We start from the raw sequence: 113,940 nt of genomic DNA, 5'->3' as shown, positions 1-113,940 counted from the left end.
GTCCTGCGCGCCGGTTACACGGTGGTCAACGTCAATCCTCTGTATACGCCGCGCGAACTCGAGCATCAACTCAACGATTCGGGCAGCGAAGCCATCATCGTGCTGGAAAACTTTGCCCATACCTTGGAGCAAGTGCTGGGCAAGACGGCTGTCAAGCACATCGTCGTCGCCAGCATGGGCGAGATGCTGGGCGGTTTGAAAGGCATGATCGTCAATTTTGTCGTGCGCAACGTCAAGAAGATGGTGCCCGCGTATTCCTTGCCGAACGCCATGCGTTTCAAGCAGGCGCTGGCGCTGGGCAGCCGCATGAAACTCACACCTGTCGAGCTGAGCATCAATGACGCCGCCTTCCTGCAATACACGGGCGGCACGACGGGCGTGTCGAAAGGCGCGACCTTGAGCCACCGCAATGTGATCGCCAATGTGCTGCAAAGCGAAGCGTGGTCGGGCGCGGCGCTCGACCAGAACAGCAAGGAACAGATGATCGTCGTCTGCGCCTTGCCGCTGTACCATATCTTTGCCCTGACGGCGTGCGCCATGTGGGGCACGCGCGTGGGCGCCCTGAATATCCTGATCCCGAATCCGCGCGATATCCCAGGCCTGATCAAGGAGCTGGGCAAGTACAAATTCAATCTGTTGCCAGCGGTCAATACCCTGTATAACGCGCTGGTGAATCACCCCGACTTTGCCAAGCTCGATTTCTCGGGCCTGAAGATCGCCAATGGCGGCGGCATGGCGGTGCAGCAAGCCGTCAACGACAAGTGGCTGCAAGTGACGGGCGTGTCCATCATCGAAGGCTATGGCCTGTCGGAAACGTCACCGGTCGCCACTTGCAACCGCGCCGACAGTACGGCGTTTTCCGGCACCATCGGCTTGCCCGTGCCCTCGACCGATATCGCCATCCTCGACGATGACGGCAAGGAAGTGCCGCTGGGCCAGACGGGCGAAATCGCCATCCGCGGTCCGCAAGTGATGAGCGGCTACTGGAACCGTCCCGATGAAACGGCCAAGGTCATGACGCCCGATGGATACTTCAAATCCGGCGACGTGGGCATCATGGACGAGCGTGGCTACGTGAAGATTGTCGACCGCAAGAAAGACATGATTCTCGTCTCTGGCTTCAATGTGTATCCGAACGAAGTGGAAGCCGTCATCGCGGCCCATCCGGGCGTGCTCGAGTGCGCCTGCGTGGGTGTGCCGGACGAACACTCGGGCGAAGCCGTGAAAGTGTTTGTCGTGCGCAAGGATCCGAACCTGACCCAGGCAGTGCTGGCCGCGTACTGCAAGGAACAATTTACAGGCTACAAGCGGCCGAAATACATCGAGTTCCGCGATGAACTGCCGAAGACCAACGTCGGCAAGATTTTGCGTCGCGCCCTGCGTGACGAAACGAAGACAGCAGCATAAACAGTGTGGGATGCGCCAGGAGGCGCATCCCTTTTACAGATAAAGATGAGGCGAGATGGACAAGATTTGGTTGAAGTCGTACCCGGACAGCGTTCCCGCAGAGATTGATTGCACGCAATACCGTTCCGTCACGCATTTGCTGGAAGAGTCGTTCCAGAAATATGCGGACCGCAACGCGTTCGTGTGCATGGATAAATTCCTCACCTACCGCGAGCTGGACCAGTTGTCGCAGCAGATGGGCGCCTGGCTGCAAAGCAAGGGCCTGAAGACGGGCGCGCGCGTGGCGATCATGCTGCCAAACGTGTTGCAGTACCCGGTGGCCATGGCGGCGATTTTGCGCGCTGGCTACACGGTGGTCAACGTCAATCCGCTGTACACGCCCCGAGAATTGCAGCACCAGCTGACCGATTCGGGCAGCGAAGCGATCATCGTGCTGGAAAACTTCGCCACCACGGTCGAGCAGGTATTGCCGCATACCCAGGTCAAGCATGTGATCGTCGCCACCATGGGGGATTTGCTTGGTGGACTGAAGGGTACCATCGTCAACTTCGTCGTGCGCAAGATCAAGAAAATGGTGCCCGCGTTTTCCTTGCCGGGCGCCATCAGTTTCAACAAGATGCTGGCTGAAGGCGCACGCCTGAGCCTGACGCCGGTGCAGCAGGGCCATGACGACATCGTCTTCCTGCAATACACGGGCGGCACGACGGGCGTGTCGAAGGGCGCGATGTTGTTGCACCGTAACGTGATCGCCAACGTGCTGCAAAACGAGGCGTGGATGTCGCCCGTGATGACGCCTGAAATGCGCGCCACCTCGATGGGATTCATGTGCGCCCTGCCCCTGTATCACATCTATTCGCTGACCGTCAGCGCGTTGATGGGCATGCGCCTGGGCGGTATGAGCGTGCTGATTCCCAACCCGCGCGACATTCCCGGTTTCGTCAAGGAATTGTCCAAGCACAAGATCGTCGTCTTCCCGGCCGTCAATACCTTGTACAACGCGCTGCTGAACAATGCCGACTTTGCCAAGCTCGATTTCTCCAGCTACAAAGTGTGCAATGGCGGCGGCATGGCCTTGCAGCGCAACGTGGCCGAACGCTGGCTGAAACTGACGGGCTGCCCGCTGATCGAAGGCTATGGCATGTCGGAAACGTCGCCCGTGGTAACGGGTAACCGCGTCGACATCACGGAATTCACGGGCACCATCGGCTTGCCTTTCCCTTCGACGGAAGTGGCGATTCTCAACGACGATGGCGTGGAAGTGGCGCTGGGCGAGCCGGGCGAGATCGCCGTGCGCGGCCCGCAAGTGATGGCCGGCTACTGGCAGCGTCCGGACGAGACGGCCAAGTCGATGACGGCTGACGGATACTTCAAGACAGGCGACGTGGGTGTCATGGATGAGCGCGGCTACGTAAAAATTGTGGATCGCAAGAAAGACATGATCATCGTCTCCGGCTTCAATGTGTATCCGAACGAAGTGGAAGACGTGGTCGCTTCCTGCCCGGGCGTACTGGAATGTGCCTGCATCGGCGTGCCGGACGCCAACGCGGGCGAAGCCGTGAAAGTGTTTGTCGTGCGCAAGGATCCGAACCTGACGGTGGAACAGATCCGCGAGCATTGCAAGCATGAATTGACGGCTTACAAGAAACCGAAATACATCGAGTTCCGCGATGAATTGCCGAAAACTAACGTTGGCAAGATATTGCGCCGTCAATTGCGCGACGAAAAGAAGGTTGCCTAATTCGCCGCCAGGGCCGTGTCCGCCGCCAGGTTTTGGCCTGAGAGGGCGGGCAAGCCGAAGCAGGGACGCAGCCAGTTCACCTTGCTGATCAGCAGCGACGTCCCCAGCCAGCAGGTCGCCACCGTACCGGCCAGTATCAGCAGTGGTTCCGCCACTGGCCCAAGCTTCAGGGGCACGAGCCAATAAGCCAGCAGCACGATCGCGCTCTGGTGCAATATGTACCAGGGAAAGACGGCCTGGCGCGCCCATGGCAGCCAGGCAAACGGTTTATTGAGCAAGGTGTGCGACCAGCCCAGGATGGCGCAGATGGCCAGCCACATGTACAGGTTGCGCATGGGCCAGGAGCCGGCCGATGCCCAGGTCAGCAGGTTCTCCGAATACACCAGGTCAAAGCCCAGATACACGGCAAACGCGCAGGGCGCCAGCAGCAGCGTATGCCAGCGCAAGCGCGCCAGCTCTTGCCACACTCCTTTGTCATTGCCCAGCCACCAGCCATACAGATACATGGTGAAATAGACGGCGTGCGCGTACCAGTCCTTCACCAGCGCGTGGTTTTCCGGATAGCGCAGTTTCAGGAAGGCCGTTGCCGCCAGCGCTGGCAGGGCTGGCAGGATCAACAGGCGCCAGCCGCGCAACCCCGTAAACAGCGGCCTTGCCTTGGCCAGCAGGGGCTGCAGCGCCACCAGCACGATGGTGTACAACAACAAATACACGAGATACCACAGATGATTCCAGGTAAAACTGGTCTTCCAGCCCGTAAATGCGCCGGCCGGCCAGGCATGGCCGCCAAAGTAATCCAGCAGAAATTGTCCATAGCCAGGCTCGACCAGGCCGTTCGTGACGCCTTCGCAATACGGCTGCACGGGTATCACCACGAGCACGCCAAACAGCAGGGGCAGCAACAGGCGCTTGACCCTGCGCCACAGGAAGGCCTGCCTGGACGTTTGCGTCATCATGGCGCAGGACACGCCGGAAATGAGGAACACGATTTCCATGCGCCAACGGTTGATAAAGACCATGGGATAGTTCAACGTTTCCGTCAGGTAGCTGCTCTTCATGTGGAAGGCGGCGCCGTCCAGGTACAGCATGGCCGTGTGGTAGACGATCAGCAGGCTGAAGACAAGAAAGCGCAAGGCATCGATATCGTAACGGCGAGAATTGGTGGTCATGGTCGCGGGATCCATTGGTCAGGGAAGGCCCCAGCATAGGCAGGCCGCGCGGGGCGAACCAGCGAAAAGTGACCAATTGCGGGCTGTTTGTGACGAGCGGTGATGCTGGGACGGCTTTGGGACCTTACAATCATGCAACTCATCCACCGTCCGACACCATGCGCCTGTCTTCCACCGATTTGTTGCAACGATATCAACGCTGGCGCCAGATCGCCGAACCAGCTTTCTGGATCGTCCTGTATCTGCTGCAAACGTCGCTCAACTGCTGGATCAGCTGGGCCGACCGTCAACGCGCGGGGCTCGCTACGCCTTTCTGGGAAGTGGCCGTGTGGGAGTGGAGCAGCAATTTGGTGTTGCTGGCGCTGGTACCGCTGGTGATCCTGGCCAACCAGTTGCGGCCGCTGCACCTGGTGTTCCAGCGCCAGAACCTGCGCTGGCACCTGGTCGCCTCGCTGGTCTACAGCCTCGTGCATGTGCTGGCCATGGTGGCCTTGCGCAAACTGGCTTACTGGAGCGCCGGCAGCGATTACGATTTCGGTAACTGGTGGCGTGAATTGCCATACGAATATGTCAAGGATGTGCGTACTTACTTCTCCATCTTATTGTTCACGGGCTTTTACCAGCTGTTGCTGATGCGCTGGCAAGGCGAGGCGACCCTGCTGGGCGAACCCGATGAAGGCCCGGCCGTGGAGCCGGTACAACAGCCGGAACGTTTCCTGGTACGCAAGCTGGGCAAGGATTTTCTGTTGCCCGCCGTTGACATCGAATGGATACAGGCCTGGGGCAATTATGTGAATTTGCACGTGCGCGGCCACGATTACCCGCTGCGCTCGACCATGGCCGCCATTGAGCGCCGCCTGGACGGCAAGCGCTTTGTGCGCGTGCACCGCAGCTATATCGTCAACCTTGCATTTGTACAGAGCATCGTGCCGCTGGAATCGGGCGATGCGCGCGCCGTGCTGTCCACGGGCGGTGAAGTGCCCGTCAGCCGCCGCTACCGCGATGCCTTGAAAAGCATGGGCTAGATGCGTTGCACGCCAGCCTTGCCATCGCGCACGACAAAGCTGGCCAGTGTCGCGATGCTCGATGCGCCGTCGCGCACGTTGTCCAGGCCCTGGAACAGGGTCGTGGTTTTCTCCGGCGTGATCTCCATCAGCATATAGCCGCGCTTGTCGCTGCGTCCGTAACGGATGTGCGGGTTCATCGCCACGTACTGCTCCGTGCGCGCCTGCGGGCGGGAACTCGACGTGATGGAGGTGCCGCAAAACTCCGTGGCCAGCACGGGATTATCCTTGCTGGTGGGGCGCATGGCATTGCGGCTCAGTTCGGTGGCATAGAAAGTATGCACGTCGCCTGACAGTACCAGCGGGTTGCTGGCCTTGCTGCTGCGCAAGGCGTCGAGCAGGTGCTGGCGCGCCATCGGGTAGCCATCCCAGCCATCGGTCCAGATGCGCTCGTCGCCGGGCCGCAAAATCGGCACCTGGCTCGATTGTGCCATCAGGGTTTGCTGGGCGAGGATATTCCAGCGGGCGGGGGAATCATCGAGGCCGGCTTGCAGCCAGCGCTGCTGTTCCTCGCCCAGCATCGTGCGCTGCGGTTTCAGCAAGTCGGGACAGTGGCGCGTGGTGACGGAATTCGAACCGCCGCGGCCCGGTTTGGCGCATGCGTGGTGGGCGCGGTATTGCCGGTCGTCCAGCATGTGGAAGCGCGCCAGCCGGCCCCAGTCATAGCGCTGGTAGATGCGCATGTCGACAAAGCCCCGCCGTCCCAGCGGCAGCAGCCGCAGCGGCATGTGTTCATAAAACGCCTGGTAGGCAGCCGCGCGGCGCTGCAAGAAGGTGGGCGTGAGCAATTCGTCGCGGTCATTGCCGTAATCGTTGGCCACTTCATGGTCATCCCAGGTGACGATCCACGGCGCGGCCAGGTGCGCGCCCTGCAAGTCGCGGTCGCTCTTGTATTGCGCGTAGCGGGCGCGATAGTCGTCCAGGCTGAAACTTTCATGCGTGCGCACGGCCCGGCTCGGATGCTGCAACTGGTACGGCCCCCATTCGTAGATATAGTCGCCGAGGAAGGCCACCAGGTCGGGCGCGGCCGCGGCGATGTGCCGGTGCGCCGCATACGCGCCGAATTCCCAGTGCTGGCATGAGGCGACGGCCAGTTTCAGCGAGGCAGGCATGGCGCCGGGCTCGGGCGCCGTGCGCGTGCGGCCCACGGGACTGACGGCGTCGCCCAGCATGAAACGGTACCAGTACCAGCGACCAGGCGCGAGACCGCCCGCGTCGACATGCACGCTGTGCGCGAGGGCGGGCGTGGCCGTGGCCTGGCCCTTGGCGGCGATGCGGCGAAACGCCTCGTCTTCGGCCACTTCCCAGCGCACGTTCAGGGCGATGGCGGGCGTGGCGGCTGCGTGCAGCGGGTCGTAGCAGATGCGCGTCCACAGCACCACCGCATCAGGTAACGGTGAGCCGGAAGCGACACCGAGCGCAAACGGATAGCCCGTGCCGTTCAAGCGCGTGGCGGCGCTGGCGCTGGAACCGGACAGCACGCTGCCGGCGGCGGCCAGCGCCGTGATGCGTGCAGCGCTCTGCAGGAAGATGCGGCGCTGGTTATCCATGGTGTGGAATTATTGCGACAATCAAGACGACAGCAAGGTCTCGATCGGCGGCACCTTGCGCGGCTTGCGGTCGGAGTCCGTCGCCACGTAGATCAGGGTTGCTTCCGTGACTTTCACGATGCACGCTTGCAGGCGGTTGCGCTCGGCATATACCTCGACATTGACGGTGATCGAGGTATTGCCAACCTTGACGATTTCGGCGTAGAAGGAGAGTAGATCGCCGACGAAGACGGGGTTTTTGAAGACGAAGGAATTGACGGCGATGGTGGCGACGCGGCCGTTGGCGCGCCGCGTGGCCGGCAGGGAACCGGCGATATCGACCTGCGCCATGATCCAGCCGCCGAAGACGTCGCCGTACACATTGGCGTCGGACGGCGCGGGCATCATGCGCAATTCCGGCATTTTTCCGGCGGGCAGGCCGGAGGCGAGGCAGTTGTCGGGGCGGTCGGGGGAGGTGCTCATCTTTTATTCTCATGAAAGGCTACAATTGCCCCGATTGAACCATAAAAAGCCGACATTCGCCATGCGCCGTTCCCAGACTCCCCCTCCGCCCCGCTCGCCAGCCTCTGCCAGCCACAGCGATTTCGCCACCATCAAGACCTTGTTGCCGTATCTCTGGGTCTACAAATGGAGAGTATTGCTGGCGCTGCTATGCCTGGTGGGCGCCAAGCTGGCCAACGTGGGCGTGCCCTTGATCCTGAAAAAACTCGTCGACGCCATGACGATCACGGCGGCGCATCCGCAAGCGCTGCTGGTGCTGCCCGTCGGCTTGCTGGTGGCCTACGGCTTGCTGCGGCTGTCGACCACCTTGTTTACGGAACTGCGCGAATTCCTGTTCGCCCGGGTCACGCAGCGGGCCGTGCGCACCATCGCCCTGCAAGTGTTCCGCCACCTGCATGCGCTGTCCCTGCGTTTTCATTTGAACCGCCAGACGGGCGGCATGACGCGCGACATCGAACGGGGCACGCGCAGCGTCGGCTCGCTCATTTCCTATACCCTGTTCAACATCTTGCCGACCCTGGTGGAAATCACCCTCGTGCTCGGTTACCTGGTCTTGCATTACGACATCTGGTTCACCGTGATCACGGCCGTGGCGCTGGTGTCCTACATCGCGTTTACCGTGCTGGTGACGAACTGGCGCACGCATTTCCGCCGCACCATGAACGACCTCGACTCGAAAGCCAATACCAAGGCCATCGATTCGCTGATCAACTATGAAACCGTGAAATATTTCGGCAACGAGGATTACGAAGCGAAGCGCTACGATGAAGGCTTGCAGCGCTATGAATCGGCGGCCGTGAAATCGCAGACTTCCCTCTCCCTGCTCAATACGGGCCAGTCCCTGATCATCGCCACGGCCGTCACCCTGATCCTGTGGCGCGCCACGGTGGGCGTGATCGCCGGCACGATGACCCTGGGCGACCTGGTGCTGGTGAATGCCTTCATGATCCAGCTGTATATTCCCCTCAATTTCCTGGGCGTCATTTACCGCGAAATCAAGCAAAGCCTGGCCGACATGGAGCGCCTGTTTTCCTTGCTGAACGAAAACCGTGAAATCGCCGATACGCCGGACGCCAAGCCGCTCGTCACGCGGGGCGCAGCCGTGCGTTTTGACCACGTGAATTTCAGCTATGAAGCCAAGCGGCAAATCCTGTTCGACGTGGATTTCCAGATTCCTGCCGGCACGACGACGGCCGTGGTGGGCCACAGCGGCTCGGGCAAGTCGACCTTGTCGCGCTTGCTGTTCCGCTTCTATGAAGTCGATGGCGGCGGCATCACCATCGATGGCCAGGACTTGCGCGGCATCACGCAGGACTCCCTGCGCGCGGCCATCGGCATCGTGCCGCAGGACACGGTGCTGTTCAACGACACCATCGAATACAACATCGCCTATGGCAAGCCGGGCGCCAGCAAGGACGCCATCGTGGCGGCCGCCAAAGCGGCATCGATCCATGATTTTATTGAAAGCTTGCCAGATGGCTACAACTCCATGGTGGGCGAGCGGGGTTTGAAACTGTCGGGTGGCGAAAAGCAGCGCGTGGCCATCGCCCGCACCCTGCTGAAAGACCCGGCGATATTGATCTTCGACGAAGCCACGTCTGCGCTCGATTCAAAGGCCGAGCAGGCGATTCAGTCGCAGCTGAAAGAGATCGCCAAAAATCGCACCACCCTGGTGATTGCGCACCGTTTGTCGACGGTGGCCGACGCCCAGCAAATCCTGGTGTTCGACCATGGCCGCATCGTCGAGCGGGGCACGCATCCACAATTGCTGGCCGCGAATGGCCTGTACGCGCAGATGTGGCAACGCCAGCAGGCGAATATGGATGATGAGGCGCAAGAGGACGAGTTGGCGGGTCTGGCGCCGGCAAAATAAATCGGGAATGTGAAATCAGTAGGAAAAATGCTACAGCCGCGCTGATTCCGGCGCGCGTATAGCGCCTATTTGCGGGCAATCGCAGAAAATGGCTGGTCGGGTGCTGAAAATGAAATAAAATTAATTCCATTGGTGGCGTCTGCACCACAGTTGTTTCGTTCGGAGTCCATCCGGTTTGTCCGCCCAGGAGAATTTATGAAATTGACCAAAATCATCGCCACGCTGCTCAGCGTCGGTGTCATCAGCAGCATGTCGCCAGTCCAGGCTCAGGAATTGACCGGCACCTTGGCCAAGATCAAGAAAGCCGGTTCCGTCACCCTCGGCGTGCGCGACGGCTCCGTGCCCTTCTCCTATCTCGATGACAAGCAGCAATATCAGGGTTATTCGATCGACCTGTGCATGAAAGTCGTCACGGCCCTGCAAAAGCATCTGGGCCTGAGCGAACTGAAAGTGGTGATGAGCCCCGTCACCTCGGCCAACCGCATTCCGCTGATGGCCAACGGCACCATCGACCTCGAATGCGGCTCGACGACGAACAACCTGGAGCGCCAGCAGCAGGTGGCGTTCGCCCCCACCATGTTCGTCATCGGCAACCGCGTGCTGTCGAAAAAATCCTCGAACATCAAGACACTGGAAGACTTGCGCGGCAAGACCCTGGTCGCTACGGCCGGCACCTCGACCATCAAGCAGATGACGATCCTGAACAAGGAAAAAAACCTGGGCATGAATATCGCCGTCGGCAAGGACCATCCTGAATCGTTCCTGATGCTGGAAACGGGCCGCGCGGTGGCTGAAGCCAACGACGACATTTTGCTGGCCTCGCAAGTGGCCAACTCGAAAAACCCGAACGACTACGAAATCACCAAGGAAGCGCTGTCGGTCGAGCCGTACGGCATCATGCTGCGCAAGGGCGATCCCGCCTTCAAGAAAGTGGTCGACGATGCGCTGATCCGCCTGTACAAGAGCGACGACATCAACCGCATTTACGCGAAATGGTTTACCTCGCCGATCCCGCCGAAAAACATCAACCTGAAATTCCCCATGCCGCCGCAATTGAAGGCCGTGTTTACCAACCCGACCGACTCCGGTGACCCGGCGGCCTATGCGGCCGTACCGGAAGCGCAGAAGACGTCGGACAAACGGAAAAAGTAAAGATTGCGTAACAAATCGGGGGGCGCAAGCCTCCCGTTTTATTTGCGGGGCGGGCGGCCGGCTGGCCGCTGTCCTCGGGCTGCATGCGAAGGATGATCATGAATTACAACTGGAATTGGCGCATTTTCTGGGAGATTTCTCCCGATGGCGTGGGCACGTATATGGACACCCTGTGGTCCGGCCTGATCTGGACCCTGGCCACGGCCGGTACGGCCTGGATCATGGCGCTGATATTGGGCCTGGTGATCGGCACCATCCGCACCCTGCCGAACAAATGGCTGGTGGGCGTGGCCAATGCCTACGTCGAACTGTTCCGCAACGTGCCGCTGCTGGTGCAGATGTTCCTCTGGTATTTCGTCATGCCGGAACTGCTGCCGCCTGACCTGGGCGCCTGGGTCAAGTCGCTGCCCAATGCGCCGTTCGTCACGGCCGTGCTGTGCCTGGGATTCTTTACTTCCTCGCGCGTGGCGGTGCAGGTCACGACGGGCATCGAGGCGCTGCCGCGCGGGCAGAAACTGGCCGGCACGGCGCTGGGCCTGACCCTGCCGCAAACCTACCGCTTCATTTTGCTGCCGATGGCCGCGCGCGTCATCATGCCGCCGCTGACCAGCGAATTTTTGAACATCATCAAGAACAGTTCCGTGGCGCTGACCATCGGCCTGATCGAACTGACGGCCAGCGCGCGCGCCATCCAGGAATTCTCGTTCCAGGTATTTGAAGCGTTTTCGGCCGCCACCATCATCTACGTCGTCGTCAATCTGCTGGTGGTGGTGCTGATGCACCTGATCGAGAAAAAGGTCGCCATTCCGGGCTTCATCGTCGCCGGCGCCAAGACGGGAGGACATTGATATGTTCGGTAATTTCGACTTCGATGTCATCTCCCGCTCGTGGGTCTACCTGTTCCAGACCGGGATGGTGTTTACCCTCAAACTGACGGCGCTGTCCATGGTGGGCGGCATCGTGCTGGGCACCCTGCTGGCGCTGATGCGCTTGTCCGGCAACCGCCTCATCTCGGGCGTGGCATCGAGCTACGTCAACCTGATACGCTCGATTCCGCTGGTGCTGGTGATCTTCTGGTTCTACTTCCTGGTGCCATACATCGCCGCCTGGATCATCGGCGCGGAAGAACCCGTGAAAGTGGGCGCGTTCTCCTCCGCGCTGATCACCTTCATCATGTTCGAGGCGGCATACTATTGCGAGATCATGCGCAGCGGCATACAGTCGATCCCGCGTGGCCAGGTCTGGGCCGGCCAGGCGCTGGGCATGAACTACTCGCAGACCATGGCCTTCATCGTGCTGCCGCAAGCGTTCCGCAACATGATCCCCGTGCTGCTGACGCAAACCATCGTGCTGTTCCAGGACGTGTCGCTCGTGTACGTGCTGTCGATCCCCGATTTCGTCGGTGCCGCCTCGAAGATCGCCCAGCGCGACGGCCGCCTGGTGGAGATGTACGTGTTTGTCGCCGTCGTGTATTTCGTGCTGTGCTATGCCTTGTCGTTCCTGGTAAAACGCCTGCAGAAACGCGTCGCCATCATTCGCTAACCGTAAAAGAAAGAACAAGATGATTGAACTCAATAACGTCAGCAAATGGTATGGCCAGTTCCAGGTACTGACCGACTGCACCACCAATGTCGCCAAGGGCGACGTGATGGTCATTTGCGGCCCGTCCGGCTCCGGCAAGTCGACCCTGATCAAGACCGTCAACGGCCTCGAGCCGATCCAGCAGGGGCAGATCTTCGTCGACGGCATCAGCGTCAACGATCCGAAAACGAATTTGTCGAAACTGCGCGCGCGCATCGGCATGGTGTTCCAGAATTTCGAGCTGTTTCCGCACCTGTCGATCCGCGAAAACCTCACCATCGGCCAGATCAAGGTGCTGGGCCGCAGCGCCGACGAAGCCAATGCCAAGGGTTTGAAATACCTGGACCGCGTGGGCCTGCTGTCGCAGCAGGACAAATTCCCCGGCCAGCTGTCGGGCGGCCAGCAGCAGCGCGTGGCGATCGCCCGCGCGCTGTCGATGGATCCGATCGCCATGCTGTTCGACGAGCCGACATCGGCGCTCGATCCGGAAATGATCAATGAAGTGCTCGACGTGATGGTGGGCCTGGCGCAGGAAGGCATGACGATGATGGTCGTCACGCACGAAATGGGCTTTGCCAAGCGGGTGGCCAACCGCATCGTCTTCATGGACCAGGGCAAGATCATCGAAGATTGCAGCAAGGACGACTTCTTCAACACCACGCGCTCGGACCGCGCGCGCGATTTCCTTGCCAAGATCATCCATTGATCTTTCTTCGCTTTGAAGCTGGGGGCGAATGCCGGTCATGAAACAAATTGCCGATGCCATGCTGGCGCTGGGCATGACAAGATCGCCGTTGACATCGCTCTGATTTTCTTCGTTCTCATGCCACAAGCGGCCGGTTGATACCGGCCGTTTTGCCGTCCGTCAGGCGGCCGGGCTTGGCTTGCCGCAAACGATCGTCATTCAATCCGCCGTACGCTGATTCTTTTCCAGCCAAATCCTTCCAAATTATACTAATAAAGGTATAATTTATGAAGATCATTGCAAAGCCGCACAAGCCGCTGGTGTGGGTTGCTTCCACCAAGAAAGAATTGATGGCCCTGCCTGTGGGCATCCGCTCGTTTTTTGGCCATGCGCTGGATCTGGCGCAGCGCGGCGACCGGCACGACAGCGCCAAGGTGTTGCATGGTTTTGGTTGTGCGGGCGTGCTGGAAATTGTCGACGATGATGCGGGTGGCACATATCGCGCCGTCTACACGGTGAAGTTCGAGGAGGCGGTCTTCGTGCTGCACTGCTTCCAAAAGAAGAGCAAGAGCGGTATCGCGACGCCGAAGCAGGAAATGGATCTGGTGCGCGCCCGCCTGCACAGTGCACAACAATGGATAGAGGAGTTACGTCATGAAAAAACGTACCATCGATGAGACCGAGTTTGAGCTGTCCAGCGGCAACGTCTTTGCCGACCTGGGACTGCCCGGCGCCGACAAGCTGCAAATCAAGTCCGGCCTGGTGGGCGAGATCCGCAATGCCATGCACAAGCTGGAATTGACGCAGGAAGAAGCGGCACGGCGCATGGGCATCGCCCAGCCCAAGGTGTCGGGCATGCTGCGCGGCGATTTTTCCGGCCTGTCCGAACGCAAGCTGATGGATTGCCTGAACCGCCTAGGTTACGACATCGAGATCAGCGTCAAGCCGGCAGCCAACGCCATCGGCCACCTGAAACTGGCTGTCGCCTGAGCATTCCTCACCGGTTTTCTCCGCCTGTGCCGCGGCCCCGCGGCTGGTAAAATGGCGCTATTCGTAATGACCGCCTGAGAGCAGCCGCCATGTCCACACTCGATCACACCCCAGTCGCCGTTCCATCTTCCATCACCATCACCCGTCCGGATGACTGGCATCTGCACCTGCGCGACGGCGCCGTCATGGCCAGCGTGCTGCCGCACAGCGCGCGCCAGTTCGGCCGCGCCATCGTCATGCCGAACCTGAAACCGCCCGTCACCACCACGGCCGATGCCAGCGCCTACCGCGAGCGCATCCTGGCCGCCGTGCCGCAAGGCGTGAACTTCGATCCGCTGATGGTGCTGTACCTGACGAACAACACCTCGCCCGACGAAATTCGCCGCGCGCAGGACAGCGGCATCGTGCAAGCTGTGAAACTGTATCCGGCTGGCGCCACGACGAATTCCGATCTGGGCGTGACGGATCTGAAGAATTGCTACAAGGTGCTCGAAGTGATGCAGGAAGTGGGCATGCCCTTCCTCGTGCACGGCGAAGTGACGGACCCGGAAATCGACATTTTTGACCGCGAAGCCGTCTTCATCGAGCGCGTGATGCGTCCGCTGCGCAGCGCCTTCCCGGCCCTGTCCGTCGTGTTCGAACACATCACCACCAAGGATGCGGCGCAGTACGTGGCCGAAGCGGAAGGCCCGATCGCCGCCACCATCACGGCGCATCATCTGCTGTACAACCGCAACGAGATTTTCAAGGGCGGTATCCGCCCCCATTACTACTGCCTGCCTATCCTGAAGCGCGAAGAGCACCGCCTGGCCCTGATGACGGCCGCCGCCAGCGGCGACGAGCGCTTCTTCCTCGGCACGGATTCGGCGCCGCATGCGCAGGGCGCCAAGGAAATGGCCTGCGGCTGCGCCGGTTGCTACACGGCCCTGCACGCGATGGAAATGTATGCGGAAGCGTTCGAACGGGCCGGCGCGCTCGATAAACTGGAAGCGTTTGCCAGCTTCCACGGCCCGGCCTTCTACGGCGTGCCGCGCAACACGGACACTATCACCCTGAAGCGCGAAAGCTGGACCTTGCCAGCCTCGCTGCCGCTGGGCGACAGCCATGTCATTCCGCTCAACGCGGGCGAGCAGATCAACTGGAAAATGGTCTAAGCGTTCATGCTGCCATCGATAGACTGGACCCGCCCCTGGTTTGCCACGGTGCTGCCGGCGCGACGGCAACTGGATCTGCAGCGCGACACGGTGATTGCCGCGCTGAACGCACGGGCGCGGGCGCTGGACTTGCGCAATCCCACTGGCTTGCCGCTGGCTTTCGTGCCGCAAGCGGACCTGCCCGAAGGCGTGGCTTACGAAGAGTTCATCGGCGCGACGGGCGGCGTGCCCACGCGCGACAATCTGCACGATTTTTTCAACGCGCTCGTGTGGCTCACCTTCCCCCGCATCAAGCGGCAATTGAACGCGCTGCAGGCGGCGCAGATCGCCCTGTCGGGCGTCGGAAAATCGCGTGGTCCCGCGCGCGATGGCGCGACGATCTTTGACGAGAACTCCGCCTTGCTGGTGCTGCGCGACAGCGACGCGGGGCGCGCGCTGGACGCGGCCTTGCGCGGGCACGACTGGCGCAGCGCCTTCATCGCGCAGCGCGACAAATTTGGCGCGGGCGGCGACGCCGATATCTGGTTGTTCGGCCACGCGCTGATGGAAAAACTGGTAGCGCCGCGCAAGGCCATCACGGCGCATACGCGCGTGATCTTTGCCGGCGACGCCTACTTTGCGCTCGACGATGCGGCACGCCGCGCCTGGCTCGACGAGCGGGTGGCGCAAGACCTGGCTCAGCAAGGCCTCACCACGGCGGACTTCACGCCACTGCCCGTGCTCGGTTTGCCCGGCTGGTGCGAAGGCCAGGACGACGATTTTTACAATGACGCGGCGGTGTTCCGCCCGAAGCGCAAGGTGGCTGGCGCAGAAAGAGATCAATAGCATGGAAAATACCGTCCGCTGGGGCATCCTCGGCACCGGCAAGATCGCCCGCGCGATGGCCAATGGCTTGCGTGACGCGCCCGGTGCGCAACTGGTGGCGGTCGCCTCGCGCAGCGAGGCTGGCGCACAGGCTTTCGGCGCCGAATTCGGCATCGGGCGTTGCCACGGTTCCTACGAGGCGCTGGCCATGGACCCTGACGTGGACGTGATCTACATCGCCACGCCGCACACCCTGCATGCTGAAAATGCCTTGCTGTGCCTGGCCGCCGGCAAGCACGTCGTGTGCGAAAAGCCGTTCACCATGAATGCGCGCGAAGCGCAGGCCGTGGTTGATCTGGCGCGCGACAAAAAACTGTTTTTGATGGAAGCCATGTGGAGCCGCTTCCTGCCCGCCGTGCAGGAAGCGCAGCGCATCATCGCCAGCGGCGAGATCGGCGTACTGCGGCAGGTGCAGGCCGATATCGGCTTCGTCGCCAATTTCCCGCCCGAACACCGCATGTTCAACCCGGAACTGGGCGGCGGTGCGTTGCTCGACGTGGGCATCTATCCGCTGTCGATGGCGGCCTTCTTCCTCGGGCCTGTATCGCAGGTGCAGGCGCTGGCCGAGATGGGCGCCACGGGTGTCGATGAGCAGGTCGTGTTCTCGCTGCTGCACGCGGGCGGCGGCACCTCGTCGTGCGCCTGCAGCCTGCGCGCGCAGACCCCCACGGAAATGACCATTTCCGGCAGCCTGGGACGCATCCGCCTGCCCAGCCGCTTTTACAAGCCCGATCAGCTGATCGTCGAAACGATGGATGGCGCACGCCGCGTCGTTGCCGCGCCGCACCTGGGCAATGGCTATGCGCATGAGGCCATCGAAGCGATGCGCTGCATCCGCGCCGGCCTGCTGGAAAGCCCCCTCATGCCGTACGCCGACAGCGTGGCGCTGATGCGCAACCTTGACACCATGCGCGGCCAGATTGGCCTCGTCTACCAAGCCGACCAGGCGTAAACAGGAACCCCATGACATTGCACTCATCCCGACCCAGCCTGAAAACTGTTCTCATCGCCAGCGGCGTCGTCCTGACCCTGGCGATGGGCGTGCGCCACGGCCTGGGCTTCTGGATGCAGCCGATCTCGCAAGCGAATGGCTGGACGCGCGAAACGTATTCGCTGGCGCTGGCCATGCAAAACCTGATGTGGGGCGTCTTCGGCCCGTTCGCCGGCATGGCGGCCGACCGTTTCGGCACCATGCGCGTCGTCATCGTCGGCGCCATCAGCTACATGGCGGGCCTCGTGTGGATGGCGCTCGTCACGCAGCCGACCCTGTTCATCGTCGGTTCCGGCGTCTTTATCGGCCTGGCGCTGGCCTGCACGGCGTTTGGCGCCATCAGCGGCATCATCGGCCGCAGCGCGCCGCCCGAGCAGCGCTCGTGGGCCTTCGGTATTTCGTCAGCGGCCGGCTCGTTCGGCCAGTTCCTGATGATGCCCGTCGAGCAGCAGCTGATTTCCGCCGTGGGCTGGCAAAACGCCTTTTATGTGCTGGCCGCGCTGGTGCTGCTGGCCATGATCCCGATGGCCTTTTATTTGCGCGAGCCGCCCGTCTCGCACACCAGCGGCCCGCAGCAAAGCGTGGGCGCCGCCTTCAGCGAAGCCATCGCCAGCCGTTCGTTCTGGCTGCTGCTGGCCGGGTATTTTGTCTGCGGTTTCCAGCTCGTCTTCATCGGCGTGCACTTGCCGGCCTACCTGAAGGACCAGGGTCTGATGAATCCGAACATCGCCGTCACGGCGCTGGCGCTGATCGGCCTGTTCAACATCGTCGGCTCCTACTACGCGGGCAAACTCGGCGGCAAGATCGCCAAGCGCTACCTGCTGTCGGCCATCTACGTGACGCGCGCCGTGGTCATCACCGTGTTCCTGCTGGCGCCATTGTCGGCGTGGTCCGTGTACCTGTTCGCCGCCGGCATGGGCGTGCTGTGGCTGTCGACCGTGCCGCTGACGAACGGCATCATCGCCGGCATCTTCGGCGTGAAGCATTTGTCGATGCTGGCCGGGATGGTGTTCTTCTCGCACCAGGTGGGCAGTTTCCTCGGGGCGTGGCTGGGCGGCTATCTGTACGAGCACCAGGGCAGTTACCACATCGTGTGGATGATCACCATCGGTCTGGGCTTGCTGGCCGCGCTGATCAACCTGCCCATCGACGAGCGCGCCGTCAAGCGCGTGGCGGTGGCCGCGTAATGGCCAGTTGGCGCAAATGGCTGTGGCGCCTGGCTGGCGCCGCGCTGCTGGCCATTGTCTTCCTGGCCTATCTGCGGCCCGACTTCATGCTCGACCTGGCGAACCGCTTCTGGATGTGCATGTAGGCTGCGCGGGCGCAATGCGGTTTGCGAAAAGTCGGATTACGCTATGAGTCGGATTACGCTACGCTAATCCGACCTACCCGACCTGCCGCAGTATTTTCGCGTAGGTCGGATTAGGCCGAAGGCCGTAATCCGACAACACCCGAAAATAAACAATACCAACGGCGCTTAGGCCAAAGGCCGTAATCCGACAACACCCACGAAACCATGCGATACCGACGCGCATCCCAGCCAGGCGGCAGCTTTTTTTTCACGGTGGTGACGGCCCACCGCCGGCCTGTTTTTGCCACTGCCACGGCCGTGGATTTGCTGCGCGACGCTTTCCGCGCCGTGCGCCATAAACGGCCATTCGCTATCGATGCCATCGTCATCCTTCCTGATCACCTGCATTGCATCTGGACCTTGCCGGATAGTGATGCCGATTTCATGACGCGCTGGCGCTTGATCAAGACGTGGTTCAGCAAGCGCTGCGATCTTGAAAATGTCTGGCAGCAGCGGTATTGGAAGCACGTCTTGCGTGACGAAAGCGACTTCGCAAACCACGTCGATTACATCCACTACAACCCCGTCAAGCATGGTCTTGTGAGTAAAGTCATCGATTGGCCGTATTCCAGTTTTCACCGGTATGCAAGGCAGGGATGGTGTGCTGCGGATTGGGGCGGGGATGGTGTGGATGTGGCGGGTGTCGGGCGGGAGTAGGCGGGGTCAACAATGTTGTCGGATTACGCTACGCTAATCCGACCTACTGTTTGCGTCGTGAGTAGGTCGGATTAGCGCAAAGCGCGTAATCCGACATGCAATGTAAGAGCTACACCTTCAAAAATTCCTCTTTCCCACCGAGCCAGCGCGCCAGGTGCGCTTCCACGGTGGCCGCTGCGGCCGTCGTGGTGGCGTGCAGCAGATCGTGCGCCACGTCGCGGGCCTGGTCTACCAGCCATTGATCCGTTTCCAGATCGGCGAAGCGCAGCATGGCCTGGCCGGACTGGCGCGCGCCGAGGAATTCTCCGGGGCCGCGGATTTCCAGGTCGCGGCGCGCGATTTCAAAACCGTCCGTCGTCTCGCGCATGGTCATCAAACGCTGGCGCGCCACGCCGCCCAGGGGACCCTGGTACAGCAGCAGGCAGACGCTGGCCGCCGTGCCGCGGCCCACGCGGCCACGCAGCTGGTGCAGCTGCGACAAGCCGAAACGCTCGGCGTGCTCGATCACCATCAGCGAGGCGTTCGGCACGTCGACGCCCACCTCGATGACGGTGGTGGCCACCAGCACGTGGATATGGCCGGCGATGAACGCATCCATCACTTCCTGCTTTTCCGCCGGTTTCAAGCGGCCGTGCACGAGGCCGACCTGCAGCGCAGGCAGGGCTTCGGCCAGCATCATGTAGGTGTCGGTGGCCGTCTGCAGCTGCAGCGCTTCCGACTCCTCGATCAGCGGGCAGACCCAGTACACCTGCCGGCCTTCCAGTGCGGCCGCATACACGCGGGCGATGACTTCGTCGCGCCGGTTCTGGTCGATGGCGCGCGTGACGATGGGGCTGCGTCCGGGCGGCAGCTCGTCGATCACCGACACTTCCAGGTCGGCGTAATACGTCATGGCCAGGGTGCGCGGGATCGGCGTGGCCGACATCATCAGCTGGTGCGGCACGGCCGCGCTGTCGCCCTTGTTGCGCAGGGTCAGGCGCTGGCCCACGCCGAAGCGGTGCTGCTCGTCGACGATGACCAGGCCCAGTTTGGCAAACAGCACGTTATCCTGGATCAGCGCATGCGTGCCGATCACCAGTTGCGCTTCGCCCGATTCGATCAGGGCCAGCGCCGCCGTCTTTTCCTTTTTCTTCAGGCTGCCCGTCAGCCAGGCCACCTTCACGCCCAGCGGCTCCATCCAGGCGGCGATCTTGCGGAAGTGCTGTTCCGCCAGGATCTCCGTGGGCGCCATCAGCGCGGCCTGGTAGCCGCTGTCGATCGCCTGCGTGGCGGACAGGGCGGCGACGACCGTCTTGCCGCTGCCGACGTCGCCCTGCAGCAGACGCTGCATCGGATACGGCTGGTGCAGGTCGGCGCGGATTTCTTCGAGCACGCGCGCCTGTGCGCCCGTCAGCTTGAAGGGCAGGGCGGCGCCGAAGGCATTCGACAGGGTGCCGACGATGGGCAAGGAGGCCGCGCCTTTCGAGCGGCGCGCGCGCTGGGCGCGTTTCAGCGACAGCTGCTGCGCCAGCAGCTCATCGAACTTCATGCGCACCCAGGCCGGGTGCGAGCGGTCCATCAGCGCGCTTTCATCGATGTCCTGCGGCGGATAGTGCAGCAGGTGCACGGCGGCGCGGAACGGCGACAGCTGCATCTGACGCAGCAGCTCGTCCGGCAAGGTGTCTTGCCAGTCGATGCGGCGCATGGCGTCGGCGATCTCGCGCCGCAGCACGTGCTGCGACAGGCCTTCGCCGGACGGGTACACGGGCGTCAGGGCCGTCGGCAGCGGCGCGCCTTCGTTGACCACCTTATACGTCGGGTGCACCATCTCGGCGCCAAAAAAACCGTGTTTGAGTTCGGCGCGCGCACGCACGCGCGTACCTTCGGCCAGCTGCTTGACCTGACTGCCATAAAAATTCATGAAGCGCAGCAGCAAATTGCCCGTTTCGTCGGCGATCGTCACCAGCAATTGCTTGCGCGGCTTGAAATTGACTTCGCACTTGGTGACGATGCCCTCGACTTGCCACGACTCGCCACCGCGCAGGCAGGCGTCGCGTATGGTGTAGACCTTGGTCTCGTCCTCGTAGCGCATCGGCAGGTGCAGCACCAGGTCCATATCCGTGCGCAAGCCCAGTTTGGCCAGCCGGCTTTCCGTGCTGACCACTTTTTTGACGGCTTTCGGCTTGGCGGCCGGCTTGGCTGCGGGAGGAAGATCGGGCTTGGGTTCGGACATATCGGAGATTTTTGTGCCGCTAGCGTAAAATAGAGGGTTGTCCGGCACACCCTGTGCGTACCGCGGTTGTAAATTGTTGCGGCGGATTATTGTAATGCCTGTATAGGCGCACAGTATAGTGCCAGATGTTCCATTGCGCACTCCTAATCATTTTTGACGTACTTTTGAAGCAAAACGCATGTATTCGCTTTCCGATTTCGATTTTAATTTGCCGCAAGAAAACATTGCGCAAACTCCGTTGGCCGAGCGCAGCGCCTCGCGCCTGTTGCATCTGGACGGCGACGCCCTGGTCGACCGCAGCTTTGCCGACATCGTCGGGCTGTTGCAGGCGGGCGACCTGCTGGTGATGAACGATACCCGCGTGCTGAAAGCACGCTTCTTTGGCGTCAAGGAAAGCGGTGGCAAGATCGAGGCGCTCGTCGAGCGCGTACTTGATGAGCGCACCGTGCTGGCCCAGGTGCGCGCGTCGAAGTCGCCGCCGCCCGGCTGCCGCATCCGCCTGGCCGATGCCTTCGATGTGACGGTCGGCCAGCGCGCCGGCGAATTCTTCACTTTGCACTTCGAGGCCGACGTGTTCGAGCTGATCGAGGCGCATGGCCGTTTGCCGCTGCCGCCGTACATCGAGCACGATGCGGACGAATTCGACGAGACGCGCTATCAGACGGTCTTCAACAAGGTGCCCGGCGCCGTCGCCGCGCCGACGGCCGGTCTGCATTTCGACCAGGCCCTGCTCGATCAATTGAAGGCCAAGGGCGTCAACTTTGCCTATGTGACCCTGCATGTGGGCGCCGGCACCTTCCAGCCCGTGCGCACGGAAGTGCTGGCCGAGCACAAGATGCATACCGAGTGGTACACCATGCCGCAGGAAACCGTCGACGCCGTGCGCGCCGCCCAACTTGCCGGGCGCGACGTGGTGGCCGTCGGCACGACCAGCCTGCGCGCGCTGGAATCGGCCTCGCAAAGCGGCCAGTTGGTGGCGGGCAGCGCCGACACGGCCCTGTTCATCACGCCCGGCTATGCGTTTAAAACGGTCACGCGTTTGATCACCAACTTCCATTTGCCGAAGTCGACCCTGCTGATGCTGGTGTCGGCCTTTGCCGGCTATGAGCCGATCCGCAGCGCCTACGCGCATGCGATCGCGCAGAATTACCGTTTCTTCAGCTATGGCGACGCGATGCTTCTCACCACGCAATCGCGCGCTCCGTTGAACCTTGATACTCCCGTGAAAGACTGACATGCTGGAATTTAAACTACTCAAGACCGACACGAGCGGCCTGACCAAGGCACGCCGCGGCACCTTGAAACTCAACCATGGTGTCGTGCAGACGCCGATCTTCATGCCAGTGGGCACTTACGGCTCCGTGAAAGCCATGTCGCCGCTGGAACTGAACGAGATCGACGCGCAGATCATTTTGGGCAACACGTTTCACCTGTGGTTGCGTCCAGGCAACACCGTCATGGAAAAATTCGGCGGCTTGCATGGCTTCATGGGCTGGAACAAGCCGATTTTGACGGATTCGGGCGGTTTCCAGGTGTTTTCGCTGGGCGCCATGCGCAAGATCACGGAAGAGGGTGTGCATTTCAATTCGCCCATCAACGGCGATAAATTGTTCCTCTCGCCGGAAGTGTCGATGCAGGTGCAGCGCGTCTTGAATTCCGACATCGTCATGCAGTTCGACGAATGCACGCCATACGAAATCCAGGGCCGCCCGGCTACCATCGAGGAAGCGGCCAAGTCCATGCGCATGTCCTTGCGCTGGGCGCAGCGCTCGAAGGACGAGTTCCACCGCGGTGAAAACCCGAATGCGCTGTTCGGCATCGTGCAGGGCGGCATGTTCGAAATGCTGCGCGACGAGTCCCTGGCCAAGCTCGAAGAGATCGATTTTCCCGGCATCGCCATCGGCGGCCTGTCCGTCGGCGAACCGAAGGAAGACATGATGCGCATGCTGGCCCACGTGGGCCCGCGCCTGCCGGCCAACAAGCCGCATTACCTGATGGGCGTGGGCACGCCGGAAGACCTGGTGGCGGGCGTCTCGAACGGTATCGACATGTTCGACTGCGTCATGCCGACGCGTAACGCCCGCAATGGCTGGCTGTTTACCCGTTTTGGCGACATCAAGATCAAGAACGCCAAGTACAAGGAAGACCAGGCGCCGCTCGACGAGACCTGCAGCTGCTACGCCTGCCGCAATTTTTCGCGCGCCTACCTGCACCATCTGCACCGCTCCAAGGAAATCCTCGGCGCGCGCCTCAATACCATCCACAACCTGCATTACTACCTGGACTTGATGCGCCAGATGCGCGAGGCACTGGACGAAGACCGTTTCCACGCGTTTACGCTGCAATTCCACGCGGAACGCGCACGCGGAACTTAAGAAATCCTTAGCTTGCACCCTGGCGGCAGCATGGCCGGAAGTTTTGTGTATTGGTGCTTGGACTGGGGCGATAAAGCATTGCATAATGCTTTTTTAGCCCCATTTAAAGTTGCCATGGCTGCAATTCGGGTTATGACGTATAGCCAATGCTAGAATACAGCGCTATTTTTTCAAACTGATTAGAACTGGAGTCACCGTGTTTTTCATTTCCAACGCTTATGCGCAAGCCCCAACCGAAGCCCTGGGCCTCGGCGGCAACCTGACCAGCTTCCTGCCGCTGGTATTGATGTTCGTGGTCATGTATTTCCTGATGATCCGCCCACAGCAAAAACGCGCCAAAGAACAACGGGCGATGATGGACGCGCTGGCCAAGGGTGACGAAGTCGTCACCGCCGGCGGCATGCTGGGCCGTGTTGTCAAGGTAGTGGACGCTTACGTCACCATCGAAGTGGCGGCCGGCACCGAAATCACGGTGCAAAAGAGCTCCATTACCACCTTGCTGCCTAAAGGCACCCTGAAGGCACTGTAATTCCTCGCTGTCATTGCCTCGGCAATGATAGACCCGGGGCGGCTATCCGCCGCCCCTCGGGACGCCTCCGACGCTCAACACTGAACGCTGAATCACTATGAATCGCTATCCTGCCTGGAAATACATCATCATCGTCGTCGCCTTATTGCTGGGCGCACTTTATACGGCGCCCAATTATTTCGGTGAATCACCGGCGCTGCAAGTAACCAGCGGCAAGTCGACCGTCAAAGTGACGGGCGATCTGATGACGCAAGTCGAGCAAATATTGACGAAAGAAAACGTCAAGTCGGAAGGTGTCACCATGGATGGCGCCGGCAACCTCGCCTCCGTGCGCGTGCGTTTCGCCGATCCCGATACCCAGTTCAAGGCGAAACTGGTGCTGGAAAAGGACCTCAATCCCGATTCCACCGATCCCGCGTACATCGTGACGGTCAACCTGCAAGCCAATACCCCGATGTGGATGCAAAAGCTGCATGCCTTGCCCATGTTCCTGGGCCTGGACTTGCGCGGTGGCGTGCACTTCCTGATGCAGGTCGATGCGAAAGCCGTACTGAACAAGAAAGTCCAAGGCGTCCAGTCCGCTTCGCGTAGCGTGTTGCGCGACAAGAATATCCGCCACGCCGGCATCGAGCGCGTGGGTGACAGCGTGCAGATCAACTTCCGTGACGCGGAAACGCGCCTGAAGGCAAAGAATGTCTTGTCCGACCAGATGACGGAACTGGCGTTCGCCGATGCGGGCGAAGGCAGCGACCTGAAACTGAACATCACGCTGAAACCGGCCGCCCTGAAGGCGACCATCGACGAAGGCGTGAAACAGAATATCTCCACCCTGTCCAAGCGCGTCAACGAGCTGGGCGTGGCCGAGCCGCTGATCCAGCAGCAAGGTCCTGACCGCATCGTGGTGCAATTGCCTGGCGTGCAGGACGTGGCCCGCGCGAAAGCCATCATCGGCCGCACGGCGACCCTGGAAGTGCGCCTGGTCGATGAAAGCATCGTGCCTGGCACCGAACTGTCGAGCGCCATTCCATTCAACTCGGAACTGTTCACCGTCGGCAAGGGTGTCCCTGTCGTGCTGGCGAAAGACGTGATCCTGACGGGCGACTATATCTCCAGCGCCACGGCCAGCTTCGACCAGAACCAGCAAGCGGCCGTATCGATCGACCTGAACGGCGACGGCGGCCGCAAGATGCGCGAAGCGACGCGCGAAAGAGTCGGCAAGCGCATGGCCATCGTGCTGTTTGAAAAGGGCAAGCCGGAAGTGCTGTCGGTTGCCACCATCCAGCAGGAACTCGGTTCGCGCTTCCAGATCACCGGCATGGGCGGCGCGGAAAACGCGAATGAACTGGCGCTGCTGCTGCGCTCGGGCGCCCTGTCCGCACCGATGACCGTCATCGAAGAACGCACGATCGGACCGCAACTGGGCGCGGAAAACATCGCCAAGGGCTTCCACTCGACCCTGTACGGTTTCATCGCCATCGCCATCTTCATGATCGCCTATTACATGCTGTTCGGCGCCTTCAGCGTGCTGGCCCTGGCGGCCAACCTGCTGTTGCTGATCGCCTTGCTGTCGATGATCCAGGTGACGTTGACCTTGCCCGGTATCGCCGCTATCGCGCTGGCGCTGGGCATGGCGATTGACGCCAACGTGCTGATCAATGAACGTATCCGCGAAGAGCTGCGCGCCGGCAATACGCCGCAAGCGGCGATCGCCGCTGGCTTCGACCGCGCCTGGGCCACGATTCTCGACTCGAACGTGACCACCCTGATCGTCGGCCTGGCATTGCTGGCCTTCGGCAGCGGTCCTGTGCGCGGCTTCGCTGTCGTGCATTGCCTGGGTATTCTGACCTCGATGTTCTCCTCCGTGTTCGTCTCGCGCGGCGTGGTCAACCTCTGGTATGGCCGCAAGAAAAAGCTGACGACCTTGTCGATCGGCACGGTGTGGGTGCCGGGCGCGAGCAAATAAGCGACGGCCCGACTTACCGAATAGCGTCAACAGCGATAGCGTCCGGAGGCACAGCCGCCGGACGTACAGAATAGAACTCAGAGGATTTCATGGAATTTTTCCGGATCAAAAAAGATATTCCCTTCATGCGCCATGCGTTGATTTTCAACGTCATCTCGGCCGTGACCTTCCTTGCCGCCGTCTTCTTCCTGTTCCACAAGGGCTTGCACCTGTCCGTGGAATTCAAGGGCGGTACCCTGATGGAGGTGAAGTACCCGAAAGCGGCCAACCTCGAAGGCATACGCGGCACCCTGATCAAGATGGGCTACGAAGAGCCGGGCGTGACCAGCTTCGATACGGCGCGCGACGTGATGATCCGCCTGCCGGTGGAAAATGGCGTCAGCGCCGCGAACACCTCGCAGCGCGTGTTTGACGCGCTGTGCAAGGCCGAGCAGGGCACGACCAAGGGCATCGATACCGTCACCGACAAGGGCGAGCATGTGCTCAAGAACGCCTGCATGGATGCCGCCGGCAATGAAGCGGTGGTACTGCAGAAGGTCGAATTCGTCGGTCCGCAAGTGGGCGAGGAACTGAAGCAGAATGGCTTGAACGCGCTGGTGATGGTGATTCTGGGCGTGATGGCTTATCTGGCCGTGCGCTTCGAATGGAAATACGCTGTCTCGGCGATTATCGCCAACTTGCATGACGTGGTCATCATCCTGGGCTTCTTCGCTTTCTTCCAGTGGGAATTCTCGCTGACGGTACTGGCGGCGATCCTGGCGGTGCTCGGCTATTCCGTCAACGAATCGGTGGTGATCTTTGACCGTATCCGCGAAAACTTCCGCAAGCAGCGCAAGGCAACCGTGCATGAAGTGATCGACAGTGCGATCACCAGCACCATTTCGCGTACCATCATCACCCACGGCTCGACCCAGATGATGGTGCTGTCGATGCTGGTCTTCGGCGGGCAGACCCTGCACCACTTCGCACTGGCGCTGACCATCGGTATCTGCTTCGGTATTTACTCGTCCGTGTTCGTCGCGGCCTCGATCGCCATGTGGCTGGGCGTCAAGCGCGAAGACTTGATCAAGCCGGTCAAGGAAAAAGACGAAACCGACGGCGCCGTGGTGTAAGCGCAGGGTTTTTTGCAGCTTGAATGAAGAACGATCACCGTTTGCGGTGGTCGTTTTTTTTTGTGGTGGATGACGATGAAGCGTTTTTTATGCGTAGGTATGATGGCGGGCGTGACGGCATTGGCCGGCGCCGCCGATTTCAGCCGCACTGGCAACGATAGCATCACCATGCGCGGCCCGGTCGCCGAGGGGGACGTGGACAAGCTGCGGCGGCTGGCCACGCCGGACACCAGGCTGTTGCGCGTCAATAGCGATGCTGGCGACGCGCAGGCGGCGATGCAGCTGGGACGCATGGTGCGCCAGCTGCGGCTCGATATCGCCGTCGACACCGTGTGCGCAGGCAGCTGCGCCCTGTACGTTTTTCCCGCTGCTCGCGGCAAGAGCATTCCGATGGACGCCGTGCTGGCGCTGCAGGAATCGGCCTTTTTGCGCGCGCAGGCGGACCGGGTGCAGCTGCGGCGCACCTTGGTCGAAGCGGGCGTGGCGACCGAGGACCTGGACAGTGAAACGCAAGCGCTGGCGGCTCAATTGGCAGAGACGGCGGCGCTGGAAGCGGCGTTTGCCGCGCAGCTGGGCATTGCGCCCGCCTTTTACCGCGACTTCCGGCAAGTGGCGGCGCAGGCTGAGAGCGTGCGCCAGCGCTTTCCCGACCAGGAGGCGGCCGTCTACTGGTGGCCGGCCGCCGCCCGCCTGCAGCACTGCTACGGCATTGCCGGCGTGGACGAGGGCACGCGCGCGGCGCGCCTGGCGCCAGACGGCTATCTGTATGTGCCTGCCTTGTCGGCCCTCGTCATGGGCGACCAGGCCTTGCAGGGCTGTCCATGAGCCGCAGCGGCCGTTTGTTCCTGCTGATGGACGCCATGCGCGCCAGGCGCGTGCCCGTCACGGCGGCCCAGCTGGCGCAGCAGCTGGGCGTTTCCGAGCGCACGATTTACCGCGATATCCAGACCCTGGCCGAACTGGGCGCGCCCCTGCAGGGCGAAGCGGGCATCGGCTATGTGCTGCGCCGTGGCGCCTTCCTGCCGCCGCTGATGTTCGGTCCCGATGAACTGGAAGCGCTGGTGCTGGGCGCGCGCTGGGTGCGCCGGCAGGGCGATGCGGGCCTGGCGCAGGCGGCCAGCAATGCCCTGGCCAAGATCGCGGCCGCCTCGCCGCGCGACCTGCGCGACAGCATGGCCGAGACCAGCTTGTGGGTGCCGCTGGGGCGCCCCGCCGATGGCACGCAGGCGGCCGACCGTTACGTGCAGCCCGTGCGCGAAGCGATCCGCTACGAACAGAAAATCACGCTCGCCTATCAGGATGAGCAGGGCAGCGCCACCTCGCGCACGGTGTGGCCGTTCGCGCTGGCCTTTTTCGAAGGCAAGCGCCTGCTGGCCGCCTGGTGCGAGCTGCGCGGCGATTACCGGCATTTCCGCATCGACCGCATCGCCAGCGTGCGGCAGCACGAGGAACGCTATCCCACGCGGCGCCACGTGCTGCTCGATGCCTGGCGCAAGGCGCACGAGATTGATCCGGAATCCTGATTTCGCTCCTGACAAAAACTGTCAGTGACGGCGACTACGATGGTGGCTTCCTCACTCACCGGAGCCATCTACCATGCGCCTGTACCACCACCCCATGTCCTCGAATGCCCGCCGTGCCCTGATGACGGCGATCCACCTCGGCCTGCCTCTGGAACTGGCCGTAGTCGACTTGATGAATGCGGACGACCGCCGCCGCCTGGGCGAACTGAACCCGAACGGCAAGGTGCCCGTGCTGGCCGATGGTGATTTCCTGCTGTGGGAATCGTGCGCCATCATGCAATACCTGGCCGAGCAGGTGCCGGGTCAGACGCTTTATCCGCAGGCGCCGCAAGCCCGCGCCGACGTCAACCGCTGGCTGTTCTGGGCCGCGCAGCACTTCGCGCCGGCCATCAGCGTGCTGGCCTGGGAACGCGCCTGGAAGGGCATGACGGGTAATGGTCCGGCGGATCCGCTGGAAGAGGCGCGCGGCGAGCGCGACCTGCATGAGTGTGCCGTGGTGCTGGACGCGCATCTGGCGGGGCGCCGCTGGATCCACGGAGACGATGTGACCCTGGCCGATTTCGCCGTGGCCGCGCCGCTGATGTACAGCGAGGCCGTGCGGCTGCCGCTGGCGCAGTACCAGCATATCCAGGCGTGGTTTGCCCGTGTGCGGCAGCTGCGCGCCTGGCAGGAAACGGATGTGGAGCTGTTGCCGGGATAATCTGCGCGCTAAGTGTGCCAGCGCACGGAGCCGGCGCGGCGCAACGCATAAGATAGGGCTGTCTCTTTCAGGACATCCCTAGCTTTGGACTTTACCCGCTTTCGAGCGGGTTTTTTTTTTGAATAGCGGCTTGATAAATTGATAATCGCTGCGCAGATGGGATGCACCCCACTTCCAGCAGGTACGCCATGTTCATGCCACGCCATCCGAAACCCCTGTTGAGTACCAGGGCGGTCGCCACGCAAGTCGTCCAGCAAAAGCAGGGAACGCAGGCCATGGACAAGCATGTGCTGATCGTCGATACGCTCAAGCCGGCGGCGCTGCCGCCAGCGAGCAAGAAGCCTGCTGCCTAGTGCACCAGCACCTTCAGCAGCGACTGCACTTCATCGTCCGATTCTTCCATGATGCTCGACAAGGTCGCATCGTCGCCGATCACGCAATCGATGCTGCCGGCGGCGCGGGCGGCCCGCACGGCGATGGCGGCCGGGCTTTCGTTGAGGGGCGACGAGACGGGCGCCAGGTCATTCGCCAGCAGCAGGGTGTCGCCCAGCGATTCGGGCGGAATGGCGCGCAAGCCTTCCCACAGCGCACCGATGGCGCCCATCACCGCTTCCGGCACCTTCAGTTTGGCCAGTACGCCGTGGCCGATGGCCTGTTCGCCATGTTCGACCCAGTCTTCCGGTTCGCCGTCGAGGATGCCGGGAAATTCGGCCGCGCGCGACAGCAGATAAAAACCGCCCACTTCATGCATGATCCCGGCAAACAGGGCCGTATCGGGGTCCACCTTGGTGACGCGGCGGGCCAGTACCTGCGACAGGGCCGCCACGTGGGCCGTATGCTCCCACAGCTGGTTGGCCTTCGCTTGCAGCACGGGATCTGTGATGGTGCTGCCCAGCTGGCGCACGATCAGCGATGCCACCACCGATTGCAGGGTACGCACGCCGAGCCGCTGCACGGCGTTGCGCACGCTGGTGATTTCATTGCCGGAACGGTTGAACGCCACGGAATTGGCGATGGCCACTGTGCGCGCGGCCAGCAGCGGGTCGGCCTGCACCAGCTTGGCGGCGGCCTCGATATGGCAGTCGGGATCGGCCAGCGCCTCTTGCAGCTTGAGCGAAGCGTCCACATTGGCAGGAAAGGTCAGCTCGCCACGAGCGGCTTGTGCGGCGATGCTTTTAAAGGCGTCGAGTCTGTTCATTGAAAAAATTATACTCGCAATATTTCCGTACGGAACTTTTTAACCATGATCTTTTCGCAAACAGCTTAGCAAAAGGCAAGCAAAGCCCCGTAAACGGAAAAAGGCATGCCCCGGTATCGGCGGCATGCCTCTTTTGATAACGCGAGCGTTATCAGTCTGCTTCGCTAAATATCGCGTCGCAGCCTTCAACGAGCTCATCGCTGTCTTCCAGTTCATCCGTCAAGCCCAGGTCGAACAATTCCTCGACGGCGTTCATGAAGCTGTTGTGCTTGGTGGCGCCGATCAGGCGGTAGATTTCGCCGTCTTCGTTGCGCACGCCGATGATCAGTTTTTCCTGGCGCACCAGTTCCGGCGTGCTGGCGTTGAGCAGCAGGTTGCCGATGATCTGTTTATCGAAATGAGCAGGCTTTTTGCCTTCGAGCAGTGAGGTTTTCAACTTGGTTTCCTTTGTCTTGTTTGAATGTCTGTGCTTGGTGAATGGTCAGCCGTTGGCGATAGCCTGTTTCAAGCCCGCCAGGGTGCTTTCCAGACGTATGAAATCGTCTTCGGTATAGCCGTCGAACAGGCGCTGGCCCTGTTTTGTCAGCTTGGGGAACACGTCATGGAACACCTGTTCTCCCTCGCAGCTCAGGCGCACGTAATAGGAACGCTTGTCGCGTGGACAACGTTCGCGTATCACCAGCCCCTTTTGTTCCAGCCGGTCCACCACGCCCGTCAAGGTACCCTTGGTGATCAGGGTTTTCTGGCCCAGTTCCTTGTAGGACATGCCGGAGGTGTTGCCGAGCGTGGCGATGATGTCGAATTGCGCATGCGTCAAGCCGTACTGGCGCACGAAGTCGCCAGAAAACCGCTCGAAGCCTTGCATGCATTCGGCCAGCAGCCGGATACTTTTTAAATATCGTTCACCCATGGGGGTGATTATATCCTTCCGCCCCGCTTTTTTCCGCCGCGCCGGGATGCGCCCTTGCACGCGGGTCTCGATGGGGCGGAAGTCCGGTATCATGTGGGCAACTCAGCCCTTGCCCCTGGCCCGCCTCGCCGATGTCCTTCGCTAATCTTTCCCGTATCGGCCTCGACAAACCGTTGCGTTTGCTGCTGGTGCATGCCGGCGATGCCGAGTCGATCACCTGGGCCGGCCTGGTGCAGCCGCTGCGCCTGTGCGCGCGGGCGCTGGGGCCGGACGCCCTGCAACTGGACGTGCGCACGCCGGAACAGGTGGCCGCGCAGGGCGGCAACTGGCATATCGCGCTGCTGGTGGCCGACGAAACGGAAGCGCCGTTGCGCGCCGAGCTGTGCCGGGCCGTGATCGAACGCTGCCGTTCGGCGCCATTCTGGGGCGGCGTGGGCGCGGCCGTGCTGTGGCTGGCCGACGCGGGCGTCATGGATGGCGTGCGCATCGCCTTGCCGTGGGCCCTGTACGCGGATGCGGAAGCCAAGGCGGAACGCGCCATCCTGACGCCGCACCTGTTCGATATCGACGGCCCGCACATCACCTGTTGCGGCGGCGCGGCCAGCATCGACTTTTCGCTGACCCTGATCGAGACCATCTTTGGCGCCGACGTGCAGGCCCTCGTCAAGGAAGCGCTGTGCGTGGACAAGGTACGCGGCAAGGAAGAGCGCCAGAGGGTGGCCCTGCAGGCGCGTTTCGGCGTGCTGCAGCCGAAACTGTCTGAAGCGGTGACCTTGATGGAAGCCAATATCGAGGAACCGCTGTCGACCGACGACATCGCCAGTCTGGTGGGCCTGTCGCGGCGCCAGCTCGAGCGGCTGTTCAAGCAATACCTGGGCAGTTTGCCGTCGCGCTACTACCTGGAGTTGCGCCTGCAGCGCTCGCGGCAATTGTTGCTTGATACACATTATTCCATCGTGCAAGTCGGCCTGATGTGCGGCTTTTCCTCCGGTTCGCACTTTTCCACGGCCTTTGGCACCCTGTTTGGCAATACGCCGCGGGAAGAGCGGCAGCGCAAGCTCATGCCTCCCGCGTAATTAAGCAAGCCCGGCTGTGATGAATTGTGAAAATCCTTGTCGCAGATTCAAAAGAGTTTTAGCATCCCGCTTTTTATAATGCAGTACACACGTAGCTGTCGTAGCTGCGGAGTACCTAACATATTGATGGGGAAATGCTATGAATGCCAAGCTTGATTCGACCGTAACGGCTCGTCCAGTCACCCGGGAAACCTTTGACCAGGTCCTCGTTCCTACCTACGCCCCTGCAGCCATGGTGCCCGTGCGTGGTTCCGGTCTGGATCTGTGGGACCAGACCGGCAAGCATTACCTCGATTTCACCTCCGGCATCGCCGTCAACAGCCTGGGTCACTGCTATCCGGCCCTGGTCGACGTGCTGACCAAGCAAATCAATAATTTGTGGCATTTGGGCAACGGCTACACCAACGAGCCTGTCCTGCGCCTGGCGCTGGCCCTGACGGAAGCGACCTTCGCCGACCGCGCCTTCTTCTGCAACTCGGGCGCGGAAGCCAACGAAGCGGCCCTGAAACTGGCGCGCAAGTACGCGCACACCAAGTTCGGCGCGCACAAGTCGCGCATCATCTCGTGCTTCAGTTCTTTCCACGGCCGCACCCTGTTTACGGTCTCCGTCGGCGGCCAGGCCAAGTACACGGAAGGCTTCGAGCCGCTGCCGCCGTCGATCGACCACATCGCCTACAACGACATCGAAGCGGCGCGCGCCGCCATCGGCGATGACGTGTGCGCCGTGATCGTCGAGCCGGTACAAGGCGAAGGCGGCGTGGTGCCGGGCAATCCTGAGTTCCTCAAGGAGCTGCGCGCCCTGTGCGACAAGACGGGCGCCCTGTTGATTTTCGACGAAGTCCAGAGCGGCATGGGCCGCACTGGCGCGTTGTTCGCCTACATGGGCTACGGCGTCACGCCGGACATCCTGACGGCCGCCAAGGCGCTGGGCAACGGCTACCCGATCGGCGCCATGCTGACCACGAATGAACTGGCGCAGACCTTGGCCGTCGGCACCCACGGCACCACCTACGGCGGCAACCCGCTGGCCGCCACCGTGGCCTTGACCGTGCTGGACACGATCAACACGCCGGCATTCCTGGCGCGCGTGAAAGAAGCGAGCGTCAACACCATCGCCATGCTGCAAGGCTTGATCACGGATTACCCGCAAGTGTTCTCCATCGTGCGCGGCAGCGGTTTGCTGCTGGGTCTGGTAGTCAGCGATGCCTGGAAAGGCCGCGCGAAAGACATCCAGAAAGCGGCCGAAGCGCAAGGCTTGATGGTGCTGATCGCCGGCATGGACGTGGTGCGCCTGGCGCCGGCCCTGATCGTCTCGGACGAGCAGATCGCCGAAGCAGGCCGTCTGCTGCGCGTGGCCATCGACGGCATGCTGAAAGCCTGAAGCTAGCCCCGCTCCCTGTTTGATCACCGGCCCGCCGCTTTGCTGCGGGCCGGCTTGGTTCTACCCGGGTATTCAGCCCAAGTATCGTCAGCATTGAAGGAGTACCCATGTATGTTGTCCGTCCGGTAGAAATTGCGGATATCGCAGCCCTCGAAGCGCTGGCCGCGGTAACCATGCCGGGTGTCCATACCCTGCCGAAGACGCGCGAAAAAATCGCCGCCTCCGTCGAGCGCTCCATCGCCTCGTTTGCCGCCCATGTCGACATCCCCAGCGAAGAGTCGTATCTCTTCGTGCTTGAATCCCTGCTCGACAAGAGCATTGCCGGCACGGCCGCCATCTTTGCCTCGGCCGGCTCGAACGGCACCTATTTTTCCTTTCGCAACGACGTCATCCAGCAAGTCTCGCGCGACCTGAACATCAGCCACAGCGTGCATGCGCTGACCCTGTGCTCGGAGTTGACGGCGTACTCGCAGCTGTCCGGTTTCTATGTGCGCAACATGGAGCAGGCGGGCCTGGAAGCGGCCCTGTTGTCGCGCGCGCGGCTGCTGTTCGCCGTGCTGGCGCCGCACCGCTTCGGCGACCGCTTCTTCGTGCCGCTGGCCGGCATCACGGATGCCAACGGCCAGTCGCCATTCTGGGATGCGCTGGGCCGCAAATTCTTCCAGATGGATTTCCTCGATGCCGAAAAAGTCATCGGCGGCGCGCGCAATCGCACCCTGATCGTCGAACTGATGCCGCATTACCCCGTCTACGTGCCGCTGCTGCCCGGCGACGCGCAGGCAGCCATGGGCCAGATCCATCCGAGCGGCGAACTGGCATTCAATTTGCTGACGGAAGAAGGCTTTGAAGCCGACGACTACGTCGACATCTTCGATGGCGGCCCGATCCTGCAGGCGCACAAGCATGCGCTGCGCTCGTTTACGGGTTCGCTCACGCGCCGCGTCGTCGCAGGCGTCACGCCCAGCCGCACGGGCTTGAAAGTGCACTATGCGGTCGCTTCCGGCGCCGAACGCAATTTCCGCGCCGTGACCTTCGCCTGCGATGCGCTCGAAGCGCAGGACAGCGTCGGCTTGCCGGCAGACTTGCTCGAGGCGCTGGCCGTGGCCGAAGGCGACAGCGTCATTTGCGTGCGTATCTAAGGGAGTTAATTTTATGCTAGTAGTACGCGCCATCAACGCCAATGACCTCGATGCCCTGTATGGCCTGGCCAGCCAGGTCGGCACCGGCATGACCACCCTCAAGCCGGACATGAAAATGCTGGGCGACCGCTTGGCCATCGCCTGCGCTTCGTTCGCCGAAACCATCCCGCCCGAAAAGCGCGACTACATGTTCGTCATGGAGGATACCGATACGGGCCGCCTGGCCGGCGTGTGCGCCATCAAGGGTGCCGTGGGCCTGGACGAACCGTTCTATAACTACCGCATCGGCACCCTGGTCCATTCCAGCCGCGAGCTCGACGTGTTTACGCGCATGGAAACCCTGTACCTGTCGAACGACCTGACGGGCAGCACGGAACTGTGCTCGCTGTTTCTGCACCCCGATTACCGCAGCGGCAATAACGGCAAGCTGCTGTCGAAAAGCCGTTTTCTCTTCATCGCCCAGTTCCCGCAGCTGTTCACGGAAAAGCTGATCGCGGAAATGCGCGGCTACCAGGCACCGGACGGCAGCTCGCCGTTCTATGAAGGCCTGGGCCGCCACTTCTTCAAGATGGATTTCCACCACGTCGACGATTTGACGAGCCTGGGAAAAAAATCCTTCATCGCCGAACTGATGCCGCGCCAGCCGATGTACGTGGCCTACCTGCCCGACGAAGCGCAGGAAGTCATTGGCAAGGTGCATCTGAGCACGGCGCCCGCGCGCCGCCTGCTGGAGCAGGAAGGCTTGCACTTCGAAGGCTATGTCGATATTTTCGACGCCGGTCCCGTGCTGCAGGCGCGTGTCTCGGAACTGCGCGCCATGCGCGACAGCATGCCGGCCGTGCTCGACGCCGAGGCTGCGCCGGAAGTGTGCGGCGATGCCGCCCAGGCCGAGCCTTACCTGGTGTCGAACACCGACCTGAAAGATTTCCGCATGATCGTCACCAGCGCCAATCCGCACAGCGGCAAGATCGCGCTGGACGACGATGAACTGCATCTGCTGCGCTGCCATCACGGCGACACCGTGCGCACCTTGTCACTCAACCCGAGGAAGCATCCCCATGTCTAACGTATTGAATCCATCTACCGCAGCATCGAACTTCATCAACGGCGCCTGGCTGCCAGGCACGGGCCGTGAACTGCTCACCATCGATACGTCGAACGGCAAGCAGACCTGGGCCAGCCTGGAAGCGACGGAACACGAAGTCGAAGAGGCGTGTCAGGCCGCCCGCGCCGCCTTTGAAGCATGGGCCGAGACGCCCGTCGAAGAGCGCATCGCCATCTGCGTGCGCTTTCGCGAACTGCTGAAGGAGCATGCGGAAGCGCTGGCGCTGCTGATCTCGGAAGAAGTGGGTAAACCATTGTGGGAGTCGCGCACGGAAGTGGCCACCATGGCCAACAAGATCGATATCTCGGTGCAGTCGTATCACGCGCGCACGGGCATCACGCAAAGCAAGATCGCCGATGGCGACGCCGTGCTGCGCCACCGCCCGCATGGCGTGTTCGGCGTTTTCGGCCCGTACAATTTCCCCGGTCACCTGCCGAACGGCCACATCGTGCCGGCCCTGATCGCCGGTAACACCATCGTCTTCAAGCCCAGCGAATATGCGCCGCGCACGGCCATCAAAACCGTGCAGCTGTGGCAGCAGGCCGGCTTGCCGGATGGCGTGGTCAACCTCGTCAACGGCGGGCGCGATACGGGCGTGGCGCTGGGCGCCAATCCACACCTCGATGGCGTATTGTTTACGGGTTCGTGCCAGACGGGCATCAGCCTGCACCGCCAGTTCGGCGGCCAGCCGGGCAAGATGCTGGCGCTGGAAATGGGCGGCAATAACGCTTTGGTGGTGTGGGATGTGAAGGACGTGGACGCGGCCGTGCACCACGCGATCTTCTCTGCCTTTGTTTCGGCCGGCCAGCGCTGCACCTGCGCGCGCCGTTTGGTGGTACAAGATAATGCCGCCGGGGTGGCTTTTATAGCGCGCCTGGTGGAAGTGGCCGCGAAACTGGGCATCGGCGCGTCCGACGCCCAGCCGCAGCCATTCATGGGCCCAGTGGTCTCGAGCGCCGTGGCCGCGCGCCTGGTGCAGGCGCAATCGGACATGGTCGCCAAGGGCGGCACCACCTTGCTGCAGATGCGCCAGTTGAATCCCGAGGCGGGTTTTGTCACGGCTGGTATCGTCGATGTCACCAACGCCACCGGCATCCCCGACGAGGAATGGTTCGGCCCACTGCTGCAAGTGATACGCGTGGCCGATTTCAACGCGGCCCTGAAGGTCGCCAATGCCACCGAATTCGGCCTGGCCGCGGCGCTCCTGTCCGACGACCCGGCCCTGTGGCAAACCTTCCAGGTACGCGCGCGCGCCGGCATCATCAACTGGAACCGTCCGACCACGGGCGCGGCCAGCACGGCGCCGTTCGGCGGCATCGGCAAGTCGGGCAACCACCGTCCGAGCGCGTATTACGCGGCTGACTATTGCGCCTACCCGGTCGCCTCGATCGAGAACGGCGCGCTGGAAATGCCGGCCAAGCTGTCGCCCGGCCTGAATTTTTAAGGAAACTCTATGCACAGTACGCGCGAATACAATTTTGACGGCCTGGTCGGGCCATCGCATAACTATGCCGGACTCTCATTCGGCAACGTGGCCTCGTTCAGCAATGTGAAAAGCGCTTCCAATCCGAAGCAGGCCGCCTTGCAGGGCCTGGCCAAGATGCGCGCCCTGGCCGCGCGCGGCTTTGCGCAAGCCTTGCTGCCGCCACAGGACCGGCCGAATTTCCGCCTGCTGCGCTCCATCGGCTTCACGGGCACGGATGCCGAAGTGCTGGCGCGCGCCTACAAGGAATCCCCGGTGATTCTGGCCTGCGCGTATTCCGCCTCGCCCATGTGGACGGCGAACGCCGCCACGGTCAGCCCGTCGGCCGATACGCAGGATGGCCGCGTGCATTTCACGGCCGCCAACCTGAATAACAAGCTGCACCGCGCCTTCGAGCACGCGCAGTCTGCGCGCAGCCTGCGCGCCATTTTCAGTGACGACAAGCACTTTGCCGTGCACGACGCGTTGCCGTCGACACCAGCCTTCGGCGACGAGGGTGCGGCCAACCACACGCGTCTGGGCGCCAGCCACGGCGCGCCATCCGTTGAACTGTTCGTGTATGGTCGGGTGGAGTTCGATCCATCGGCGCCGTCGCCGAAGCGCTATCCGGCGCGCCAGACACTGGAAGCGTCGCAAGCCGTGGCGCGCCTGCATGGCCTGGACGCGAAGCGCACCGTGTACGTGCAGCAGAACCCGGACGTGATCGACCAGGGCGTGTTCCATAACGACGTCATCGCCGTCGGCAATGGCAATGTGCTGTTCTACCATGAACAGGCGTTTGCCGATGAAGAGGCAAGCCTCTCGCAGCTGCATCGCGCCGTCGCCGCCACGGGTGCCGGGCTGCACGCGCTACGCGTGGACACGGGCCAGGTACCGATCCAGGATGCGGTGACCAGCTATCTGTTCAACAGCCAGTTGCTGACGAAAGAAGGCGGCAAGATGGCGCTGGTGATCCCGCAGGAGTGCCAGGAAAACCGCGCCGTGTCGCGCTACCTGGAAGGCCTGGTGGCCAGCGGTGGTCCGATTGACGAACTGATTCATTTCGACCTGCGCCAGAGCATGCGCAACGGCGGCGGGCCCGCCTGCCTGCGTTTGCGCGTGGCCCTGACGGAAACCGAGGCGCGCGCCATGCATCAGGGCGTGATCATGACGGAAACGCTGTACCATCGTCTGGTGCAGTGGGTGGAAAAACACTACCGCGACCATCTGGAGCCGGGCGACCTGGCCGACCCGCAGCTGGCGCTGGAAGTGCATGCGGCGCTTGAAGAATTGACGATCATCCTCAACTTACCGGGATTGTACGACTTGTAGGCGATAGAAAAAACACAGAAAAAATCCGAGACAGACTATCCGCAACACAGAATTGGACGGGCGACCCCCGTCTCTTGACACCGCTGCCGCCCAGCCACAAGCCCGAACGACAGCGTTGGACATTCACATTACCGTAATGGAGATGCAAGATGAATCACACGCCACAAGATTTGCGTACACAAACGCTGGAGTTGATTAACGCGGCTGGCAATGCAGGCAAGGCGGCAGCGCCGGTCGTGCAGCTGGTGCAGGCATGGCTCGACTCGCTCGATGCCGAAGACCTGGCCGACATCGCGCCCGACAGTCTGGCGCCCGTGCTGGTCGACGGCTTCACGCAAGCGGCCAAGCGCACTGGCAACGGCTGCCAGATCGCCACCCTGCGTTATGCGGATGGCCGTGGCGGCATGGCGAGCGCCTTGCTGGTCCTGAACGAAGACATGCCTTACCTGGTCGACTCCATCGTCATGGCCATGCGCCGCCAGCACCTGGCCGTGCGCGGCGTGATGAATACCGTGCTGCCCGTGCGCCGCGCTCTTGATGGCAGCGTCGAAGCGGTGCGCCAGTCTGGCGACCCGCTCGAATCGTATGTGCTGGTGCTGCTCGACGAAGAGCTGGCGCCGCAAGCCCAGACCGCGCTGGTCGCCGCCCTGGAGACGGTCGCGCGCGACGCCGCCATCGTGCGCCGCGATGCCGCCGCCATGAGCGAGCGCCTGGCCACTGTGGCCACGGCTGCATCGCAGCATGGCGAAGAAGGCGCGGAAGTGGCCGCCTTCCTGGAGTGGGCCCGCAGCGGCGGCTTTGAAGTATTCGGTTATGCCTACTACCGCGTCAAGCCGGGCGTGCGCGAACTCGAACGCGACATTCCTAGCCGTGTTGGCGTGCTGCAGGATACGGCGCACCCGGTCTACGGCACCTGCCTGGCGAATATTCCCGGCGACTTCGATACCCTGGCCAAGCGCGACTCGGCGCTGTCCATCGTCAAGGCCGACGTGGCGGGTACTTTGCACCGCGACCAGCAGCTCGACTTCATCGGCGTGCGCGACATGGATGCGCAAGGCGCGATCCTGGGCGAGCATTGCTTCGTCGGCCTGTTTACCCGCGCCGGCAATTCCACTCCGCTGGCGGCGCTGCCGTTTGCGCGCGGCCGCGTGGCCAAGGTACTGAGCCTGGCCGGCGTGCGCCAGCAAGGCTTCCGCGCCGAGAAATTCCGCGAAATCCTTGAGTCCTTGCCGCGTACGGAAGCGCTGGAAGCGGACCTCGACTGGCTGGCGCAAGTGTGCGGTTCCGTCGTTTCGCTGTACAAGCAGCCGCGCACCAAGGTCTTCGCGCGCCGCGACGTGTATGCGCGCCACCTGAACGTGCTGGTCTACCTGCCGCGCGAGCGCTACAGCGCCAGCGTGGCATCGAGCCTGGCGAAAGCCCTGCAAGCCAGTTCCGGCGCCACGCATGTGAGCACGCAGACCCTGGTGGCCGACGGTCCCCTGGCGCGCGTCTACCTGATCGCCCACGCCGCGCGCTACCCGCTGGACCTGGAAACGGATATCGAACAGCCGCTGCTGAGCGTGCTCGATGGCTGGCATAACGGTTTTGCCGCCGTGGCCGACGCCGTGCCTGACGTGGCCCTGCGCACCAGCCTGCGTAAACTGTGCGCCACCTTGCCGCTCGATTACGTGGCCGCCACCGCGCCGGCCGTCGCCTTCCGCGACCTCGACACCATCCTGCGCAATACGGATCCGGCGCACGTGGCCGTGCGCATCGAGACGGGCGCCATCACGACGATTCGCCTGTACTCGGCCAACAAGGTGCCGCCGCTGTCGACCATCCTGCCGGCACTGCACAACGCGGGCGTGGCCATCGACCGCGAACAGGCATATTCGGTTTCGCTGTCCGACGGCACGCGCTATTTCATCACCAGCCTGACGGTTGATGCCGCCAGCGCGGCGAAACTGGCGCAGCCATCCGTCGTCGCCGTGGCGCAGGAATTGTTTGCCGCCTTGTTCAACGACACGGCCGAAGATGGCCGCCTGAATGGCCTCGTCATCGAAGGCGGCTTGTCGACGCGCGAAGTGCAGCTGGTACGCGCCTACACCAGCTACTGGCGCCAGACGGGCAGCCGCTTCTCGGTGCGCTACATTGCCGAAAGCCTGCGCAAGCAGCCGGCCCAGGTCAAAGCCCTGGTCGAGGCCTTCCTGCAGCGCTTCGATCCATCGCTGTCCGACGCGCAGCATGCGCAAGCCCTGGAAAGCATCGCCGCCATCAAGGCTGGCCTGCCCTCCGTGAACCACGCCGATACCGAGGAAATCCTCGGCGCGCTGGCCGACCTGATGGCCGCCACCCTGCGCACCAGCTACTTCCAGAACAATCAAGCCGGCGACAAGATCATCTTCAAGTTCGACACCAGCAGCCTGGCGCTGGTGCCGGAACCGCGTCCTTACCGCGAGATTTTCGTCTTCTCGCGCCGCTTTGAAGGCGTGCACCTGCGCGGCGGCCCTGTCGCCCGTGGCGGCTTGCGCTGGTCGGACCGCATGGAAGACTACCGCACGGAAGTGCTTGGCCTGGTGAAGGCGCAGATGGTCAAGAACGCCGTCATCGTGCCGGCTGGCGCGAAGGGTGGTTTTGTCTGCAAGATGATGCCGAAGGATGCCGTGCGTGAAACCATCGCGGCCGAAGGCGAAGCCGTGTATCGCCTGTTCATTTCCAGCCTGCTGGAAGTGACGGACAACCGCTCGCTGGGCAATATCGTCCCGCCAGTCGACACCGTGTGCTTCGATGACGCCGACCCGTATCTGGTGGTCGCCGCCGACAAGGGCACGGCCACGTTCTCGGACATCGCCAACGGCATCGCCGTGCAGCGCGGTTTCTGGCTCGGCGACGCGTTCGCCTCGGGCGGCTCGAACGGCTATGACCACAAAAAGCTGGGCATCACCGCCAAGGGCGCATTCGAAGCCGTCAAGCGCCACTTCTATGAAATGGACCACGACCTCAATACGACCCCGATCACCATGGTCGGCGTGGGCGACATGTCGGGCGACGTGTTCGGCAATGGCGTATTGCTGTCGCGCCAGCTGAAACTGGTGGCCGCATTCGACCATCGCCACATCTTCCTCGACCCGACACCGGACGTCGCCGTCTCGTTCGAGGAACGCGCGCGCCTGTTCGCCTTGCCGCGTTCCTCGTGGGACGACTACAACAAGGACTTGATATCTGCAGGCGGCGGCGTGTATCCGCGCTCCGCCCGCAGCATCGAACTGTCGCCGCAAATCCGCGCCGCGCTCGATATCGCGGAAACTGCGCTGGCGCCGGAGGAACTGATGCACCGCATCCTGAAGTCGCCCGTGGACCTGTTCTACAACGGCGGCATCGGCACCTACATCAAGGCGTCGACGGAGAGCCACGCGCAAGTGAAGGACCGCGCAAATGACCACATCCGCGTCAGCGGCAATGAGCTGCGCGTAAAAGTCGTGGCCGAAGGCGGTAACCTCGGTGCGACGCAGGCGGGCCGTATCGAGTTCGCACTGGCCGGTGGCCGCATCTTCACCGATGCGATCGACAACTCGGCCGGCGTGGATTGCTCGGACCATGAAGTGAACGTGAAAATCTGGCTGGACGTGGAAGTCAATGCGGGCAAGCTGACGGAAGCCGAACGCAATCGCGAGCTGTATGCGATGACGGACGACGTCGAGCGCCTGGTCTTGCGCGACAACACGCAGCAGACGCATTTGCTGGTGCGCGAGTTGCAGGCGCAAAGCGAAAGCGCCGTGCAGGATGGCTATGCCGCGCTGATCGCCAGCCTGGAAGAAGAAGGTGCACTGTCGCGCGAACTCGAGCAGCTGCCGTCGGTGGCCGAACTGGCACGCCGCAAGAGCGACGGTCGTGGCTTGACCACGCCGGAACTGGCGGTGGTGATCGCCAACGTGAAGAACCGCTTCAAGCGCATCCTGTCCGCCTTGCCGTTGACGGGCGAAACGTGGGCCGAGCCGGTGCTCAAACCGTACTTCCCGTCCTTGCTGGTGGAAACCCGTTCGGCGCTCGACCACCCGCTGGCCAACGCCATCCTGGCGACCGTGCTGGCCAATGAAGTGATCAACCGCTGCGGCCCGCTGATGATCCGCAACCTGGCGGCGGAACACGGCGTGGACGAATCGACCGTGATCCTGGCCTGGGGCCAGGCCTGGGTGGCGCTGAATCTGGCGCCCGTGTTCGACGCGCTCGATGCGGATGCCTTGACGATTCCACGCGAGGTGTCGATCAAGGTCGACGCGCAAACGCGCGTGCTGCAGCAAACGATGATCGCCGGCGTGCTGTCCGTGCCAGCCGAGCAATTGCGCGGCGCCGGCCTGGCCGAACTGACTCGTTTGTTTGGCGCGGAATCGAAGCGCGAGCTGCTCAAAGCCGTTGGCATCAAGTCGGAAGCGGCGCAGGTAGCCGGCTTGACGCCGGCCTTCGTGCAGGCGTGGGATGCGGTCGACGCGCTGGAAGTCGTCGCCGGCTTCCTGTTCCCGGCCCTGTCCGTGCCGCGTCCTGCGACGATGGACTTGGCCGCCTTCCTGCAAGTGGGCCTGGCCCTGCGCAGCCAGGCGGGCATCGATACGCTGGAACGTGGCCTGAAGCTGGCCGCGCAAGGCAAGTCGCAGGAACAGTTGCGCAACTATGCGCAGCAAGCGCTGCGCCGCACGCAACAGCGTCTGCTGACGCAGGTGCTGGCGCGCGCCGAGCAAGGCAATGCGGGCCAGGCTGTCGATGCCGTGACGGGCGCGCTGGGCCTGTCGGCCTATGTGGCGGCGACGGAACTGGAGCAAGCCATGCTGGACGTGTGGACCTTGTCGGAAGCCGTGAATAAAATCACGGCGAAAACCCCAGCGGAAGCGGCGGTGTAATGACGCAAGAAGTAACGCAGGTAATAGCACCGGTAGTAACACCGGTAGTGCAGGCGCTGGCGCAGGCCGATTTCAGCGGCGTGGCCCAGTTGTTTTCGGACGCCGGTTTCACGGTGGCCTTGCCGGCGCCCGGCATGCTGCAAGTCGTCAAACCGGGAGCCGGCCGCGCCAGCGTGGCCGTTTCGGTGGGCGTGCATGGCGACGAGACGGGGCCGATCGAAGTGCTGGCGCATCTGCTCGACGCCTTGTCGCGCGATGCGTCCGCACTGGCTGTCGACCTGCTTGTCTGCGTGGGCAATGTCGATGCGATCCGGGCCGGCAAGCGTTTCATCGACGCCGACCTCAATCGCATGTTCCGCCCCGTGCGGGGCAGCCTGGCGCAAGCGGCGGAAAGCGCGCGCGCCGATGAAATGATCGCCGCGACAACAGCGTTCTTTGCAGCGGCGGGCCCCGTGCGCTGGCACCTGGATTTGCACACGGCCATCCGGCCGTCCGTGTACCCCACGTTTGCCATCGTGCCGGACCTGGTGGCCGACGACGCCAAGGCGCAGCTGATAGCCTGGCTGGGCCAGGCCGCCATCGGCGCCATCATCATGAACCCGCAATCGGCCGGCACCTACAGCTATTATTCGGCCGAGCATTTCGGCGCGGCCGCCAGTACGGTGGAGCTGGGCCGCGTGGGCACCCTGGGGCAGAACGATTTGTCCCTGTTCGACGACGTGTCGCGGGCGCTGGACGGCTTGCTGCGCGGCTTGCCTGCGCAGCCGGTCAAGGCGCAACCGCACGTGTTCAAGGTGGCGCAGGAAATCATCAAGCACAGCGATGAATTCCGCATGGCGTTTGATCGCAGCACGCAGAATTTCACGTCCCTGCCGCAGCACGCCGTGATCGCCAGCGATGGCGACCATGTCTACACGGTGCGGCACGCGGAAGAGCTGGTGGTGTTTCCGAACCCGGACGTGCGCGTGGGCTTGCGTGCGGGCTTGATGGTGGTGCGTACCTCCTGATCGTCCAGCCGTCACACAGCATCAGGCGCCAGCCGGGGAAACCCGCCTGGCGCTTTTTTCATGGAAAAGATGCCGCACAGAAATAATTATTCATTAAGCAATCAATTGATTTAAAATATTTACCCTTTGCAATTTTTTTGGACCGACCATGTTGAAACGCCTGCTGACAGCGCTGCTGTGCCTGACCCTCTCCGGCCTGACGGCTGCCGCCCCTGCCGAGGAAAAGGCTGCCGCAACGGAAATGACGGCCGAGCAATTCCTTGCCCAGTTGCACTTGCAGCGCGGCAAGATCACTTTGCCGGGCGGCATCGCCACCCTGGATTTGCCCGCCAACTTTCGTTATTTGTCGCCGACGGACGCCGAGCGCGTGCTGGTCGATGCCTGGGGCAATCCGCCGGGCATGGAATCGCTGGGCATGATCGTGCCCGCCAAGATCAGCGTGCTTGAGCGCGATAGCTGGGGCGTGGTGGTGACGTATGAAAAGGAAGGGCATATCAAGGATGACGATGCGGACAGCATCAAGTACGATGAATTGCTCAAGGATATGCAGGCGTCCGTGCTGGAAAACAATGCGGAGCGCAAGAAGCAGGGCTATCCCGGCATCCATTTGATGGGCTGGGCGGAAAAACCCAGCTATGCCAAGGATACGCACAAGCTGTACTGGGCCAAGGATTTGATGGTCGATGGCGGCGAGCACTCGCTGAACTACAATGTGCGCGTGCTGGGCCGTGAAGGTGTGCTGAACCTGAACGCGATTGCCAGCATGCAGCAGATCGCGACGATCAAGACAGAGATGCAGCAAGTGACGGCGTTCACGGAATTTACCGACGGCAACCGCTACACGGATTTCGACAGCAAGACGGACAAGGTGGCCGAGTATGGCCTGGCGGCACTGGTGGCTGGCGGCGTCGCAAGCAAGCTGGGCCTGTTTGGCAAACTGCTGGCGCTGCTGCTGGCCTTCAAGAAAGTGCTGCTCCTGGCTGTCGTGGGCGGCGGCGCGGCCATCGTCAAGTTTTTCACTGGCAAGCGCAAGGACAAGCCGGCGCCGATACAGCCGCAGGAGTCCGTTGAACAGCCAGCGCATTTACCGGACGGCAAGGTGAATCTGGACAAGTAAGCTTGTGTGCGTACCCGCAGGCGGCGCCTCGGGTACACTGATTCATCGTTCACTATCAGGAGTCCGCCATGTCCGTGTCCATGTATCAGGCAACCATTCCCGTCTTTATCCGCGGCTTGCGGGTCGTCTCGGCTCTGCTGGAAAAAGCGCAGGCCCATGTGGAGGAAGATGGCATCGTGCCCGAGATTTTACTGGGCGCGCAGCTGGCGCCCGACATGCTGGACTTGACGGCGCAGGTGCAGCGCGCCAGCGATACGTCGAAGATGTCGGTCGAACGCCTGAGCGGCGTGCCGGCGCCGAAGTTCGAGGATAACGAAGCATCGTTCGAGCAGTTGCAGGAACGCATCGCCAGCACCATCGCCTACATTGACAGCGTGAATGCGGGCCAGATGGCGGGCAGCGCGCAGAAGGAAGTCGTGCTGAACTGGACGGACGAGGGGACAACATTCTCGGGCGACAATTACCTGCTCAGCTTTGCCTTGCCGAACTTCTATTTCCACGTCTCCATGGTCCACGCCATCCTGAGAAACAATGGCGTGGCCGTGGGCAAGCTCGATTATCTTGGTCCTTACGATTAACGTTGCGGTTGCTGCTCGACCTGGTTCTGCACCGCATTGCCCAGCATGCCGCCGCCGATGACGCCGGCCACCGTCGCCAGCGCCTTGCCGCGGCCGCCACCGACCTGATTGCCGATCAAGCCGCCGATGACGGCACCCGTGCCGATGCCCACGTAGTTGGGTTGTGCCGGTGCCGGCGCAGGTACTGGCTGCTGGCGCACGGGTTCGCGGTAGGCGGTGTCGCGGTAGCCGTCGTTGTTGTCATTGTAGGCAGGACGCGCTTGCGCCACTTGCGTGTGGTGCACGACGCGCTTGTGCACGACGGGTGCCGGTGCCGGGGCGGCTTGCGCGACGACAGGCGCGGCTACCGGCGCAGTCACGGGCGCTGCCAGAGCGGCACCGGCCGGCGTCATGGCGGCCACGTCGGCAGGGATGGCTGGCGTGGCCGGCACATTCGCCCGCGAATTGGGCAGGATGCCGGCGATGGACGCCGCGCCGACCAGGCACAGGACCGTCACGGAAATGGCGGCGCCGGCCATCAAGGGGTGGATGCGGCTGGCGGTAGTCGTCGTGTTCATGTGTTCTCCTGGGGTGGTGCTGCGGGTGTTATTGATGTGTCCAGATTAGCGGCCGCGCCGGCCCAAGGCTAGCCCTTGCGCTGTATCAAACGTAAGCAGGTGTAAGCCGCGCTTTGCAAAGCACAGTAGAATCGGTGCTTCCCCTTTTCCGAAAGTCCGCCATGAGCCAGCTATTCACGCCGTATGCCCTGGGACCGCTGCACGTGGCCAACCGCATCGCCATCGCGCCCATGTGCCAGTACTCGGCCGACAACGGCAACGCCACCGACTGGCACATGATCCACCTGGGTCATTTGGCCCTGTCCGGCGCGGGCTTGCTGATGACGGAAGCGACGGCCGTCTCGCCCGAGGGACGCATCTCGGCCGAAGACCTGGGCTTGTGGTCGGATGCGAATCAAGCTGCGCTGGCCAAGGTGGTGCAGGCGATCCGCCGCCATTCTCCGATTCCGCTGCTGGTGCAACTGGGCCACGCGGGACGCAAGGCGTCGAGCCGCGCGCCCTGGCAGGGCGGTGCCTGCGTGCACCTGGCCGAGGGCGGCTGGCAAACGGTGGCGCCATCGGCCATCGCGCATGCGCCCGGTGAAACCGTGCCGATCGCCCTCGATGAAATGGGTTTGCTGCAGATCAAGGGCGCCTTTGTCGCGGCCGCGCAGCGCGTGCATGCGCTCGGCATCGAGGGCATCGAACTGCATGCGGCGCACGGTTATCTGCTGCACCAGTTTTTGTCGCCCCTGTCCAACCAGCGCACGGATGCGTATGGCGGTAGCCTGGAAAACCGCATGCGCTTTCCGCTGGAAGTGGTTGAAGCCGTGCGCGCCGCCGTGCCGGCCACGGTGGCCGTGGGCGTGCGCATTTCCGCCACCGACTGGGTCGAAGGTGGCTGGGAAATCGAGCAAAGCGTGCGCTTCGCGCAGGAACTCAAGCAGCTGGGCGCCGACTTCATCCACGTCTCCAGCGGCGGCATTTCGCCGCTGCAGCAAATCCCCGTGGGGCCCGGCTACCAGGTGGCGGTTGCCGAGCGCATCAAGCGCGACAGCGGCTTGCCCACGATTAGCGTGGGCTTGATCACGGAAGCGCAGCAGGCGGAAGACATCATCGTCAATGGCCAGTCCGACATGGTGGCGCTGGCGCGCGCCATCCTGTTCGACCCGCGCTGGCCCTGGCATGCGGCGGCCCAGCTGGGTGCTCAAGTGCAGGCACCGCCGCAATACTGGCGCTCGCAGCCGCGCGAATTCAAGAACCTGTTCGGCGACACGACCCTGGGCCAGCGCTGACAAGCCTGCTCTGCTACACTGACGCTTCTTTCCCATTTCTCCAGGACGCTTCGACATGCGCCATTGATACTGCCGTGCTGTGCACGGCCTCGCCCATCCCGCCACAGCGCCTTTGCGCCATGCGGGTTCGCCAGCCCTGTCTGCACGTACCAGGAGTATCCATGCCCGCATTCCTACAACTCGACCGTCTTTCCTTTGTGCTGCCCGATGGCCGCACCCTGTTTTCCGATCTGCAATTTGTCTTTGCCCCGCAACGTATCGGCCTCGTCGGTGATAACGGCGTGGGCAAGAGCGTGCTGGCGCGCCTGCTGGCGGGCCAGGCGCAGCCGTCTTCCGGTGCCGTGCGCTGTGACGGCGTCGTGCATTACGTGGCGCAGGAACTCGATCCGCAGCGCTATCCCACCGTGGCGGCCCTTGCTGGCATGCAGGACTTGCTGGCGGCGCTGGCGCGCATCGCCGAGGGCAGTATCGATGAAGCCGATTACGCGCTCGTGGGAGATCGCTGGGATGCCCACGCCCGTTTGCGCCAGGCGCTCGATGCGCTCGATTTGCGCCATGTCAATGCCGCTACGCCCACGGCCAGCCTGAGCGGCGGCGAACGCCAGCGCATCGCCCTGCAGGGGGCCTGGCTGTCGCAGGCGGACTGGCTGGTGCTCGATGAACCGAGCAACCATCTCGACGTGCAGCAGCGCGCCCGTTTGGTGGCGCAGATGGCGCGCTGGCCGGGCGGCTTGCTGCTGGTCAGCCATGACCGCGGCTTGCTCGAGCACGTCGATGACATCGTCGAGCTGTCGCCGCAGGGCTTGCGCAGCTATGGCGGCAATTACGCGATGTATGCGCAGCAGCGCGCGCTGGAGCAGGCCGGTTTTGCGGCGGCCTTGCAGGCGGAAAAGGCTGGCGCCAGACGCGAACAGCGCGAAGCCCAGCAGCAGGCCGAACGCCAGCAGAAGCGGGTGGTGCGTGGCGAGCGCGAGGGGCGCGAAGGCAATCAAAGCAAGCTGCTGCTCGACGCAAAAAAGGAGAAAAGCCAGGATAGCCAGGGCAAGCTGCGCCTGCGCGCGCAAGAGGCGCAGCAGGCGCGCCAGCAAAGGGTGATGGAGGCCAGCGCCCGCTGCGCGCCCGAGGCCGAACGTCTGCTGCTGGCGCCCGAGAGCGGCGTGCCGAACGGCAAGCTGATCCTGGAACTGCGCGAACTGGTCTTGCCGCATGGCCAGGCGCAGCCTGTGAGCCTGGTCATCAGTGGGCCGCGCCGCCTGGCCGTGACGGGCAATAATGGCAGTGGCAAGTCGACCTTGCTGCGCGTGATCGCCGGCCAGCTGGCGCCCGCCAGCGGCGAGCTACTGTGCCATGCGCGGATGGCGTGGCTGGACCAGCATGCTGGACTGCAAGACGGCGAGTGGAGTGCCGTGCAGCGCTTGCAGGCACGCAACAGCCTGCTGCCGGAAGGCGAGCTGCGCACGCGGCTGGCGCTGCTGGGCATTGCCGGCGCGCGCGCCACCATGCCCAGCCGTTTGCTCAGCGGTGGCGAGCGCATGAAGGTGGCGCTGGCGGCCGAACTGTATGCGCAGGCGCCGCCGCAACTGCTGCTGCTTGATGAACCTGACAATCATCTGGACCTGGCCAGCCTGCAGGCGCTGGAGCAGATGCTGCTGCAATATCGGGGCGCGCTACTTGTGGTTTCGCACGACCAGGCATTTCTGGAGGCGATAAACCTTGACCCCGAGGGCTTGACATTGCACAAGTGACAATTTAATGAAAAAAGTCACGCTCGATGCCTGTAGAGCATGCTTCATGAACCGATGCTGAATTTTGTTTGATTGTCGGTATAATCCACTGAATAACCGGGCCTATTTGTGAACTAAAACTGCTGGTTCACCAATATGATGACGTTTAATCTGGCACTGTTGTCGGTCACTACCGCGCTGCCAGGGCGTCATCCTGCGTGCCCTGCCGTGCATGAATTTTGGTTTCGCTTATATTGTTTTCTTGGAGAAATAGCATGTCGTTTTACGAAAAACTCAAAGCCCTCAACATCGAACTGCCAGTCGTTGCCGCGCCAGCTGCCGCCTACGTGATGCATGTCCGCACGGGCAACACCGTCTTCCTGTCCGGCCACCTGGCCAAGAAGGATGGCAAGGTCTGGGTTGGCCAGCTGGGCAAGGACGTCACCACGGAAGAAGGCAAGATCGCCGCGCGCGGCATCGCCATCGAACTGATCGCCACCCTGCAAGACGCGTGCGGCGGCGACTTGAACAAGGTCAAACGCATCGTCAAGGTCATGAGCCTGGTTAATTCCACCTCCGAATTCACGGAACAGCACCTGGTGACCAATGGCGCCTCGGAACTGTTCGTCGAAGTCTTCGGCGACAGCGGCAAGCACGCCCGCTCCGCCTTCGGCGTGGCGCAAATCCCGCTGGGCGCTTGCGTCGAGATCGAGCTGATCGCCGAACTGGCCTGACGCAGTAGCCTGACCACATGAGCATGCCGGCGCTTGCCGCCGGCGCGCCTTTTCCTCCTTTCCAGCAAGAGCGGAACCGCCATTGGGGTGGAGGGATCGGTGTATTCAAGAAAAAAACGGAGACACGTAATGAAAACGAGTGAACAAGGCTTGCACCGCGGCCTGGGCGAGCGGCAGATCCGCCTGATGGCGCTGGGCGCCGCGATTGGCGTGGGCCTGTTTTTGGGTTCCGGCAACGCGATCAAGATGGCCGGTCCCGGCATCATGCTGTCGTACATCATCGGTGGCGCGGTCATCTTCATGATCATGCGCGCACTGGGCGAAATGGCCGTGCACAACCCGGTCGCCGGCTCCTTCAGCCGCTACGCCCAGGATTACCTGGGCCCCCTGCAAGGCTATCTGACGGGCTGGAACTACTGGTTCCTGTGGCTGGTCACGTGCGTGGCGGAAATTACCGCCGTCGCCATCTACATGGGCATCTGGTTCCCCGACACGCCGCGCTGGATCTGGGCCCTGGCGGCTCTCGGCTCCATGGGCGCGATCAACCTGCTGGCCGTGAAAGCCTACGGCGAGTTCGAATTCTGGTTCGCGCTGATCAAGGTCGTCACCATCATCCTGATGATCATCGGCGGCACGGGCATGATCGTCTTCGGTCTCGGCAACGACGGCGTGGCCATCGGCATCTCGAACCTGTGGACGCATGGCGGCTTCTTCCCGAACGGCGCGCAGGGCGTGCTGATGTCGCTGCAGATGGTGATGTTTGCCTACCTGGGCGTGGAAATGATTGGCCTGACGGCTGGCGAAGCGGCGAACCCGAAGAAATCGATTCCCGACGCCATCAATTCCGTGTTCTGGCGCATCCTGATTTTCTATGTCGGCGCACTGTTCGTCATCCTGTCGATCTACCCATGGAATGAAATCGGCACCACCGGCAGCCCGTTCGTCATGACGTTCGAACGCCTGGGCATCAAGACGGCCGCCGGCATCATCAACTTCGTCGTGCTGACGGCAGCCCTGTCGTCGTGCAATGGCGGTATCTTCAGCACGGGCCGCATGCTGTACAACCTGGCGCTGCAAGGCCAGGCGCCGAAAGCGTTTGCGGAAACCACGGCCAGCGGCGTGCCGCGCCGCGCCATCCTCGTGTCCGTCTTCGCGCTGCTGCTGGGCGTGCTGCTGAACTACCTGGTGCCGGAAAAAGTGTTTATCTGGGTCACCTCGATCTCCACCTTCGGCGCCGTCTGGACCTGGGGCGTGATCCTGGTCACGCAGATACAGTTCCGCAAGACCTTGACGCCGCTGGAAATCAAGAACCTGGCCTTCCGCATGCCGTTCGCGCCGTACGGTTCCTGGATTTCGCTGGCTTTCCTGGCGCTGGTGATCGGCCTGATGGCGTATTTCCCCGATACGCGCATCGCCCTGATGGTGGGACCGGCCTGGCTGATCCTGCTGACGGTGCTGTACTACGTGCTGGGCCTGGCGCCGAAAGCGCGCCGCGACGATGTGCCGCAAGGCTACGAAGCGGGCTGGCCGCCGGCCGATGCGCCACACGGCAAGAAGTAATTCAGCTGAACTGAGCTGAGCCAGAAGCGCGCCCCTGCCCCTGCAGCGGCGCGCTTTTTCTTTCATGGAAGCAATTTTTTCTTCAGCAGCACTCTTGCGGGTTTAGCGGCGCACGCCAGTCGTTGTTTCCTTACATCAAAGTTCTGTTTAGCTGAGCCGATGAAAGCCCTATAATCGCTTAGTTTTGAGAATGGACGCGATCTTTCCGGTTTTTTGCCAGGTAGGGCCGGAGCGCTATTTGTTTTTACCCGTCATGTTCCGAACAACACCTGACAAAACCGTAGCGAGCGGATGTGAGTCGTGGCTAAGAAGCGCAGCTGTGCGAATGCACAGTGAGCATCGCAGGCCGCGAATCGCGACGCGCAGTAGGTTTTTGCAGGTGTTTAAGTGCATGCCTCATAAAGGAATGTTAGTGAGCCAAACCCTGGTCCAGAAACTCTGCCGCACCAAGCCGATCGATACCACGGTCGAATATGGTGAAGGCCTCAGCAGCAGTGGCTTGAGCCGGTCCATCGGCCTGTTTTCCCTCACCATGATCGGCGTCGGCGCCACCATCGGCACGGGCATTTTCTTTACCATGGTCGAAGCCGTCCCCAAGGCGGGCCCTTCGGTCGTCCTGTCTTTCCTGATCGCCGCCATCACGGCCGGTTTGACGGCCTTGTGTTATGCGGAATTGTCGTTCCGCATACCCGCTTCCGGCTCCTCGTATTCGTTTGCCTACGCCACCGTGGGTGAGTTTCTTGCCTTCATCATGGCCGCCTGTCTGCTGCTCGAATACGGTTTGGCGGGCAGTGCAGTGGCCATCGGCTGGTCGTCCTACCTGAACAACTTCCTGGAAAACGCGTTTGGCTGGCACATCCCGGAGATGCTGCGCACGCCGATGATCGTTTCTGGCCCGCATGGCATGGAGTTTCATGCCGGCCACATCAACCTGCCGCCGATCTTTTTGATCTGCATGTGCGGCTTCTTGCTGCTGCGTGGCGCCAAGGAATCGGCCCTGATGAACGCCATCATGGTCATCATCAAACTGGCGATCCTCGTGTTTTTCATCGTCATCGCGTTTTCCGGTTTTAATGCCGACAATTTCTTCCCCTTCTTCAATACCGACAATAGCAAGGGCTTTGCCGGCATGACGGGCGTCACGGCCGCGGCCGGCACCGTCTTCTTCTCCTTCATCGGCCTCGATACGGTGGCGACGGCGGGCGACGAAGTGAAAAATCCCACGCGCAATGTGCCGCGCGGCATCCTCGGCGCCTTGCTCATCGTCACCGTGTTTTATTTGCTGGTGGCCGTGGCCGCCCTCGGCGCGCAGCAAGCGAAATTATTTGAAGGCCAGGAAGCGGGCCTGGCGGTGATCCTGCAAAACGTCACGGGCAAGACCTGGCCCGCGCTGGTGCTGTCGGCCGGCGCCGTCATCTCCGTCTTCAGCGTGACCCTGGTGACAATCTACGGCCAGACGCGCATCCTGTTTGCCGTCAGCCGCGACGGTTTGATCCCGAAATCGTTCCAGAAAATCCACCCGCGCACTCTGGTGCCGGTCAGCAATACCATCATCGTCTGCCTCGTCGTGGCCGTGGTGGCCGGTTCCGTCGATGCGACTTACCTGTGGGACATGGTCAGCATCGGTACCCTGACGGCCTTCATGGTCGTCTCGATCGCCGTGCCCGTGCTGCGCCACAAGCAGGGCGCGAACCGAATCGAAGGCTTCAGCGTGCCGTTTGGGCCATACGTGATTCCGGGTCTGAGCATTCTGGCTTGCCTGTACATCATGCGCGATTTGCCGCATACGACGTTTGTCGTGTTCAGTGTGTGGATGGCGGTGACGGTGGCCATTTACTTCCTGTACAGCATGCGGCATTCGCATCTGGGCAAGAAGGCCCGCTAATGCAGTCTGTTCCATCCGAAACCGCCGCGCTTGCCGGCGGTTTTTTTTATTTCTAACCGGAATTTACATGATGAAAATAACTGATCTGGCCGCCTGCGGCTTGCTGGCAAGCAGCCTTCTGGGCACCCTGGCGCAGGCCGCCCCTGCAAGCGAGCCGGCCTTGCGCGATTACCGCGCCGTCGCCCTGTCGGCCAATGGCCAGCGCATCGCCGCCATCGAGTCGAGCAGGGCGGAACAGCCACAGCCGCAGCGCCCGCATGCGGTGATCGTCGTGCGCGACGCCGCCAACGGCGCCATCGTGCAGCAATTCGATCCGTGTGCCGTGTGTTCCTACGACAAGCCCAGCTGGTCGCCGGACGGCAGGCAACTGGCCTTCATCGGCTATGACGCCAAGGCGGGCACGGCGCAGCTATACCTGGCCACCCTGTCGCAGGCGCCGGTGCGGATGTTGACCAGTATCAAGGGCGTGGCCAGCACGGCGCGCTGGTCGCCGGACGGCAAGCAGCTGGCTTTGCTCGCGACGGTGGGCGCGCGCAAACTGGCCGGCGCCGTCGAGGCGGGCGCGCGCCAGGTGGGCGAAGTGGGCAACGACGACGATGCCCAGCGCATCGCCGTCGTGCCGGCCAGCGGCGGCGAGCCGCGTCTGCTGTCACCAGGCGACACCTATGTGTATGAATACAGCTGGACGCCCGATGGCCGCGGCTTTGTTGCCACCAGCGCGCAGGGCAATGGCGACAGCAACTGGTGGGTCGCCAAGCTCAGCCATATCGATGCGGCCACGGGCGCCCTGCGCGTGATCGCGTCGCCGGCCATGCAGCTGAACCTGCCCTCGGTCTCGCCGGACGGCAAGACGGTGGTCTTCATCGGCGGCCTGATGAGCGATTTCGGCTCCATCGGCGGCGATATCTACACGGTGCCCTTGGCTGGCGGTACGCCGCGCAACCTCACATCAGACTATCGCGGCACCTTCAATGGCGTCGTCTGGCGCGGCGCCGGCTTGCTGGCAACGGCCCTGATCGATTCGCAGCTGGCGCTGGTGCCCGTCGATGCGCAGACCGGCCCCAGTCAACCTGTACTGCTCGGTGAACTGAGCAGCAGCGGCAGCGATGGCCGCTTGTCGTTCAGCGCCGATGGCCGTCACGCCGCTGCCGCGCAGGAAGATTTTACGCACGCCAGCTACTTGGTGGCGGGCCCGGTGGGCCAGCTGAAAAAGATCACGCGTGACAATGACGGCTTTGCGCCGCAGCTGACGGTGCAGAACGTGGGCTGGAACAACGAGCAATACAAGGTGCAGGGCTGGCTGCTGGGACCGTTGAAGACGGACGCCGGCAAGCGCTACCCGATGATCGTCAACGTGCATGGCGGCCCCGGCGCGGCTGCCTCGCCCCGTTACGTGGGAGCGAGCACCCTGATCCACGAATTGACGCAAAAAGGTTATTTTGTCTTCCTGCCCAATCCGCGCGGCAGCTTTGGCCAGGGCCAGGCCTTTACGCGCGCGAACATGGCTGACTTTGGCGGCGGCGACTGGCGCGACATCCTGGCCGGCATCGATGCGGTGCAAACAGTGGCGCCCGTCGATGGCCAGCGCCTGGGCCTGATCGGCCATTCGTATGGCGGCTTCATGACCATGTGGGGCGTTACGCACAGCGACCGCTTCAAGGCAGCCGTGGCGGGTGCGGGCGTGTCGAACTGGATCAGCTATTACGGCCAGAACGGCATCAACCAGTGGATGATCCCGTTCTTTGGCGCCTCCGCCTATGACAATCCGGCCGTCTACCGCAAGGCGTCACCCATCGAATCGATCAAGGCGGCCAAGACGCCGACCCTGATCTACGTGGGCGAGCGCGACGTGGAAACGCCGGCCGCCCAGTCTCTGGAATTCTGGCACGGCTTGCGCGCCATGGGCGTGCCGTCCAGCCTGTTCATCTACGATGGCGAAGGCCATTCCTTCCGCAAGCCCGAGCACCAGCGCGACTTGCAGAAGCGCACTATCGGCTGGTTTGAGCAGTACCTGAAATAAGCTGTGCAGGTTTAGCGCGGTGCCACAATATGCACGATCGCCGCGCTATGTATCACAATCTTGTCGGCATCCGCCTGCAACAGGCGGATACGCCGCTGCACCAGCGGCCAGCCCGACCAGGCCACGTCGCTGACGGGCGGCGCGGGCAGGGTAGCCAGCGGGGCGCTGATGGAAGCCTTGTCATCGAGCTGTTCCAGCGCGCGCGACAGGGTCAGACACACTTGCGTATGGCTGTGGCTGAGCAAGGCGTTGACGGGCGCGACAGGCAGCTGGCTGGCATGGCGCCCGAGGATGGAGCGCAGCGCCGCCACGTGGGCGACCAATAGATAATTTTGCACGATGAACAGGTTGATGTCTTCCACGGCCCGCTGCTTGCTGGCCGGTTCATCGAGCATGCGCACCAGCGCCGAGCTGAGCGCGGCCAGGCTGTCCATCAAGCGCTTGCGCTCGATGCGGTAGGCGAAGTCATCAAAACATTTTCCCTGCAGCAGCGCGAAGCTGGCCTGCATATAACTCACATTCACATTCAGCACCTGGCGCACGAGGCGGGGCAGGCTCTGGTATTCCCAGTTGGCCAGTACAAAGCTGAACACGGTGGCCACCGCCGCGCCGATCAGGGTGTCGATCAGGCGCTCGCTGACGAGGTTCGGGTTGCTGGGCGCCACCAAATGCATTTGCAGCAAGATCATCAGGCTGACGGCGATGGCCGTGTAGCGGTAGCGCAAATAGATGAAGGTGGGCGTGGCCACGATGGAGAGAAATAAAATGGCCATCAGCACGATATTACTGTGCACGTAGCGGATCACGATGGCCGTGATGATGCAGCCGATGATGGTGCCGATGATGCGGTCGGCGCGGCGCTGGCGCGTCATGCTGAACGTGGGACGCAGGATGATGACGATGGTGAGCACGATCCAGTAGCTGTGCGCCGCATACGGCAGCCAGTGGCCGATCAGCAATCCCACGGAAATCGCCATCGACACGCGCAGGGCGAAGCGGAACACGGGCGAGTCCAGGCGCAGATTAGCCAGCAGGGTTTTCAATTCATACTTTTGCTGCGACAAGAATGGCGCCATGTCCGCACCGCTCCAGAACGGCACGTCGGCATAGACTTTTTGCGTTGCCAGGTGCAGCTCGGCGATCATTTTCAGAATGGCGCGGATCTTGTTGCGCTGCGCGCGCAGGGTGGCCAGCGCTTCCTGCGCAGCGTCGCCTTTTGCGTGAAGGCGGGCAATTTCCGCTTCGATATCGGCCCATTCCTTGTCATAGCTGATCTGCGCATACGAGGCGCGCTTGCGCGTGACGGCGTAGGCGACGGATTCGATGTCGCGCGCCGCCTTGTAGGCCAGGTCGTGCAAGGATTTCAAGACGTCGGAGTCGGCCAGGTGCTGGCGCAGCAGCGCGTAATCCGTGTGCGTGGAGAGTATCAGTTCATACAGATCGAGCATGCACACGTGCACTTGCACGACGATGGCATCCTTGCTGTTCTTGTGGCTGCGCAGAATCAGATCGCGCGACGCCTGCTGGCGGTCGGCCAGGATGCTTTGATGGCGCACCAGCTTGTTGAATTGCTCCGTCAAATTGAAGCGCGTGTCGTAGAAATCGGCCTTGATGTCGATGTAGGCGGCCAGTTCGAACAGGGCTTCGGCCAGCACTTGCTGCTTGATGCGGTGGCGCAAGACCCAGGCGATGGCCATGGCGTAGGCCAGATAGATCAGGCCGCCCAGCATGAACAGGCCCGCGTGGTGGAACGATTGCTGCCACGTCATCTGATGCTCCATCGACATGGTCATGATGAACAGGGCGGCCAGTTGCAAGGGCATGGATTTCTTGCCGTACACCACCATCATGCTGGCGAGGAAACTGACCAGCACGAGCACCGTCATCAACAGCCACTGCACGGGCCCGCACAGGCTGATCAATAAGGTGACGGCGCTGCACAGCAGCACGGAAGCGAGCATTTCATTGAACTTGTGGCGCAGCGGGCTGGGCATGTCCATCAGGGTCGTGCACAGGGCGCCGATGCATACCGTCATGGCGGTGGCGCTGTCGCTGATTTCCTGGGTCAGCAAGGCCAGACCGACCAGGCCGATGGCCACGCGCAAGCCCAGGTAAAAATAATGGCTGTAAATAAAGGTGCGCAGGTTCAGTGCGTAGTGCATGGGATTACCTTGTGGGCAGGGCACAGAAAGAGGCGCCGCACCGGGGTCTCCGATGCGGCGCCAGGATGTTGCATTCGCTACAGCCCCTGAGTTACATCAGGGCGATCACCGGATAGCGCCGCCATTCCGGCTCGGCAAAGCGCTGGCAGTGTGCAAAAATGAAGTCGAGCACGGCTTCCTGATTGCTCAGCAAAGCTGGGTTGGCTGTTTTCCACTCGGCAAACTTGGCCGCCAGCGCTGGCTCGTCGCGCAGCAGTTCGGAGGCCATGTCTTCGAACACGTAATCGGAAAACGCTTCTTTCTTTTCCAGCACGCTGTTGAAGAAACCCCAGCGGAAGAAGCTGTCGTGCGCCTGCGGTTCCAGGGTTTCCACGGCGTAGCGGGCGTTGTCCTGCTCCAGGGACACTACATAGTCGCCCGCTTGCACGGTGAACTGGCCCGTGCGCGCTTCGAGTTCCACCGTGTCGTGGAACATGTGGCCTTCGTAGGCCGTGGCGCGCGTGCCGACGGATGCGATGTGGTAGTAGCGTGCCGTTAAGGTCTGTTCGGTGGTGATGCGGCTCATTTCGACGCCGTTCCAGCGCAGGCGTTCGATGACTTCGCGCCACGCCTGCGGCACGATGTAGGCTTTCGGCGCAGCCACGGTGACGTCCGCATCGAAGCGGTTGTAATAGGTGATATCGCGTTCCCACGGCTGCGAGCGGTCGTAGGACAGGCGCTGGTAATCGCCCAGGATACTCGGCGTGTATTGCGCCGCATAGCCCTTGAAGGGGAAGGTCGACGGTTGCTCTTCGTTCATGGCCCAGTGGATCGGCCACTCGGCTTGCGTGCGTCCGGCCGCCTTGGCTTGCGCGCGCAATTGGCGGATTTTCTCGCCGTGTTCCACCGTGAACGCCATCGTGATGTCGAGCAGGGCGCGCATGGAAGCGTAGCGGTCGGCGAACGGTTTCAGCATGTGCGTTTCCGGCATGAAACCGATGACGTGGTGCAGGGCCGCAAAGCCGGTCGAGAAACGGGGCACTTCAAGGAATTCGGCGATGCCGTGGTCGGGACTATCCTTGACGGGGTTCACGTACGGGCAGGTGGGCCAGCCGGCGCTTTCCATGTGCGCAAAGATGTGCGGCAGCATGGTGTCTTGCAGGAAGGGACCCAGGCCATTGCCCAGCTTATCCGTCTGCGTGTGGATCAGGGTCATCGTGTACGGGTAGTCGGCGCCGTTCGACGTGTGCGTGTCGACCATCACGTCCGGATCCCAGCTGGCCAGCAGGCGGTTGAACACTTGCGCGTTCAGGCTGTCGCACTTGATGAAGTCGCGGTTCAAGTCCAGGTGGCGGCTATTACCGCGGAAACCGAATTGCTCCGGGCCATCCTGGTTCACGCGCGACGTATTGGCGCGGTTCAGGCTGCCATCGACGTTGTAGATCGGAATGAACAGCAGCACGGTGCTGCCCAGCGCCGCCAGGCGTTCCGGCTGCGTACACAGGTCGCGCACGATGGCCATGCAGGCGTCGATGCCTTCCGGTTCACCCGGGTGGATGCCGTTGTTGTTGAAGAACACGGTGCGGCCTGCACGCTTGATTTGCTCGCGGTCGAACACGCCGTCCGCGCTGACGACGCCAGCGTGGATGGGCACGCCCGAGTCGGACAGGCCGATCTGTTCGAAATGCAGCACTTGCGGGTAGCGTGCGGCGAGATCCTTGTAGAAGGTGATGCATTCCAGCCAGGTCGTGGTCTGGTTGTGGTTACCGAGTTCGTAGGTCGTGCGCAAGTCTGGTGGCATAGCGGTCTGAGTCTGGGAGGGGGAAGGCGCGCTGGGTAAGTACGCCCGCTAGGCGCCAATTGTAGCACCGGCGCTGCCGCCTTGAGGCGCCGCAGGGGCTTGTTGCCGTACTTGTGTTATGAATACGTTTCACGCGCAAGGGAGGCGGCATGGTGAAGATGGCGACTGCGATGGCGATGGCGGTGCTGGTGTGGTGGGCTTGCCTGGCGGCGCAGGCGGCGCCCTTGCGCTTGCCGGCGGGCAAGGGACCTGTGGCGCAGGGCGGGTCCGTTACGGCCAGTGCGCAGGGTGCGCTGATACGCTACCGGGGCTGGCTGCTGGCCGTCGATGGGGCAGTCTCGGAAGAACGGCCTGACGTCTTGCTGACGTCGGCGGTGGCGGGCCACGCGCCGCAACTGCAGACCGGGTCCACGCAGCACAGCTTGTCCCTGTGGTCAGCCTTCGAGCTCGTCAAGGGAAGCGCGCGCCTGCGCATCACGGCGCTGCCGGGGCCTGAGGCTCCCGCGCTGCTGCTCGATTTTGGCGAGGCCGATTATCGCATCGTGATTCCCGCCGCCCCCATCGCGCGGCAAGCCTATCCGCTACTGGCGCAGCGCTTTCCCGGCGCCGACCTGGCCTTGCTGCTGCACGATGGCCGGCGGGTCATGCTGCCGCTGGGAAGTGGCCGGGCGCAAGTGTTTGGCGAGGAGCAAGCCGTGCCTTACCGCTTCACCAAGGTGAAACGCTAGGCGAAAAAAAGCCACTCCCGCAGGAGTGGCTCAGCTTAAAGCGCCCGTTGCCGGGTTATTGCTTCTTGTTATTCAGCGCCCATTTCTTTCAGCAGGTTGTCTGCGTGGTCGATGTGTTTCATGTTCCACAGCATGTAGCGCAGGTCGACCTGGATCGAACGGGTGTTGGCCTTGTTGTAGTCCCAATCGGAAATGATCGAGTCCAGGGTGCCATCGAAGGCCAGGCCGATGAATTCGCCTTTTGCGTTCAGGGCAGCCGAACCGGAGTTGCCACCGGTGATGTCCAGGGTGGCCAGGTAGTCGACCGGTACGGTTTTCAGCTTCGGATCGACGAATTTACCGAAGTCCTTGGCTTTGATCGCGGCCAGTTGATTGGCTGGTGCATTGAACTCGCCCTGGCCCGTGGCTTTGGCGGCGACGCCATTGACGGTGGTGAAGGCGGACCAGGTGGTGCCGTCGGCGCCGTGGTCGCGGCCGGCTACTTTGCCGAACGTGACGCGCAGGGTGCTGTTGGCGTCAGGGTAGACGGCTTGGCCCTTGCTCTTCATGAAGGCAATTTTGGCTTTCATGTAGTTGGCGTAGGCTTGCTGGATCTTGCCTGCCAGTTCTTCGTCTTCCGCTTCGTTTTTCAGCGAATCCGGATACATGGCGACGGCTGCCTGGATGAAGCTGTCCTTGCTGGCCTGGAATTCGGCTGGCGTGCGTTTCAGCCAAGCTGCGCGCTCGGCCTTGTCGGCCAGCTTGCTGCCGGCATACAGTTTGTCCAGGGCGGCGGACAGGTCGGCTGGCGACATGCCATCCTTGATGCCGATGGCGGCGTCGAAGCTGGCGCGGCGCTGTGCTGCCGGTTGCGCGGCGTACTTGGTCAGGCTGTTCAGTACCAGCGCCTTGTCGACTTTTTCATCGTAGGTGCGTTCGACCGAGGTGATGCCCGCTTCCAGGCGTGGCAAGTCGCGCGTCTGATAGCCGGACTTGCGTTCCGTATCGGACTTGGTGCCTTCGTTCGACAGGCGGTACAGGCTGCGTGCCGTGTTCAGCAGGCGTGGCTGTGCGTAGCCCAGGAAGAAATCGCGCTTGGTGTCGGCATCGCGCTCGGCGATCAGCTTTTCCACTTGCTCGATGTCGCCGGCAAATTCGGCCTTGCGTGCTGGCGTGGCGTTGACCCAGGTCTTCAGGGCTTCGTGTTCCGCCGTCTTGCGTGCCAGGAAATCGCTGCCGGCGTAGGAGTCCAGCATGCCTTGGCGGTTCTTGTAGTAATTGTTGACGCCGGCAACTTGACCCGCGTACTTTAGGGCAACATCCTTGTTGTCCTTGGTTTCGCGCGCGATGATGGCCAGGGTTTCGCCCGATGCTTTCACGAAGGCCGGGTAGTTCCAGTCAAACGTGTACGCCACTTCCGATGGCAGGCGGTGGCGGTTGGTGCGGCCAGGGTAGCCCAGAACCATCACGAAATCGCCTTCTTTCAAGCCATCCTTGGCCAGTTTCAGCACGTGTTTTGGCTGGTAAGGCACGTTGTCCTTGCTGAAGTCGGCAGCTTTGCCGTCTTTGCTGACATAGGCGCGGTAGAAACCGTAGTCGCCCGTGTGGCGCGGCCACATCCAGTTGTCGGTGTCGCCGCCGAACTTGCCCACACCCGCTGGAGGCGCGTGCACCAGGCGCACGTCGCGGATTTCCAGTTGCTTGATCAGGTAGAACTCCAGGCCGCCGTAGTAGGCGGACACGGTGCAGCGGAAGCCGGCTTCTTTTTCGCATTCGGCGACCAGTTTCTTCTGGTTTTTCTCGATCGCGTCGATGCGTGCCTTGCCTTGCAGCTTAGCCACGTCGGCGGTGATGATCTTGTCGCTGACATTGGTCACGGCCGAGGTGACGAAGATGCGGCTGCCTGGGGATGCCGGCAGTTCTTCAGCGAACGTCTTGGCCAGGAAACCGTTGGCCAGCAAATCGCGCTCTTTGGTCGAATTGACCGCTACGCTGTTGTAGACGCAATGGTGGTTGGTGGCAACCAGGCCTTGCGGCGAGACGAACGAGGCCGAGCAACCGCCCAGGCTGACGATGGCGCCCATCGGGAACTCGGTCAGTTTGGTCAGGTTGGTCGGATCAAGTTTCAGTCCGGCCGCTTTCAGTTCCTTGGCTACTTGTGGCAGCTGTTGGGGCATCCACATGCCTTCGTCGGCGTGTGCGAAGTTGCTCAGGATGGCGAGCGCGATTAAAGATTTTTTCATTCGAGTTCTAGTCTTTTACATGAAGGGAAGTCGGAACCAACGTGTACCCAGTGTTTTTTCTCAGCGGGCGACATAGAGTATCCGTATCGAACTCGCACTAGTCAATCACATTTTCCCGACAGCATGTTTGTAGTGGCTTGTGGAAATTGCACTATTTTCGGCATTGCAGGGGCAGGAGCGGGCTGCGAACGGGCATTTTCTCGTGCCGTGGCTGTGGTATTGTCCATACAATTGCCTTGCCAGCAATAAAAATGGCCGGGCGCTTGCGCGGCCCGGCCACTTGCGGATGTGCTGCGATTGGTCTGCTCAGCGTATTTTGCCGCGGCGCAAAAGATTCACGATGCCCAGCAGGATCACGGCGCCCAGGAACGAGACCAGCAGCGAAGCCAGGCTGAAATTGTCGCTATTGATGGTGCCCGTGCCGAACAGGGGGGCCAGCAGCCAGCCGCCCAGGAAGGCGCCGACGATGCCGACGATGATATTGAGAAAGATGCCCTGTTGTGCATTGGTTTTCATGACCATGCTGGCCAGCCAGCCGATGACACCGCCAATAACGATCCAGATAATGAAATTCATGTAATCCTCCGCGCGATGGATGAGTGGTTGTGCCAGAGCGGTGCGGCCTGCACGTCATGGCAAATTGATACTGATGCCGCACGATAGAAAAGTCCAGCGGATTCGCACGGCGCATGCAAAAGCCCGCCTGGCTGCGGGCAGCGAGGCGGGCTTGTCATGCGGCAAGGTCGTGTTTAGTCGGCCTTGATGGCTTCCACCTGGATGGCCAGCTTGACTTCCGGCGAGAACGCCGGCATGCCGTAGTTCAGGCCAAAGTCGCTGCGCTTGAATTCCGCCGTGGCGTCGGCGCCGCACACTTCACGCTTATAGCGCGGGTGCATGATGCACTTGAACTTGCTCACGTTCAGCTTGACGGGTTTGGTCACGCCCAGCAGGGTCAGTTCGCCGTCGACTTCCACCAGCTGCTCGCCGTTGAACTTCAGCGACTTGCTCTTGTAGGTGATCTGCGGGAATTTCTCGACGTTGAACATGTCCGCTTTTTTCGCGTGCGTATTCATGGCGTCCAGCCCGAAGTCGATCGAATCGGCATCGATGACGAGGTCCAGGCTGCCCGTCTTGGCGGCGCGGTCCAGGGTGACCGTACCCTTGGTCTTGTTGAACTTGCCGCGCCACACGGACATGCCCATGTGATCGGCTTCAAAGCTGGGGAAGGTGTGCGTCGGGTCGAGGTTGTAGGTGTCGGTAGCGGCCATGGCCGAACCCGCGCCGGCCACTGCCAGCACGGCGATCATCAAGTGCGAAAATTTCATGCAGATCCTATAGTTGAACAGGTGGTTGGGTTGTTTTTTGTAACGCCTGAAAAACGTTCAGGACAAGGCGCCTTGCCGAAGGCAGTGCGAATAGCACGACGAGGCAAGAGCAACGCAGTCATGGACGTTTTCTCAGGTGTTACTGAGCGGCGACGTGGAACTTGATCGTAACCTCGTCGGCAACCATGCTCGTGTCTTTCCACTCGCCTTCGCCGATGTTATAGGTCAGGCGCTTGATCGGCAGGGCGCCGTCGAACGCATATTTGCCGCCATCGGCTTTCACCGCTAGGGGGAAGGTCACGTCGGTGGTCTTGCCTTTGATGCTCAGCTTGCCGGTGACCGTCAGCTTGCCCGCGCCTGCGGCCTTGATGCTGCTCGAGACGAAGGTGGCTTTCGGGAACTGGGCCGCGTTAAACCATTCCTTCTTGGCCACTTCCTTGTTGTACTCGGGGTCGCCGATATCGATGCTGGCCGTCTCGATTTCCACCGACGCCTTCGATGCGTCCGGCGTGGCCGGGTTGTAATCGATGGCGATATTGAATTTCTTGAACTTCGCTTCCACCGGCACGTTCATTTGCTTGAACACGGCCGACACGCTGGTCTTGGCGGGATCGACTTTCAGCAAGGTGGCGGCGGTGGCGGCCACAGACAGGCCCAGCAGGGAAGCGAGGACGAGGCGTTGGGTGGTTTTCATCTTGTTTTTTTCCTGTAGTTTTTCAGTGAGCAAGGGGAAGTCGGTGTTACGGCAACATGCGCTTGAGGACGCCGTCACGGTCGATGAACTGGTGCTTCAGCGCCGCCAGCACATGGGCGGCCACGGCGGCGGCCATTGTCATGTTCAGAACATAATGAATTTCTTTTAAGAGCGGCTTAAGTTCCGGGTTCGGCGCCATGATGACGGGCAACTGGAACAGGCCGAGGTAGACCACGGGCACGCCGGCGGCCAGGGTGTACAGGTAGCCGGAGACGGGCACGGCGAAGATCAGGATGTACAGCAGCACGTGCATGGCGTCGGCCGCCTTCTTTTGCCAGGCCACCATGCTGGCCGGGTGCGGTGGCGGCACATTGGCCTTGCGCCACAGCAGGCGGATGGCGGCGATGGCCAGCACGGTCACACCGAGCCATTTATGCCACGAGAAATATTTGAGCTTGGTGGGCGTCAGGCCGGGAATGTCGACCATGACCAGGCCCATGACGAAGGCGCTGATGATCAGCAGGGCGGTCAGCCAGTGCAGGATGATGGCGGTGGTGGTGTAGCGTTGCATCGACGGCTTTCTTGAAAGTAGTACGTGTTAGGACTAATTCGGCCTAATATACCAAAGAAAAGCAAATTGCGCTGCGTGCTGCAGATTCTACAAGAAAGATTGCCGGAAAAACCGCGGGGCGGGCAGCATTTGTATGCTGGCCGCCCCGCAGGAGTGGGATAGCAGGATCCCCATGTGGAAACTGCTTAGATGGCTTTGGCCAATTGCGCGGCGATACCGATGTAGTTGCCCGGCGTCATGGTCAGCAGCACGTCCTTGGCATCCTGCGGAATGGCCAGGCCATTGACGAAGGTTTGCAGCGCTTCTTTCGAGATGCCCTTGCCGCGCGTCAGCTCTTTGAGCTGCTCGTACGGGTTTTCGATGCCATAGCGGCGCATCACGGTTTGTACCGGTTCGGCCAGCACTTCCCAGGTCGCGTCCAGGTCTTGCGCCAGGCGCGCGTGGTTCACTTCCAGCTTGTTCAGGCCGCGCAGGCAGCTGTCATAGGCCAGCAGGGTGTAGCCGAGGCCCACGCCGATATTGCGCAGCACGGTCGAGTCGGTCAGGTCGCGCTGCATGCGCGAGACGGGCAGTTTTTCCGACAGGTGTTTCAGCACGGCATTGGCCAGGCCCAGGTTGCCCTCCGAGTTTTCGAAGTCGATCGGGTTGACCTTGTGCGGCATGGTCGACGAACCGATTTCGCCCGCTTTCAGTTTCTGCTTGAAGTAGCCCAGCGAGACGTACGTCCAGATGTCGCGGTTCAGGTCCAGCAAGATCGTGTTGGCGCGCGCGAAGGCGTCGAACAGTTCGGCCATGTAGTCGTGCGGCTCGATCTGGATGGTGTACGGATTGAAGACCAGGCCCAGGCGCTGTTCGATGACGGCCTGCGAGAATGCCGGCCAGTCGAAGCCGGGATAGGCGGACAAGTGGGCGTTGTAGTTGCCGACGGCGCCATTCATCTTGCCGAGGATTTCCACCTGCTCGATGCGTTTCACGGCGCGCTGCAAGCGGGCCACGACGTTGGCCATTTCCTTGCCCAGGGTGGTCGGGCTGGCCGTCTGGCCGTGCGTGCGCGACAGCATCGGCACGTCGGCGTTGTCGTGCGCGATTTGCGTCAGCTTGGTCACCAAGCCTTGCAGGGCCGGCAGCATCACGCCATCGCGCGCGGCTTTGAGCATCATGCCGTGCGAGGTGTTGTTGATGTCTTCCGAGGTGCAGGCGAAATGGATGAATTCCGACGCTGCCACCAGTTCCGGCACGTCCGCCACTTGTTCCTTCAGCCAGTACTCGACGGCCTTGACGTCATGGTTGGTGACCGCTTCGATGGCCTTGATGCGGGCCGCGTCGGCTTCCGAGAAATCGGCCGCCATCTTGTCGAGCAGGGCGCTCGCTTCCGCCGAGAACGGCTTGATTTCAGCGAAACCGGCTTGCGACAGCGCTTGCAGCCAGGAGATTTCCACTTTCACGCGGTGGTGCATGAAACCGGCTTCGGACAGGATCGGGCGCAGCAGATCGGTCTTGCTGGCGTAGCGGCCATCGAGCGGAGACAGGGCCGACAGCGTGGAATACGGAGTAGTAGAAGTCATGAGAGCGGACGCAAGTTAAAGAAACGGTTGGCGTGTGGCGCGCGGGGAGGGCAGGGCTATTGCAATACAGCAACACTGACGGCGCCACAGTAAAGGGCGATTTTACCACCGCTGGCCGCTGGCCAGCCGTCCCTCGGCTGCGGATGGCCCCCATTTTGGCCGAATCCGGCCCCGATGCGGCGTGCCTGCCACACCCGAGCGACCGTCGGGCGCGTGCTGCCAAACACCGCTGCCGCCGATGCTATACTGCTTGCTGCTCCCTTACCTCAAAGTACCTATGAAACTGATCGGTTCCCTCGCCAGCCCGTATGTCCGCAAAGCCCGTATCGTGCTGGCGGAAAAAAAGCTCGACTATGTCTTCGAGCTGGAAAACGTGTGGGCGCCGGAAACCCGCATCGCCCAGGCCAATCCCCTCGGTAAAGTGCCTTGCCTGGTGATGGAAGATGGCAGCACGCTCATCGATTCGAAAGTCATCGTCGAATACCTCGACACGCTCACGCCCGTCTGTAAACTGCTGCCGGCCGGCGGCAATGGCCGCGAGCGGGCCGATATCAAGAACTGGGAAGCGCTGGCCGACGGCATTCTCGACGCGGGCGTGCTGGTGCGCCTGGAGCGCACGCAGCGTCCGCTCGAGCAGCAAAGCGCGGCGTGGATCGCGCGCCAGCTGGACAAAGTCACGTTGGGCCTGGCGGCTTTGGCATCGCGTCTGGGCGAGAGCGCGTATTGCGCCGGCAAGAACTACACCCTGGCCGACGTGGCCGTGGGCTGTACCCTGGGCTGGCTCAGCTTCCGCTTCCCGGAAATCGACTGGCGCGCGGATCACCCGGCGCTGGCGCGCCTGTTCGACAAACTGTCCGAGCGGCAGTCGTTCAAGGACACCGTGCCGCAGTGAGCGCACGATGACCGGCAACGATACGAAGGCGCAGCAACGCCTGCAGATGGCCGATATCGCGCGTCTGGCCGGCGTGTCCACGTCGACCGTGTCGCGCGCCCTGAGCGGCAGTTCGCTGGTCAATGAAGAGACGCGCGCGCGCGTCATCGCGCTGGCCCGTTCGCTCAAGTACTCCATCAATATCGGCGCGCAAAACCTGCGCCTGAAACAGAACCGCACGGTGGGCGTGGTGGTGCCGTATGACGCGGCCACGCGCCAGCACTTGTCCGATCCTTTCTTTCTGAGCATGCTGGGCAGCCTGGCCGATGCGCTGACGGAGCAGGGTTTCGACATGCTCATTTCGCGCGTGGATGCCGAAACGCTCGATGCGGCCGCCCAGTCCTTCGACAGCGGCCGCGTGATCGGCATCATCCTGATCGGCCAGTGGCGCCACCATGAACAACTGAACCAGCTGGCCGCGCGCCAGGTGCCCATCGTCGTGTGGGGCGCGCAATTGCCGCAGCAGCTGTATTGCACCGTCGGCGGCGACAACATCGCTGGCGGCAGATTGGCCACGGAACACTTGCTGGCGGCGGGGCGCCGGCGCATCGCCTTCTTTGGCGACGCCAAGCTGCCCGAAGTGGCGCAGCGCCATCAGGGCTATGCGCAGGCGCTGGCCGCGCAGGGACTGGCGCCCGACCCGCAACTGTACGTGGCCGGCTCCTTCCTGCCGCAGGGCGGCGCGACGGACGTGCAGGAACTGCTGGACCGCCAGCTGCCGTTCGACGCCATCTTTGCCTGCAGCGACTTGCTGGCCATGAGCGCCATCAGCGCCCTGCGCGCGCGCGGCGTGGCCGTGCCGGAACAGGTAGCCGTGGTCGGCTACGACGATATCGAACTGGCCGCGTATTTCCATCCGCCGCTGACCACCGTGCGCCAGCCGATCCGCGCCGCCGGACGCGCGCTGGTGGCCTCGCTGCTGGCGCTGGTCGACGGCGCGCCTGCGCCATCGCAGCAATTGCCAACCGAGCTGATCATACGCGCCTCGGGCCGCTGAAGAGCGCGTTGCCTCTCGGCTGCAACCGATTGCAATAAATTCCAATTTATCCGTATATTTTCATGCTGCGCCGCAGCATGAAAACCGTCGTATTCGCCTCATATCCCGCATGTTTGGCTCTGTGTCACCCGTAAAATTCTCTTGAAAACAACATAAAATCCATGTTGCAGCGCTCGATTGCAATCGATTGCAATAAATTCTTATTCGTTGAATAATGGCGTACCGGCTCAGCCAGCGCGCCACGGCATGCGGCGGCCAGGACTCATAACAAGCGGATACCTCGATGTATCGGCATACAACACTGGAGACAAGATGAAGACACGTACTGCTCAACGCGGCTGCATGGCCGCCGCCGTCGCCCTGGCCCTGCTGCAATGGTGCGCCGCCCAGGCACAAACGACCGCCGATACCACCAGCGCCGCCCCCGCCGATGGCCTGAACCTGGAACGCATCGTCGTCACGGGCACCACCGGCGGCACATCCAAAATGAAATCGAGCAATTCCGTCAGCAGCATGGAGCTCGACACCATCCTGCACAACGCACCGACCAGCGCCGCCGAAGTCCTGCGCTCGGTACCGGGCTTGCGCGCCGAATCCTCGGGCGGCGAAGGCAATGCCAACATCACCGTGCGCGGCTTGCCCATTTCCGCTGGCGGCGCGCGCTATGTGCAGATCCAGGAAGACGGCTTGCCCGTGCTGCAGTTCGGCGACTTCAATTTCACCACGCCCGACAGCTTCGTCAAGATCGATTCCACGCTCGACCACCTGGAAGTGGTGCGCGGCGGTTCGGCCTCCACCCTGGCCACCAATTCGCCGGGCGGCATCATCAATTTCATCAGCAAGAATGGCAAGGAGAAGGGCGGCAGCGTGGCCCTCAGTCGTGGCCTGGGCTACGACCAGACGCGCGTGGATTTCGATTACGGCGCGCCGGTTTCGGAGCGCACGCGCTTCTTCATCGGCGGCTCCTGGCGCACGGGCGAAGGCATCCGCCACAGTGGCGTCAACAGCGAAAAGGGCGGCCAGATCCGCGGCAATGTCACGCATGAATTCGACAGCGGCTTCGTGCGCCTGTCGTTCAAGCACCTCGACGACCAGTCGCCTACGGCCCTGCCCGTGCCGGTCAGCGTGCGCAATGGCCGCATCGGGGAAATCGCCGGCATCGACCCGCGCAAGGCCAGTTTCTATTCGCCGTACTGGGTACCCGACATGGTGCTGAACAAGGATAACCAGCGCGTGGCCACCCGCGTCAACGACGGCTTGCACGTCAAGAGCGACACCGTGGGGCTGGAAGCGTCGTTCAAGCTGGGGCAGGGCTGGAGCGTGAGCGAAAACTTCCGCTACGCCGACAATTCCGGCCGCTTCACCGGCGTGTTCCCGTCGAATAACGGCAGTGACGGCAGTTATGTGTTTGCCAGCGGCCCGAACCGGGGCAAACCCTACACGGGCCGCGCGTTTTCCGCCGTGGTGTTCAATACCTCGATCGACGACGCCAGCAATACCCTGAGCGATACCAAGCTGGCCAAGACGTTTGTTGTGGGCAGCGGCAAGCTGACCACCACGGCCGGCCTGTATTTGTCGCAGCAAAAGCTGGGCCTGACCTGGAACTTCAATGAATACCTGATGCAGGCCACGGGCGACCAGCCCGCGCTGCTGCAAACGGCCAGCAGCACACCCGGCTACATCGGCCCGGCCTTCGGCGCCTGCTGCTCGCGCGCCGTCGACATGGAATACCGCACGACCTCGCCCTATCTGAACCTGGCCTGGGAAAGCGGCGCGCTGAACCTCGACGGCGGCCTGCGGCGCGACCGCCAGCATGCCAGCGGCACGGCCAACCAGGCCACCGGCGCGCAAGCGTATCTGCCAGCGACGCTGCAGCAGGTCGACTACACGCTGGGCCACACCTCGTACTCGCTGGGCGCGAACTACAAGCTGCAAGCGAATCTGGCCGTGTTTGCCCGCGTCAGCGAAGGCGTGGCCTTCAATGCGGACCGCATCCTGTTCGGCACGCCGCTCGATGGCAGCGTGCCTGTGGCGATCAACACCGTGCGCCAGCTCGAAGGCGGCGTGAAATGGCGGCGGGGACCCTTGAGCACTTTTGTGACCGTGTTCCAGGCCAAGACCAAGGAAAGCAATTACGAAGCGACCACCCAGCTGCGCACGGCCAACAGCTATGAAGCGAAGGGCGTGGAACTGGAAGCGGCCTGGAGCGCCGGCGACTTCCGCATCAATGGCGGCCTGACGTTTACCGATGCCGAGATCACGGGCACGGCGGCGGCCGACGTGGCGCTGATCGGCAATACCCCGCGGCGCCAGGCGCGTGTCGTGTACCAGATCGCGCCGACCTATGAGTGGGGGCAGGCTACCCTGGGCGCCAGCCTGGTCGGCACGGGCAAGTCGTGGGGCGACGATGCGCACACGATCACCTTGCCCGCCTACCAGGTACTCAATGCCTTCGTCAATTACCAGCTCACGCCGCAGATGCAGGTGGCGCTGACGGCAAACAATCTGTTCAACAAGATCGGCTATACGGAAGTCGAGGGCGATGGCCATGCGGCCCGCTCGATCACGGGGCGCGCCGTCAAGGTCAGCCTGAAATACGCATTTTAAGCAAGGATAGATTCATGATGTCGATACGCAGCCCCCTGGCGCGCCTGCTGGCGCCGCTCCCCACGCACTTGCGCGACGATGCGGCGCGCCGCTATGCGCGCCAGGAGGCGGTCTTGCTCGACCGCCTGGGCAGCCTGTATGGCCAGCGGCCGGACTTCCTGCCCTGGCTGGGCGACCTGATGGAAAGCATGGGGCGGTTGTATGCGGCACGTGCCCCCGAGCTGCTGCGCCAGGATGCGCAGCGCGCAGCGCAGCCGGACTGGTTTGCCAGCCAGTCCATGCTCGGCTACAGCGCGTATGTGCAGCGCTTCGGCGGCAACCTGCAGGGCGTGGCCGCGCGCATTGCCCACCTGCGCGAACTGGGCGTGACGTATCTGCATTTGCTGCCGTTCCTGCGTGCGCGCGCCGGCGAAAGCGATGGCGGTTTTGCCGTCGCCAGCTTCGAGGAAGTCGATCCCGCGCTGGGCAGCAACGCCGACTTGCTGGCATTGACGGTGCAGCTGCGCGCGGCCGGCATCAGCCTGTGCTCGGACCTGATCCTCAACCACGTGGCCGACGACCATGCGTGGGCGCTGGGCGCCAAGGCCGGCGATCCGCTGCTGCGTGATTTTTTCCACACGTATCCCGACCGCGTGCAGCCGGACCGCTACGAGCGCACCGTGGGGCAGGTTTTCCCGCAGGCGGCGCCCGGCAATTTCACCTTCGTGCCGGAGCTCGAGCGCTGGGTCTGGACCACGTTTTACCCGTACCAGTGGGATTTGAACTATGCCAATCCGGCCGTCTTCGCGGCCATGGCCGGCGCCATGCTGGGCCTGGCCAACAAGGGCATCGAGGTATTTCGCCTCGATTCGACGGCCTTCCTGTGGAAGCGCGAAGGCACGGACTGCATGAACCAGCCCGAAGCCCACAGCCTGCTGCAAGCGTTGCGCGCGATTGCCGCCATCGTCGCGCCGGGCGTGCTGCTCAAGGCCGAAGCCATCGTGCCCACGCCCAAGCTGCCCGCCTACTTTGGCAGCGATGCGGCGCCCGAATGCCATATCGCCTATCACAGCAGCCTGATGGCCGCCGGCTGGGGCGCGCTGGCCGAGGAAAGCACGGACTTGCTGCAGCAGGTGATCGCCGCCACGCCGCCGCTGCCGCCGGCTGCAAGCTGGCTCAGTTATGTGCGCTGCCACGACGATATCGGCTGGAACGTGCTGCTCAATGAAGCGGGTCTGGATGGGCCGGCGCGCCTGGCGCGCATCGCGCAATTCTTTGCGGGGGCACCGGGCAGCTATGCGCGCGGCGCCGCGTTCCAGAGCAGCAGCGCCGACAAGGCGCATGGCAGCAACGGCATGGCCGCCTCGCTGGCCGGCCTGCAAAGCGCCACCACGGTGCAGGAGCAGGAATACGCGTTGCGGCGCCTGCTGCTGTTGCATGGCCTGGCCTTGAGCTTTGGCGCCTTGCCGGTGCTGTACATGGGCGATGAACTGGGCATGACCAACGATGACAGCTACAGGCAGCACGCCGACCGGGCGATGGACAGCCGCTGGCTGCAGCGTCCCGCGTTCGACGACAGCCTGCTGGCATGGCGCCACGATGGCGTGAGCGCCAGCGGCCGGCTGTACCTGGCGTTGCGCCAGCTGGTCGACGCGCGCAGGCGCTTGCCGGCATTGGCCGCCGCTGCGCCGCGCAGCATGCTGCCCGCCGACACGCCGGCCGTGCTGGCGCTGCTGCGTGGCGACGCGTTTCTCAACCTGAGCAACTTCAGCGGTGCCAGCCAGCGTTTCACCTTGCCTGCGGGCGAGTGGCGCAACAGCCTCGATGGCAGCGTATTGGCCGGCACGGTGGGCTTGCAGCCATGGCATATGCTGTGGCTGGAAAGGGAACAGTCATGAGCGACGCCAGCGCGCACCGTCCGCATCTGTCGTTCTGGCAGATCGTCAACATGAATGTCGGCTTTTTCGGCATTCAGTTCAGCTTTGGGCTGCAGCAAAGCAGCATGAGCCCCATCTACACATACCTGGGCGCCGACGAGGCGAGCCTGCCGTACCTGTGGCTGGCCGGTCCCATGACGGGGCTGCTCGTGCAACCGCTGATCGGCGCCATGAGCGACCGCACGGTGACGCGCTGGGGCCGCCGCACGCCGTATTTTCTGATCGGCGCCATCCTGTGCAGCCTGGGCCTGCTGGCCATGCCGTTCAGTCCCACCCTGTGGATGGCCGCCAGCCTGCTGTGGATACTCGACGCGGCCAACAATGTGACGATGGAACCGTACCGCGCCTTCGTCAGCGACAAGCTCGACAAGAAGCAGCATTCACTGGGTTTTCTCACGCAAAGCGCGTTTACGGGGCTGGGGCAAACGCTGGCCTACCTGACGCCGTCGCTGCTGGTCATGCTGGGCATGAACAAGGATGCCGTCAACGGCAGCCATATCCCGCACATCGTCATCGCCGCCTTCCTGATCGGCGCCGTGTTCTCGCTCGCCTCGGTGCTGTGGACCCTGAAGACGACGCCGGAAAATCCGCTCACGGCGGCCGAGCTGGCGGCCATCCGCAGCCGTCCGCCCGGCTGGCGCCACACGCTGGCCGACATCGGCGCGGCCCTGCGCGACATGCCGCCGACGATGAAGCAGCTGGCCCTCGTCAACCTGTTCCAGTGGTACGCCCTGTTCTGCTACTGGCAGTACATTGCGCTGTCGCTGGCGGCCACCCTGTTTCACACGACGGACCCCGCCTCGCAAGGCTTTCGCGACGCGGGCCTGCTGAACGGGCAGGTGGGCGCCTTCTACAATTTCGTCGCCTTTGTCGCCGCCTTTGCGCTGGTGCCGTTCACGCGCCGTTTCGGCCCCAAGCGCATGCACAGCGTGTGCCTGTGCGCGGCAGGTGTCGGCATGCTGAGCATCCCGCTGATCCACAGCCCGGCGCTGCTGTTGCTGCCCATGCTGGGCATCGGCCTGGCCTGGGCCAGCATCATGGGCAATCCCTACATCATGCTGGCCGGCTGCATTCCGCCCGAGCGCACGGGCGTCTACATGGGCATTTTTAATATGTTCATCGTCATCCCGATGATCATCCAGATATTTACTCTGCCGCTGTATTACCGCAGCTGGCTGGGCGGCAATCCGGAGAACGTCATCCGGCTGGCCGGCGCCCTGTTGCTGTGCGCGGCGATGGCCGTGCTGTTCGTCAAGCTGCGCCCACCGCAGACCGGCAAGGCTTGACGACAGGCGTAAAAAAACCGGCTCTGCCGGTTTTTTTACGATGCTGCGAAAGATTACTCTTCAATCGCCATCTGGCTTTGCAGATAATTTTGAATACCGACTTTGGCGATCAGGTCGATCTGCGTTTCGAGCCAGTCGATATGCTCTTCCGTGTCTTCCAGGATCATCAGGAACAGGTCGCGCGAGACGTAGTCGCCCGCTTTTTCGCAGATGGCGATGCCTTCCTTGACGGTGGCGTGCGCGGCGCGTTCCAGCTTCAAGTCGCATTCCAGCATTTCCGGCGTGTTCTCGCCGATCAGCAGCTTGTGCAGCGCTTGCAGGTTAGGCAGGCCGTCGAGCATCAGGATGCGGTCGATCAGCTTGTCGGCGTGTTTCATTTCGCCGATCGATTCTTCGTATTCCTTCTTGCCCAGCTTTTCCAGGCCCCAGTGCTTGTACATGCGCGCATGCAGGAAGTACTGGTTGATGGCCGACAGTTCGTTGGTGAGCTGTGCATTGAGCATGCGGATGACTTCTTTATCGCCCTTCATGGGATTTCCTTTGTTCTGTGTCGCGTTCGATGATGAAACCGCAGGCTGCTGGCGTTCACTGCCGGGTGGCGTTGGCTGCCTGGTGGCGCGCAGGTTGCCGGTTTCGCTATGCCCGCATGATAGCGCAAAATGTCGGCGATTTCCGGTGCTAAACGGCATTTTTCCGTCTTTTTAACGTAAATATCGTGCGAATAAAACCCATTCTCAAGTGGATTGCCCACTTGCGCCGTTTTTTATTTGTTAAGGAAAATGAAGGCCATTCTCATTCGCGTTCCCGCTGCTGTTTGGCCGCCGTTGGTGGGCCTGCATGGCCGCGCTGAAAAGGCGGGAAATGTTGGTCCGTTCTTGCTTTTGTGTCTTCTTGGCCGCTGCCGGCGATGCGATAATCAGGCAGCGATATTTACTGAAAAAAGGATAGCAAGATGATGCTGCATATACCCGGCGTGCTGACGCCGGAACAGGTGACGCAGTTTCGCCAGCGCCTGGCGCAGACGGACTGGGTCGACGGACGCGCCAGCGTCGGGGCGCAAGGCGCGCAAGTCAAGCGCAACCGCCAGTTGGCCGAAGGTTCTCCGCTGGCGCTGGAGCTGGGCGAAATCGTCAGCCGCGCGCTGATGGCCAATCCGCTGTTCTTTGCCGCCGTGCTGCCGCTGCGCATCCTGCCGCCCTTCTTCAACAGCTATGCGGGCGGCGAACACTATGGCCTGCATATCGACGGGGCCATCCGCACGCCGAAAAACGGCATGCAGTCGATGCGCGCCGACGTCTCGTCGACCGTCTTCCTGAGCGAGCCGGATGAATACGAAGGCGGCGAGCTGGTGGTGGTCGATTCTTACGGCACGCATGAAGTGAAACTGCCGGCCGGCGACGTGATCGTGTATCCGTCGAGCAGCGTGCACCAGGTGCTGCCCGTCACCAGCGGCGAGCGTATCTGCTCTTTCCTGTGGACACAAAGCATGGTGCGCGAAGACTGGAAACGCAGCATGCTGTTCGAGCTCGATCAGAATATCCAGAGCGTGCGCGCGGAGCATGGCGATTCACCGGCGACGGTGGGACTGACGGGGCATTATCACAACCTGCTCAGGATGTGGGCGGAGATGTAAGGCTGGGGTCAGACCCCCGGCGACGTTGGCGCTGAACTGGGTGTTGGCGGTGTTGAGGGTCTGACCCCATAGCAGGCAAAAAAAAGTCTGCCTGGCCCGGGGATGTAGGCTGGCAGACTGAAACAAGCAAATCGCTTGACGAAAACGGGCGCAAAAAAGCAAGCAGGGCACAGGCTGCGGTGCTTGCGGGCTGGCAGCGGCGCCGTGGCCGCCGGAAGGCTAGCTCAGTTGGAAGGTCAGTGGTACTAAAACGTACACGGGTACGGGCTTGCCGTTTTCGATCATCGGCTTGAACAGCGCGCGCTGCGCGGCCTGGCGGCCCGCTTCATCGAGGTTGGTGTAGCCGGTCGATTTCTGGATCAGGATTTGCTCGGGCAAGCCTTTTTCGTTGATCAGGATGCGCAACACCACGGTGCCGCTTTCGCCCAGGCGGCGCGACAAATTCGGGTAGATCAGTTGCGGCGCCTTGATGTATTCGACGCTGCTGACGGTGCGCGGCGTCGATGGTGCCGGCGGCGTTGGCGATGGTGCCGATGGCGCCGTCGGCGCGGCGGTGGCAACAGCCGGTGCCGCTTCGGCGCGCGTCGGCTGCGGCGGCGTGATCGTCGGTTCGCTTGGCGCGACGGCAATCATCGGCAGCGGCGGGATCACGGCGCGCGGCACGGGCGCGCTCAATTCCACGGTTTTCGGTACGGACGGTGCCGGCGGTTTCGGCGGCGCCGGCGGGGCGATGATGCTGATGGTGGTAATGGTCGGCATGGCCGCCGTGACTACGCGGCTCAGCAGGCCGCTCTGGATGGCGTAAAAGCCGGCGATATGCAGGACGACGATGGCCATCAGCGGCGCGAATTTGTTGCGCTTCTTGTCGAAGTCGGCAAATTGCTGCACGGCCTGCACCGTTACGGGCGGGGGCATCATCGTCATGGCATTCATCGCTTTCTTTAGTTTGTCAGTACAGCTCGCATCAATACGGTTTCTTGCAGCGCCACGGTGGCGTTCAGGTGATCGTTCAGCACTTCCCGCGCGCAGGTGTGGCATTTGCCGCAGCAGGTGGCCACGCCCAGGTCGCGGCGCAGTTCGGCCATGCTGGACAGGCCAAGATCGACGGCTTGACGGATTTCACGATCAGATATGTTGTTGCAGACACATACAATCATTGATACACCTTCTGGCTGGAGGATGAACAGACACTAGTGCTGGAAAGCATTGTTGCTAGTGTTTTAATGAGAATCATTATCATTACGTTTCATTGTCGCGCAAAGTGCGGGACAATGCAAGCGATTTTGATCAAGTGTGCGGCAGTTGGCGGCCTGGCGCGGCGCATCGATATGCCATTTTTTCGGATGGCGCAGCCCTTGGTGGGGGCGGCTCTCCGGGCTAAATAAAAACTATTCGCATTCATGTTTATAATGCTGGTATTGTCTCGGACGGTTGCCGTCTGGACAGATGGAATGGCCGCTTGTCGGTAATGCGCAACAGTTGCGTTTTACCTCACAAACCTGGAACCAGCGCAAGGCGCCCGCGCCGCAGCCGGTATCCGGTGTTCTTAATTTGAACGGAATTTGCTCATGACTCTAGTTCCACCCATGATGACGCTCGATGCGCTGGCAGTCGGCCAGAGCGGCACGGTGTTGCATATCACGCCCCACACGGCAGGACAGACGGAGGACGGCGTCGACCTGGCCCGCCGCCTGATGGAGCTGGGATTTGTTCCCGGTGAACGCATCCGCATGCTCAAGCGCGGCATTCCCGGCGGTGATCCGCTGGCCATCAAGGTGGGCAATGCCACATTCGCACTGCGCCGCTTCGAAGCGGCGCTGATCACGATTCAACCGCTGCTTCAACCGGAATAACCATGGGTGCTGTCGAAACGATCGTCGATGCGGGCGTGCACAAGCCGCCGCATCAGCCACAAATTGCCTTGCTGGGCAATCCCAACTGCGGCAAGACCGCCCTGTTCAACCGTTTGACGGGCGCGCGCCAGAAAGTGGCGAACTACGCCGGCGTGACCATCGAGCGCAAGGAAGGCCATTTCACCTCGCCCGCCGGCAAGCCCGTGCGCCTGCTCGACCTGCCGGGCGCCTACAGCCTGTCGGCCACCACGCCTGATGAAGCCATCACGCGCGACGTGGTGGGCGGCCTGCGCCGCGGCGACCCGCGTCCGGACGCCATCATCTGCGTCGTCGACGCCACCAATTTGCGTCTGAATCTGCGCCTGGTACTGGAAGTCAAGCGCCTGGGCCTGCCCATGCTGCTGGCCCTGAACATGACGGACGTGGCGCGCAAGCGCGGCATGCTGATCGACACGGCCAAGCTGTCGGCCGAACTGGGCATGCCCGTGGTGGAAACCGTGGCGGTGCAGCACGACGGCGAAAAAGCCTTGCTGAACGCCATCGACGCCATGCTGCCGCTGCCGGCCGTGGAAGCGAAACCGCTGGCGGCCATCGATGCCGTCAGCGTCGAAGAAACCCAGCGCGAAGTGCGCCGCATCCTGGCCGCCGTCAGCAATGACACGAGCGACAAGGGCAACCTGACGGAAAAGATCGACGACGTGGTGCTGCACCCCGTGTTCGGCCCCATCATCCTGGCCGTGCTGATGTTCCTGATCTTCCAGGCCGTATTTGCCTGGGCCGCCACGCCGATGGAAATGATCACCGATGGCGTGGGCCACCTGGGCGCCGTGCTGACGGCGAACATGCCTGACGGTCACCTGAAAAGCTTGCTGGTGGAAGGCATCATCGGCGGCGTCGGCAGCGTGCTGGTCTTCCTGCCGCAGATCCTGATTTTGTTCTTCTTCATCCTGAGCCTGGAAGACTGCGGCTACCTGCCGCGCGCGGCCTTTTTGCTGGACCGCCTGATGGGCGGCGTGGGCTTGTCCGGCCGCGCCTTTATCCCGCTGCTGTCGAGCTTTGCCTGCGCCATTCCCGGCGTGATGGCGGCGCGCACCATTCAGAATCCGCGCGACCGCCTGGTCACCATCATGATCGCGCCGCTGATGACGTGTTCGGCGCGGTTGCCCGTGTACGCGCTGATCATCGCCGCCTTCATCCCGGAACGCCAGGTATGGGGCTATCTGAGCCTGCAAGGCCTGGTGCTGTTCGTCCTGTACTTCGCCGGCATCATCTCGGCCATGGCCGTGGCCTGGGTCATGAAGCGCGGCATGGGCGTGCGCGGCAACCAGCCGCTGATGCTGGAACTGCCGGCCTACCACTGGCCGCACCTGCGCAACCTGGCCGTCAGCCTGTGGGAGCGCGCGAAGATCTTCCTCACGCGCGTCGGTACCATCATCCTGAGCCTGATGATCATCCTGTGGTTCCTCAGCACCTTCCCCGGCCCGCCGGACAACGCGATCCATCCGCCGATCTACTACAGTCTGGCCGGCATTCTGGGCCGCGGCCTGGAAGTGATCTTCGCGCCGATCGGTTTCAACTGGCAGATCTGCATCGCGCTGGTGCCGGGCATGGCGGCGCGCGAAGTGGCCGTCGGCGCCCTGGGCACCGTGTACGCGCTGTCGCAAACGGGCGACGCGCTGGCCACCACGCTGGAGCCGCTGATCGCCCATTCGTGGTCGATGGCCACCGCGCTGTCCCTGCTGGCCTGGTATGTATTCGCGCCGCAGTGCCTGTCGACCCTCTCCGTGGTGAAGCGCGAGACGGGCGGCTGGCGCTATCCGCTGCTGATGGCCGGCTATATGTTCGCCCTGGCCTATGCCGCCTCGTTCATCACGTACCGCATCGCCCTGATGCTGGGTGCTTAGGAGAAAAGCATGTGGCAAACCCTGATCGTCGCCCTGATCGTCGCAGCCGCGCTGCTGCATTTTTCGACCAAGTACCTGCCGGCGGGCGTGCGCCGCGCCATCGTGCGCGGCCTCGTGCGCTGCGGCCTCGATGAGGCGAAGCTGTCGGCCTTCTTCAAGGTGGCGCCCGGTTGCGGCAGCGGCTGCGGTTCCTGCGGCTCTTGCGACAGCCCGCCGCCACCGTCCGCCACGCCGCCGGCCGACGGCAGCAGCAAGCGCGTGATCCTGATGCAGGTGCAGCGCCAGGACTGATGTACATGTAGCCACGGGCGCGCCCGTGGGCTACACTGGGTTTTCCGCATGGCAAGGAGTGGCAATGGCGATACTGTTGATCTTCATGTTTTTGTTTGCGCTCGCCACCTGGCTGCTGGCCAGCCGGCGCGGCCGCCACGGGGGACTCTGGTTCGGCATCGGCCTGTTCCTCGGGCCGTTTGCCTTGCTGGCGGTGGCGGCGCTGCCGCCCGTGCCGGCGCGCTGACCCAGTATTGTCAACACCCGCAGATGCGGGTTTTTTTACGCCTGCGCGCCCGTGTGGCGCAGCCGGTACTGGCGTGGCGAGCAGGCCATGACCCGCTTGAAGGCGTGGCTGAAGGCGCTGTCCGAATCGTAGCCCAGCGTCTGCGCGATCGCGGCGATGGGCGCTCCACTGTCCTTCAGGCGCCGCGTGGCCAGGCGCATGCGCCAGCGCAGCAGGTAGTCGAGCGGCGTCACGCCCACCCGGGTCTTGAAGTGCACGGCAAAGGCGGAGCGTGACTGACCCGCGACGGCGGCCAGCTGCGCCAAGGTCCAGCGTTGCGCCGGCTGCGCATGCATCGCCTCGATGGCCGCGCGCAGTCGGGGATCGGCCAGCGCGAACAGCCAGCCTGCCGGATGCGATGCCTGCGCCGCCAGATACTGGCGCAGCATTTGCAGTAGCATCATGTGGCCCAGGTGGCGCGTCATCAGCGCCGCGCCTGGCGCCGTCGTCTGCAGTTCCTGCGCCAACCGTTGCAAGGCCCAATGCAGCACGCTGGCCTGGTCCGTATCGCCGCGCACGTGCAGCAGCGGCGGCAGGCAGTCGAGCAGGATGGCCGCCTCGTCGCCAAAGTGGAAGCGTCCGCCGATGAGGAAAAAATCGTGCTGGGGGGCGCCGTGGCGGGCCACGCCGTGCTGCGCATGCCGGTACACGTCCAGCGCCGGCGCGGCCGGCAAGCCGGGTGTGCTGGCCAGGGTAAACGCGCGTCCCGGCGCCAGCAGGAAGCAATCTCCCGTCTGCAGCCGCACGGGAGCGTCGATGCCCGCGACCGTCAGCCAGCAAGCGCCTTCGATCACGGCGTTGAACTTGATGCCGTCCGGCGGCGGAAAGTCGATGGCCCAGTCGCCGCCCGCCTTCAGGCCGGCAAAGTAGGAGCTGCGCGTATCGAGCAGTGAGAGTACATCGGAAAGCAAATCCATGATGGCTTTCATTCTGGACGATAGCGATAGTATTGAAGATTTTACGCCATTCACAGTCCAGGCTGCGGCGCGCACAATGGGTTTTATCCATCACGTCCAGGCAGCCATGACACATACCACTACCTTTCAAACTCCCTTGCATTCCGGTTTTTGCGCGCGCACGACGGCCACCGAGGCGCTGGCCGGGCGCGACCTGTCCGGCGTGCTGGCCGGCGCCGGCGCCCGTGTGCTGGTGCCGGCGCGCGATCCGCATCAGGCGCAAGCGGCCCTGGCAGGCATGGCCGGCGTGGAGGTCGCCGCGCTCGACCTGCTCGATCCGCAATCGATCGATGCATTCGCGGCCGCTTTTCTTGGCACCGGCCGCGCCCTGCACGTGCTGCTCAACGGCGCCGGCATCATGGCCACGCCCTTGCTGCGCGATGCGCGTGGCTACGAGGCGCAGTTCGCGACGAATCACCTCGGGCATTTCCAGCTGACGGCGCGCCTGTGGCCCGCCTTGCGGCAGGCGCGGGGCGCGCGGGTGGTGTGCGTGTCGTCGCTGGGCCACCGGCAGGCGGGCGTCGACCTGGACGACCCGCATTTCCTGCGCCAGCCATACGATAAATGGCGCGCATATGCGCAGTCGAAAAGCGCCAATGCGCTGTTTGCCGTGGAGCTGGACCGGCGCGGCGCGGCGCACGGCGTGCGCGCCTTCTCGCTGCATCCGGGAGCCATACTGACGCCGCTGGTGCGCCACCTGGATCAGGATGATTTACGCAGGGTGGGCGCGCTCGATGATGACGGCCAGGTCAATCCGCCGCCGCAATCGGGTTTCAAGAATGTGGCGCAGGGCGCCGCCACAGCCGTCTGGTGCGCCACCAGCGCGCAGCTCGAGGGCATGGGCGGTGTGTATTGCGAGGATGGCGATATCGCCGCCGTGGTGGCGGACGACAGCACGGGGCCGGGCGTGCGGCGCTGGGCCATCGACCCCACACAGGCGCGCCAGCTATGGGCACTCAGCGAGCAAATGACGGGCGTGTGCTTTGATGGCGACGCGGCATAAAAAATGCCGGGCGATGCCCGGCATGTGCAGGAAGGCGGTGTGGTTTTACACCTTGCCCGCCAGCTTGTCGACCACTGGCACCAGCGCGGCCGGACGGCAGCCGAAGGCGGCCAGGCGGCCTTGCGCGTGGGGCGCCAGGTCCAGGTCATACGGCAAACGGCCCGCCACCAGCCACAGTTTATCCTGCGGCAGGGCTTCGACGAGGCGGCGCTGGCCATCGACGAACATGGCGTTGTACGTTTGCAGCACGATCTGCTGCGCGCCTTGCGCAAAGGCGATGGCGGCGTCGACCTCTTCTTCCAGCGCTTCGGCCGACAAGGCATATTCGCGCACATCCAGGCCCGCTTCGAGCAGCGCCGGCAGCATGGAGCTGCGCGCTTCCTTGTTGCGGCCCAGCGCCACTTCGTCGATTTCGCTGCGCGAGCGCACTTCCACCGTCAGCAGGGTCACGGGCAGGCTGGCGTCGAGCGGGCGGTAGTCACCCTGCACGCGCAAGGCGGCTTTTTGCAGCAGCTGCGACAGGGCCATGGCGGCCGGCTGCATCAGCGCCGGCGGGGCGACGGGGCGGTTGCGCCAGTCGCGCACGGCGCGGTTGCGCTTGAGTTCAGCCACGCGCGCGCAAGCCGCGTCGATGCGGTCGATGGCGATGTCGCCGCGCTGCACGGCGGCGATGACGGCGTCGATGGCCGCCGTCTGCTGCGCTTTGCGGTGCGAGATGAGGACGATGTCGGCGCCCGCCTGCAAGGTGGCGATGGCGCCCTGGGCGATGCCGATGCCGTCGGCAATCGCCGCCATTTCCAGGCAGTCGGTGATGACCACGCCCTGATATTTCAACTCGCCGCGCAGCAGGTCCGTCAGCACGCCTTTCGACAGGGTCGCCGGCACCTTGGTGTCGGCCTCGAAGGCGGGGAAGACCACGTGCGCCGTCATGATGGCGTCCACGCCGCCGGCAATGGCCGCGCGGAACGGCGCCAGTTCCACGGCGTGCAGGCGTTCCTTGTCGTGTGGGACCAGGGCCATGGCGTAATGCGTGTCGATGGCCGTGTCGCCGTGGCCGGGGAAATGCTTGGCGGTGACGGCCATGCCGCTGGCGCGCTGGCCGCGCATGGCCGCCATGCCGTAGGCGATGACGGTGGCGGCATCCTCGCCATACGCGCGCACGCCGATGACGGGGTTGTTGCGGTTGTTGTTCACATCGAGCACGGGCGCGAGCAGCAGGTTGATGCCCAGCTGGCGCATTTCATCGCCGCTGATCTGGTTCATGCGTTCGCAGTCGTCGATGGAGCCGGCCGCCTGGAAGGCCATCGCGGCGGGAATTGGCGTCACGCCCTGCTCGATGCGCATCACCATGCCGCCTTCCTGGTCGATGGAGATCAGCAGCGGAATGTCGGACACTTCAGCGTTGATCTCCTGCAGTTCGCGGCACAGGGCGGACACTTGCGCGGGCGTGTGCACGTTGCGGCGGAACAGGATCACGCCGCCCACCTTTTTTTCGCGTATCAAGGTCTTGATATGCTCGTCCGCCTGCAGGGCGTCGAAGCCCACCATGAATAGCTGTCCTACTTTCTCGCGCAAACCCTGCTCCATGCTGCAACTCCTCCGGTATTCATTCTGATGACGACAAGTCCGTATTCTGGCCCCTGGTGACGCGTCTGGACAATCACCGGAAAAGCTGCCTTGGTTTTGTACTTATTTTGGTATTGTATTGGATTTGGATATTTGCGCAAGTGGTTATTAAGTGGTATTGCTCCACTTGCGCAGTGCCGGCATCAATCGAGGCGCTGGAACGAAGCCGCTTGCGCCTTGGGCCAGTACAGGCCGAACACGGGCGGCAGTTGCGGCAGCTGGCTCGGGTCGAGCAACTGGCCCGCTTCCAGGAACGGCAGCAGGGCCGACGCCAGTTTCACCTGATTCGGCGAGATGCGGCGCACCAGGTGATGCGGACGCAGTTCCTGCGGGTGCGCCAGGCCGGCGGCGGCGATCAGTTCGGCCAGCGCCTTCATGGTGTTCTGGTGGAAGTGCGCCACGCGGGCGATCTTGTCGGGCACCACCAGCGCGCGCTGGCGTTGCGGGTCTTGCGTGGCCACGCCCGTGGGGCAGCGGTCCGTGTGGCAGCTTTGCGACTGGATGCAGCCCAGCGCGAACATGAAGCCGCGCGCCGAATTGCACCAGTCGGCGCCCAGCGCCAGCAGGCGGGCGATGTCGAAGGCCGTGATGATCTTGCCCGAGCAGCCGATCTTGATCTTCGCGCGCAGGTTGGCGCCCACCAACGTGTTATGCACGAGCACCAGCGCTTCCTGCAGCGGCGTGCCCACGTGGTCCGTGAATTCCAGCGGCGCGGCGCCCGTGCCCCCTTCGCTGCCGTCGACGACGATGAAGTCGGGCGTGATGCCCGTTTCCAGCATGGCTTTCACGATGGCGAAAAATTCCCACGGGTGGCCGATGGCCAGCTTGAAGCCCGTCGGCTTGCCGCCGGAGAGCGTGCGCAGGCGGTCGATAAAATGCAGCATTTCCAGTGGCGTGGAAAAGGCGCTGTGCGCGGCCGGCGAGACGCAATCCTCGCCCACCATCACGCCGCGCGTGGTGGCGATCTCGATCGTCACTTTCGGGCCGGGCAGCACGCCGCCGTGGCCGGGTTTCGCGCCCTGCGACATTTTCAGCTCGATCATTTTCACTTGCTCGGAGCTGGCGTTGGCGATGAAGCGCTCTTCCGAAAACGTGCCGTCCTGGTTGCGGCAGCCGAAGTAGCCGGAGCCGATTTCCCATACCAGGTCGCCGCCGTTTTCTCGGTGATAAGGACTGATGCTGCCTTCGCCCGTATCGTGCATGAAGCCGCCGCTGCGCGCGCCGCCGTTCAGGGCCAGGATGGCGTTGGCCGACAGGGCGCCAAAGCTCATCGCCGAGATATTGAAGACGCTGGCCGAATACGGCTTTTCACGCGGGCAGTCCGGATGGTTGCCGATCTCGATGCGGAAATCGTGGCCCGTCACCTTGGCGGGCGCGATGGAATGGTTGATCCATTCGTAGCCCGCTGCATACACGTCGAGCTGGGTGCCGAACGGACGCTTGTCCGTCTGCTCCTTGGCGCGCTGGTAGACGATGCTGCGCTGGCTGCGCGAGAACGGCGTCGCCTCGCTGTCGCTTTCCAGGAAATACTGGCGGATTTCGGGGCGGATGCTCTCGAAGAAGAAACGGAAGTGCGCGAGGATGGGGTAGTTGCGGCGCAGGGCGCGCTTCGTTTGCAGCAGGTCGCTGATGCCGACCAGGGTCAGCGCACCTGCCAGCACGGGCAGCCAGTAATGATCGTAGTAAAACAGGGACAGGACAAAGATGGCTGCCGTCGCAATGAAGGTCAGGTAGCGAAATGGTACTAGGTGCATGGGCACTCCGGTGAAGTCAGACTGATACTGCCGAGTCTACCTTCGATTCGCGGAACGTGCTGGTGGGAAAGAACGCGGCGCCCCGTGGACGCCGCGCGGGATTACCGTTGTGCGGCGCGGATACGCTCGACCCGTTCAGTGCTGGCCGGATGGCTCGACAGGTAGGGCGTGCCCTGGTCCAGTTTGCCCAGGGCGACAAACACTTGCGCCAGGTGTTCCAGCGGGATGACGTTCTGGCGCAGCATGGCGATGGCGTAGTCGTCCGCGTCGCGTTCGACATCGCGCGAATACTTCAAGTCCAGCAGCAGCGGCGGCAAGGTCGCCACCACCGTCGACACGTCGCCGAACAGCAGCGCCGCGCCGGCGCCGACGGCCGAAGTCTGGATGATGCGCCGCGTCAGGTGGCGCTGCTGCAGATGTCCCAGCTCATGCGCCAGCACGCCCATGATGGCCAGGTCGTCCGGCAGTAGTTCGATCATTTCATCGGTCAGCACGATGTCGCCGGACGGCAGGGCAAACGCGTTCGGACCGATCTTGCTCTTGCGGAAAACGATGCGGTGCACGGGCGTGCTGTCGCCGGGCGTGGCCAGGCGCGTGAACTGGGCGCGCAAGGCTTGCTGGCGCGCGTCAGCAAGCTTGCTCGCCTCAAACACATGCTGGTCGAGGAAATCGAGCACGCCCTGGCCCAGCTGGCGCTCGACGGACTGGGGAATCGCATATGCGACCCCCTTCGCCACCACGGGCAGCAGGTACTGATAGCTGAGCCACAGGGCCAGCACGGTGGCGACCGTGGCCAGCAGGGCGCCGCGCCAGCTTTGCTGCAGCCGCACCACCCAGCCGTCGCGGTGGCCCGTGGCGTGCAGCAGGCTGTTGAAGGCCGCCTGGTCGGCGATCTCCAGGTAGGCGCCGTCGGGGAAGCTGACCTTGCGCACGGCGTGGCTGCTGCGTTCGGACACGTGCAGCTCGCCCAGCGGGCAACTGCGCGCGATATCGCCGGCCAGCACGGCCACGCCATCGCGCACGCTGAGCGTGACGTGGTACAGGCGCGAACTCTGGCCGTCGAAATAGCGGGCGGCCAGCGCGGCGTGGTCTTCTTGCGTGTCGGCGTTCATGCTTACATCGACAGGTCGAAGTCCAGCAGGTCGGCCATGCCTTCGCCGGTGGCCGACACTTGCTGGCCCGTGGCGGCGACAAACTCGTCCAGGCTGCCGTGCACCAGCATCGACGTCGCTTCCAGGCGGTACTTCAGCCAGCGCACATGGGCGAATGGCGCGAACAGGCCCAGTGTGACGACGACTCCCAGCAGGTTGGTCAGCATGATGAAGGTGGTGCGGCCCCAGGTCAGCTGCGACTGGAACTGGTGCTGCTGCAAACGCGTATGGTTCCAGATCAGGTTCTGGATCATGGTCATGAACAGCGGCAGCACGGTGAACGCCCACAGGTACAAGGCGCCGATGGCAAACAGCAGGCTGCCAACCTTGGCCTTGTCATTCATATTGGCCGCAAACGAGGTGAACACGCTGCCGAAGACGACGAAAATCAGGACCAGCAGGCCGCCCAGCAGCAGCGCGAAGAACAGCAGATAGGTCTTGTAGAAGCTGCCGACCGTGGCGTCAAAGCTGAAATGGGTGGCGCCGAAACGGCTTTGCGTGTGCTGAAAGCGCTTCAGGCGCTGGTGCAGGAATGGCGTCATCAAGCCCAGGGTGAAGGTATTGAGGATGGGCAGCCACAGGAAATACTTGTAGGCTTCCCGGGCGCTGCCGCCGAAACCGAAGCGGATGCCCCGGTAGCTGGTGTTGTACAGCTTGAATTGCAGGCTTTTCCATATCAGCCAGGGCAAAATGGCGGCCAGCAGCACGAACATCAGCAGGCCCACGATGGGCGAAACCTTCAGGGCGATGTTGTAGCCGCCGATCAGCACGACGGCCGCGATGCGGCCCTTCAGGATGGCCACGGCATTGCCATGATATTCGAAGCTGCTGCCAGCCAGGTGGGTGCTCGAATAGAAATAGCGGTTGCGGCGCACCTTGGCCCAGGCGGAGTAAATGCCCAGGGTGACGATGCTCAGCAGCAGGTTGACGATCCAGATACGGAAGTATTCGCTGCCGGTGGCGCTGAAGGTGATGGCTTCTTGTCTGGGAGTAGTGTTGTTTGCGTCGAAATCCACAGGGGTTTCCTTACTGATGGGAAACAAAACAAGATAAGGGATTATTGAAAAGTTATCAATTGAAAATACTGTTTTTCGCAATTTTTTCGTCGATTCGCTTGCGCCGCCCCGATCCGGCCGTCCCCGGCTATACTGGAACTCAACCATCGTTACCGGGAAAACCATGATCGTCGTCCACCATCTGAACAACTCGCGCTCGCAGCGCGTGCTCTGGCTGCTCGAGGAACTGGGCCTCGACTACGAGGTCAAGCGCTACCAGCGCGACCCGAAAACCATGCTGGCGCCCGCTTCCTTGAAAGCCGTGCATCCGCTGGGCAAGTCGCCCGTGATCACCGATGGCGCCAACACCATCGCCGAATCGGGCGCCATCATCGAGTACCTGGTCGAGCGCTACGGCAATGGCCGTTTGATCCCGGCGGCTGGCACGCCGGACAAGCTGCGCTGGACCTACTGGCTGCATTTCGCGGAAGGCTCGGCCATGCCGCCGCTGCTGATGAAGCTGGTGTTCGACAAGGTCGAATCGTCGCCGATGCCGTTTTTCGTCAAGCCGATCGCGCGCGGCATTGCCAGCAAGGTCAAGAGCAGCTTCGTCCTGCCCAATATCACCAGCCAGCTGGCCTACATGGAAGCGGAGCTGGAGAACAGCAAATGGTTTGCTGGCAATGAATTCACGGCGGCCGACATCCAGATGAGTTTTCCGCTGGAAGCGGCCGCCATGCGCGGCGGACTCGACGAGCGCTTGCCGAAGCTGACGGCGTTCCTGCAGCGCATTCATGCGCGCCCGGCCTACCAGCGCGCCCTGGAAAAAGGCGGACCCTACGATTTCGCCAAATAAGCGGCATTCAGGCCCGATGTGCGGGGAACCATACGGTAAAATGCCCGATTCAACCAGTATCCACTTACCGCATGGCCAGACTCCTCGCTATCGACGGCTTGAATATCGTACGCCGCGTCTACGAAGCCAGTCCTGAACCCGATTCCGACCTGAAGGCGGAGATCGCGCTGCGCCATGCGCTGTCGTCATTCCGCACCCTCATCAACGACCACGAGCCGACGCATATCCTGCCGGCCTTCGATTTCGGTGGCCCGACCTGGCGCCACGCCCTGTATGCCGGTTACCGCGAGGGGCGCCAGCCCATGCCGCAGGTGCTGCGCGACGCCTTGCCCGGCTTTTACGATACCCTGGCCAGCTTCGGCATGCACGTGGTCAGCATTCCCGAGGTCGAGGCCGACGACGTGATCGGCACGGCCGTCATGCGCTGGCTGCACGAGGGGCGTGGCGCGGCCGTCATTGCCACCACCGACAAGGACTTGCATGGCTTGATCGCGCACGGCGCGCTCGTGTGGGACCATTTCAAGGGCATCTGGCACGACCACGCCTGGGTCGAGAAAAAGTTCGGCGTGCCGCCGGAACTGCTGCCTGACCTGCTGGCGCTGATGGGCGACGTCACCGACAGCATCCCCGGCGTGTCGAAGATCGGCCTGAAGACGGGCGCGAAACTGTTGCGCGCCTACGGCAATATCGACGCCGTGATGGCCGGCGCGGGCATTTTGCCCGGTGCACTGGGTGAAAGCCTGCGAAAAGAGCGGGAAATACTGTATCTTTCAAGAAAGTTAGTGGAACTCAAGACCGACGTGACCTTGGGTGTCACTTGGAACAAGCTGGCGTGGGAAAAATAGAACGCCAGGCAAGAACAATCAAGCAAGGGAAGTAAATCATGATGTTAAAGACAGTCCTGATCGATAGCAGCGCCGTGGCGCGCGGCCTGCTGAATACGGTCCTGACCGATGGCGGCTACGATGTCTGCGGGCAGACGCATACGAGCGCGCTGGGGCTGGCGCTGCTGGTCAAGCACCACCCGCATTTCGTGTGCATCGCGCGCGAACAGGTGGAAGATGGGACGAATGTGGTGCAAACCATCCGCGCCCAGTATCCGAAGACGCTCATTTTCATGGTCTCGGGCGGCATCGACGCCGCCTCGCTGCAAGCGGCCCACGCCATGGGCGTGTCGGGCTTCATCGTGAAACCGTTCATGGCAGACACGGTGCTGAAAACCGTGCGCAATACGGTCATTGCCATGGTGCGCAAGCAGCAGCAGGCGCTTGCCGCCGCTGCGCAAGGCAATAGTTAGACGCCAGCCAGGCCGCTCGCGCTGGCGATGATGCCGCCACCGAGGCACACGTCGCCGTCGTACAGCACGGCCGACTGGCCTGGCGTGACGGCCCATTGCGCCTGGTCGAAGGCCAGGCTGAAGTGTTCATTCCCGTCCGGCAGCAACTGGCAAGCCACGTCGGCCTGGCGGTAGCGCGTCTTGGCGCTCAATGCACCTGCTTGCGGCGCCACGCCGGCAACCCAGCTGGCCTGGTCGGCCGTCAAGGCCGGCGACAGCAGCCACGGGTGGTCGTGGCCCTGCACCACCCACAGAGTGTTGTTGGCGATATCCTTGCGCGCCACATACCAGGCGTCGCTGCTGCCGTCCGCATTCTGGTACGACTTCACGCCGCCGATGCCGATGCCCTTGCGCTGGCCCAGGGTATAAAAACTCAGTCCCACGTGTTCGCCCACGGTCTTGCCGTCGGCCGTTTTCATCGGGCCCGGCTTGTACGACAGGTAGCGGTTCAAAAATTCGCGGAACGGGCGTTCGCCGATAAAACAGATGCCCGTGGAATCCTTCTTTTGCGCGTTCGGCAGGGCCAGTTTCTCGGCGATCTGGCGCACTTGGGTCTTCGGGATTTCACCGAGCGGGAACAAAGTCTTGGACAACTGCGCCTGGTTCAATCGGTGCAGGAAGTAGCTTTGATCCTTGCTGGCGTCGACGGCTTTCAGCAGTTCATAGCGGCCCGCATCTAGAGGCGCCTGGCGCACGCGCGCATAGTGGCCGGTGGCGATCAGGTCGGCGCCCAGGGTCATGGCGTGGTCGAGGAAGGCCTTGAACTTGATTTCGGCGTTGCACAGCACGTCCGGGTTCGGCGTGCGGCCGGCCTGGTATTCGCGCAAAAAATCAGCGAACACGCGGTCCTTGTATTCGGAGGCGAAATTGACGGCTTCGATATCGACGCCGATGACGTCGGCCACGCTGGCCGCGTCGATCCAGTCCTGGCGCGTGGAGCAGTATTCCGAATCGTCGTCATCTTCCCAGTTTTTCATGAACAGGCCGATGACTTCATAGCCTTGTTCCTTCAGCATCCATGCCGCGACCGAGGAATCGACCCCGCCCGACATGCCGATAACGACTTTCTTCTTGCTCATCTTGCTTTCCAGTTACTTTAATAATATGGCAATGCGTATTGCTATGCGCTATTGAAAACGGACGCATGCGTGTGCAGCAGGGCCAGCGGCGCGCGCCGGCCGGCCAGGTATTCGTCCACACACTGCAGCACCAGCGGGCTGCGGTGGCGTTCCTGGCACGCCGCCAGCTCGTCGCGCGTCATCCACAGGGTGCGGATGATGCCTTCGTCCAGCGGGCGGTCATGCTCGGCGCCGGCCGTGCCGCAAAAGGTGAAGCGCAAATAGGTCACGTCCTCGCCCGTGCGCAGTGACTGATAGCGCGACATGTACATGCCGACCAGTGCCGTGGGGATGAAATCGTAGGCCGCTTCTTCCAGCGTTTCGCGGATCACCGCCTGTTCCAGCGACTCGAACGGGTCGAGGTGACCGGCCGGTTGATTGATCTTGATGCCTTCGCTGGTCTCTTCTTCAATCAGTAAAAACAGGCCGTCGCGCTCGACGATGGCGGCAACGGTGACAGAGGGTTTCCAGATTCTCGGCATGATTCCATCCTTGAAAGAGCCGACATTTTATCTTGTTCTGCGCGCGCGGTTTGAACCCGGCCTTCTGTTGCGCGGACATATTGATAAATGACAACGTTTTAGCAAATAGCGGTGGGAGGTACTTACGTCTTTCCCGGGGAGCGCACTAGCATGGGGGCTTAGGCGGCAAGATGGCAGGAAACGCCCGCTAATATAGGCTTTACCGGTGGTCAAAACAAGCGCGCACACGTGCTCGACTGTGGTGAGATTGACACACCTTTCCCACAATACGGGCGCCATACCGCATGGCGGAACAAGGATTGGTATTACGGGTAAATTAGTGTCGTACGACTAAAAGTTGCTGCTTCACAAACGTTTAACGCGCTGCTTTCCGTGTTAGATTCTAGTCAGTTTATCAATTAGCGGAGGCATCATGAGGATAGGCATACCGGCCGAAACACGGCCTGGTGAAACGCGGGTGGCGGCTACGCCCGAGACAGTCAAGAAGCTGGCAGCCAAGCATCAGATCGTCGTGCAGTCGGGAGCGGGCTTGCAAGCATCGATTCCCGACGACGCGTATGCCGCCGCTGGCGCGCAGATCGGCACCGCCCAGGAAGCCTATGGCTGCGCCATCGTGCTCAAGGTGCGCGCACCCGATGCCGAAGAACGGGCCCTGATGGCCAGCGGCACGGTGCTGATCGGCATGCTGAACCCGTTTGACGCGGACAATATCGCCGCCATGGCCACGGCCGGGCTGTCCGCCTTCGCGCTGGAAGCCGTGCCGCGCATCACGCGCGCGCAGTCGATGGACGTGCTGTCGTCGCAGGCGAACATCGCCGGCTACAAGGCCGTGCTGGTGGCCGCGAATACCTATCAGCGCTTCATGCCGATGCTGATGACGGCGGCCGGCACCGTCAAGGCGGCCCGCGTGCTGATCATGGGCGTGGGCGTGGCAGGGCTGCAGGCGATCGCCACGGCCAAGCGCCTGGGCGCCGTCATCGAGGCGTCCGACGTGCGCCCACCCGTCAAGGAACAGGTGGAGTCGCTGGGCGCCAAGTTCCTCGACGTGCCTTTCCTCACGGATGAAGAAAAGGAAATCGCCAAGGGCTCGGGCGGCTATGCGCGCGCCATGCCGGCCGACTGGATGCGCCGCCAGGCTGAACTCGTTCACGAACGGGCGAAACTGGCCGACATCATCATCACCACCGCACTGATTCCCGGCCGCGCCGCGCCCGTGCTCATTTCCGAAGAAACGGTGAAAGCCATGAAGCCCGGTTCCGTCATCGTCGACCTGGCCGTGGAGCAGGGCGGCAACTGCCCCTTGTCCGAACTGGGCAAGACGGTGGTGAAACACGGCGTGTACATCGTGGGCGAACCGAACCTGGCGACCCTGGTGGCGGCCGACGCTTCGGCCCTGTATGCGCGCAATGTGCTGGACTTTTTAAAGCTCATCATCGACAAGGACGATCAATTGCTGATCGACCGCGAGGATGAAATCATCAAGGCCAGCCTGGTTTGCGCGGGCAATGACATCCTCAGAAAATAACGCGGCGCCGGAGAGAATAACATCATGGAAATCAGTCATACCATCACCAACCTGATCATCTTCGTGCTGGCCATTTATGTCGGCTACCACGTCGTCTGGACCGTCACGCCGGCGCTGCATACGCCGCTGATGGCCGTCACCAATGCCATTTCCGCCATCATCATCGTCGGCGCCATGCTGGCGGCTGGCCTGACGCAAGGCCCGCTGGCGCAGGCGGCCGGCACCCTGGCCGTGGCCCTGGCCGCCGTCAACGTGTTCGGCGGCTTCCTCGTCACGCAGCGCATGCTCGAGATGTTCCGTAAAAAAGAACCGAAAGCCAAGCAAGGAGCAAAAGAATGAGTCACGCCATGAGCTTCGTCACCATGAACCTGGTGACGATGATGTACCTGATCGCCTCGGTGTGCTTCATCCAGGCCTTGAAAGGCCTGTCGTCGCCCTCGACGGCGCGCCGCGGCAATGCCTTCGGCATGAGCGGCATGGCCATTGCCGCCGTCACCACCGTGGCGCTGATCCTGAAACTGAAGGAGCAGCAAACGGGCGGCATGGGCCTGACACTCGTCATCATCGGCATCGTCACGGGCGGCGCCATCGGCGCCTACCTTGCGAAAACCGTGGAAATGACGAAGATGCCGGAACTGGTGGCGGCCATGCACTCGCTGATCGGCCTGGCGGCAGTGTGCATCGCCGTGGCGGCCGTGTCGGAACCGTGGGCCTTCAATATCGCCAAGAACGGCGAGGCGCTGCCCATCGGTAACCGCTTCGAACTGTTCATCGGCACCTTTGTCGGCGCCATCACGTTCTCCGGTTCCGTGATCGCCTTCGGCAAGCTATCGGGCAAATACAAGTTCCGTTTGTTCCAGGGCGCGCCCGTCAGTTTCAAGGGCCAGCACATGCTCAACCTCGTGCTGGCGCTGGTGATGGTGGGACTGGGCCTGGCGTTCTGCTTCGCCGATGGCGTCGAACCCGCGTGGACGCCGTTCATCGTCATGACCCTGATCGCCTTTGCGCTGGGTGTGCTGATCATCATCCCGATCGGCGGCGCCGACATGCCGGTGGTGGTGTCGATGCTCAACAGTTACTCGGGCTGGGCCGCGGCCGGCATCGGCTTTTCGCTGAATAACTCAATGCTGATCATCGCCGGTTCGCTCGTGGGATCCTCGGGCGCGATCCTGTCGTACATCATGTGCAAGGCCATGAACCGTTCGTTCTTCAACGTCATCCTGGGCGGCTTCGGCGGCGATGCGCCAGCGGCCGGCGCGGCCGGTGCGCAGGAACAGCGGCCCGTGAAATCGGGTTCGGCCGACGATGCCGCCTTCATCATGAGCAATGCGGAAACCGTCATCATCGTGCCCGGCTACGGCCTGGCCGTGGCGCGCGCGCAGCACTCGCTGAAGGAACTGGTGGAAAAACTCACGCACAAGGGCATCACCGTCAAGTATGCGATCCACCCGGTGGCGGGGCGCATGCCGGGCCACATGAACGTGCTGCTGGCCGAGGCCGAAGTGCCGTACGACCAGGTCTTCGAGATGGAAGACATCAACGGCGAATTCGGCCAGACGGACGTGGTGCTGGTGCTGGGCGCGAATGACGTCGTCAACCCGGCCGCGAAAGACCCGAAATCGCCGATCGCCGGCATGCCGATCCTGGAAGCCTATAAGGCCAAGAGCATCATCGTCAACAAGCGTTCGATGGCGTCCGGCTATGCGGGCCTGGACAACGACCTGTTCTACCAGCCGAACACGATGATGGTGTTTGGCGATGCGAAGAAGGTGATCGAGGATATGGTCAAGGCAATCGAATAAGGTCGCTCGATGCAAGACGAGCGGCCCGCCTTGTGCGGGCCGTTTTTATTGGCTGGCTGCTGCCGCGACGACTTGGTTGCGTCCCTGGTGCTTGGCGACATACAAGGCCTTGTCGGCATCCGACATGGCCGCGTCCAGAGTGGCGCCGGCCGTCAGGGAGGCCACGCCGATGCTGATTGTCACCTGCAGTTCGCCGCCATCGGGCAACGGTGTGATGGCGGCGGCCACGGCGGCGCGGATGCGTTCGGCCACAACGTGCGCCTGCTGCAGGCTGGCGTCGGGGAAAAGCAGGCCGAATTCCTCGCCGCCGAGGCGCGCGGCCACGTCGGTGATGCGTCCCGTGTCGCGCAGCGCCTGCGACACCGTGCGCAGCACGGCGTCGCCCACGGCATGGCCGTAGCGATCGTTGATCTTTTTGAAATGGTCGAGATCGGCCACGCCCACGCTCAGGGCGGCGCCGCTACGCGCCGCGCGCGCCATCGCCTGCTCGGCTTGCGCTTCATAGGCGCGCCGGTTCGGCAGCGACGTCAGCGCATCGTGCAGCGCCTGCTGTTCCAGCTGCGCCAGCAGGCTGGCGTTCTTTGCCGCCAGTTCGCGCCGTTCGCGCACGTCGAGCAAAAAGGCGCCGAAATAGCGCATGCCGTCGACCACGCCCAGGTCCATCGCCTTCATTTCGATGGGGATCATTTGCGTGTCGCGGTGGCGGATGGCGAATTCGCGTATCTTGCCCAGCACGCTGGAGGTGCGCGAGCTGCGGATGTAGTTGATCACGTGGTTGTCGTGCTGTGCGCCGACGGCGTCGGGCAGCAGGCCGTTCAGGGTCTGGCCCAGCAATTCTCCGCTGGCATAGCCGGACAATGCCTGCATGGCGCCATTGATATAGCGGATGCGGCACTGCTCGTCGATGATGATGACGGCGTCGAGGGCGTCTTCCAGCAGGCGGGAAAACAGCACTTCGGGAAGAGCGGCAGGCGGTGCTGCGGGCAATGCATCTGTCATGGAACGGTCGCCAGAAACCAGGTGACAGCCATTGTCGCATCCGCAGGCCGTTTACTCCATGCCGGATATGTTCCCTGTTTCTTTTTTGCCCCAGCTCTTTCCTTATTGCTAAGCCTTAGCGGCGGCCGTACATCATCAATCCGGCCAGTGCCTTGCGTGCAGGGGGAAATGCGTCCAGCAGGCCCAGCGACAGGCCCAGCATGCCCTGTGTGGGCGCGCTGCCCGTGAAGATGCGCGCCATGGTGTCGGTCACGCGCACGGTCAGCCCCCGGTCGGCCTGGCGCAGGCTGGCGTAGCGTTCCAGCCCGGCCGGACTGCCGTCCTGCGCCAGCACGCGGGCCAGCACGGCGGCGTCGCGCAAGCCCAGGTTCAAGCCCTGTCCCGCCACCGGATGCAGGGTTTGCGCCGCATTGCCGATGGCGACCGTGCGCGGCGTGCCGCCCCCCTGGGCGTTCAGGCCCAGCGGATACGCCAGGCGTGGCGTCGTATGCGTAAAGCGTCCCAGGCGGCTGCCGAAGGCGGCGCCCAGGCGCGCCAGGAAGGCCGCATCGTCCAGGGCCAGCAATTGTTCGGCGCGCGTGGGCGGCACGCACCACACCAGCGCGTAGCCATCGTCCTGCGGCAGCAGGGCCAGCGGGCCTTCGTCGGTGAAGCGCTCATACGCGCGGTGGGCGATGGGGCTACTTGTGCGCACATGGGCAATGATGGCGCTCTGGCCATAATCGCGGCTGACGGCGCGTTCCGGCTGCTGGCCGAACAGGCCGCCCTCGGCTTGCACCAGCAGGCTGGCGCGCAAGCTCGAGGCGGCGCCCGCCTGCTCGATCTGCACGCTGACGCCGTCGGCATCCTCGGCACTGCCCGTCACCAGAGCCGGGCGCAGGCTGACCACGCCCAGGCGCTCGCACACGTCGGTCAGCGCGCTGACGACGGCGCCGTAACGGGCGACATAGCCGAGCGCTTCGACGCCATGCTCGCCGCGGTCCATCAGGCTGCGCCCGAACTGGCCGCGGCGCGAGACGTGAATCTGGTGGATCTGTGTCGCCTCCACGGGCCAGGCGCCCGCTTCCTCGAGAATCTGACGGCTGCCGTGCGACAGGGCGATGGCGCGCGGGTCGCGCCTCGCTTGTTCGATGGATTTCGCATCGAGCAGGGCGATGCCGGCGGCACGGCCGCCGCGCTGCACCAGCAGAGCGGCCAGCGCCATGCCGACGGGGCCGGCGCCACAGATGGCGAGATCGAAAGTGGACGGTGTATGCATGCGGCGGCGTTAATCCTGTGACATCAGTTGTTCGATTTCAGCGACGCTCTTGGGCGCCGAGCTGAAGACTTCATGGCCTTGCGGCGTGACCAGCACATCGTCTTCGATGCGGATGCCCGTGTGCCAGAACTGCTCCGGCACGCCCGCGCCCGGGCGCACATAGATGCCCGGCTCCACCGTCAGCACCATGCCCGGCGCCAAAGCGCGCCACGGCTTGCCGGGCGCGTCCGTGTCGCGGTAGGCGCCCACGTCGTGCACGTCCATGCCCAGCCAGTGGCTGGTGCCGTGCATGTAGAAGGGCATATACGCCTTGTCGGCGATGACGTCCTGCACGCTGCCGCTTTTTTGCCGGTCCAGCAAACCCAGGTCCAGCATGCCCTGCGCCAGTACCTGCACGGCCGCCTCGTGGATGGCGCTGTGCGGCAAGCCGGGACGCAGCATGTCCAGCGACGCCTGTTGCGCCGCCAGCACCAGTTCATACAGCGCCCGTTGCGGGCCGCTGAAACGGCCGTTGACGGGCCAGGTGCGCGTGATGTCGGAGGCATAGCCATCGAGTTCGCAGCCGGCGTCGATCAGTACCAGTTCGCCGTCGGTTAATACCGCGTTGTTGGCGCTGTAATGCAGGATGCAGGCGTTGCCGCCGCCGGCCACGATGGAGGAATATGCGGGGAACTGCGCGCCGCTGCGGCGAAATTCGTACAGCAGCTCCGCTTCCAGCGCGTATTCGTGCATGCCGGGACGCGTGGCGCGCATGGCGCGCACGTGGGCGGCGCTGGAAATGGCGGCCGCGCGGCGCATCAGGCCCTGTTCTTCCGTGTCTTTCAGCAGACGCATGGCATCGAGCATGTCATTGACGTCATGCGCGATGGCGGGCGCCGTGACGCCGCTGCGGGCCTTTTGCCGCACGTTGTGCCGCCAGACTTTTACTTGCGCATCGAGGCTGCCGCCCAGCGCATAGTAAATGGCGGGGCAGTCGGCCAGCAGGCGCGTCATTTCCACGTCGAGTTCCTCGATGGGGAAGGCGCCGTCGAAGCCGAACGTCGTGCGCGCCGCCTCGGGGCCGTGGCGGAAACCGTCCCAGATTTCGCGCTCCGTGTTCTTGGCGCGGCAAAACAGGATGGCGCGCGCGGGCGCCGTGGCGCTGGCGGCCACGAGGGCCACGGCGCTGTCGGGTTCCGTAAAGCCGCTCAGGTAATAGAAATAGCTGTCGTGGCGATACGGATAATCGCAATCGCTGTTGCGTGGCACCTCGGGCGCCGTGGCAATGACAGCCACGCTGCCCGGCAGCATCTGCGCCAGCAGCGCCGCGCGCCGGGCCGCGTAGTTGGCCATCATGCGGCGGGCGCCTTGGCTGTCACGCCATTGAGCACGTCGAGCTGTGCCGGCGTACCCACATTGGTCCACTCGCCCGGATAGACTTCACCGCCCACGCGGCCCTGGTCCGCGTACCGGCGCAGCAAATCGCCGAGCTTGGCGTGGCTGCCGGGCGCGATGCCGTCGAACATTTCAGGGCGGTACACGCCGATGTTGGCGAAGGTCCACTTGGTGTCGTCCGTATTGTTGATCGCGAACAAGGTCAGGCCGAAGTCGCCCTTGGGGTGGAAGTCGGGATTGGGCACCAGGTAAGTCCAGGCGATGTCGCGTTGGTCGGCCGGATACGGCGTGCCCAGCACATCCTTGTCGGCCAGCACGTCGAGTACCTGCTTGAAGTCGAAATACGGGCAATAGATGTCGCCGGAAATGGCGAGGAATGGTTCATCGCCCAGCAAGTGGCGCGCCTGGGCGATGCCGCCCGCCGTTTCCAGCGGGGTGGTCTCGGGCGAATACGCGATGCGCGCGCCGTACGCGCTGCCGTCGCCCAGGGTTTCCTCGATCAGATGGCCCAGGTGCGAATGGTTGATGACGATGTCGGTGATGCCGGCGCGCACCAGGTTCAGCACATGCCAGACGATCAGCGGACGGCCGCGCACTTTCAGCAGCGGTTTGGGACAGGTATCGGTAAGCGGACGCATCCGTTCACCGCGGCCTGCGGCAAAGATCATGGCTTTCATGGACTACTCGTTTTCTGATTCATTGTAAATTGCTCTGAAGTGATCAGAAGGTGTAACCGACTTGCGGCGTTTTGTTCTCGAGGGCATCGAGCAAACGCACCAGCGGCTTGAGTTCCGTGTAGCGGTTGGCCGTCTTGCGCACGTAGTCGAGCACGGTTGGCAGGTCGCCCATGTACAGATCCTTGCCGTCGCGGTAGTTCAGGCGCGCGAACAGGCCGAGGATTTTCAGGTGGCGCTGCAGGGCCGTAAATTCGAAATCGCGGTAGAAGGCGTCGATGTCGGGATTGACTGGCAAGCCCAGCTGCTTGGCGCGCTGCCAGTAGCGGATCACCCAGTCGAGCACCAGTTCTTCATCCCACTGGATATACGCGTCGCGCAGCAGCGAGGCGATGTCGTAGGTGACGGGGCCGAAGACGGCGTCCTGGAAGTCGAGGATGCCGGGATTGGGGATGGAACCATCGTTGATGTGCATCAAATTGCGCGAATGGTAGTCGCGGTGCATGAATACTTGTTGCTGCGACAAGATATTCGCCGTGATGGCCTCGAAAACCTTGTCCAGCTGGGTTTGTTGCACATCCGTCAAGGTGGCGCCCAAGTGCTTGCCGATAAACCATTCCGGGAACAGATTCATTTCGCGCAGGATGAAGGCGCGGTCGAATTCAGGCAAGACGTCGGGCTGGCTGGCCAGCTGGATTTTCATCAGCGATTCCAGCGCTTCGGCGTACAGCACGCTGGCATTGTCGTGGTTCAGGGCGTCGAGATAGGTGGTCGTGCCCAGGTCGGACAGCAGCAGGAAGCCCTGCTCCAAGTCTTGCGCGATGATGTCGGGCACGGACACGCCGGCGCCTTTCAGCAAGCTGGCCACCTTGATATAGGCGGGCACGTTTTCGCGCTCGGGCGGCGCATCCATGGCGATGAGTGTACTTCCTGGCAATGTTGCATTGCCTGGCAGCACGTCGAGACGGTAGTAGCGGCGGAAGCTCGCATCGCTGGAAGCGGGGCGGGCGGATTCGGGCGCGACGAGGTTCAGCGAGGTCAACCAGGCTTTCAACAGGGTCAGGCGAGCGTCGGCGGAGGCCGGTGCGGTGGAGGAATTGGGGGAGAATGACATTAAGCGGCCTGTGGAATCGGGTTGATGGTGCGTATTCCCATATAATAAGGGATTCAAATCAAAAAATCGCCTGTCATGGTGCTTGCCCCTTCCAATTCATGAGCTGGTTTTCGGCCTCCCCCCCTTCGCAGCGCTGGGCTTTCGCCATCAGCGCGCTCGTCGCCGCCACGACGGTGCCTGTCCACGCCCAGAAAGCGCCGCGCCCGGTTCATGTGGAAGATCCCGACGCGCCCACCGTCATGACGGCGAACAGCATGAACGGACGCCCCGAAAGGGAGATCAATCTCGACAAAAATGTCGTGATTGAGCGCGGAAAAACCACAAAAATGACGGCCGATACAGCTTGTTACAAACAAGTTGAAGATCAGTTCGACGCCGAGGGCCATATCAAAATGTGGCGTTTCGGCGATTACTACACGGGCGACGTCTTGAAGCTGAACATGGAGACCGGCAAGGGTTTCCTGCTCAACCCGACGTACCGCTTCGAAGTGGGCGGCGGCCAGGGCAAGGCCGAGCGCGTCGACTTCATCAACCCCGACGAAGCCACTGTGATCGACGGCACCTACAGTACCTGCGAAGGGCCGAATCCGGACTGGTACCTGAAATCGAGCACCTTGAACCTCGATACGGGCCGCGACGTGGGCACCGGCAGCAAGACCATCATCTATTTCAAGGATGTGCCGATCCTGGGCACGCCGGGCATTTCGTTTTCGCTGTCCGGTGCACGCCGCTCGGGCTGGCTGGCGCCCACGCCGGGCTTTGCCTCGAAGAACGGTTTCGAGCTGCTGATGCCGTATTACGTGAACATCGCACCGAACCGCGACCTGACCCTGTTCCCGCGCTACATCCAGCGGCGCGGCATCCAGCTCGGCGCGACGGGCCGCTACATGGGCGAGACGGATGCCGGCCTGTATCAGGGCGAGACGTCGTTCGAGTTCTTGCCTAACGACAAGCAAACCAAGACCAACCGCTACATGATCAAGTCCAGGCACGAGCAGGCGCTGGCCAAGGGCTGGAGTTACAGCTGGGATCTGCGCGAGGCGTCCGACAATAATTACCCGAACGATTTTTCGAAAACCGTCGCCACCGCCACCGAGCGCCAGTTGCTGCGCGAATTGCGCACCGATTACCGCACCGAGGACTGGAGCCTGACGGCGCGCGTGCAGAATTACCAGGTGCTGCAGGATCCCGATCCCAACGTGACCGTGCCGCGCCCGTATGACCGCTTGCCGGCGGTGAACTTCCACGCTGGCAAATATGACGTCTGGGGCGGCTTCGACTGGACCTTCGACGCGGAAGCGACGCGCTTCGCCCACCCGACCCTGGTGCAAGGCTCGCGCCTCGTGGCCGTGCCGCAGGTGAGTTTCCCCATCATGCGCCCTGGCTACTTCGTCACGCCCAAGCTGATGCTCAATGCCAGCGCGTATCAGCTCGACAATGACGCCAGGACCAAGGCGCTGTTTCCGGATACCTCGTTTACGCGCGCCGTGCCGACCTTCTCGGTCGACAGCGGCCTGGTGTTTGAACGCGACACGAATCTGTTTGGCGCCAAGGGCGGCACGCAAACCCTGGAGCCGCGCCTGTTCTACGTCTACACGCCGTACCGCGACCAGTCGCAGTTTCCGAATTTCGATACGGCCGACGGCACGTTCAACCTGACGCAGATATTCACGGAAAACCGTTTTGTCGGCAGCGACCGCATCGGCGACGCCAACCAGGTCACGGCCGCCGTCGTCTCGCGCTTCCTGCAGTCGGATGGCACCGAGCGCATGCGCCTGACCTTCGGCCAGCGTTTCTATTTTGCCGACCAGCGCGTGCAGCTCAATTCGACCACGCCCGTCAACCAGTCGCGTTCCGATATCCTGCTGGCAGCAACGGGCCGGGTGTCCGAGACTTGGACCGCCGACAGCCTGGTGCAGTACAATCCCAGCGATCGCCGCCTGATGAGTTACAACTACAGCTTGCAATATCAGCCAGGTCCCAAGAAAGTATTGAATTTCAGCAATCGTTTCCAGCGTGACAGTTTGCGCAATGCGGAAATATCGACGCAATGGCCGTTGACGGATCGCCTGTATGGCGTGGGACGCATCAGTTACTCCATCAAGGATCGCAGCATGCTGGAAAGCCTGGTCGGTCTGGAATACAAGGGCGACTGCTGGGTGTTCCGCATGGGCGCGCAGCGTTTCGTGACGACGGCCAAGACTGTCTCGACGCCGATCTTCTTCCAGCTGGAATTGACGGGCTTGTCGAATGGCCTGGGTCTGGGCGCGAATGGCCTGGAAACTTTTACAAAAACCATCCCTGGTTACCAGACACTGAGCCAGCCACTCCGTTAAGATAGGCACCGTTGCCGCCGCCGGTGTCCCCGGCGCTGGCACAAACCGGTTTTTTTATTCACCTGAACTCATGAGCGCTCTACACATTATGCGTAATGCCAGTATGCACCAACTCAAAATTGCAACGGTTTTGTTGTGCGCCATTTCCGGCGCCGCGACCAGTAGTGTCTGGGCGCAACAGGCTGCGCCAGCTCCTGCGGCCAAGCCCGCTGCCGCTGCCCCAGCGCCGGTCAAGGGCTTCACGCCCCCCGCGTCGAGCAGTGGCCAGACCATCGACTCCATCGCCGTCGTCGTCAATGACGATGTGATTACGCGCAATGAAGTGGCGGCCCGTATCAAGAGCGTGGAGCAGCGCATGAAGGCGCAGAACGTGCCCTTGCCCGATCCTGCCGACCTGCGTCGTCAATTGCTCGAGCGCATGATTGTCGAGCGCGCACAAATGCAGCTGGCCAAGGAAATGGGCGTGCGCGTGGATGACCTGACCCTGGACCGCGCGATTGGCCGCATTGCTGAACAGCAAAAAATGACGGTGCAAGAGCTGCGCAACCAGATGGAAAAAGAAGGCACGCCGTTTGCGACTTTCCGCGAAGAAATCCGCGATGAAATCATCATGCAGCGCCTGCGCGAACATGAAGTCGACGCCAAGATCCAGATTTCCGATTCCGAAGTGGATAACTTCCTGGAAGCGGAAAAAGCGGCGGCCAGCGAACAGGTGGAACTGAACCTGGCGCAGATTCTCGTGCGCATCCCTGAAAACTCCAGCCCTGAACAGATCGCCGCACGCCGCGCGCGCGCCGAAGAAGTCAGCCGCCAGCTGCGCACGGGCGCCGATTTCGCCAAGATGGCCGCCACCTATTCCGACGCCAGCGATGCGCTGAGCGGCGGCGATATCGGCTGGCGCCATAGCGACCGTCTGCCGCCATTGTTCACGGAACAGTTGCTGAAATTGAAGCCGGGCCAGATCACGCCTATCATCAAGAGCAACACGGGCTTCCATATCCTCAAGCTGGTGGACCGCCGCAGCGCTGCCGAGGCGCAAGCCGTCGCTGCCGTGCAGCAGACGCATGCCCGCCACATCCTGCTGAAAGTGACGCCGACCCTGTCGGCGGCCGAAGCCAAGCGTAAATTGCTGGAATTGAAAGAGCGCCTCGATAACAAGGCCGCCAAGTTCGAAGACCTGGCCCGTTTGTTCTCGAATGACGGTTCGGCGGCCAAGGGCGGCGACCTGGGCTGGCTGTATCCAGGCGACACCGTGCCGGAATTCGAAACGGCGATGAATGCGCTGAAACCGGGCGAAGTGAGCGAGCCGATCGAATCGAGCTTTGGCTTCCACCTGATCGAAGTGCTGGAACGTAAGAGCGACGACGTTTCGAAAGAGAAGCAACGGGCCGCCGCGCGCAACGCCTTGCGCGAACGCAAGCTGGAAGAAGCGACGGAAAACTGGGCGCGCGAAGTGCGCGACCGTGCTTACGTCGAATTCCGCGCGGAAGACCAGTAATGCCGCTGATTGATTGCGCATGAGTAACTTGCCCCTTGCACGCCGCCCGGCCATCGCCATCACTTGTGGCGAACCGGCCGGTGTCGGCCCGGAAATTTCCATACGCGCGGCCTGGGCCATGCGCAATGAAGTCAACTGCATCCTGCTGGGCGACGCCGCCTTCCTGGCGCTGACGGCCAGCCTGATCGATCCGGAGATCCGACTGGCGGCGCTGTCGCTGCAAGCCGTGCGCAACAGCGGCCTGCCTCAGTTTGGACCCGGCCGCCTGGCCGTGATCGATATTCCCACCATCAACAATGTCATTCCCGGCGTGCTGGACAAGGAAAACGGGCGTTCCGTGCTCGCCACCCTGGACGCGGCCGTGGAAGGCATCCAAGCAGGCTGGTTTGGCGCCATGGTCACGGCGCCCTTGCAAAAGAGCACGATCAACGACGCCGGCGTGGCCTTTTCCGGCCACACGGAATACCTGGCAGAAAAAACCAATACACCGCAAGTGGTGATGATGCTGGCTGGCGAACCGGGACATGGCGAACCGACCCTGCGCGTGGCGCTGGCCACCACGCACCTGCCATTGAAGGATGTGTCCGCCGCCATCACCATGGACAGCCTGGCCGTCACGCTCGATATTCTCCAGACGGACTTGCAACAGAAATTCGGCATCGCCGCGCCGCGCATCCTCGTTACCGGCCTGAACCCGCACGCGGGCGAGGGCGGGTATCTGGGACGCGAGGAAATCGACGTCATCGCCCCGGCGATTGCCGCGGCGCAAGCGCGCGGCATCGATGCGCGCGGACCGTATCCGGCCGACACCCTGTTCCAGCAAAAATATCTGGCCGACGCCGATTGCGTGCTGGCCATGTACCACGACCAGGGCTTGCCCGTGCTGAAATACGCGACCTTCGGGCGCGGCATCAATATCACCCTGGGCTTGCCGCTGATCCGCACCTCGGTCGACCACGGCACGGCGCTGGACCTGGCCGCGCAAGGGCTGGGGCTGGCCGATTGCCACAGCATGGAGCAAGCGCTGCAAACGGCGCTCGACATGCTGCGCGCCAGCACCCCGACCAGAGCGTAGGTCGGGTTAGCCGCAAGGCGTAACCCGACGCTGCCTGCTCAACGATCCCGCCGGCCTGTGCCGGCTTTACCGCATTGATAGAAAAAATTATGAAACACGTTGCCCGCAAACGCTTTGGCCAGAACTTCCTGCATGACCGCTTCGTCCTCGACGACATCACGGCCGCCATCGCGCCGCAGGCGGATGATGCCATGGTCGAAATCGGTCCCGGCCTGGGCGCCATGACGGAGCAGCTGCTGCGCCATTTGAAACAGATGCATGTGGTCGAGCTGGACCGCGACCTGATCGTGCGCCTGGAAAAAACGTTTAATCCGGCCAAGCTGACGATCCATTCGGGCGACGCGCTGAAATTCGATTTCGCGCAAATTCCCGTGCCGGCCGGCCAGAAGCTGCGCATCGTGGGCAACTTGCCGTACAACATCTCCAGCCCATTGCTGTTCCACCTGGCGGATTTCGCGCCGCTGGTGCAGGACCAGCATTTCATGCTGCAAAAGGAAGTCGTCGAACGCATGGTGGCCGAACCGGGCAGCAAGGCGTATGGCCGCCTGTCCGTGATGCTGCAATGGCGCTACAAGATGTCGCTGCTGTTCATCGTGCCGCCGACAGCGTTTGACCCGCCGCCGAAGGTGGAATCGGCCATCGTGCGCATGATCCCCGTGGCCGAGCGCCTGGCCTGCGACCAGGCGACCCTGGAAGCCGTCGTCATGAAGGCCTTCTCGCAACGCCGCAAGGTGATCCGCAACTGCCTGGCCGGGATGTTTACGGAAGAGCAGATCAAGGCGGCCGGCATCGACCCGACCCTGCGTCCTGAGACCGTGGGGCTGGAGCAATACGTGGCGCTGGCGAATCTGCTCAAAGCACCGCAGTAATCGCAAGGGCTGGGGTCAGACCCTCTCCACCACCAGCGTCTGAGCAGGCGCCGACGTGAGCGGGGGTCTGACCCCGGCAGTGCTGGCTTAACTTAAAACCACTGGTCGACCTGCTGCAAATCCTGCCGCAGCGCTGAAAAGCAGTCGTCCACATGGTGGTTGCGGCTGATTTCATTGCGCCGCATCAGGGCGATCTTGCGCTTGCACGTGGGTTGGCGCAGCGGTGCCACGTGCAAGTCTTCGTCGTTGAGGAAGGTCGTGTACAGGCTGGGCATGATGCCCACGGCGATGCCGGCGCGCACTACGCCGTACAGCGATTCGCTGTGGATCATCTGGTACAGGCTCGACGGGCTCAAGCCATGCTGGCGCAGCGCGCTCGAGGCGAATTCCCAGATGCTGCCCTTGGTGAACACGACGATTTCCTGGCCCGCCAATTGCTCCCAGCGCACTTCCTTCAGTGGCGCCAGCGCATGGCGTCCCGCCGTCACCAGCACCAGCTCGTCTTCAAACAGGCCCACGCTTTCCAGCGACACGGAGCCGGGCACCTCGATGCCCACGCAAAAGTCCAGCTGACCCGAATGCAGCGCGTGCAGCAAGCCGTCGTTGGGCATGTCCGACAGGACGATTTCCACTTCGTCGCCATGCTGCTCGCAGTAGCGCGCCACCACCACGGCCGTCATCGCCATGGCGGACGGTATCGCGCCGATGCGGATGCGGTGCCGGCCGCTGCCGATGGCGCGCTGGATATCGGCAAACGTGTTGCTCGCAGTATTCAATAAATGCGTGGCGTAATCGAGCGCCAGCTTGCCTTCGCGCGTCAGTTCCAGCTGGTGGGTTGTGCGGTTAAACAACTTTTTTCCCAGTTGATTTTCCAGCAGCTTGATCGACGCGCTGAGGGCTGGCTGGGTCACGCACAATTCCTGTGCAGCCTTGCTGAAGCTGTTTACCCGGGCTAGGGTGGCAAACGCTTGCAAATGTCGTAAGGAAATCTTCTTGCTCAACTCATGCATGGGCGTTGCTTATTAGAAAAAGTAATGGATTTATAAAAATAAACAAATTTTCTTATCCCGCAATTTACCATATTCTGGACTGGTCTTTACTTGTCTTGAAGGCAACAATCTTCAGAGAAGCGCTTGCCAGGCGGCGCCGGTACTCGCGGTGGCACGCCATGCAGGGGACGCATCAATACAATAATTCCAACAAAACTCAGGGTTTATTCTTTTTAGGGTGGCGGCGATGAACAAATGGATGACGGGAACGATGGTCGTGGGTGGCTTGCTGGCGGCGCAGGGCGCGGCGCAGGCGCAAAGCAGCGTGCAAGTGTATGGCTTGCTGTCGGCCGGTATCGGCTATGTGTCGGATGAGGGTAACGGCAGCCGCACGCATGCGCTGAGCGGCACGAATCAGAATCCCCGCATCGGTTTCCGCGGCCAAGAAGACCTGGGCAACGGCACCAAGGCCATCTTCGTGCTGGAAAACGGTTTTAACGTGATGACGGGCGCGGCCTCGCAAAGCGGTCGCCTGTTTGGCCGCCAGTCGTATGTGGGTTTGTCCAGCAACGACAAGGGCACCCTGACTCTGGGGCGCCAGTACGAAGCCGTCAAGGATCTGCTGGGCCCGGTGGTCATCGCCAGTAACGGCGTGCATATCGGCGACAACGACAATGGCTACAACAACTTGCGCGTGCAAAACGCCGTCAAGTACGTCAGCCCGAACATCAGCAACGTGTCGTTCACGGGCTTGTATGGTGTCAGCGAAAATCCCCAGGATTCCAACCGCAACCGCGTCTACAGCATGGGCGCTGGCTACAAAGTCGATGCCTTCAGCTGGGCCGTCGCCTATACCAAGATGGATCATCCGAATGCCCCGGACGCGCCGAATGGCGCCATCGGCAATGACTATGGCAGCCCCTTGTTGATCTTCAACAAGAGCGCCGTCAGCGGCGCCGGCGTGAATGACCAGGCCATCGCCGGCACGGGAGGCTTTTATAATGTGGGCAAGACCAAGTTTGGCGCGCTGTACACCAACGTGCGCTACCACTACCTGGATCAAAGCAATCTGACCTTGCAAAACGTGGACTTGAACGTGAACCACAAGCTGACGGAAGCGCTGAACCTGGGCGCCTCGTATTTCTTTACCACCGGTAAATATGACGTGATCAACAAGACGCCGAAATGGCATCAGGTCAACTTCCAGGCCGATTACTTCCTGTCCAAGCGCACCGATGTGGCCATCACCTGGAGCTACCAGAAAGCGGCGGGCGACGCGACGTTCGCGCGCGTGTTCGGCTTCGGCGCCTCGGGCGGCAAGACGCAAAGCGTTCTGATCGTCGGCATGCGACATTATTTCTGAGTCTGATACATCTTTACAGGCGCTGTCCCGCAGCGCCGTCCCCTGAAAGGAAGCATCTTGAAAAAGCACCTCATGTTGGCGTTGAGCCTAGGCTTGCTGGCTAACGCCGCCCACGCGGAAAAACGCGAGCTGGTCATTTCGGCCTATCCGATTGCCCAGCCCTTGTTCATGAAGTATGTGTACGAGCCGTTCAAGGCCAAATGCGGTTGCGACATCAAGGTGGAAACGGGGAATAATGCGGACCGCATCGCCAAGCTGGTGGTGCACGCCAAAAATCCGGTGATTGACCTGGTGCTGCTGTCCGATTCCGGCATGCTGGAAGCGGCGCAAAAAGGCGTCATCCAGCCCATGGATTATGCCAAGCTGAGCAATTACAAAGCCCTGTATGACGTGGCGAAAAACCCCATCGGCGGCAACTTCGCCGTCGGCTACACCTTGTACTCGGTCGGTCTGGTGTACCGCAGCGACAAGATCGCCCCGCTGACGTCCTGGAAGGACCTGTGGCGCCCCGAACTGAAGGGCCGCGTGGCCTTCCCCGACGTGAGCACCACGCAGGGCCCGTTGATGCTGCGCATGGCCGATGCGGCCTGGGGCGGCAAGACGGACGACTACGCCACCGGTTTTGCCAAGATCGTCGGCATGAAGGGCAACGTCGTCACGTTCTCGAAAAACAGCGCGCAGCTGGCGGCATTGTTCGCCCAGGATGAAATCTGGGCCGCGCCCGTGGCGCGCTTTACGTGGTCGCAAATGCTCAAGACGGGCTTGCCCCTGAAATGGAGCATCCCGGCCGAAGGCCAGGCGGCCGGCATGAACGTGATGGGCATCGTGGCCGGTTCGAAGAATGCGGACCTGGCCTACCAGCTGATGGATTTCTGGCTGTCCAAGGAAGTGCAGACGCAGCTGGCGACCAACCTGGTCGACTCGCCTGTCAACAAGGACGTGCGCTTGTCGACGGCGGCCGCGCAATTCAATACCTATGGCGCCGATCAGATCAATTCGCTGAAATTCGTCAAGCCGGAAACCATCCTCAAGCAGCGCAGCAACTGGATGACGCAGTGGAACAAGGCCATGAGCAAATAGTGGTGACGAGGAGAGAACACCATGTTTGCTGATCCAAAAAAGCGTCTGGGACTGCTGCTGGTCCTGCCGGCGCTGATCTTTATCGTCGTCTGCTTCTTGCTGCCCGTGCTGGCTTTGCTGGTCGACGCCTTCCGCGTCGGCGACGGCATGCAGTGGGGCGTTGACCGCTTCATTGAATTCTTCTCGCAGGAATTCAACCGCACCATCTTCTGGCGCACCCTGCGCATCGCCGCGCTGGTGACGCTCGCCTCCATCATCCTCGGTTACCCGGCCGCGCAAGCCGTGGCGCGCGTGTCGCCGAAGTGGCGCGGGCTGGTGGTCGGCATGATGATCCTGCCGCTGATGGTCTCGCCGATCGCGCGTACCTATGCGTGGATCGTGCTGCTGGGCCGTAACGGCGCCGTCAACGCGGCGCTCGTCAACATGGGCTTGACGGAAGAGCCGCTGCGTTTGCTGTTCAGCGAATTCGCCGTGTTTGTCGGCCTGCTGCAATTGCTGCTGCCGCTGATGCTGATGTCCTTGGCGGGCGCGCTGGAAAACCTGCCGCGCGACGTCGAGCCGGCCGCGGCAACGTTGGGCGCCAATCCATGGCAAGTGTTCTGCAAGGTCACCCTGCCGCTGACGCAGGAAGGCCTGGTGGTCGGCGGCACGCTGGTGTTTACAGGCTGCGTGACGGCCTACGTGACGCCGGCCCTGCTGGGCGGCACCAAGGTGCTGATGCTGGAAACCCTGCTCTACCAGAAGGTCAGCGTGGAGAGCGATTTTGGCGCGGCGAATGTTATCGCCGTCATCCTCGTCTGCATGACCCTGCTGGTGAATGCCGGCCTTAAACGTATTTCCTCGAGCCGGAGTTCCGTATGAAAGAAAGCCTGTTTTCGCGCGCCGTCCTGTGGCTGGTGTTTTTGTTCCTGCTGGGGCCTTTCGCCATTGTCGTGCTGGCCGGTTTTTCCGGCGGCGAAACCCTGGCGTTTCCGCCCGAGTCGTATTCGCTGCGCTGGATTCTGGAAGTGTGGTCGGCGCCCGAGTTCCGCCGCGCCTTCCAGACCAGCCTGGAAATCGGCCTGATCGCCACCGTCATCGCGTTGCTGCTGGGCATACCCGTCGCGTATGCGTTTTCGCGCATGCCGCCGCCCGGTATCGGTGCCATCCGCCAGATCCTGACGTCGCCGCTGATCATTCCCGCCATCCTCGTCGGCCTGGGCTTGCTGCACCACCTGGTCCTGACGATTAACGCGCCCGTGTATGTCGGCCTGCTGATCGGCCATATCGCGCTGTTGATTCCGTATTCGGTGCGCGTGGTGTACGCCAGCCTGGTGAATTTGCGCGTGGATATCGAGGATGCCGCCATCACCTTGGGCGCGTCGCGCCTGCGCGCCTTCTTCATGATCGTGCTGCCGAATATCCGCAACGCCGTGATCGCCGCCTTCTTCCTCGCCTTCGTCACCTCGTTCAACCAGGTGCCCGTGTCGCTGTTCCTCACGGGCCCCGGCATCAGCACCTTGCCGATCGAGATGCTGGGCCATATGGAAAACAGCTTCGATCCGTCGATCGCTGCCCTGTCGACCTTGCTGGTCTTGTTCACCATGGCCTTCGTGATGGTGACCGAGAAGGTGCTGGGCATTTCTAAATACATGTAAGAGGCTACACACCATGAGTTATCTGGAACTGCACAAGCTGAACCTCGGCTACGCCAAGAACACGACGTCCGTGAAAGACCTGGACCTGCACGTCGAGCAGGGCGAACTGATTTCCCTGCTGGGCCCCAGCGGCTGCGGCAAGACCACCACCATGCGCGCCATCGCCGGCCTGATGCCGCTGCAGTCGGGCCGCATCATTTTGGATGGCCGCGAAATCGGCAAGCTCGCGCCGAATAAACGCAATATCGGCATGGTGTTCCAGTCGTATGCGCTGTTCCCGCACCTGAACGTGTACGACAACATCGCCTTTGGCCTGCGCCTGCGCAAGGTTGCGCCAGCTTTGCTGAAAACCAAGGTGGAAGCCGTGATCGCCGCCGTGGGACTGACGGGGTTCGAGACGCGTTTGCCGGCGCAGATGTCCGGCGGCCAGCAGCAGCGCGTGGCGCTGGCGCGCGCCATCGTCGTCGAGCCGGCCCTGCTGCTGCTAGACGAACCGCTGTCGAACCTGGACGCCAAGCTGCGCGTGCAGATGCGCGCCGAACTGCGCCGCATCCAGCGCGAGCTGGGCATCACCATGCTGTACGTGACGCACGACCAGGAAGAAGCGCTGGCCCTGTCCGACCGCATCGTCGTCATGAATGGCGGGCGCATCGAGCAGCTGGCCGCGCCGGAAGCCGTCTTCAATACACCGTCGACGCGTTTTGTCGCCAACTTCATGGGCTTCGAGAACCTGTTCGACTACCGCGACGGCGCGTTGCATCACGCGGGCGCCAGCCTGCCGTACACGTCTCCCGTCGCCGCCGGCACCACGGTGCTGGGCTGGCGTCCGGACAAGGTGCGCGTCTGCGCCTTTGATGACGCGGCGGGCCAGTATCCGGGCACCGTGCTGGCGCGCGGCTTCCTCGGCGACACCGTCGAATACCTGCTGCAAACGCCGCTGGGCCAGGTCAAGGGCATTTGCGCGGCCGGTGGCGCCGCCTGGCGCGAAGGCACGGCCGTCTCCTTCGTGCTGCCTGCGGACAGCGCCCTGTGGCTGGGTGCCTAACTTCGACTGGAAACCATCATGGACAAACCCTTGAAAAAGATCTGGCTCGATACCGATCCCGGTTTCGACGACTGGCTGACGATGCTGCTGCTGGATAGCAATCCCGGCATCGAGTGGCTGGGCGTGAGCGTGGTGGCGGGCAATGCGCCCGTCGCCATCACCTACGACAACGCCTTGCGCATCAAGGCCCATGACGGCTTGACGGTGCCGATCTACCGCGGCTGCGAAGAGCCGCTGGCCGGCGTCATCGAAACGGCGCAGCGCATCCTCGGCGACAGCGGCATGCCGACGACGGGCGATATCCTGCCGCCCGGCGCGGCCACGGATGCTCCCGGCCACGCCGTCGACGCGCTGATTGACGCCGTGCGCAAGTATCCTGGCCAGATCACCATCATGGCGATTGCGCCGATGACCAACCTGGCGACCGCCTTGAGCCGCGCGCCCGACATCGCGGAAAAAATCGTCGAAATCATTTTGATGGGCGGCTCGACCGACCAGGGCAACCATACGGCGGCGGCCGAATTCAATATCTATGCGGATCCGGAAGCGGCCGCCCAGGTCTTCCAGGCCGGCATCCCGCTGCGCATGTTCGGCTTGAACCTGTGCCGTCAGCTGCTGGTCACTAAACTGGAAGTGGAACGCCTGCGCGCCATCGGCACGCCGCGCGCGCAGCGTCTGGCCGGCTACCTGGAAGCGTATGTGCGCATCCGCAGCAGCGACGGTTCCGTGCCGATGCCCATGTACGACCCCGTAGTGGCCTTGTACCTGGAAGCGCCGCAGCTGTTCCAGTTCCAGCCGGCTCACGTGGCCATCGAATTGACGGGCGAACTGACGCGCGGCATGACGGTGTGCGAGTTCCGCGTGCCGCGCCGCGCCGCCATCAACACGCAGGTGGCGATGCTGGCCGATGGTCCGGCCGCCATCGAGCGTTTGATGCGTCGCCTCACCGGCATCCTCGCCTGATCCACTCCATTACGAAACGAGCTTCATGTCTAATTCCCCCCTGAGCATCGAACAGTTTTTACGCGCCATGCCGAAAGTGGAGCTGCATTGCCATTTGTTCGGCACGGTGCGCCAGGCAACTTTCCGCGCGCTGGCCGCGAAGACGGGCAATGTCGTCACCCCCGAGGAAATCGACTCTTTCTACACGCGCGGCGACAAGCCCGTCGGCGTGCTGCGCGTGCTGCGCGCGCTCGATGCGCACCTGATCGTCTCGCC

General features: G+C 62.5%; 103 protein-coding genes (2 of these 103 running past the window's edge). 70 read left to right on the top strand and 33 right to left on the bottom strand.

The features are described 5' to 3' along the window. Together KO539_RS09095 and KO539_RS09090 are read left to right on the top strand one after the other, a co-directional pair. Positions 1 to 1,407, top strand: the 3' portion of a protein-coding gene (locus KO539_RS09095; RefSeq protein WP_219308501.1) for a long-chain fatty acid--CoA ligase. 276 nt of this gene lie to the left of the window's left edge; only the last 1,407 of its 1,683 coding nucleotides appear in the window; the start codon falls outside the window, past its left edge; its stop codon occupies positions 1,405 to 1,407. A 55-nt stretch (positions 1,408 to 1,462) separates the two neighbouring features. Further along, a complete protein-coding gene (locus KO539_RS09090) occupies positions 1,463 to 3,145 on the top strand; it encodes a long-chain-fatty-acid--CoA ligase (RefSeq protein WP_219308499.1) in 1,683 nt (560 codons plus the stop codon). Here KO539_RS09090 and KO539_RS09085 read toward each other — a convergent pair. Beyond that, positions 3,142 to 4,314: an acyltransferase family protein gene (locus tag KO539_RS09085; RefSeq protein ID WP_219308497.1), complete on the bottom strand. Its 1,173-nt coding sequence runs from the start codon at positions 4,312 to 4,314 to the stop codon at positions 3,142 to 3,144. The two genes, KO539_RS09090 and KO539_RS09085, sit on opposite strands and share 4 nt — an antisense overlap. A 158-nt stretch (positions 4,315 to 4,472) precedes the next feature. Between KO539_RS09085 and KO539_RS09080 the strand changes: the two genes are divergently transcribed. Further along, a complete protein-coding gene (locus KO539_RS09080; protein WP_219308496.1) occupies positions 4,473 to 5,339 on the top strand; it encodes a LytTR family DNA-binding domain-containing protein in 867 nt (288 codons plus the stop codon). Here KO539_RS09080 and KO539_RS09075 read toward each other — a convergent pair. After that, the gene (locus KO539_RS09075; protein WP_219308494.1) at positions 5,336 to 6,928 is read right to left on the bottom strand and encodes an alkaline phosphatase; all 1,593 of its coding nucleotides are present in this window, start codon (positions 6,926 to 6,928) and stop codon (positions 5,336 to 5,338) included. The genes KO539_RS09080 and KO539_RS09075 overlap by 4 nt on opposite strands. Before the next feature lie 21 nt (positions 6,929 to 6,949). Beyond that, positions 6,950 to 7,315, bottom strand: coding sequence for an acyl-CoA thioesterase (locus KO539_RS09070; RefSeq protein WP_010401930.1), 366 nt, complete (start codon positions 7,313 to 7,315; stop codon positions 6,950 to 6,952). A gap of 136 nt (positions 7,316 to 7,451) precedes the next feature. Here KO539_RS09070 and KO539_RS09065 point away from each other — a divergent pair, with 136 nt between their 5' ends. The 13 genes from KO539_RS09065 (at position 7,452) to KO539_RS09010 (ending at position 18,727) form a co-directional block, all read left to right on the top strand. After that, entirely contained in the window at positions 7,452 to 9,302 is a 1,851-nt protein-coding gene (locus KO539_RS09065) for an ABC transporter ATP-binding protein/permease (RefSeq protein WP_219308492.1), read from the top strand. Positions 9,303 to 9,497: 195 nt separating this feature from the next. Continuing rightward, positions 9,498 to 10,454: an amino acid ABC transporter substrate-binding protein gene (locus KO539_RS09060; protein ID WP_099404000.1), complete on the top strand. Its 957-nt coding sequence runs from the start codon at positions 9,498 to 9,500 to the stop codon at positions 10,452 to 10,454. 98 nt (positions 10,455 to 10,552) lie between these two features. Further along, on the top strand, positions 10,553 to 11,302 hold the full coding sequence (locus KO539_RS09055; protein ID WP_219308490.1) for an amino acid ABC transporter permease: 750 nt from the start codon (positions 10,553 to 10,555) through the stop codon (positions 11,300 to 11,302). Position 11,303: 1 nt separating this feature from the next. Then, positions 11,304 to 11,996 (top strand): amino acid ABC transporter permease, encoded by a 693-nt coding sequence (locus tag KO539_RS09050; protein WP_219308488.1) that lies wholly within the window; start codon positions 11,304 to 11,306, stop codon positions 11,994 to 11,996. A gap of 19 nt (positions 11,997 to 12,015) precedes the next feature. Continuing rightward, positions 12,016 to 12,741, top strand: a complete 726-nt coding sequence (locus KO539_RS09045; RefSeq protein WP_035822858.1) for an amino acid ABC transporter ATP-binding protein — start codon at positions 12,016 to 12,018, stop codon at positions 12,739 to 12,741. A 266-nt stretch (positions 12,742 to 13,007) separates the two neighbouring features. Further along, positions 13,008 to 13,397, top strand: a complete 390-nt coding sequence (locus tag KO539_RS09040) for a type II toxin-antitoxin system RelE/ParE family toxin (protein WP_219308486.1) — start codon at positions 13,008 to 13,010, stop codon at positions 13,395 to 13,397. Beyond that, complete coding sequence (locus KO539_RS09035) at positions 13,375 to 13,710, top strand: helix-turn-helix domain-containing protein (RefSeq protein WP_219308484.1); 336 nt, start codon at positions 13,375 to 13,377, stop codon at positions 13,708 to 13,710. The genes KO539_RS09040 and KO539_RS09035 overlap by 23 nt, the downstream gene beginning before the upstream one ends. A gap of 89 nt (positions 13,711 to 13,799) precedes the next feature. Further along, complete coding sequence (gene pyrC, locus KO539_RS09030; protein WP_035822857.1) at positions 13,800 to 14,864, top strand: dihydroorotase; 1,065 nt, start codon at positions 13,800 to 13,802, stop codon at positions 14,862 to 14,864. Between the two features lie 6 nt (positions 14,865 to 14,870). Further along, a complete protein-coding gene (locus KO539_RS09025; RefSeq protein WP_219308483.1) occupies positions 14,871 to 15,689 on the top strand; it encodes a DUF3025 domain-containing protein in 819 nt (272 codons plus the stop codon). A 1-nt stretch (position 15,690) separates the two neighbouring features. Continuing rightward, the gene (locus KO539_RS09020; protein WP_219308481.1) at positions 15,691 to 16,680 is read left to right on the top strand and encodes a Gfo/Idh/MocA family protein; all 990 of its coding nucleotides are present in this window, start codon (positions 15,691 to 15,693) and stop codon (positions 16,678 to 16,680) included. An 11-nt stretch (positions 16,681 to 16,691) separates the two neighbouring features. Continuing rightward, positions 16,692 to 17,906 (top strand): MFS transporter, encoded by a 1,215-nt coding sequence (locus KO539_RS09015; RefSeq protein WP_219308479.1) that lies wholly within the window; start codon positions 16,692 to 16,694, stop codon positions 17,904 to 17,906. After that, positions 17,906 to 18,031, top strand: coding sequence for a hypothetical protein (locus KO539_RS30130; protein WP_257626147.1), 126 nt, complete (start codon positions 17,906 to 17,908; stop codon positions 18,029 to 18,031). The genes KO539_RS09015 and KO539_RS30130 overlap by 1 nt, the downstream gene beginning before the upstream one ends. A gap of 204 nt (positions 18,032 to 18,235) precedes the next feature. Then, entirely contained in the window at positions 18,236 to 18,727 is a 492-nt protein-coding gene (locus tag KO539_RS09010) for a transposase (RefSeq protein ID WP_219308477.1), read from the top strand. Between the two features lie 109 nt (positions 18,728 to 18,836). Here KO539_RS09010 and recG read toward each other — a convergent pair whose 3' ends face one another. After that, entirely contained in the window at positions 18,837 to 20,939 is a 2,103-nt protein-coding gene (recG, locus tag KO539_RS09005) for an ATP-dependent DNA helicase RecG (protein WP_219308475.1), read from the bottom strand. Positions 20,940 to 21,117: 178 nt separating this feature from the next. Between recG and queA the strand changes: the two genes are divergently transcribed. The 9 genes from queA to KO539_RS08960 all read left to right on the top strand — a co-directional run bounded on the left by queA (position 21,118) and on the right by KO539_RS08960 (position 29,494). Further along, a complete protein-coding gene (gene queA, locus KO539_RS09000; RefSeq protein ID WP_099376222.1) occupies positions 21,118 to 22,173 on the top strand; it encodes a tRNA preQ1(34) S-adenosylmethionine ribosyltransferase-isomerase QueA in 1,056 nt (351 codons plus the stop codon). A 1-nt stretch (position 22,174) separates the two neighbouring features. Continuing rightward, positions 22,175 to 23,314, top strand: coding sequence for a tRNA guanosine(34) transglycosylase Tgt (gene tgt / locus KO539_RS08995; protein ID WP_035822848.1), 1,140 nt, complete (start codon positions 22,175 to 22,177; stop codon positions 23,312 to 23,314). Positions 23,315 to 23,510: 196 nt separating this feature from the next. Next, positions 23,511 to 23,843: a preprotein translocase subunit YajC gene (yajC, locus tag KO539_RS08990; RefSeq protein WP_035822846.1), complete on the top strand. Its 333-nt coding sequence runs from the start codon at positions 23,511 to 23,513 to the stop codon at positions 23,841 to 23,843. A gap of 97 nt (positions 23,844 to 23,940) precedes the next feature. Next, positions 23,941 to 25,806: a protein translocase subunit SecD gene (gene secD, locus KO539_RS08985; protein ID WP_219308474.1), complete on the top strand. Its 1,866-nt coding sequence runs from the start codon at positions 23,941 to 23,943 to the stop codon at positions 25,804 to 25,806. A gap of 89 nt (positions 25,807 to 25,895) precedes the next feature. Beyond that, the gene (gene secF / locus KO539_RS08980; protein WP_219308472.1) at positions 25,896 to 26,918 is read left to right on the top strand and encodes a protein translocase subunit SecF; all 1,023 of its coding nucleotides are present in this window, start codon (positions 25,896 to 25,898) and stop codon (positions 26,916 to 26,918) included. Positions 26,919 to 26,993: 75 nt separating this feature from the next. Further along, complete coding sequence (locus KO539_RS08975) at positions 26,994 to 27,743, top strand: hypothetical protein (protein WP_219308470.1); 750 nt, start codon at positions 26,994 to 26,996, stop codon at positions 27,741 to 27,743. Then, a complete protein-coding gene (locus KO539_RS08970; protein ID WP_219308468.1) occupies positions 27,740 to 28,441 on the top strand; it encodes a YafY family protein in 702 nt (233 codons plus the stop codon). The genes KO539_RS08975 and KO539_RS08970 overlap by 4 nt, the downstream gene beginning before the upstream one ends. Positions 28,442 to 28,514: 73 nt before the next feature. After that, on the top strand, positions 28,515 to 29,141 hold the full coding sequence (locus KO539_RS08965) for a glutathione S-transferase family protein (protein WP_219308466.1): 627 nt from the start codon (positions 28,515 to 28,517) through the stop codon (positions 29,139 to 29,141). Between the two features lie 188 nt (positions 29,142 to 29,329). Further along, complete coding sequence (locus tag KO539_RS08960; protein WP_219308711.1) at positions 29,330 to 29,494, top strand: hypothetical protein; 165 nt, start codon at positions 29,330 to 29,332, stop codon at positions 29,492 to 29,494. On the opposite strand, the gene KO539_RS08955 is transcribed toward KO539_RS08960, so the two are convergent. The 3 genes from KO539_RS08955 to KO539_RS08945 all read right to left on the bottom strand — a co-directional run bounded on the left by KO539_RS08955 (position 29,491) and on the right by KO539_RS08945 (position 31,249). Further along, entirely contained in the window at positions 29,491 to 30,339 is an 849-nt protein-coding gene (locus KO539_RS08955; protein WP_035822834.1) for an HDOD domain-containing protein, read from the bottom strand. The genes KO539_RS08960 and KO539_RS08955 overlap by 4 nt on opposite strands. 151 nt (positions 30,340 to 30,490) lie before the next feature. Beyond that, positions 30,491 to 30,775, bottom strand: coding sequence for a hypothetical protein (locus tag KO539_RS08950; protein WP_219308464.1), 285 nt, complete (start codon positions 30,773 to 30,775; stop codon positions 30,491 to 30,493). 45 nt (positions 30,776 to 30,820) lie between these two features. After that, a complete protein-coding gene (locus KO539_RS08945) occupies positions 30,821 to 31,249 on the bottom strand; it encodes a MarR family winged helix-turn-helix transcriptional regulator (protein WP_176389670.1) in 429 nt (142 codons plus the stop codon). Positions 31,250 to 31,380: 131 nt separating this feature from the next. Here KO539_RS08945 and KO539_RS08940 point away from each other — a divergent pair, with 131 nt between their 5' ends. The 10 genes from KO539_RS08940 (at position 31,381) to KO539_RS08895 (ending at position 46,323) form a co-directional block, all read left to right on the top strand. Continuing rightward, positions 31,381 to 32,325: a GlxA family transcriptional regulator gene (locus KO539_RS08940; protein WP_099761864.1), complete on the top strand. Its 945-nt coding sequence runs from the start codon at positions 31,381 to 31,383 to the stop codon at positions 32,323 to 32,325. Positions 32,326 to 32,464: 139 nt separating this feature from the next. Next, positions 32,465 to 33,706, top strand: a complete 1,242-nt coding sequence (gene astC, locus KO539_RS08935; RefSeq protein WP_219308462.1) for an acetylornithine/succinylornithine family transaminase — start codon at positions 32,465 to 32,467, stop codon at positions 33,704 to 33,706. A 107-nt stretch (positions 33,707 to 33,813) separates the two neighbouring features. After that, positions 33,814 to 34,845, top strand: coding sequence for an arginine N-succinyltransferase (locus KO539_RS08930; RefSeq protein WP_219308460.1), 1,032 nt, complete (start codon positions 33,814 to 33,816; stop codon positions 34,843 to 34,845). A gap of 13 nt (positions 34,846 to 34,858) precedes the next feature. Then, positions 34,859 to 35,911, top strand: a complete 1,053-nt coding sequence (astA, locus tag KO539_RS08925) for an arginine N-succinyltransferase (protein ID WP_128141652.1) — start codon at positions 34,859 to 34,861, stop codon at positions 35,909 to 35,911. After that, on the top strand, positions 35,904 to 37,394 hold the full coding sequence (gene astD, locus KO539_RS08920; RefSeq protein ID WP_219308458.1) for a succinylglutamate-semialdehyde dehydrogenase: 1,491 nt from the start codon (positions 35,904 to 35,906) through the stop codon (positions 37,392 to 37,394). The genes astA and astD overlap by 8 nt, the downstream gene beginning before the upstream one ends. A gap of 9 nt (positions 37,395 to 37,403) precedes the next feature. Beyond that, positions 37,404 to 38,744, top strand: a complete 1,341-nt coding sequence (gene astB, locus KO539_RS08915; protein ID WP_219308457.1) for an N-succinylarginine dihydrolase — start codon at positions 37,404 to 37,406, stop codon at positions 38,742 to 38,744. A 149-nt stretch (positions 38,745 to 38,893) separates the two neighbouring features. Next, on the top strand, positions 38,894 to 43,621 hold the full coding sequence (locus KO539_RS08910) for an NAD-glutamate dehydrogenase domain-containing protein (protein ID WP_219308455.1): 4,728 nt from the start codon (positions 38,894 to 38,896) through the stop codon (positions 43,619 to 43,621). Continuing rightward, a complete protein-coding gene (locus KO539_RS08905; protein ID WP_219308453.1) occupies positions 43,621 to 44,628 on the top strand; it encodes a succinylglutamate desuccinylase in 1,008 nt (335 codons plus the stop codon). The genes KO539_RS08910 and KO539_RS08905 overlap by 1 nt, the downstream gene beginning before the upstream one ends. Before the next feature lie 148 nt (positions 44,629 to 44,776). Further along, positions 44,777 to 45,745: a DUF2167 domain-containing protein gene (locus KO539_RS08900; protein ID WP_176389675.1), complete on the top strand. Its 969-nt coding sequence runs from the start codon at positions 44,777 to 44,779 to the stop codon at positions 45,743 to 45,745. A gap of 68 nt (positions 45,746 to 45,813) precedes the next feature. Next, positions 45,814 to 46,323 (top strand): DUF1993 family protein, encoded by a 510-nt coding sequence (locus KO539_RS08895; protein WP_219308451.1) that lies wholly within the window; start codon positions 45,814 to 45,816, stop codon positions 46,321 to 46,323. On the opposite strand, the gene KO539_RS08890 is transcribed toward KO539_RS08895, so the two are convergent. After that, positions 46,320 to 46,880: a glycine zipper 2TM domain-containing protein gene (locus KO539_RS08890; protein ID WP_219308449.1), complete on the bottom strand. Its 561-nt coding sequence runs from the start codon at positions 46,878 to 46,880 to the stop codon at positions 46,320 to 46,322. The two genes, KO539_RS08895 and KO539_RS08890, sit on opposite strands and share 4 nt — an antisense overlap. 161 nt (positions 46,881 to 47,041) lie before the next feature. On the opposite strand from KO539_RS08890, the gene KO539_RS08885 reads away from it, so the two are divergent. The 6 genes from KO539_RS08885 to KO539_RS08860 all read left to right on the top strand — a co-directional run bounded on the left by KO539_RS08885 (position 47,042) and on the right by KO539_RS08860 (position 56,077). Further along, positions 47,042 to 48,154 (top strand): NADH:flavin oxidoreductase/NADH oxidase, encoded by a 1,113-nt coding sequence (locus KO539_RS08885; RefSeq protein WP_219308447.1) that lies wholly within the window; start codon positions 47,042 to 47,044, stop codon positions 48,152 to 48,154. 161 nt (positions 48,155 to 48,315) lie between these two features. Then, a complete protein-coding gene (locus tag KO539_RS08880; protein WP_219308445.1) occupies positions 48,316 to 49,899 on the top strand; it encodes an ABC-F family ATP-binding cassette domain-containing protein in 1,584 nt (527 codons plus the stop codon). Positions 49,900 to 50,153: 254 nt separating this feature from the next. Next, positions 50,154 to 50,612 (top strand): RidA family protein, encoded by a 459-nt coding sequence (locus tag KO539_RS08875; RefSeq protein WP_219308443.1) that lies wholly within the window; start codon positions 50,154 to 50,156, stop codon positions 50,610 to 50,612. A gap of 129 nt (positions 50,613 to 50,741) precedes the next feature. Beyond that, positions 50,742 to 52,172: an amino acid permease gene (locus tag KO539_RS08870; protein ID WP_176389680.1), complete on the top strand. Its 1,431-nt coding sequence runs from the start codon at positions 50,742 to 50,744 to the stop codon at positions 52,170 to 52,172. A gap of 412 nt (positions 52,173 to 52,584) precedes the next feature. Continuing rightward, complete coding sequence (locus tag KO539_RS08865; RefSeq protein ID WP_081922617.1) at positions 52,585 to 54,057, top strand: amino acid permease; 1,473 nt, start codon at positions 52,585 to 52,587, stop codon at positions 54,055 to 54,057. A gap of 67 nt (positions 54,058 to 54,124) precedes the next feature. Then, positions 54,125 to 56,077: a S9 family peptidase gene (locus KO539_RS08860; RefSeq protein ID WP_257626146.1), complete on the top strand. Its 1,953-nt coding sequence runs from the start codon at positions 54,125 to 54,127 to the stop codon at positions 56,075 to 56,077. 11 nt (positions 56,078 to 56,088) lie between these two features. Here the strand turns inward: KO539_RS08860 and KO539_RS08855 are convergent, their stop codons facing one another. Continuing rightward, a complete protein-coding gene (locus KO539_RS08855) occupies positions 56,089 to 58,239 on the bottom strand; it encodes an FUSC family membrane protein (RefSeq protein ID WP_219308441.1) in 2,151 nt (716 codons plus the stop codon). 91 nt (positions 58,240 to 58,330) lie between these two features. Then, the gene (locus tag KO539_RS08850) at positions 58,331 to 60,019 is read right to left on the bottom strand and encodes a M14 family zinc carboxypeptidase (protein WP_219308439.1); all 1,689 of its coding nucleotides are present in this window, start codon (positions 60,017 to 60,019) and stop codon (positions 58,331 to 58,333) included. Between the two features lie 149 nt (positions 60,020 to 60,168). Between KO539_RS08850 and KO539_RS08845 the strand changes: the two genes are divergently transcribed. Beyond that, positions 60,169 to 60,747, top strand: coding sequence for a hypothetical protein (locus KO539_RS08845; protein ID WP_219308438.1), 579 nt, complete (start codon positions 60,169 to 60,171; stop codon positions 60,745 to 60,747). A 68-nt stretch (positions 60,748 to 60,815) separates the two neighbouring features. Here the strand turns inward: KO539_RS08845 and KO539_RS08840 are convergent, their stop codons facing one another. The 6 genes from KO539_RS08840 to purB all read right to left on the bottom strand — a co-directional run bounded on the left by KO539_RS08840 (position 60,816) and on the right by purB (position 67,124). Further along, positions 60,816 to 62,969, bottom strand: coding sequence for a S46 family peptidase (locus KO539_RS08840; RefSeq protein ID WP_035822796.1), 2,154 nt, complete (start codon positions 62,967 to 62,969; stop codon positions 60,816 to 60,818). A gap of 306 nt (positions 62,970 to 63,275) precedes the next feature. Continuing rightward, positions 63,276 to 63,545 carry a GlsB/YeaQ/YmgE family stress response membrane protein gene (locus KO539_RS08835; RefSeq protein ID WP_034745587.1) on the bottom strand — a complete coding sequence of 90 codons (270 nt, stop codon included), beginning with the start codon at positions 63,543 to 63,545 and terminating at the stop codon, positions 63,276 to 63,278. A 173-nt stretch (positions 63,546 to 63,718) separates the two neighbouring features. Beyond that, positions 63,719 to 64,294: a YceI family protein gene (locus KO539_RS08830; RefSeq protein ID WP_219308436.1), complete on the bottom strand. Its 576-nt coding sequence runs from the start codon at positions 64,292 to 64,294 to the stop codon at positions 63,719 to 63,721. A 139-nt stretch (positions 64,295 to 64,433) separates the two neighbouring features. Then, positions 64,434 to 64,988, bottom strand: a complete 555-nt coding sequence (locus KO539_RS08825) for a YceI family protein (RefSeq protein ID WP_219308435.1) — start codon at positions 64,986 to 64,988, stop codon at positions 64,434 to 64,436. 46 nt (positions 64,989 to 65,034) lie between these two features. Further along, a complete protein-coding gene (locus tag KO539_RS08820; RefSeq protein ID WP_046684510.1) occupies positions 65,035 to 65,559 on the bottom strand; it encodes a cytochrome b in 525 nt (174 codons plus the stop codon). Between the two features lie 185 nt (positions 65,560 to 65,744). After that, the gene (gene purB / locus KO539_RS08815; protein ID WP_219308432.1) at positions 65,745 to 67,124 is read right to left on the bottom strand and encodes an adenylosuccinate lyase; all 1,380 of its coding nucleotides are present in this window, start codon (positions 67,122 to 67,124) and stop codon (positions 65,745 to 65,747) included. 277 nt (positions 67,125 to 67,401) lie between these two features. Here purB and KO539_RS08810 point away from each other — a divergent pair, with 277 nt between their 5' ends. From KO539_RS08810 to KO539_RS08790, 5 genes are all read left to right on the top strand, one after another. Continuing rightward, on the top strand, positions 67,402 to 68,016 hold the full coding sequence (locus KO539_RS08810; RefSeq protein ID WP_219308430.1) for a glutathione S-transferase N-terminal domain-containing protein: 615 nt from the start codon (positions 67,402 to 67,404) through the stop codon (positions 68,014 to 68,016). Between the two features lie 7 nt (positions 68,017 to 68,023). Then, on the top strand, positions 68,024 to 69,052 hold the full coding sequence (locus KO539_RS08805; RefSeq protein ID WP_035822781.1) for a LacI family DNA-binding transcriptional regulator: 1,029 nt from the start codon (positions 68,024 to 68,026) through the stop codon (positions 69,050 to 69,052). 312 nt (positions 69,053 to 69,364) lie between these two features. Then, a complete protein-coding gene (locus KO539_RS08800; RefSeq protein WP_219308428.1) occupies positions 69,365 to 71,659 on the top strand; it encodes a TonB-dependent siderophore receptor in 2,295 nt (764 codons plus the stop codon). Positions 71,660 to 71,673: 14 nt separating this feature from the next. Continuing rightward, positions 71,674 to 73,536: an alpha-amylase family glycosyl hydrolase gene (locus tag KO539_RS08795; protein ID WP_257626145.1), complete on the top strand. Its 1,863-nt coding sequence runs from the start codon at positions 71,674 to 71,676 to the stop codon at positions 73,534 to 73,536. Further along, complete coding sequence (locus KO539_RS08790) at positions 73,533 to 74,861, top strand: MFS transporter (protein WP_219308427.1); 1,329 nt, start codon at positions 73,533 to 73,535, stop codon at positions 74,859 to 74,861. Before KO539_RS08795 ends, KO539_RS08790 begins: the two co-directional genes overlap by 4 nt. A gap of 53 nt (positions 74,862 to 74,914) precedes the next feature. On the opposite strand, the gene bfr is transcribed toward KO539_RS08790, so the two are convergent. Beyond that, positions 74,915 to 75,391, bottom strand: coding sequence for a bacterioferritin (bfr, locus tag KO539_RS08785; protein ID WP_219308425.1), 477 nt, complete (start codon positions 75,389 to 75,391; stop codon positions 74,915 to 74,917). Between the two features lie 422 nt (positions 75,392 to 75,813). On the opposite strand from bfr, the gene KO539_RS08780 reads away from it, so the two are divergent. Continuing rightward, a complete protein-coding gene (locus KO539_RS08780; RefSeq protein WP_046684505.1) occupies positions 75,814 to 76,494 on the top strand; it encodes a Fe2+-dependent dioxygenase in 681 nt (226 codons plus the stop codon). Positions 76,495 to 76,713: 219 nt separating this feature from the next. Here the strand turns inward: KO539_RS08780 and KO539_RS08775 are convergent, their stop codons facing one another. Then, entirely contained in the window at positions 76,714 to 77,418 is a 705-nt protein-coding gene (locus KO539_RS08775; RefSeq protein ID WP_219308422.1) for an energy transducer TonB, read from the bottom strand. A 17-nt stretch (positions 77,419 to 77,435) separates the two neighbouring features. Next, positions 77,436 to 77,651 (bottom strand): bacterioferritin-associated ferredoxin, encoded by a 216-nt coding sequence (locus KO539_RS08770; RefSeq protein ID WP_034745611.1) that lies wholly within the window; start codon positions 77,649 to 77,651, stop codon positions 77,436 to 77,438. 411 nt (positions 77,652 to 78,062) lie between these two features. Here KO539_RS08770 and KO539_RS08765 point away from each other — a divergent pair, with 411 nt between their 5' ends. The 4 genes from KO539_RS08765 to KO539_RS08750 all read left to right on the top strand — a co-directional run bounded on the left by KO539_RS08765 (position 78,063) and on the right by KO539_RS08750 (position 80,768). After that, entirely contained in the window at positions 78,063 to 78,347 is a 285-nt protein-coding gene (locus KO539_RS08765; protein WP_077408814.1) for a FeoA family protein, read from the top strand. A gap of 2 nt (positions 78,348 to 78,349) precedes the next feature. Further along, positions 78,350 to 80,251 carry a ferrous iron transporter B gene (locus KO539_RS08760; RefSeq protein WP_035822770.1) on the top strand — a complete coding sequence of 634 codons (1,902 nt, stop codon included), beginning with the start codon at positions 78,350 to 78,352 and terminating at the stop codon, positions 80,249 to 80,251. A gap of 9 nt (positions 80,252 to 80,260) precedes the next feature. Further along, entirely contained in the window at positions 80,261 to 80,542 is a 282-nt protein-coding gene (locus KO539_RS08755; RefSeq protein WP_092802903.1) for a hypothetical protein, read from the top strand. Between the two features lie 64 nt (positions 80,543 to 80,606). Beyond that, positions 80,607 to 80,768 (top strand): hypothetical protein, encoded by a 162-nt coding sequence (locus KO539_RS08750; protein WP_219308420.1) that lies wholly within the window; start codon positions 80,607 to 80,609, stop codon positions 80,766 to 80,768. Positions 80,769 to 80,803: 35 nt separating this feature from the next. Here KO539_RS08750 and KO539_RS08745 read toward each other — a convergent pair whose 3' ends face one another. Then, positions 80,804 to 81,724, bottom strand: a complete 921-nt coding sequence (locus tag KO539_RS08745) for an AraC family transcriptional regulator (RefSeq protein WP_219308418.1) — start codon at positions 81,722 to 81,724, stop codon at positions 80,804 to 80,806. Positions 81,725 to 81,830: 106 nt separating this feature from the next. Here KO539_RS08745 and KO539_RS08740 point away from each other — a divergent pair, with 106 nt between their 5' ends. Beyond that, positions 81,831 to 82,766 (top strand): SDR family NAD(P)-dependent oxidoreductase, encoded by a 936-nt coding sequence (locus KO539_RS08740; protein ID WP_219308416.1) that lies wholly within the window; start codon positions 81,831 to 81,833, stop codon positions 82,764 to 82,766. Positions 82,767 to 82,811: 45 nt separating this feature from the next. Here KO539_RS08740 and nagZ read toward each other — a convergent pair whose 3' ends face one another. The 4 genes from nagZ to KO539_RS08720 form a co-directional block, all read right to left on the bottom strand. Next, complete coding sequence (gene nagZ, locus KO539_RS08735) at positions 82,812 to 84,353, bottom strand: beta-N-acetylhexosaminidase (RefSeq protein ID WP_219308414.1); 1,542 nt, start codon at positions 84,351 to 84,353, stop codon at positions 82,812 to 82,814. A gap of 182 nt (positions 84,354 to 84,535) precedes the next feature. After that, positions 84,536 to 86,146: an FMN-binding glutamate synthase family protein gene (locus KO539_RS08730; RefSeq protein ID WP_219308411.1), complete on the bottom strand. Its 1,611-nt coding sequence runs from the start codon at positions 86,144 to 86,146 to the stop codon at positions 84,536 to 84,538. A 101-nt stretch (positions 86,147 to 86,247) separates the two neighbouring features. Then, the gene (locus tag KO539_RS08725) at positions 86,248 to 87,258 is read right to left on the bottom strand and encodes a M48 family metallopeptidase (protein WP_219308409.1); all 1,011 of its coding nucleotides are present in this window, start codon (positions 87,256 to 87,258) and stop codon (positions 86,248 to 86,250) included. A gap of 2 nt (positions 87,259 to 87,260) precedes the next feature. Further along, entirely contained in the window at positions 87,261 to 88,313 is a 1,053-nt protein-coding gene (locus KO539_RS08720; RefSeq protein WP_225242790.1) for a YjgN family protein, read from the bottom strand. Between the two features lie 163 nt (positions 88,314 to 88,476). Here KO539_RS08720 and KO539_RS08715 point away from each other — a divergent pair, with 163 nt between their 5' ends. The 3 genes from KO539_RS08715 (at position 88,477) to KO539_RS08705 (ending at position 90,445) form a co-directional block, all read left to right on the top strand. Then, the gene (locus tag KO539_RS08715) at positions 88,477 to 89,148 is read left to right on the top strand and encodes a glutathione S-transferase (RefSeq protein ID WP_219308407.1); all 672 of its coding nucleotides are present in this window, start codon (positions 88,477 to 88,479) and stop codon (positions 89,146 to 89,148) included. A gap of 71 nt (positions 89,149 to 89,219) precedes the next feature. Beyond that, complete coding sequence (locus KO539_RS08710; protein ID WP_035822757.1) at positions 89,220 to 89,993, top strand: 5'-3' exonuclease; 774 nt, start codon at positions 89,220 to 89,222, stop codon at positions 89,991 to 89,993. A gap of 41 nt (positions 89,994 to 90,034) precedes the next feature. Continuing rightward, a complete protein-coding gene (locus KO539_RS08705) occupies positions 90,035 to 90,445 on the top strand; it encodes a response regulator (RefSeq protein WP_035828354.1) in 411 nt (136 codons plus the stop codon). Here the strand turns inward: KO539_RS08705 and mnmA are convergent. Both mnmA and KO539_RS08695 read right to left on the bottom strand, forming a co-directional pair. Next, positions 90,442 to 91,563, bottom strand: a complete 1,122-nt coding sequence (gene mnmA, locus KO539_RS08700; protein WP_219308405.1) for a tRNA 2-thiouridine(34) synthase MnmA — start codon at positions 91,561 to 91,563, stop codon at positions 90,442 to 90,444. The two genes, KO539_RS08705 and mnmA, sit on opposite strands and share 4 nt — an antisense overlap. Before the next feature lie 41 nt (positions 91,564 to 91,604). Then, complete coding sequence (locus KO539_RS08695) at positions 91,605 to 92,084, bottom strand: NUDIX hydrolase (RefSeq protein WP_034745637.1); 480 nt, start codon at positions 92,082 to 92,084, stop codon at positions 91,605 to 91,607. Between the two features lie 412 nt (positions 92,085 to 92,496). Here KO539_RS08695 and KO539_RS08690 point away from each other — a divergent pair, with 412 nt between their 5' ends. Genes KO539_RS08690 through KO539_RS08680 form a run of 3 tightly spaced genes read left to right on the top strand, consistent with a single transcriptional unit; the run spans position 92,497 to position 95,411 of the window. Beyond that, entirely contained in the window at positions 92,497 to 93,609 is a 1,113-nt protein-coding gene (locus tag KO539_RS08690) for a Re/Si-specific NAD(P)(+) transhydrogenase subunit alpha (protein ID WP_035822752.1), read from the top strand. Between the two features lie 24 nt (positions 93,610 to 93,633). After that, entirely contained in the window at positions 93,634 to 93,948 is a 315-nt protein-coding gene (locus tag KO539_RS08685; RefSeq protein WP_035822749.1) for an NAD(P) transhydrogenase subunit alpha, read from the top strand. Between the two features lie 8 nt (positions 93,949 to 93,956). Further along, on the top strand, positions 93,957 to 95,411 hold the full coding sequence (locus tag KO539_RS08680; RefSeq protein ID WP_219308700.1) for an NAD(P)(+) transhydrogenase (Re/Si-specific) subunit beta: 1,455 nt from the start codon (positions 93,957 to 93,959) through the stop codon (positions 95,409 to 95,411). A 45-nt stretch (positions 95,412 to 95,456) separates the two neighbouring features. Here KO539_RS08680 and KO539_RS08675 read toward each other — a convergent pair whose 3' ends face one another. From KO539_RS08675 to KO539_RS30125, 6 genes are all read right to left on the bottom strand, one after another. Continuing rightward, positions 95,457 to 96,410 carry a sensor domain-containing diguanylate cyclase gene (locus KO539_RS08675; RefSeq protein ID WP_219308404.1) on the bottom strand — a complete coding sequence of 318 codons (954 nt, stop codon included), beginning with the start codon at positions 96,408 to 96,410 and terminating at the stop codon, positions 95,457 to 95,459. A 115-nt stretch (positions 96,411 to 96,525) separates the two neighbouring features. Continuing rightward, the gene (locus KO539_RS08670; protein ID WP_219308403.1) at positions 96,526 to 97,668 is read right to left on the bottom strand and encodes a UbiH/UbiF/VisC/COQ6 family ubiquinone biosynthesis hydroxylase; all 1,143 of its coding nucleotides are present in this window, start codon (positions 97,666 to 97,668) and stop codon (positions 96,526 to 96,528) included. Positions 97,669 to 97,677: 9 nt separating this feature from the next. Continuing rightward, positions 97,678 to 99,000, bottom strand: a complete 1,323-nt coding sequence (gene pepP / locus KO539_RS08665) for a Xaa-Pro aminopeptidase (protein WP_219308698.1) — start codon at positions 98,998 to 99,000, stop codon at positions 97,678 to 97,680. Further along, the gene (murU, locus tag KO539_RS08660; RefSeq protein WP_219308401.1) at positions 99,000 to 99,719 is read right to left on the bottom strand and encodes an N-acetylmuramate alpha-1-phosphate uridylyltransferase MurU; all 720 of its coding nucleotides are present in this window, start codon (positions 99,717 to 99,719) and stop codon (positions 99,000 to 99,002) included. Before murU ends, pepP begins: the two co-directional genes overlap by 1 nt. 43 nt (positions 99,720 to 99,762) lie before the next feature. Then, entirely contained in the window at positions 99,763 to 100,830 is a 1,068-nt protein-coding gene (locus KO539_RS08655) for an aminoglycoside phosphotransferase family protein (RefSeq protein WP_219308399.1), read from the bottom strand. A 53-nt stretch (positions 100,831 to 100,883) separates the two neighbouring features. Further along, positions 100,884 to 101,216 carry a hypothetical protein gene (locus tag KO539_RS30125; RefSeq protein ID WP_257626144.1) on the bottom strand — a complete coding sequence of 111 codons (333 nt, stop codon included), beginning with the start codon at positions 101,214 to 101,216 and terminating at the stop codon, positions 100,884 to 100,886. A 6-nt stretch (positions 101,217 to 101,222) separates the two neighbouring features. On the opposite strand from KO539_RS30125, the gene KO539_RS08650 reads away from it, so the two are divergent. The 4 genes from KO539_RS08650 to rsmA all read left to right on the top strand — a co-directional run bounded on the left by KO539_RS08650 (position 101,223) and on the right by rsmA (position 106,608). Continuing rightward, on the top strand, positions 101,223 to 103,166 hold the full coding sequence (locus KO539_RS08650) for an LPS-assembly protein LptD (RefSeq protein WP_257626143.1): 1,944 nt from the start codon (positions 101,223 to 101,225) through the stop codon (positions 103,164 to 103,166). Positions 103,167 to 103,269: 103 nt separating this feature from the next. Then, positions 103,270 to 104,664, top strand: coding sequence for a peptidylprolyl isomerase (locus KO539_RS08645; RefSeq protein ID WP_257626142.1), 1,395 nt, complete (start codon positions 103,270 to 103,272; stop codon positions 104,662 to 104,664). A gap of 19 nt (positions 104,665 to 104,683) precedes the next feature. Next, entirely contained in the window at positions 104,684 to 105,739 is a 1,056-nt protein-coding gene (gene pdxA, locus KO539_RS08640; protein ID WP_219308393.1) for a 4-hydroxythreonine-4-phosphate dehydrogenase PdxA, read from the top strand. A gap of 89 nt (positions 105,740 to 105,828) precedes the next feature. Then, positions 105,829 to 106,608 carry a 16S rRNA (adenine(1518)-N(6)/adenine(1519)-N(6))-dimethyltransferase RsmA gene (gene rsmA, locus KO539_RS08635; protein WP_219308391.1) on the top strand — a complete coding sequence of 260 codons (780 nt, stop codon included), beginning with the start codon at positions 105,829 to 105,831 and terminating at the stop codon, positions 106,606 to 106,608. Positions 106,609 to 106,700: 92 nt separating this feature from the next. Here the strand turns inward: rsmA and KO539_RS08630 are convergent, their stop codons facing one another. Continuing rightward, positions 106,701 to 107,618 (bottom strand): LysR family transcriptional regulator, encoded by a 918-nt coding sequence (locus KO539_RS08630; protein ID WP_034778821.1) that lies wholly within the window; start codon positions 107,616 to 107,618, stop codon positions 106,701 to 106,703. A 238-nt stretch (positions 107,619 to 107,856) separates the two neighbouring features. On the opposite strand from KO539_RS08630, the gene KO539_RS08625 reads away from it, so the two are divergent. The 7 genes in view from KO539_RS08625 to KO539_RS08595 are tightly spaced (at most 57 nt apart) and all read left to right on the top strand, a layout consistent with a single transcriptional unit that may run on beyond the window. Further along, complete coding sequence (locus KO539_RS08625; RefSeq protein WP_219308696.1) at positions 107,857 to 108,960, top strand: porin; 1,104 nt, start codon at positions 107,857 to 107,859, stop codon at positions 108,958 to 108,960. 57 nt (positions 108,961 to 109,017) lie between these two features. Then, complete coding sequence (locus KO539_RS08620) at positions 109,018 to 110,040, top strand: ABC transporter substrate-binding protein (RefSeq protein WP_225242780.1); 1,023 nt, start codon at positions 109,018 to 109,020, stop codon at positions 110,038 to 110,040. Positions 110,041 to 110,061: 21 nt separating this feature from the next. Further along, positions 110,062 to 110,901, top strand: a complete 840-nt coding sequence (locus KO539_RS08615; RefSeq protein ID WP_034778816.1) for an ABC transporter permease — start codon at positions 110,062 to 110,064, stop codon at positions 110,899 to 110,901. Beyond that, a complete protein-coding gene (locus KO539_RS08610) occupies positions 110,898 to 111,677 on the top strand; it encodes an ABC transporter permease (protein WP_035822719.1) in 780 nt (259 codons plus the stop codon). Before KO539_RS08615 ends, KO539_RS08610 begins: the two co-directional genes overlap by 4 nt. A 13-nt stretch (positions 111,678 to 111,690) precedes the next feature. Further along, the gene (locus tag KO539_RS08605; protein WP_219308389.1) at positions 111,691 to 112,722 is read left to right on the top strand and encodes an ABC transporter ATP-binding protein; all 1,032 of its coding nucleotides are present in this window, start codon (positions 111,691 to 111,693) and stop codon (positions 112,720 to 112,722) included. An 18-nt stretch (positions 112,723 to 112,740) separates the two neighbouring features. Next, on the top strand, positions 112,741 to 113,685 hold the full coding sequence (locus tag KO539_RS08600; protein WP_257626141.1) for a nucleoside hydrolase: 945 nt from the start codon (positions 112,741 to 112,743) through the stop codon (positions 113,683 to 113,685). Between the two features lie 25 nt (positions 113,686 to 113,710). Continuing rightward, on the top strand, positions 113,711 to 113,940 hold the start of the coding sequence (locus KO539_RS08595; protein WP_219308387.1) for an adenosine deaminase. 826 nt of this gene lie beyond the right edge of the window; the window shows 230 of its 1,056 coding nt (coding positions 1–230); the start codon lies at positions 113,711 to 113,713; its stop codon lies off the right edge, out of view.

This window comes from Janthinobacterium sp. NKUCC06_STL (assembly GCF_019345455.1).
Lineage (GTDB): Bacteria > Pseudomonadota > Gammaproteobacteria > Burkholderiales > Burkholderiaceae_D > Janthinobacterium > Janthinobacterium rivuli.
The sequence above is the reverse complement of the archived record's forward strand: the minus strand, read 5'-3'. Positions and strand labels throughout refer to the sequence as shown.

What these genes read in the sequence shown, in the direction of transcription:
- KO539_RS09090 (WP_219308499.1), top strand. Translation starts at nt 1,463, where the DNA reads ATGGACAAGATTTGGTTGAAGTCGTACCCGGACAGCGTTCCCGCAGAG.
- KO539_RS09085 (WP_219308497.1), bottom strand. Translation starts at nt 4,314, where the DNA reads ATGACCACCAATTCTCGCCGTTACGATATCGATGCCTTGCGCTTTCTT.
- KO539_RS09080 (WP_219308496.1), top strand. Translation starts at nt 4,473, where the DNA reads ATGCGCCTGTCTTCCACCGATTTGTTGCAACGATATCAACGCTGGCGC.
- KO539_RS09075 (WP_219308494.1), bottom strand. Translation starts at nt 6,928, where the DNA reads ATGGATAACCAGCGCCGCATCTTCCTGCAGAGCGCTGCACGCATCACG.
- KO539_RS09070 (WP_010401930.1), bottom strand. Translation starts at nt 7,315, where the DNA reads ATGATGCCCGCGCCGTCCGACGCCAATGTGTACGGCGACGTCTTCGGC.
- KO539_RS09065 (WP_219308492.1), top strand. Translation starts at nt 7,452, where the DNA reads ATGCGCCGTTCCCAGACTCCCCCTCCGCCCCGCTCGCCAGCCTCTGCC.
- KO539_RS09060 (WP_099404000.1), top strand. Translation starts at nt 9,498, where the DNA reads ATGAAATTGACCAAAATCATCGCCACGCTGCTCAGCGTCGGTGTCATC.
- KO539_RS09055 (WP_219308490.1), top strand. Translation starts at nt 10,553, where the DNA reads ATGAATTACAACTGGAATTGGCGCATTTTCTGGGAGATTTCTCCCGAT.
- KO539_RS09050 (WP_219308488.1), top strand. Translation starts at nt 11,304, where the DNA reads ATGTTCGGTAATTTCGACTTCGATGTCATCTCCCGCTCGTGGGTCTAC.
- KO539_RS09045 (WP_035822858.1), top strand. Translation starts at nt 12,016, where the DNA reads ATGATTGAACTCAATAACGTCAGCAAATGGTATGGCCAGTTCCAGGTA.
- KO539_RS09040 (WP_219308486.1), top strand. Translation starts at nt 13,008, where the DNA reads ATGAAGATCATTGCAAAGCCGCACAAGCCGCTGGTGTGGGTTGCTTCC.
- KO539_RS09035 (WP_219308484.1), top strand. Translation starts at nt 13,375, where the DNA reads ATGAAAAAACGTACCATCGATGAGACCGAGTTTGAGCTGTCCAGCGGC.
- pyrC (WP_035822857.1), top strand. Translation starts at nt 13,800, where the DNA reads ATGTCCACACTCGATCACACCCCAGTCGCCGTTCCATCTTCCATCACC.
- KO539_RS09025 (WP_219308483.1), top strand. Translation starts at nt 14,871, where the DNA reads ATGCTGCCATCGATAGACTGGACCCGCCCCTGGTTTGCCACGGTGCTG.
- KO539_RS09020 (WP_219308481.1), top strand. Translation starts at nt 15,691, where the DNA reads ATGGAAAATACCGTCCGCTGGGGCATCCTCGGCACCGGCAAGATCGCC.
- KO539_RS09015 (WP_219308479.1), top strand. Translation starts at nt 16,692, where the DNA reads ATGACATTGCACTCATCCCGACCCAGCCTGAAAACTGTTCTCATCGCC.
- KO539_RS30130 (WP_257626147.1), top strand. Translation starts at nt 17,906, where the DNA reads ATGGCCAGTTGGCGCAAATGGCTGTGGCGCCTGGCTGGCGCCGCGCTG.
- KO539_RS09010 (WP_219308477.1), top strand. Translation starts at nt 18,236, where the DNA reads ATGCGATACCGACGCGCATCCCAGCCAGGCGGCAGCTTTTTTTTCACG.
- recG (WP_219308475.1), bottom strand. Translation starts at nt 20,939, where the DNA reads ATGTCCGAACCCAAGCCCGATCTTCCTCCCGCAGCCAAGCCGGCCGCC.
- queA (WP_099376222.1), top strand. Translation starts at nt 21,118, where the DNA reads ATGTATTCGCTTTCCGATTTCGATTTTAATTTGCCGCAAGAAAACATT.
- tgt (WP_035822848.1), top strand. Translation starts at nt 22,175, where the DNA reads ATGCTGGAATTTAAACTACTCAAGACCGACACGAGCGGCCTGACCAAG.
- secD (WP_219308474.1), top strand. Translation starts at nt 23,941, where the DNA reads ATGAATCGCTATCCTGCCTGGAAATACATCATCATCGTCGTCGCCTTA.
- secF (WP_219308472.1), top strand. Translation starts at nt 25,896, where the DNA reads ATGGAATTTTTCCGGATCAAAAAAGATATTCCCTTCATGCGCCATGCG.
- KO539_RS08975 (WP_219308470.1), top strand. Translation starts at nt 26,994, where the DNA reads ATGAAGCGTTTTTTATGCGTAGGTATGATGGCGGGCGTGACGGCATTG.
- KO539_RS08970 (WP_219308468.1), top strand. Translation starts at nt 27,740, where the DNA reads ATGAGCCGCAGCGGCCGTTTGTTCCTGCTGATGGACGCCATGCGCGCC.
- KO539_RS08965 (WP_219308466.1), top strand. Translation starts at nt 28,515, where the DNA reads ATGCGCCTGTACCACCACCCCATGTCCTCGAATGCCCGCCGTGCCCTG.
- KO539_RS08960 (WP_219308711.1), top strand. Translation starts at nt 29,330, where the DNA reads ATGTTCATGCCACGCCATCCGAAACCCCTGTTGAGTACCAGGGCGGTC.
- KO539_RS08955 (WP_035822834.1), bottom strand. Translation starts at nt 30,339, where the DNA reads ATGAACAGACTCGACGCCTTTAAAAGCATCGCCGCACAAGCCGCTCGT.
- KO539_RS08945 (WP_176389670.1), bottom strand. Translation starts at nt 31,249, where the DNA reads ATGGGTGAACGATATTTAAAAAGTATCCGGCTGCTGGCCGAATGCATG.
- KO539_RS08940 (WP_099761864.1), top strand. Translation starts at nt 31,381, where the DNA reads ATGTCCTTCGCTAATCTTTCCCGTATCGGCCTCGACAAACCGTTGCGT.
- astC (WP_219308462.1), top strand. Translation starts at nt 32,465, where the DNA reads ATGAATGCCAAGCTTGATTCGACCGTAACGGCTCGTCCAGTCACCCGG.
- KO539_RS08930 (WP_219308460.1), top strand. Translation starts at nt 33,814, where the DNA reads ATGTATGTTGTCCGTCCGGTAGAAATTGCGGATATCGCAGCCCTCGAA.
- astA (WP_128141652.1), top strand. Translation starts at nt 34,859, where the DNA reads ATGCTAGTAGTACGCGCCATCAACGCCAATGACCTCGATGCCCTGTAT.
- astD (WP_219308458.1), top strand. Translation starts at nt 35,904, where the DNA reads ATGTCTAACGTATTGAATCCATCTACCGCAGCATCGAACTTCATCAAC.
- astB (WP_219308457.1), top strand. Translation starts at nt 37,404, where the DNA reads ATGCACAGTACGCGCGAATACAATTTTGACGGCCTGGTCGGGCCATCG.
- KO539_RS08910 (WP_219308455.1), top strand. Translation starts at nt 38,894, where the DNA reads ATGAATCACACGCCACAAGATTTGCGTACACAAACGCTGGAGTTGATT.
- KO539_RS08905 (WP_219308453.1), top strand. Translation starts at nt 43,621, where the DNA reads ATGACGCAAGAAGTAACGCAGGTAATAGCACCGGTAGTAACACCGGTA.
- KO539_RS08900 (WP_176389675.1), top strand. Translation starts at nt 44,777, where the DNA reads ATGTTGAAACGCCTGCTGACAGCGCTGCTGTGCCTGACCCTCTCCGGC.
- KO539_RS08895 (WP_219308451.1), top strand. Translation starts at nt 45,814, where the DNA reads ATGTCCGTGTCCATGTATCAGGCAACCATTCCCGTCTTTATCCGCGGC.
- KO539_RS08890 (WP_219308449.1), bottom strand. Translation starts at nt 46,880, where the DNA reads ATGAACACGACGACTACCGCCAGCCGCATCCACCCCTTGATGGCCGGC.
- KO539_RS08885 (WP_219308447.1), top strand. Translation starts at nt 47,042, where the DNA reads ATGAGCCAGCTATTCACGCCGTATGCCCTGGGACCGCTGCACGTGGCC.
- KO539_RS08880 (WP_219308445.1), top strand. Translation starts at nt 48,316, where the DNA reads ATGCCCGCATTCCTACAACTCGACCGTCTTTCCTTTGTGCTGCCCGAT.
- KO539_RS08875 (WP_219308443.1), top strand. Translation starts at nt 50,154, where the DNA reads ATGTCGTTTTACGAAAAACTCAAAGCCCTCAACATCGAACTGCCAGTC.
- KO539_RS08870 (WP_176389680.1), top strand. Translation starts at nt 50,742, where the DNA reads ATGAAAACGAGTGAACAAGGCTTGCACCGCGGCCTGGGCGAGCGGCAG.
- KO539_RS08860 (WP_257626146.1), top strand. Translation starts at nt 54,125, where the DNA reads ATGATGAAAATAACTGATCTGGCCGCCTGCGGCTTGCTGGCAAGCAGC.
- KO539_RS08855 (WP_219308441.1), bottom strand. Translation starts at nt 58,239, where the DNA reads ATGCACTACGCACTGAACCTGCGCACCTTTATTTACAGCCATTATTTT.
- KO539_RS08850 (WP_219308439.1), bottom strand. Translation starts at nt 60,019, where the DNA reads ATGCCACCAGACTTGCGCACGACCTACGAACTCGGTAACCACAACCAG.
- KO539_RS08845 (WP_219308438.1), top strand. Translation starts at nt 60,169, where the DNA reads ATGGTGAAGATGGCGACTGCGATGGCGATGGCGGTGCTGGTGTGGTGG.
- KO539_RS08840 (WP_035822796.1), bottom strand. Translation starts at nt 62,969, where the DNA reads ATGAAAAAATCTTTAATCGCGCTCGCCATCCTGAGCAACTTCGCACAC.
- KO539_RS08835 (WP_034745587.1), bottom strand. Translation starts at nt 63,545, where the DNA reads ATGAATTTCATTATCTGGATCGTTATTGGCGGTGTCATCGGCTGGCTG.
- KO539_RS08830 (WP_219308436.1), bottom strand. Translation starts at nt 64,294, where the DNA reads ATGAAATTTTCGCACTTGATGATCGCCGTGCTGGCAGTGGCCGGCGCG.
- KO539_RS08825 (WP_219308435.1), bottom strand. Translation starts at nt 64,988, where the DNA reads ATGAAAACCACCCAACGCCTCGTCCTCGCTTCCCTGCTGGGCCTGTCT.
- KO539_RS08820 (WP_046684510.1), bottom strand. Translation starts at nt 65,559, where the DNA reads ATGCAACGCTACACCACCACCGCCATCATCCTGCACTGGCTGACCGCC.
- purB (WP_219308432.1), bottom strand. Translation starts at nt 67,124, where the DNA reads ATGACTTCTACTACTCCGTATTCCACGCTGTCGGCCCTGTCTCCGCTC.
- KO539_RS08810 (WP_219308430.1), top strand. Translation starts at nt 67,402, where the DNA reads ATGAAACTGATCGGTTCCCTCGCCAGCCCGTATGTCCGCAAAGCCCGT.
- KO539_RS08805 (WP_035822781.1), top strand. Translation starts at nt 68,024, where the DNA reads ATGACCGGCAACGATACGAAGGCGCAGCAACGCCTGCAGATGGCCGAT.
- KO539_RS08800 (WP_219308428.1), top strand. Translation starts at nt 69,365, where the DNA reads ATGAAGACACGTACTGCTCAACGCGGCTGCATGGCCGCCGCCGTCGCC.
- KO539_RS08795 (WP_257626145.1), top strand. Translation starts at nt 71,674, where the DNA reads ATGATGTCGATACGCAGCCCCCTGGCGCGCCTGCTGGCGCCGCTCCCC.
- KO539_RS08790 (WP_219308427.1), top strand. Translation starts at nt 73,533, where the DNA reads ATGAGCGACGCCAGCGCGCACCGTCCGCATCTGTCGTTCTGGCAGATC.
- bfr (WP_219308425.1), bottom strand. Translation starts at nt 75,391, where the DNA reads ATGAAGGGCGATAAAGAAGTCATCCGCATGCTCAATGCACAGCTCACC.
- KO539_RS08780 (WP_046684505.1), top strand. Translation starts at nt 75,814, where the DNA reads ATGATGCTGCATATACCCGGCGTGCTGACGCCGGAACAGGTGACGCAG.
- KO539_RS08775 (WP_219308422.1), bottom strand. Translation starts at nt 77,418, where the DNA reads ATGACGATGATGCCCCCGCCCGTAACGGTGCAGGCCGTGCAGCAATTT.
- KO539_RS08770 (WP_034745611.1), bottom strand. Translation starts at nt 77,651, where the DNA reads ATGATTGTATGTGTCTGCAACAACATATCTGATCGTGAAATCCGTCAA.
- KO539_RS08765 (WP_077408814.1), top strand. Translation starts at nt 78,063, where the DNA reads ATGACTCTAGTTCCACCCATGATGACGCTCGATGCGCTGGCAGTCGGC.
- KO539_RS08760 (WP_035822770.1), top strand. Translation starts at nt 78,350, where the DNA reads ATGGGTGCTGTCGAAACGATCGTCGATGCGGGCGTGCACAAGCCGCCG.
- KO539_RS08755 (WP_092802903.1), top strand. Translation starts at nt 80,261, where the DNA reads ATGTGGCAAACCCTGATCGTCGCCCTGATCGTCGCAGCCGCGCTGCTG.
- KO539_RS08750 (WP_219308420.1), top strand. Translation starts at nt 80,607, where the DNA reads ATGGCGATACTGTTGATCTTCATGTTTTTGTTTGCGCTCGCCACCTGG.
- KO539_RS08745 (WP_219308418.1), bottom strand. Translation starts at nt 81,724, where the DNA reads ATGGATTTGCTTTCCGATGTACTCTCACTGCTCGATACGCGCAGCTCC.
- KO539_RS08740 (WP_219308416.1), top strand. Translation starts at nt 81,831, where the DNA reads ATGACACATACCACTACCTTTCAAACTCCCTTGCATTCCGGTTTTTGC.
- nagZ (WP_219308414.1), bottom strand. Translation starts at nt 84,353, where the DNA reads ATGGAGCAGGGTTTGCGCGAGAAAGTAGGACAGCTATTCATGGTGGGC.
- KO539_RS08730 (WP_219308411.1), bottom strand. Translation starts at nt 86,146, where the DNA reads ATGCACCTAGTACCATTTCGCTACCTGACCTTCATTGCGACGGCAGCC.
- KO539_RS08725 (WP_219308409.1), bottom strand. Translation starts at nt 87,258, where the DNA reads ATGAACGCCGACACGCAAGAAGACCACGCCGCGCTGGCCGCCCGCTAT.
- KO539_RS08715 (WP_219308407.1), top strand. Translation starts at nt 88,477, where the DNA reads ATGATCGTCGTCCACCATCTGAACAACTCGCGCTCGCAGCGCGTGCTC.
- KO539_RS08710 (WP_035822757.1), top strand. Translation starts at nt 89,220, where the DNA reads ATGGCCAGACTCCTCGCTATCGACGGCTTGAATATCGTACGCCGCGTC.
- KO539_RS08705 (WP_035828354.1), top strand. Translation starts at nt 90,035, where the DNA reads ATGTTAAAGACAGTCCTGATCGATAGCAGCGCCGTGGCGCGCGGCCTG.
- mnmA (WP_219308405.1), bottom strand. Translation starts at nt 91,563, where the DNA reads ATGAGCAAGAAGAAAGTCGTTATCGGCATGTCGGGCGGGGTCGATTCC.
- KO539_RS08695 (WP_034745637.1), bottom strand. Translation starts at nt 92,084, where the DNA reads ATGCCGAGAATCTGGAAACCCTCTGTCACCGTTGCCGCCATCGTCGAG.
- KO539_RS08690 (WP_035822752.1), top strand. Translation starts at nt 92,497, where the DNA reads ATGAGGATAGGCATACCGGCCGAAACACGGCCTGGTGAAACGCGGGTG.
- KO539_RS08685 (WP_035822749.1), top strand. Translation starts at nt 93,634, where the DNA reads ATGGAAATCAGTCATACCATCACCAACCTGATCATCTTCGTGCTGGCC.
- KO539_RS08680 (WP_219308700.1), top strand. Translation starts at nt 93,957, where the DNA reads ATGAGCTTCGTCACCATGAACCTGGTGACGATGATGTACCTGATCGCC.
- KO539_RS08675 (WP_219308404.1), bottom strand. Translation starts at nt 96,410, where the DNA reads ATGACAGATGCATTGCCCGCAGCACCGCCTGCCGCTCTTCCCGAAGTG.
- KO539_RS08670 (WP_219308403.1), bottom strand. Translation starts at nt 97,668, where the DNA reads ATGCATACACCGTCCACTTTCGATCTCGCCATCTGTGGCGCCGGCCCC.
- pepP (WP_219308698.1), bottom strand. Translation starts at nt 99,000, where the DNA reads ATGGCCAACTACGCGGCCCGGCGCGCGGCGCTGCTGGCGCAGATGCTG.
- murU (WP_219308401.1), bottom strand. Translation starts at nt 99,719, where the DNA reads ATGAAAGCCATGATCTTTGCCGCAGGCCGCGGTGAACGGATGCGTCCG.
- KO539_RS08655 (WP_219308399.1), bottom strand. Translation starts at nt 100,830, where the DNA reads ATGTCATTCTCCCCCAATTCCTCCACCGCACCGGCCTCCGCCGACGCT.
- KO539_RS30125 (WP_257626144.1), bottom strand. Translation starts at nt 101,216, where the DNA reads ATGGCCCTCGGCGTCGAACTGATCTTCAACTTGTTTGTAACAAGCTGT.
- KO539_RS08650 (WP_257626143.1), top strand. Translation starts at nt 101,223, where the DNA reads ATGTGGCGTTTCGGCGATTACTACACGGGCGACGTCTTGAAGCTGAAC.
- KO539_RS08645 (WP_257626142.1), top strand. Translation starts at nt 103,270, where the DNA reads ATGCACCAACTCAAAATTGCAACGGTTTTGTTGTGCGCCATTTCCGGC.
- pdxA (WP_219308393.1), top strand. Translation starts at nt 104,684, where the DNA reads ATGAGTAACTTGCCCCTTGCACGCCGCCCGGCCATCGCCATCACTTGT.
- rsmA (WP_219308391.1), top strand. Translation starts at nt 105,829, where the DNA reads ATGAAACACGTTGCCCGCAAACGCTTTGGCCAGAACTTCCTGCATGAC.
- KO539_RS08630 (WP_034778821.1), bottom strand. Translation starts at nt 107,618, where the DNA reads ATGCATGAGTTGAGCAAGAAGATTTCCTTACGACATTTGCAAGCGTTT.
- KO539_RS08625 (WP_219308696.1), top strand. Translation starts at nt 107,857, where the DNA reads ATGACGGGAACGATGGTCGTGGGTGGCTTGCTGGCGGCGCAGGGCGCG.
- KO539_RS08615 (WP_034778816.1), top strand. Translation starts at nt 110,062, where the DNA reads ATGTTTGCTGATCCAAAAAAGCGTCTGGGACTGCTGCTGGTCCTGCCG.
- KO539_RS08610 (WP_035822719.1), top strand. Translation starts at nt 110,898, where the DNA reads ATGAAAGAAAGCCTGTTTTCGCGCGCCGTCCTGTGGCTGGTGTTTTTG.
- KO539_RS08605 (WP_219308389.1), top strand. Translation starts at nt 111,691, where the DNA reads ATGAGTTATCTGGAACTGCACAAGCTGAACCTCGGCTACGCCAAGAAC.
- KO539_RS08600 (WP_257626141.1), top strand. Translation starts at nt 112,741, where the DNA reads ATGGACAAACCCTTGAAAAAGATCTGGCTCGATACCGATCCCGGTTTC.